This is a genomic window from Aquibium microcysteis, from assembly GCF_014495845.1.
Classification (GTDB): Bacteria; Pseudomonadota; Alphaproteobacteria; order Rhizobiales; family Rhizobiaceae; genus Aquibium; species Aquibium microcysteis.
The window spans coordinates 4,381,006-4,493,205 of sequence record NZ_CP061080.1 but is presented as its reverse complement, the minus strand read 5'-3'; the positions used below and the strand labels follow the sequence as shown (position 1 = coordinate 4,493,205).

The window sequence follows — 112,200 nt, the reverse complement described above, 5'->3', positions numbered from 1 at the left end:
GCAGGAATTCACCAACTGGCGCGACGAGCAGCTCGCCTGGCGCCGTACGGCGGTGCTCTACGACCAGTCCCACCACATGGCCGATCTCAACATAAAGGGCCCCGACGCGCTGAAGCTCATCTCGAGCCTCGCGGTCAACAGCATGGCCGTCTTCCCCGTCGACATGGCCAAGCAGTTCGTGGCGGTCAACCACGACGGCTATGTGATCGGCGACAACATCCTGTTCCACCTGGAAGAGGACGAGTACCAGGCCGTCGGCATCCCGCCGTCGATCAACTGGCTGCACTACCATGCCGAGACCGGCGGCTACGACGTTCAGGTCTGGCGCGACGACAACTCGCTGGTGCGCAAGGGGGATCCGGTGCTCTACCGCTACCAGATCCAGGGGCCGGGCGCGATGGACGTCATCCGCGAGGCGACGGGCCAGGAGCCTCCGAAGCTGCGGTTCTTCCACATGACGCGGTTCACCATCGCGGGCAAGGAGGTGCGCGCCCTCAGGCATGGCATGGCCGGCGAGCCCGGCTTCGAGATCTGGGGTCCGTGGGCGGACAATGACGCCGTGCACGCCGCCCTCCTCGCAGCCGGGAGCAAGCACGGCCTCGTCCAGGTCGGTGGCCGCGCCTATCACACCAACGCGCTGGAGTCCGGCTGGCTGCCGCGTCCTCTGCCCGCGATCTACACCGACGAGCGTCTGGCGGATTACCGCCGCTGGCTCAAGGCCAACGCCTACGAGACCATCTCGCCGCTCGGCGGCAGTTTCCATTCGCAGAACATCGAGGACTACTACTTCACGCCCGAGGAACTCGACTACGCACGGATCGTCGCCTTCGACCATGACTTCATCGGCCGCGAGGCCCTGGAACGGCGCGTGCCGGAGCGTGGCACCGCGCGGCGCAAGGTGACCTTCGTCTGGAATGGCGAGGACACCGCAAAGGCCTATGGTTCGATGTTCCACCCCGGCCCCGGCGCCAAGTTCATCAACCTGCCGATGGCGCTCTACGACACCTTCCATTTCGATCGGGTCGAGGCGGACGGCCGGACCGTCGGCCTGTCGACCTGGACAGGCTACTCGGCCAACGAGCGCGCCATCCTGTCGCTGGGCGTGGTGGAGCCCGAATTCGCCGAGCCGGGCACCGAGATCACACTGGTCTGGGGCGAGGACACTCCGTCGTCGAAGCTGCAGGTCGAGGACCACGTCCAGGTGAAGATCCGCGTCACGGTGCAGCCGGCGCCCCTCGTCGAAAAGGCGCGAACCGTCTACCGCGCCAACGGCTGACGGCAGTCCCGATCCCGCACCGTTGAAGCGAAACACCCGCGCCACCACCGGGCGCGGGTGTTTCGCATCGTCATCGAAAGCGTCAGGATTTCCCGGTCCGGCCGGCCGCCAGGAAGTCGGGCGCGCGGCGCGCGGCAAAGGCCTGCATGGCTTCCATCACCTCGGAACCGCCCACCAGCGATGCCTGCGCGTCGCGCTCGGCGTCCAGCTGGCTGTCGAGGTCGCTTACGAAGGCATGGTCGAGCAAGCGGCGGGTCGCGACCTGTCCGGCTACCGGCCCGGCCGCAAGCCTGGCGGCGAGGCTCAGTGCCTGCTCCCTCAAGCCATCGTCCTCGGCGACGGACCAGATCAGCCCCCAGTCGAGCGCCTGTTCGGAAGAGAGCGGCTGGCCCGTCAGGAGAACCCCGAGCGCCCGCGCGCGGCCGAGCGTACGGGCCAGCTGCCACGACGTGCCGAGGTCCGGCACGAGGCCCAGCTTCGACGTGAACGTCAGGACGAAGCGCGCCGAGCGCGCCGCGATCGCGATGTCGCCGGCCAGGGCCAGCCCCACGCCGCCGCCGGCAGCCACGCCGTTCACGGCGACGACCACCGGAAAGGGCGCGTTGCGCACGTCACGGATCAGCGCATGCATCAATCCGTCGAGCACGGATGCGCAGGCTTCGCCGCGCCGTTCGGGCGGCAGGTGACCGCCCATCATCGGGTCGGACAGGTCGGCGCCCGAGCAGAAGCCGCTCTCGCAGCCGGTCAGCACCATGGCACGCACGTCCGGACGCGCCGAAAGCGCGGCCATCGCGGCGCGCAACTGTTCCAGTGTCTCGCGACGCAATGCGTTCTTCGTCTCGGGGCGGACGATCGCGATGCATGCCACATTGCCGTGATGGGTGACTGCCAAATCCGAAAACTGCATCTGCGCTCCTCTGCATTCTCTGCCACGGGCATCCCGCATCACGGCAGTCCGGGGACGTTGGCCTCCGGTCGACGGCCGGCACCCACAGCCCTCATTTGATTAACAGATTTATTAATTTCCGCCACTCGGCCGCGCAACTTGATTTTCCGCCGGCCTTGCGGGAAGACGAAGGGCAGCAATCACCTGAACGGGATGGGCATGGCAGCAAGTGAGCGCAGGAAGAAACCGGTCAAACCGCACCTGACGCGGGAGCAGGTGGTCGAGGCCCTGCCGCTGTCGATCGTGCGCGCGCGCGAAAGCGTGATGGGCAGCTTCCGCACCGTCCTGCACAAGTATGGGCTCACCGAGCCGCAATGGCGGGTGATCTGGACCATCGAATCGCTCGAGGAGGTCGAGATGACCGAACTCGCGCGCATGACGGCCATCCTGTTCCCGTCGCTCTCGCGCATCGTGCGCGAACTCGAACAACGCGAATACATCAACCGCCGCAACGATCCGTCGGACCTGCGCAGAATGCTCGTTTCGCTGAACGACCGTGGCGCCGGCGTATTCGAACTCGTCGCGCCGGAGGCGCGTGCGGTCTATCGCAGCATCCGCGACGTCATGGGCACGGAGAAGCTGCGGCAACTGCAGAGCCTTCTCGTCGAGCTGGATGAAAAAGTGTCCGGGCTGACGTTCCTCCCCTCCGAAAATCAGGGATTGCCCGCGGACCTCGTCCCGCAAATGCCCCTGAAGGCTCGCGGACGTCCGCGAAAGGTCGCGAGCTAGCGTCTTCGCGGGCGCCCGTCCGACGCAATCTCGCGGCACGGCGGTTGACCTTGTTTATTTAACTTGTTTAATATCTACTCCAGTCCGACGACGATGGCGCCCGCGGAGGAGCGGCGCCGTCCTGTCGGCCATTCCCTAGCGGGGGGGGCGGCCGGCGGCAGACGCTCGGAACGGGAGGAGTCCATGCCAGCCTATCTCACGCAGCCGCTCAAGCGCGCCGCGCTCGTCAACAGGAACGGGTTTGCTACCGTCGACGGCGAGCGGAGACGCAGCTGGACCGAGGTGCTGGAGCGCGTCGCGCGGGCGGCCGGGGGCATCGCGGCGCTGGGCATCGGCAGGGGCGATCGCGTCGCGTTGCTCGCCCTCAACAGCGACCGCTACTTCGAGCTCGAGTTCGCGCTGCCCTGGGCCGGAGCGGCGATGGTCCCCATCAACACCCGCCTTTCGCCTGCCGAAGTGGCCTATGTTCTCAGAGACAGTGGCGCGGTCGCGCTCGTCGTCGACGACTCGCAGCACGAATGCGCCGGGCAGCTCGGCGACATCCTGTCGGGCATGAAGGCGGTGATTTCGCTTTCGGGCGCTGGCGCAGACGGGTGGATCGACTACGAGACCATGCTGGCCGAAGCCTCGCCGCTCGCCGACCGGATGCGCGGCGGGGACGAGATGGCGGGCATCTTCTACACCGGCGGGAGTTCCGGCCGCTCGAAGGGCGTCGTGCTGACGCATGACAATCTTTCGACCAATGCCCTGAACGCGGTGGCGCTCATCGGCTATGGGCGGGAGAGCGTCTATCTGCACGCCGCGCCGATGTTCCACCTCACCGACGGCATGTCGACCTATTCGCTGACGATGGCCGGCGGCACCCATGTCTTCATGCCCCGTTTCGACGCGCGCCAGTGCCTGGAGCTCATCCAGGCCCACGGGGTCACGCACATCTGTCTGGTGCCCACCATGATCGAGATGCTGGTGAACCTTGCCGAAAAGGAGCGCTTCGACTGTTCGTCGCTGCGTCAGATCCAGTTCGGCGCCGCGCCCATGCCGGATGCGACGCTCGCCCGGGCGATCCGGCTCTGGCCCGACCTCCTCTTCCTGCACGGCTGGGGCATGACCGAAATTTCGCCGCTCGGCATGCTGATGCCGTTCGAATGGCGCGATCCGAGAACGGCCGGCCACCGCATGCGCTCCTGCGGCATGCCCGTCTACAACGAGGAAGCCCGCATCGTCGCGCCCGACGGCAGCGCGTGCCCGCCCGGGGAGGTCGGCGAACTGGTCGTCCGTGGCCCCATGGTCATGAAGGAATACTGGAACCTTCCCGAGGAGACCGCCAAGGCGCTGCGGGACGGCTGGATGCACACGGGCGACGCCGCCTATGTCGACGACGAGGGATTCTTCTACATCGTCGACCGCATCAAGGACATGATCATCACGGGCGGCGAGAACGTCTATTCCCTCGAGGTCGAGAACGTCATCGGCCTGATGGAGGGTGTGAAGCAGGTCGCCGTGATCGGGGTGCCGGATCCGTTCTGGGGCGAGACGGTTCATGCCGTCGTGGTGCCGCAAGTCGGCGCCGCGCTGGAGCCGGAAGCGATCATAGGCTTCTGCAAGGACCGGATCGCGCGCTACAAGAGCCCGCGGACGGTCGAGTTCCGCGACAGCCTTCCCCTCACCGGCGCCGGCAAGATTTCCAAGAAACAGCTGCGCGAGGAGCACGTCGCCCGGACGGCCGCATCCTCGGTTCCAGGAGAAAGCGCATGAACATCAATCCCCCGAGGCTCGAATTCGTCTTCCGGATCCGTCTGAAGCTCGGCATGCGCCAGAAGATCGGTGAACTCCCGTCCGGCGGCATTCGCGGCTTCGTCGCCGCGGCCGGCGGCGAGATCGAGGGACCTCGTCTCAACGGCCGCGTGGTTCCGAACTCGGGCGGAGACTGGGCGCTCTACCGGCCGGACGACACGGTGGCCTTCACCGCCCACTACATGCTCGAGGCCGACGACGGCACCCAGATCTACATGCGCAACAATGGCTATCGCCACGCACCGCCGGAGACGGCCCGCAAGATGGAAGCGCTCGAACCCGTGGGTCCCGACGACTACTACATGCGGCTCTCGCCCACTTTCGACACGCCGCGCGGTCCCCATGACTGGCTCACCCGAACGGTCATCATCGGGCGCGCCGAGCGCCACGCGGATCACTCCGTCTTCGATTATTTCGCGGTCCTGTAGCCGGGACCAGCCGATCCCGATCGTCGCCGCCGGCGCGGCATGCGAGGGCTGCAACTGGACAAAAGCGACGCGAGATGTTTAATTTGTTATAGAATTTGCGTCGAATTCCTCGACGCGTTCTGGGAGGAGACCAAATGAAGAAACTGTTTCTTTCAGCGACGCTTGCGACCATCCTCGCGGGGCCGGGCGCGGCGCATGCGGTCGACATGAAGTTCTCGCTGTGGATTCCGCCGATGCATCCGCTCGTCGCGGGCCTGACGGAATGGGGCAAGGACGTCGAGGCGGCGTCGGGCGGCGAGGTCGCCGTGAAGCTCTTCCCGGCCGAGCAGCTCGGCAAGGCGGGCGACCACTACGACATGGCCCGGGACGGCATCGTCGACATGGCCATGGTGGCCCCCGGCTATTCCGCCGGCCGGTTTCCGATCTGGAGCATCATCGAACTTCCCTTCACCTTCAAGAACAGCACGGATGGCGCCAAGGCGCTGCATGAATGGTACGCAGCCTATGCCGACCGGGAAATGCCGGACGTGAAGGTCTGCCTCGTCACGATGCACCATCCGGGCACGCTGCACACGACGAAGACGGAGGTCCGCACGCCGGATCAGCTATCCGGCCTCCGCATCCGCCCGGCCGGTCCGGTCACCTCGGCCTTCGTCACCGCGCAGGGCGGCAACACGGTGCAGGCGGCGCTTCCCGAGATCCGCGAACTCGCCGAGCGCGGCGTCGTCGACGGCGTCACCTGGCCGCCGGACATCTTCGTCATCAAGGCCGAGAGCGCGCTCAAGTACCATATGGGCGAGCCCTTCTACATCACCGCGCAGGCGCAGGTGATCAACAAGGATTTCTATGCCGGCCTCACGGATAGCCAGAAGGCCGTCATCGACGCCCATTGCACGCCGGAGTGGTCGGCGAAGGTGAACCAGGGATGGGCGAACGGCGAAATGGCCGCGCTCGAACGGCTCAAGGGCCTCGAGGGACACACCGTCTATTCCCTTACGGAAGACGAATTCGCCAAGTGGAAGGCAGCCGCCGCGCCCCTCGTCGGCGACGTGCTGAAGACCGCCGGTGATCGCTACGGCATCAATGCCAAGCAGGTGCAGGCCGAACTGTTCGAGCGGCTCGACGCCAACGACGCCCGCTACTGAGAACCGAAGGCCGCCGTCGACCGCTTCCGGGCGACGGCGGCCTCCCTCATCTGCTTTTCAACGCAAGGAACAGCCACCGTGCCGATGACAGATGCGAACTGGGCCGACTACCCCAGGATCCAGAGCCTGATCGCCGACTATGTCTGGGCGCTCGACACCGCCGACATCGACAGGCTTTCCGCGTTGTTCACGGACGACGCGATCTTTCAGGACACCTCGGGCAACGTCTACGCGGGACGCGCGGCTTTCGAGGGCTACTTCCGCGCATTGATGGCCAATCCGGTCTTTCGCGGCCGCCAGCATCACATCGACAATCTTCGCCTCACGCCCACCGAATGGGGCTACCAGACCCAATCCTACTGGACCGTGACGAAGTGGCATGCCGAGGCCGCCAGGAAGATCTTCGAGGTGATCGGCTATTCGACCGACAACTTCCGCCGGACCGAGACCAGCTTCCTGTTCTGCGAGCGTCGCGTCCACTACTGGCGCGACGTCGACTGCCCGTGGGCGCCCGACGGCACGGGCCTCTCCTGACCGGATGGGTGAAATCAGGTCGACCATCGAGCAGGATGGCGTTCTCCTCCTGCGCCTCGTCAACGGCAGCGCCAACGCGCTGACATCGGCGATGGCGGAGCAGCTGATTGCGATCCTCGCCGGCATCCCGGCCGGGATCGGCGCCGTGCTCGTGACCGGCACCGCCGGAGGCACGTTCTGCGCCGGCTCCGACATCCGCGAACTGGCGCGCCTTCAGGATACGCCGGAAGGTCCGGCGTCGATGCTGCGCGTCGAGAGCCGCGCCTTGCGCGCGCTGGCCGGGCTTCCGATCCCCACCATCGCGGCGATCGACGGCATCGCCTTCGGCGGCGGCATGGAACTGGCAGCGGCCTGCGACATCGTCATCGCCGGGCAGAAGGCGCGCTTCTGTCTACCCGAGGTCAGGCTCGGGGTCTTTCCCGGCATTGGCGGGACGGTCTGGATTCCGCGCCGCATCGGCTACGTCCGCGCCCTCGAAATGATGCTGACAGGGCAGGAAATCGACGCGGCGACCGCGCATCGCTGGAACTTCGTCAACCGACTGGCGACCTCCATACCTGCCGAAGACGAGGCTCTCGATCTCGCGCGCAGCTTTGCGCGTGGTCCTCGCGATGCGGTGGCGATGATCAAGCAGTCGCTGCGCGATGGCCTGCTGCTCGCTGAAGATGAAGCCCTCGATGCCGCGCTCGACCACGCGATCGCGCTCGGCCACTCGCCGGAGAGCCGGGAGGGCCTGCGTGCTTTCCTGGCACGCGAAGCGCCGGACTTCGCATCGGTTCGTCCACGTCCGGCTGGCGGCGTTATCTGAACGTCGTCGCCGCGCCCCCGGCGATGGCCGGCTGCGGCGAATCCGGTGCGGCGGTCCCGCTGGTCAGTTCATCGAGTTCGGGATCACGAGCGACAGCCAGGGCACAGCGCACAGGACCACCAGACGCAGGATGTCCACCGCAATGAACGGCGCCACGCCGCGGAAGATGGTCGTCAGCGACACATCCCGGGCGATCGAGTTGATGACGAAGACGTTCATGCCGACGGGAGGCGTGATCAGGCCGAGCGTCACGGTCATGACGATGATCACGCCGAACCAGATCGGGTCGAAGCCGAGCGCGACGATCACGGGAAAGATGATCGGCACGGTGAGCAGGATGATGGCCAGTTCGTCCATCACGGCGCCGAGGAGAATGTAGACCAGCAGAATGATCGCCAGCGTGCCATAGGGACCGATCGGCAGTTCCACCAGCATTTCGGCCAGCGCCTGGGCCGTCTGCGTGACGGTGAGGAAGTACCCGAAGAGATAGGCGCCGATGGCGATGACGAAGATGGACGCGGTGGTGCGAAGCGCTTCCACCAGGCACTCCACGACCAGCGCCGCATTCAGGCGCCCGCGCAGCACGCCGATCGCGAAGGCTCCGGTCGCGCCGATGCCGGCTGCTTCAGTCACCGTTACGAAGCCGCCATAGATCGATCCGATGATGACGGCGAAGAGCAGAAGGGTTGCCCAGATGTCGCGCAGTGAGCTCCACCGTTCGCGTCTCCCCATGCGTTCGCCGACGGGGCAGAGCTCGGGCCTCCTTGCCACGATGATGCGCACGACGGCGATGTAGAGAAGAATGCCGAGAAGGCCCGGGATCACGCCGGCCATGAACAGCTTGGCGATGTCCTGCTCGGTAAGGATCCCGTAGATCAGCATCGTGACGGACGGCGGGATCATGATCCCCAGCGTGCCGCCCGCGGCAATCGTGCCCGCCGCAAGCCCGGGTTCCATGCCGGCCTTGCGCATCTCCGGCAAAGCGACGGTCGTCATGGTGGCCGCGGTCGCGACGGACGAACCGTTGATGGCCGCGAACCCGCCGCAGGCGAGGATGGTGGAGATGGCCGTCCCGCCGCGCAGGTGACCGAACCATGCGCGGTTGGCGCGAAACAGTTCGCGGCTCATGCCCGAGGCGCTGGCGAAGACGCCCATCAGGACGAACATCGGGATGACGCTCAGCGTGTAGTCCGAAGCGGTTCGGAGCGGCGAGTTCATCAGCAGGTTGAGACCGGGCTTCCAGCCGCTGACGGCGGCGAAACCCGCCACACCCGCGATGCCCATCGCGAATCCGATCGGGACCCTGAGGATGATCAGGACGAAGAGACCCACGAATCCGCCGATGGCGATGAGCGTATCAGTCATGGATCTCACCGGTGCCGCCGCGGGCGATCTTCGCCAGGCGCAGGACTGCAAAGAAGAAGGCGGCGGCGATGCCGGCCGCGGCCGCCGCGATGAAGGGCCAGATCGGCCAGTGAAGAACGCTGGTGATCTCGAAACTGCCGTGCGCGCGATGCACCTTGGCGAACAGCATCCAGGTCATCGCCCCGAGGAACAGGGCGCTGAACAGCGTCGCGACGAGATCGAGCAGGCGACGGCCGTTCCGGCCCAGATACTCCCACAGGAGATCCACGGTGATGTGCCGTCCGGCGTAGGTCGCGCTGCAGATTCCCCAGAAGATGGCGATCGCCTGGGCGTAGCCCGAAAGGGTATAGGCATCGGGAATCTGGATCGCGAAAAGATAGCGGAGCGTCGCTTCACCGAAAGTGGTGAGAGCGATCAAGGCCAGCAGGAATCCCGATATCAGATCGACGACGCGCGTCACCAGGCTCATCGCCACCTCCCGGACCCGTGTGCTTCCTGCCCCCAAGCCGCCGAAATTCGCCCCGGCTTCACGGATGAAGGCGAGGGTAGGGGCTGGCAACGGAGGCTGTCAATGTTTATCATATTAAATAATTCTCGGGACATGGAGGGGCCGACTTGGGAGACATGGCGCGAGTCGGGCTCGTCGTTCCGCCGGAGCGGGGACGCGTTCCTCCGGACGGGGCGGCGATGTTTCCCGACGTCGATTTCCTGGTCGAGGGCCTGGGCGTGTCCGGCATGTCCGAGGCCGGCTATGCCGAGGCGGTCGCCCGGCTGGAAACCGCCTGCGCTTCGCTCGCACGCCGTGGGGCCGAAGCCGTCCTGCTGTTCGGCACGTCGCTGAGTTTCTTCCGCGGTCCAGCCTTCAACGCCGAACTCGAGCACAGGATGACGCAGGCGAGCGGTCTCCCCTGCAGGACGCTGACCAGCGCCCTCGTCGATGCGCTGACGATCGTGTCGGCGCGCCGCCTCGCGGTCGCGACGGCCTATACGCACGACGTGAATGCGCTGTTCACGTCCTATTTCTCGGCCGAGGGCTTCTTCATCGATGCCATCGACGGGCTGGACATCGTCTCGCTCTCAGCTGCCGAACAGGCCGGTCCCGAACAAATCGCGGCCCTCGCGCGCCGGGTTCGGGACCAGGCCCCGCGCGCCGATGCGCTCGTGATTTCCTGCGCCGGGCTCTCCACTCACACCGTCAGTCCGGTGCTGGAAGCCGAATTCGACCTGCCGGTCCTGTCGAGCGCCATGGTCGGTGCCTGGGCCGCGCTTCGGCTGACCGGCCGGCCCGGCCACGCACCGGGTTTCGGCCGTCTCTACCAGACGGAATTTCCAAGGAAGGAACGGACATGAAAATCGGGATGATCGGTCTCGGCCACATGGGTGGCGCGATGGCGGTCCGGATGATCGGGAGCGGTCACGAGGTGGTCGGCTTCGACACCTCCGCGGACGCGATGCGACGGCTGGAGGCGGCCGGCGGCCAGATCGCGGCGCATCCCCGCGCCGTGGCCGATGACGCCGAACTCGTCCTCGCCTGCCTGCCCGGCAAGAAGGCGAGCTTCGATACCGCCTTCGGCGACGACGGCGTCGTTCACGGCGACCGGATCACGACCTATGTCGAGATGTCGACGCTCGGACGCGACGCCGTCACCCAGATCGGCGGATCGATGGCGGCCGCAGGTATCGGCTTCCTCGACGCGCCCGTGAGCGGCGGGCCGCGCGGGGCGGTGGAAGGCCTGCTCACGGCGATCGTCTCGGGCTCGGCGGAAAGCATCGAGGCTGCGCGGCCGGCTCTGGCGGCGGTCGCCTCCAACATCTTCGTCATCGGGCCGGAGCCGGGCATGGCGCAGGTCTGCAAGCTGGTGAACAACATCCTGTCCATCACCGCCATGGTCGCGACTTGCGAGGCGGTTTCGATGGGCGTCAAGGCCGGCCTCGACGCCCGCACGATGATCGATGTCATCAACGTGAGCACGGGGCGGAATTCCGCCACCATGGACAAGTTTCCGAAGTCGATCCTGCCGCGGAGCTTCAGCTATGGCGGGCCGCTGGCGATCGGTCTGAAGGACATCGACCTCTATCTTGAACTCGCACACGACATGCGCATGCCGGCCGCGATCGGCACCACCGTCTCAGGCGTGTTCAACCACATCGCCTCGAAACTGGGGGCGGAATCCGACTACTCCACCATGATCAAGGTGTTCGAAGAGTGGGGCGAGGTCGTCGTCGGCGACAGCCCTGACGCGCCGGGCGGCTGACATCGAAGCTTGCAAAAATATAACAAGTTAATTAGTTTTGGGTGGCCGACACAGGGAGGAGCTCGACCGACGCACCGTCCGTCAGTCCTGTCCGGCGAATGAGACCTCGGGAGGAATCCATGACTGAGTATCGGAAAGCATTCGCGCTGAGCCATTCCCTGCGGGCGTTTGCGCTCGCGGCGGCGGTCGCCGTTTCAGCACCGGCCATTGCCCAGGACACGCAGACCGTCACCATCGCCACGCCCGGTGCGGCGCTGCATTTCTACCCCTTCTACGTCGCCGAATCCGAGGGCCTCTTCGAAAAGGAGGGGATCAGGATCGACTGGGTCGACGTCGGAGCCGGTTCGCGCCAGATCGCCGCGGTCGCGGGCGGCAGCGCCGATTTCGCCGTCGTCGGCATGCAGCCGGCGATGACCGCGCGCCAGAACGGCGCCGATCTCGTCTCGGTGGCCAGTCTCTTCAACGGCTACGCCATCCAGCTCGTGCTTTCGAACGCCGCGATCGAGAAGACCGGGATCTCTCCCGAGATGCCCATCGACGAGAAGGTCGAGAAGCTTCAGGCGGTGTCCGTCGGCGTCACCGGGATCGGCAGCACCACCGACGTCCTCCTGCGCAGCTGGCTCAAGCAGCGGGGCAAGGATGTCGAGCAGCGGCTGACGATCCAGCCGCTGGGCAGCCCGCCGGCCATGTTCGCCGCATTCGAGCAGGGCGCCGTCGATGGCTTCATGCTGGGCTCGCCGTTCCCCCAGCAGGCCGAGGCCGCCGGGCTCGGCAAGATCGTCATCGACCCCCTGACCGAGAGCATTCCCGAACTCGAAGGCGTCCCCTACACGGCCATCATCACCCGTGGTGCGCTGACGAAGGAAAAGCCCGAACTCGTCCAGCGCATGGTCAATGCCCTGACCAAGGCGATGCTCGCCCAGGCAGCCGATCCGGACGGCGTCGGAGCCAGGCTCAAGAGCTACTTCCCCGACACGGATCAGGCCCTCTTCGACGGTTTCGAGCCGACCTTCCGCGGAAAATCCGCGACCACTCCGGTCACCTCCAGGGAAGGCTATCAGAAACTGCTCGACTGGGTGGCCATCGCCTCGCCCGAGCCGGTCACGGTCACCTATGACGAGTTCGTCGACGACAGTTTCGCGGAAAAGGCGGCGGCCGAACTCCTGAAGCAGTAGGTCGGACCGGTGACCGATTCGTCCAGGCTCTGGGTGCAGCGCGCCGTGCTCCTGGCCGTGATGCTCGCGTCATGGGAGGCATGCGCACGCCTGATATCGGACCGCTGGATCAGCAGTCCGGTGGCCATCGCAGAGAGGCTCGCACAGTGGATGGCGGGCGACCTCTGGTACCACATGATGATCACCGGCGCCGAGATCGGCGCAGGCCTGGCGATCGGCATCCCGCTCGGCGTTCTCACCGGAATGCTGTTGGGGCGCTCGCAGAGGATGGCGGCCGTCTTCCGGCCGTTCATCGTCCTGATGAACTCCCTGCCGATCGTGGCGCTGACTCCGCTGCTGATCATGTGGTTCGGTCTCGGCATGCAGCCCAAGATCGTGCTGGTGGCGTTCGTCTCCTTCCTGCTGATGTTCTTCAACTCGTTTTCCGGCGCGCGCGCCGTGGATGACGAACTGATGGACACGCTGGCCTTGATGGGCGCCGATGCCCGGGAACGTTTCGTCAAGGTCGTCGTGCCGTCCTGCCTGACCTGGACCATCGCCGGGCTGAAGAACGCCCTGCCCTATGCGCTCATCGCCGCGGTGATCGGCGAGATGATGCTGTCGCGCAACGGGCTCGGTCATCTCATCACCCGTTCCGCCCAGCAGTTCGACATGACCGGGATCTACACCGCGCTGTTCGTCCTGATGGTCGTGGGAGCAATGATCAACGAGGCGACGACCCTGGTCGAGAACCGGCTGCTCCGCTGGCGCCATCTGGAAACCCGAGGACGATGACCATGGCCCATCTGCAACTCGTCCGGTCCGAGCCCTCCACCGGCCCTTCGCCGGCCCGTCGGCGGAAGATCGGCCTCGACAAGGTCGCCGTCGATTTCACGACGCGCGGCAAGACGTTCCGCGCCGTCGAGAACGTCACGATCGAGGTGCCCGAAATGCAGTTCCTGGCCCTCGTGGGGCCGAGCGGCTGCGGCAAGTCCACCGTCCTCAACATGGTGGCCGGCCTGCTCGCGCCGAGCGAAGGCACCGTCACCTATGACGGCGCGCCGGTTCAGGCGGCCAACACCCGCGTCGGCTACATGACCCAGAAGGACACCTTGCTGCCCTGGCGCAGCGTGGCCGACAACATCGGCATCGCCTTCGAGCTGCGGTGCCGCAAGGCCAGTGCCGCTGAGCGCCGCGAGCGTGTCGCCGAGATGATCGACCTCGTCGGCCTGAAGGGCTTCGAACGCCACTTTCCCGCCGAGCTGTCCGGGGGGATGCGCAAGCGCGCTTCCCTTGCCCGCATGCTGATCTACGAACCGGAGACGCTGCTGCTCGACGAGCCGTTCGCCGCGCTCGACGCGCAGCTTCGCATCCTGATGCAGCAGGAACTGCTGCGTCTCGTCGAACGCCGGCAGATGACCGTCATCCTCGTCACCCACGACCTGGAAGAGGCGGTGCTGATGGCCGATCGCGTCATGGTCTTCACCTCCGGGCCCGGCCGGATCCGGACCGAGCGCGACATTCCCTTCGAGCGGCCGCGAAACGCCATGGAACTGCGCTTCCGGCCCGAGTTCAGCGCCATCCACGAAGAGCTGTGGAGCGAACTCAAGGACGAGTTCGCCGCCAGCGTGGAGAGGGAACGTCGTGCGCAATAGGCAAAGGCCCCTGAACCCGCGCGTGGTGCTCGTCCAGCAGCTCGCGTTTCTCATCCTGCTGATCGGCGCCTGGCAGTTCGTTTCTGGACGTCTGATCCCACCCTTCTACATCAGCAACCCGCTCGACATCGCCAGCGTGATCTGGAAGTGGCTGGCCGACGGATCGATCTGGGTCCACATCCGATCCACCATCGTGACGCTTTTCATGGGCTATCTGGTCGGCGCCGTCCTGGGCATCGGCCTGGGACTGGCGCTCGGCCTGTCGCCGAAGACGGAGCGGATCGTCGCGCCGTTCATCGCCGCGCTCTATGGCCTGCCGAAAGTGGCGCTGCTGCCTCTGTTCGTCATCTTCTTCGGCATCGGTCTCGTCTCGAAGGTGGCGCTGGTCGCATCCGTGGTGATCTTCCTCCTCTTCTACGCGACGCTCGCCGGCGTGCGCGACATCGATCGCGACATGATCGACGGGCTGCGGCTGATGGGCGCCAGTGGCGCGGAAATCACGCGCAAGGTGCGCATGCCCGCGATCCTGCCCTGGCTCTACACCGGCCTGCGCACATCGCTCGGCTACGCGCTCACGACGACCGTCGTGTCGGAGGCCCTGTCCTCGAACCGGGGGCTCGGCTTCCTGATCGAGTATTCGGCCTCGCAATTTCATTCGGCGGGCGTGTTCGCGGCGGTCGTCGTGCTGCTCGTGCTTTCGAGCGTCATCATGGTTCCGCTCGGCATGTTGGAACGGCGGTCGAAGCCGACCCGGCTTTCGCGGTAGCGTCTGCCGGAATCGTTCGGTAACCGCGCCGCGGCGGCTGGACCCGCCGGACGATTTCTATTAACATATTAAATAATATCCGTCGTCTCGTCGCATGTCGCCGCGTGCGTCGGACGGACCTGGATCCGCAGGGAGACGAGACTTGCCAGAGGCCTACATCTTCGATTCCGTGCGCACGCCGCGCGGCAGGGGACGCCCGTCCGGCGCATTGCATACGCTGTCGCCGATCGATCTCGGGGCGACGGTGCTGTTGGCCCTCGACGAGCGGACCCGGTTCTCCCGCTTCGAGCCCGAAGACGTCATCTTCGGCTGCGGCGACGGCGTCAACGACCAGGGCGCCAACATCGCCCGCTCGTCGGTGCTCCACGCAGGCCTGCCGGACGGCATTCCGGGCTGCACGATCAGCCGCTTCTGTGCCTCCGGTCTCGATGCCGTCAACGCGGCCGCAGCGCGGATCATGGCGGGCCAGGCCGACCTGCTGGTGGCGGGCGGCGTCGAGATGATGTCGATCATCCCGATCGCCGGGACGGGCGGCCCGAACGGCACCGACGCGATCTTCAATGACGAAGCCCATTTCACGCCGCTCGGCGAAGCGGCCGACCTGCTCGCCACCCTGTGCGGCCACACGCGTTCGGACGTCGACACCTTCGCGGCCATGTCCCAGGAACGGGCCGCCGCGGCCTGGAGCGAGCGCCGCTTCGACCGGTCCGTCGTTCCGGTCCACGACGGAAACGGCGTCCTCATGCTGGACCGCGACGAACACATGCGGCCCGGCACGACGGTGGACGACCTCGCGAAACTGCCGGCCGCCTTCAAGGCCATGGGCGAGAAAGGCGGTTTCGATGCCGTCGTCCGCCAGCGCTATCCGCAAGTGGCGAAGGTCGCGCACGTCCACACCGCCGGCAATTCGTCGGGCATCGTCGACGGTGCGGCGGCCATGCTGATCGGCACCGCGGAGGCTGGCCGGCGCATGGGGCTCGAGCCGCGCGCCGTCATCCGCTCCTTTGCCAATGCCGCGATGGACCCGTGCCTGATGCTCGCGGCCCCGGCTGACGCGACACGACGCTGCCTCGCACGCGCCGGGCGGACGCTTCAGGACATCGATCTCTACGAGGTGAACGAGGCCTTCGCCTCGGTCGTCCTCCACTTCATGGAGAGGACGGGCGTGGGCTCCGACCGCATCAACGTGAACGGAGGCGCCATCGCCATGGGCCATCCGATCGGTGCGACGGGTGTCATGCTGCTTGGCACGCTGCTCGACGAGCTCGAACGGACCGGCCGCGAAAGCGGGGTCGTGACGCTCTGTGTCGGCATGGGCATGGGCGTCGCCACCTGTATCGAGCGCGTGGGAGGCGGATCGTGATCAGCCGCACCGACCTTGGGGACGGGATCGTCCTCCTGACGATCGAAACGTCCGGCCCCGTCAACACGCTGACGAAAGCCTTCAACCAGGCCTTTCTCCAGATGGTCGAAGAGATCGTTGCCGACGACGCGGTGACGGGCATCGTCATGACCTCGGCCAAGGATGGCTTTGCGGCCGGCGGCGATCTCGACGAATTGCGTGCCGCCCGCGTGCCTGCCGACATCGTGGCGATCGTCTCGCCCTTCCTCGCGGCCATCCGCAAGCTGGAGACCTGTGGCCGGCCGGTCGTCGCAGCCCTCAACGGCACCGCGCTTGGTGGCGGCTATGAACTCGCGCTCGGCTGCCATCGCCGCATCGCCGCGGATCGTCCGGACGCGCTTTTCGGCCTGCCCGAAGCGGGGCTTGGGCTGATGCCCGGCGCCGGCGGGACGCAGCGCCTGCCCCGCCTCGTCGGCCTGCAGGCGGCGGCCGATCTCATCCTGCCCGGCCGCACGCTCGCCACGGCCGCCGCGCTGAAGGCTGGTCTGATCGACGCCGTGGTCCCGGCCACCGAGCTTCTCGATGCCTGCAAGGGCTGGATCGCCGCCAATCCGGCAGCGACTCAGCCCTGGGACCGCAAGGGCTGGACGCTGCCGGGTCTCGATCCGAACACGCCCAGGGGCCGCAACTTCTTCACCGGCGCCTGGGCGCGGATCCGCTCGAAGTCGGCCGCGACGAACCAAGCCGCCATGGCGATCCTTCATGTCCTGCATCACGGCCTGGAGCGATCGCTCGACGCCGGCATCGCGGTCGAGACGCGCCAGTTCGCCCGTCTTGCCGTTTCCGAGGGCGCTCGCAACCGCATGCGCGTGCTGCACTACGGCACCCGGGCCGCGCGGCCATCGGTACGGCCGGACGGTTCGCTTCGCAGGATCGCCGTGGTCGGCGGCGGCCAGATGGGCACCGGCATCGCCTATACAGCGGCCCTCGCCGGCCTGTCCGTGGCCCTCGTGGAAGCGTCGCGGGACAAGGCGGACGAGGCGCGCGACCGGATCGGCAAGCTGGCGGAGCGCCAGGTCGAACGCGGTCGCCTTTCGAGCGACGACGCGACGTCCCTTCTCGGCCGGATCCAGACCTCCGAAAGCTACGCCGTCGCCGCCGATGCCGACATGGCGATCGAAGCGGTCTTCGAGCGCCTCGACGTCAAGCAGGACGTCCTGCACAAGCTGGACGCGGCGATGCGTCCGGGCACGACGATCGCCAGCAACACCTCGACCATCCCGATCGGCTCGCTGTCGACTGCCCTCCGTGACCCGACGCGGATGGTCGGCATGCATTTCTTCGCGCCCGTCGAGGCAATGAAGCTGCTCGAGATCGTGCGGGCCGATGCCACGTTGGAAAGAGCCCTGCGCGACGCCCAGATGATGGCGTCGGCAATGCGTAAGACGATACTTACCGTTAACGATGGGCTCGGGTTCTACACCAGCCGCGTCGTGTCCAGCCTGTCCAGCGAGGGCATGACCCTCATCGCCGAAGGTGTCCCGCCGCAGGTGATCGACAATCTGATGACGACCGCCGGCTTTGCCATCGGCGCGGCGACGCTGGCCGACCTGACGAAGATTCCCCTGCTCGGGGACATCCTCAGATCCATGAGCGGACCCGGCTCGCCGAAATCGATGGAGGGGTCGAAGGCGGTCGAGGCGCTGGCGAAGCTCGCGGCCGCCGGCCGCGTCGGTCGACCGACGGGTCAGGGTCTGTTCGACTATGCGGAGGACGGCGCCGCGCCCTGGCCCGGGCTGACCGCGCTGTTTCCTGCAACCTCGATCGTCCCGCACGAGGACGTCCGCGCGCGCCTCTTGGTGACGCAGTCGCTCGAAGCCGTGCGTGCGCTGGAGGACGGCGTCCTGAACGATCCGCTCTCGGGCGACGTCGCCGCCGTGCTCGGCTGGGGCTATCCGGTCCATCTCGGCGGCCCATTCGCCTATGTCGACGGGATGGGTGCCGCGCGTATCGTGGATCAGGCGCGCGAACTGGCGCGGGACTACGGGTCGCGCTTCGATCCGCCGGCGCTGCTGGTGGCGATGGCGCGGGACGGCACGCGCTTCCACGCGCTGTGACGATTGCCGAAACAACGAGGAGACACGCCATGAAAGCTGCACTGGTCGAACCGATGGGCATCGACAATCTGCGCGTCGTCGACATCGACGAGCCGGAACCCGGCCCGGGCGAGGTGCTCGTCGCCATCCGCGCGGCGTCGCTCAACTATCGCGACATCCTCGCGGTCAGGGGCGGCTATGGCCGCATGCAGAAGCAGGGCAGGCTCATTCCGCTCTCGGACGCCGCCGGCGAGGTCGTGGCCGTCGGTTCGAAGGTCCGCGCCTGGAAGGTGGGCGACCGCGTGCTGAACTGCTTCTTTCCGCGCTGGCAGGCCGGCCCGCTCAGGCTGGAGTGCGTCACCGAGGATCTCGGCGGCATGTTCGACGGCGTGGCGGTGGAGAAGCGCGTCTTCCGCGAGGATGCGCTGGTGCGCATGCCGGCTTCGCTGTCCTTCGCGGAAGCCGCCACGCTGCCTTGCGCCGCCGCCACGGCGTGGAACGGATTGATCGAACGCGGCGGCATCAGGCCCGGCCAGCGCGTGCTCACTCAGGGAACGGGCGGCGTGTCGCTGTTTGCCCTGCAGTTCGCCAAGCTCGCCGGGGCGGAGGTCTACGCCACGTCGTCCAGCCCCGAAAAACTGGAGCTCCTCAAGCGCCTGGGCGCCGACCATGTGGTGAACCACCGCGAGGATGCCGAGTGGGGAAAGACCATCATGGGCCTGACCCGCGGCGCGGGGATCGATCACGTCGTCGACATCGGTGGCGCCGAAACCCTCAAGCAGTCCATGCGGGCGCTCAAGCCGGCCGGCACCATCACCCTGATAGGGGTCGTCACCGGCCCCAAGGCGGAACTCAACGTGCCGATCGTCGCCATGCAGGCGCTGCGGCTGGAAGGCGCCAATGCGGGCAGCCGGCTGATGCTCCAGCAGATGGTCGACGCGATCGCCGCCAACGGCCTGAAGCCGGTCATCGACGCGCAGAGGTTCGGCCTCTGCGACCTGGCGGACGGGTTGCGGTACCTCGAAGCCGGTCGTCATGTCGGCAAGGTCTGCATCGAGATCGGCTGAGAGGATGTGGAAGCATGCCCGTTTTCGCGCAGCTTGAGCCGATAGGTTCGAGGATTTCAGGGGGCATTCTTCTGCATACCCGATTGATTCACACGCTCTGAGCGGCGCCGATGAACCCCGATCTCGTTCTCGTCCGGCGTTTCGTCGCAGACGGCAGTGCCGCGGTTCCCGTCGACAGCAGCGCGTTGGCGGTGGCTCTGGGTGCGCGCCTCGAAGCGTGGAACCCCGAGCGTCGCGAACTGGTCATGTCCTACGAGCCGGATGCGACCTTCCGGCAGGGCGCGGGCGTGCTGCAGGGTGGCGCCGTGGCGTCCATGCTCGACTTCGCGATGGCCTTCGCCGGATTCACGCAGCTGCCGGACGACGCAATCCTGTCGACGCTGAGCATGAACGTCGTCTTCCAGAAGGCAGCGACGGGCGCACGGTACACCGTGCGCGGCCGCGTCGAGAAGCCGGGGCGACGGGTGATGTTCGCCGCGGCCGAAATCACCGACGGCGAAGCCGTCATCGCCACGGCAACGTCGACGCTGCTGGTTCTGCCGCGGGCATAGACGTCACGGTTATTTTTGGGGGAGAGCGATCATGACGAAACAACTCGACGGACAGGTGGTCCTCGTGACCGGCGCGGGCCGGGGCATCGGCGCTGCCATCTCGCTGCTTCTGGCCGAACGCGGCGCGGCGATCGGTGTGCTCGACATCGACCGCGGGCTCGTTGACCGGACGGCCGCGACGATCGCCGCGGTCGGCGGTCGCGCGCTGGCCCTGCCTTGCGACGTCGCCAGCCGGGACTCCGTCCTCGCCGCCGCCGCGCGTCTGCGTGCAGAGCACGGCGCGCTGACCAGCGCGGTCGCCAATGCCATGTGGATCAACTACGCGCCGCTGGGGAAGGTGACGGAAGAGGTTCTCGACCGGATGCTCGCGGTGGGCATCAAAGGTGCGTTCTGGGCCGCGCAGGCTCTTCTCGAGCACCGCGAGGATCGCCCGGGCACGATCGTCAACATCACCTCCCCGGTCGCCGATCTCGGTCTGCCGAACACGTCCTGCTATACGGCCACGAAAGGCGCCCTCGTGGCGCTGACGCGGCAGCAGGCGGTCGAACTCGGACCGCTCGGCATCCGGGTGAACGGTGTCACGCCGGGCGCGGTGCCGACCCCCGGCGCCCGCGCCATGGTGGACGAGGCCGGCTATGAAAAGCGACGCCAGCAATCTCCCCTCGGCCGCCTCGGCACCGAAGAGGACGTCGCCCGTGCGGTGGCCTTCCTGATCGGACCCGAGGCGAACTTCGTCACCGGCGAGATCCTCCATGTCGACGGCGGCGTCACCGTCAAGGCCATCTGAGCGATCGGCTTGCGCGGGTTCGCTGGCTGTGACGGCCGAAGACGACCAACCGCGGAGGGCGGGAGCGGACCGCCGGATACCGGCGCCCCTAGACCCGGCAGGCCTCCTGTCCCGAGGATCGCCCTTGTCCGAACGCTCTATGACATCTGGTCGAGCAGTTCTTCGAGGATGGCTAGTCGCGCCATCGGATCGGCCGCCGTCCGCCTGCAGAGAAGCCGTCCTTCGCTCCAGGAGAGATCGGGGTCGTTCTGGATCAGCTCGGCGAGCGACTGATCGGGCTCCCTGTCCGGATGGAAGCGGAGGGTGATTGCCTGCGGACCCGCCGCCAGCCGGCTGACGCCCAGGGCCGCCGCCGTGGTTCGGATGGACGCGATCGCCAGGAGATGACGGACGCGATCGGGCGGCGGGCCGAACCGGTCCGCGATCTCGGCGCCGAGGCGGGCCACGTCGCCGGCCTCGCGGGCGTGCGCGATGCGGTGGTAGAGGGTCAGGCGAAGCTCGGGCTCGGGAACATAGTCCGCCGGGATGAACGGCGAAAGCTCGAGTTGCAGCGCGGTTCGCTGCTCCTGCGGCTGCTCTCCTCGTCTTTCTCTCACGGCACGTGCGAGGAAGTCCTGAAAGAGCGGCAGCCCGACCAGCTTCACATGTCCTGCCTGCCGGTCTCCGGAGAGATCGCCCGCACCCCGCTGATCGAGATCCCGCAGCGCGATCGCCATCCCCGCGCCCAGCCGGTCGTAAGCCTGGAGCGTCCCCAGCCGCCGCATGACGGCCTCGGAGAGTTCCTGGTCCGGCTCGGTCGTCAGATAGCAGTGCGCCTGGACATGCGCCCGGCCCACCCGGCCGCGCAGCTGGTGCAGCTCCGCCATCCCGAACAGATCCGCCCGGTGAATGATCATCGTGTTCGCGCGGGGCACGTCGAGGCCGCTCTCGATGATGCTGGTCGCAAGGAGCACGTCTCCGCGGCCAGCGGCGAAATCCACCATGGTTTCGTCCACCGTTCTCGCAGGAAGCTCGCCATGCGCGATCCGGACGTCGAGATCGGGCGCAAGCCTTTGCAGTTCCCCCACGATCGGCCCGATGTCCTGGATGCGCGGAACCACGAAGAAGCTCTGACCGCCGCGTCTTTTCTCCCGGTGCAGGGCGTCGCAGACCGTCACCGGATCGTAAGCCGACGACAGCGTGCGGACCGGCCGGCGCCGCGAAGGAGGCGTGCGGATCGGGCTGATTTCCTGCAGGCCCGCGAGTGCTCCCTGCAGCGACCGCGGTATCGGCGTGGCGGTCAGGGAAAGGCGATGGATTCCCGCTGCGAGTGCGCCAAGCTTCTTCTTGTGCGCGGCGCCGAAGCGCTGCTCCTCGTCCACCACCAGGAGGCCCAGCTCGGCGAATGCTATTCCCTTGCCCACCAGGGCATGCGTGCCGACGACGATGCGGATGCCTCCGTCGGCGAGGCCGGCCTTCACCGCATCGGTTTCCTTCTTGGAGACGAGACGCGACAGATGACCCACGCGCAGACCGAACGGCGCGAAGCGGCGGCTGAGCGTCTCGAAATGCTGCCGCGCGAGCACGGTCGTCGGAACCGCGAAGGCGACCTGCCTCCCGCTGAAGGCGGTCGCTGCGGCCGCGCGCAGGGCGACTTCCGTCTTGCCGAAGCCGACGTCACCGAGCACGAGGCGATCCATGGGCCGGCCCGAGGAGAGATCCTCGAGGACGGCCCGGATGGCACGGGACTGGTCCGGCGTCTCGGCGAAGGGAAAGCGTGCGACGAAGCGCTCGTAGTCGCGCGGCGGAGGCACGCATCTCGGCGCCTCCTGCGCCAGTCGCGTCGTCCGGCTGACCACGATCTTCTCCGCCGTCTCCTCGAGAGCGGACTTCAGCCGCGCCCTGCGCTTCGTCCAGGCGTCGGCATGGAGCCTGTCCAGGCTGACCGATGCTTCGTCCGATCCGTAGCGCCAGATCCGGTCGGCTTCGTCCACCGGAACCATCAGCTTGGCGCCATCCGCATATTCGAGGCGGATCGCCTCGCCGTCCTCGTCCGCCGCCGCGATCGGCTCCAGCCCCTGGAGGATCGCCATGCCGTGATCGAGATGAACCACGAGGTCACCCGGATGCAGTTCCAGGAGTTCGCTCTCCCACAAGGCCCCGGAGCCTGCCGCAACCGGGCCGGTACCGGCCCGGCTTCCGAACACGTCGTGGCTCGTGACCACCGCGATCCCGTGCTCGCGGTCGAGGAAACCCTGCCGCAGCTCCGCGTGCATGGTGGCGACCGATCCTGCGTGGCCCTGGAGCACCTCGTTCCACGCCAGGGCCGGAGAAGGTTGCCGGCCAACCGACCGGGCTGCCCAGCGCGCAAGCCGCGACAGGTCGTCCTCGTCCGGGGCGACCAGCAGGACCCTGTCGTTCTCCAGAGCCTGGCGGCGCAGGAACGCCGCAAAGGACGCAGCCGGGAGGGCTTCCAACGCGAATTCCGGGGCGGGTCGGAAACGGCTGTCGCTCTGGAGAAGCTCGGCCCGGGCGATCATCCGCTCCTTCCATTCGTTCTCCCCGACATAGAGCCGTTCGGGCGGCGGCGGCGCCGCAGCCATCTTCCTGCGGTCTTCGTATGCCTCCCGGATCTGCGTGCTCATTGCCTCGCGCCGATCCTCCGCGCCGGGTTCCGACGTGATGGTCGCATCCCCGATGTAGTCGAAGAGCGAGGAGAGACCCTCCGTCTCGGCATGATCCAGGCCGGTTCCTGCGTCGCTTCCGTCGCACTCACGCAGCTCCGATGACGGCACGAGGCGGAGGCTCTCCGCCCCGCCGTTCGTGCGCTGCGTGACGGGATCGTAGGGTCTGATCGACGTGATCCGGCCGTCCCGGATCTCGACTCGACAGGGGGTCAGCCTGCCGGCCGGGAAGATGTCGACGACCCCTCCCCGGAACGCCACCTCGCCGGGTTCATCCACCCGCTCGTCCTCGACATAGCCGCCGGATCGGCAGAAGGCGCGCAGATGGTCGAGATCGATATCCTCCCCGCGACGCAGATCCACGCTCGTGACGGACCGTGGCGGAGGAACCCGCTGCAACAGTGCATCCGGCGTGGTCACCACGATGAAGCGGCGCAACCCGCCGCTCGACAAGCGGTCGAGGACCGCCATGCGCTGTCCCGTCACCTCGGGCGAGGGAAGCGCGCGGTCGTAGGGCAGACAGTCCCAGGATGGCAGGACCGCCACGTCGTGGTCAGACGAGAGAGCGGCCAGGAACCGCGCGATGCCGCGTGCCCGCCCCTCGCTCGCGGCGACGTGAATCAGCGAACCTCCACCTTCCCGTGCTCGTTCGAGGAGCAGGATGGCGGTCGCTCCCACCAAGGGACGTTCTGGCATGCTCACCTCGCGATTCGCCGGCAAGGAGAGCCCAGGCGACAGCCCGGCCGCGGCGGCCGAGGCAGAAGAACCACCAGCCTCCCTTCCGGTTCCGGCATCGGGCCCGGCATCGCTCGCACTGGAGGATGCGGGCCGGTGTCGGCCGACACTCGACGGATGGGCCGGAGGATCGCTTAATGCGGAAACGATGGTGCAGGAGATCGCGACATGAACGACCGGGTGAGGGCGGAGCGGCTGGTGGCGGAGCTCGGCGCGGCGATGGGGCTGGGGGAACTCACCCTCGACGCGGCCACCGACAGCACGGTGCTCGTCTTCGACGGCGAGCTGATCGTCAATCTGGAATACGACGCCGCCGCCGGCCGGCTGGTGTTCTCGTCCTATCTCGGGGAACTGCCTGCCGCCGGGGCGGAAGCCGCGCTGCGCGAGCTGATGGCGGCGAACCTGTTCTGGCACCGCACCCGCGGCGCCACGCTCTGCCTGGAGGAAGGCACGGGCGGGATCATCCTGCTCTATGCCCATCCGGTCGCCGATCTCGACGCGCGTCGCATCGAGGCCGTGCTGGAGAACGTGGTCAACCAGGCCGAGCGCTGGGGCGGCCGGCTCGCCGCCATGGCGGCGGAGGGCGCCGCTCCGGACGCATCGGTGCCGCTCGCCGACGCCGACACGATCACCATCCGTCTCTGACCATCATTCCAGGGAATCACGGCCATGGCCATCGGAGACTATACGACGATCGCGCAGCAGCCGCTGCAGAACAGTGTGCTGGGGCAGACGGAAAAGGGGCGGATCGTGCTGCGCGAGCCGCTCGAGGCGCCATCCGGCTGGACGAAGTTCAAGGCCGCGCTGTCGAACGTTCCGCTGCTCGGCCGGATCGGTTCACTGCAGGATGCGCGGCGGACGGTCGCCGAATACCCGATCAAGCTCGAGAACTACCGGATCAGCAACCGCCAGATCCTGTCGGGCTTCGTCCGCGATCTCCAGACCCGGTTCGGCGAGCACGTCGCCGACATGGCGATGCGCGATCTGCGCCCGCTGGAGGGCGCCCCGCTCAGCCAGCGCACCGTCGCCACGATCCTTGGCAATGCCGAGCGGACGGAGAAACATTTCAAGGCGCAGACGAACATCGCCGTGACCCGCTTCCTCGAAAGCCCGCTCGCGGGCGGCCAGCGGCTGCCGAACGAGACCGACATGAACGGCGTCTATCTCGACATGGGCTTCGAACTGGGGCGCGATGGCGGCGGCTGGAGCGAGGCGCTCGGTCCCGGCGCCTCCAAGCTCGTCGCATCTCTGGTGCGGCTCGCGATCAGCGAGAACGCGGACTACGGCAAGGGAACGATCGACAACCGGACGATCGAATTCGCCGCACGCGACGCACTGCGCTTTCTCGCCGAACTAAAGGAAGACCTCGCCACCGTTACCGGCATGACCGACGAGACGATGGACGACATCCTGTCGCGCGTCGGCGAACGCGGCTCGGAGGACGAGGTCAAGGCGTATGCCCGAGAGTTGGTGATCGTCGACCGGCTGGAGCGGCATCTCGACAGGAGAAACCCGGAATCCATGCTCGGGAAGATCGTCTCGGACCTCGTCAAGATGCACGACCTACCCGCGCCGAGCCAGGCCGTCCTGAAATCGATCACGGGCAGCATGATCGAATCGCTCGTCTCGGTGATCCACGCGATGCCTCACGAGTTCGGTTGCGATCCCGATCTCGGCTCGGTCTGCGAGGCGCTGGACAAACGGCTTTCGCTCTACGTCAACGCCGCCGTCGAGGAGCACATGAAGGCGCTCGAAGGGCTTAGCCGGCCCAGCGATGTCATCACTAGGGATCAAGCCGAGGTCCTGATTCACGTGGCCGAGACCCGGCGCATCGATGGAGTCCAGGTCGGGGAGTACCGAACGGTCGGCGATCTGATCGCCTCCACACTTCAGAAAGTCTCGGACTTCACGATGAGCGGCTCACCGCAGGCGGTGCTCGACAGCTTCCGCACCGTGCTGAAATCCGTAGAGGACGGCATCGAGAGGATGAGGTTCCATGGCGGCGAGACCATGCAGGAAGCGGGCAGCCTGCTGGGCGGGGAGATGGTGAACCAACTCATGTTGGAGTTTTCACGCTTCGCCGCAGCGGGCCTGACACCGGAGGAAGCGAGCGATCTGCTGACGCGGCTGACGGGCGACGAGGCGAAGGGGCTGATCGCTGGCATGTCGAGGTCAAGCGACATGGTCGTCGGCGGAGCGATGCCGACGATCTTCACGCTGATGGTGCAGGCGGTGGCCGAGCGATCCGGTCAGGATCCCGAAACCGCACTACGGACGTCGAACGACCTCGGCTCCGGCGGCGGAAGGGGCCTGTCGGACCTGCGCGGCGATCTCGCCATCGCGATCCTGAACTCCGCACCCGAGAAGATCGACGACCGCGGCGTCCTTTCCGGCTCGCCGAACGGCAGGTTGGTCCAGAAGGACTTCCGCGCCGACAGCCTGAAGGACAAGGTGGGAGGCATCGTTCTCGACTCCGTCACCACGCTCAAGGTGAAGGAGGGGAGTTGGCTGCCGGATCAGACCCTCGCCGATCTCAACCGCGCGGACTATCGGGTGAACGGCTTGGTGATCGAAGGCAATACGCCGGAGACGCGCCTGCAGAGCTTTACCGAGGCCTTCGCGATGACCGACCCGAATATGTCGAGGGCCATCGGGCGCTGCATGAACCAGGAAGCCCTGAACACGCTCGTCGGCACCGGCAACAGCACCGCCTTCGGCGAGGGCAACATGATGGTCGGCGGGGTGAACGCAAAGACGATGCACGAGGCGGTCCGCCAGGAGGACGGAAGCTGGCTGGTCCGGAGCACGCTGCTGCAGACCCCGGCGGCCCTCGGCCTGCTGAGCGGCGAAACCCGCATGATCAAGAGCGACGGGCTGTCGCTCTACTCGATCACCTTCCGGATCACGCCGGACGAAATGGGCGGCGAGCCCGTGACGACGGTCGAGAAGACAGACGTCATCTTCGCCTTCTGAGAGTCAGTCCGGGAACCCGGGGACGGAGTGCTTGCGAGGGATGTCTCGCCATGCGGCCGGAGCCGAACGCCGCCGGTGCTGGAAGCATCGGTCACGAACCGACGGTGAAAAAACCCGCCGAACCGACCGGCTGGGTTTCCAGAGATTTACTGACGTCGTGTGAGGGCACCGGGCAAATCCGACGCCGGAACCCGCTCGCCTAAGGTCCCGGAACCGGCCACAGGCTTCGAAATCGAACGGAGACAGGGTGTCGGGAAATGGTGGCGGACAGAGAGGGATTCGAACCCTCGATACGGTTTCCCGTATACACGCGTTCCAGGCGTGCGCCTTCAACCACTCGGCCACCTGTCCATGCGGTCCCCGCCGCAGCACGACGGGGACGCGCGGCTCATCTAGTCGATATCGGCGGCCCTGCCAAGCCGTCTTTCATGTTTCCGTCACGGATCGACCGCAGACGGCGAGACCTGCCGTCATCGATCAGCGGTGGCGGAAGTTGGGGCTGCGCTTTTCCACGAAGGCGGTCATGCCCTCGGTCTGGTCGTCGAAGGCGAAGAGCGAGTGGAACATGCGGCGCTCGTAGAGCAGGCCTTCGGCAAGCGTGGTCTCGTAGGAGCGGTTGACGGCGTCCTTGACCATCATGACGGCGGGCAGCGAGAAGGAGGCGATCTTGGCCGCAGCCTTCAGCGTCTCCTCCATCAGGTCGGCGACCGGCACGACGCGCGAGACGAGGCCGCAGCGCTCGGCCTCGGCCGCGTCCATCATGCGCCCGGTCAGGCACATGTCCATGGCCTTCGACTTGCCCACGAAGCGGGTCAGGCGCTGCGAGCCGCCCATGCCGGGCATGACGCCGAGCGTGATCTCGGGCTGGCCGAACTTGGCGTTGTCGGCCGCGATGATGAAGTCGCACATCATGGCCAGTTCGCAGCCGCCGCCGAGCGCATAGCCGGCGACCGCGGCGATGATGGGCTTGCGCACGCGGGTCATCTCTTCCCAGCCGCCGAAGAAATCGCTCATGAAGGCGTCGATGTAGTCCATCGACTGCATCTGCTTGATGTCGGCGCCCGCCGCGAAGGCCTTTTCCGAACCGGTGACGACGATCGCGCCGATGCCGGCATCCTGCTGGAAGACCTTCAGCGCGGCGACCATCTCGGCCATCACCGTCGTGTTCAGCGCGTTGAGCGCCTTCGGGCGGTTGAGCGTGATCAGCCCGACGCGCGAGCGGTTTTCGACGATGATCGTTTCGTAGGCCATGGACGTCCTCCGGAGCTGTGTCCGCTCCGGATTAGCTAACGCTGGCAGGCGGGGCAATAGAAAGTGGAGCGGCCGGACTGCACCATGCGGTGCACGACCCCTTTGCAGCCCGGCGTGCGGCAGGTTTCCCCCTCGCGGTCGTACACGGCGAAGGTGTGCTGGAAATAGCCGAGCGAGCCGTCGGCCTGGACATAGTCGCGCAGCGACGAGCCACCGGCCGCGATCGCGTCGGCGATGACGTCGCGGATCGCCGTGGCGAGAGTTTCTGCCGATTTCGTCGGCCGGCCCGTCGAAGTGGCGAGCGTGCCCGCGGCGCGGCGCGGCGACAGGCCGGCGCGCCACAGCGCCTCGCAGACATAGATGTTGCCGAGCCCCGCGATCAGCCGCTGGTCGAGCAGCGCGGCCTTGAGCGGTGTTCGCTTGTCCCGAAACAGGTCGGCCAGCAGGTCGCCGGAGAGTTCGTTGCCCGTCGGCTCGAAGCCGAGGCCCGCCAGCGCGGGATGCTCGGCCAGCGCACCCGGCTCGGCGAACAGCATGAAGCCGAAGCGGCGCGGATCGTTGAAGACGGCGCGGCTCGTCTCGCCGGTCGGGCTCTCGAGGTGGAAGACGGCGTGGTCGTGGGCGGCGAGCTTGGAACGCTCGTGGTGGAAGACCCCCGGCGTGGCCGTCTCCGAGCCGCGTTCGATGCGCCACGAGCCCGACATGCCGAGATGGCTGATCAGCGCCAGCCCGTCGTCGAGATGCGCGACGAGGTATTTCGCGCGGCGGGACAGGGCCTCGATCCGCCGGCCGGTCAGCCGCGCCGCGAAATCGGCGGGGAAAGGAAAGCGCAGGTCCGGCCGGCGCTGGTCGACCGAGACGATGCGCGCCCCTTCCATGGTGCCGGACAGGCCGCGGCGGACGGTCTCGACCTCGGGAAGCTCAGGCATGGTCGATGCGATCCGCCAGGAAGGAGCGGCCATGCGGGCCGGGCGGCAGGCCCAGATGCGCGGCCACCGCCTCGCCGATATCCGCGAAGGTTTCCCGGATGCCGGCCGAGCCTGCGGCCATGCCGGGTCCCGTCGCCAGAACGGGCACGCGCTCGCGGGTGTGTTCGGTGCCGCGCCAGGTGGGGTCGCAGCCATGGTCGGCGGTCAGGACGAGGAGATCGCCGGGCCGAAGCCGTTCCAGAACTTCCGGCAGGCGCCGGTCGAACGCCTCGAGCGCCGCGGCGTAGCCGGCGACGTCGCGGCGATGGCCGAAACTGGAATCGAAGTCGACGAAATTGGCGAAGACCAGGTCCCCGTCGCGGGCATCGGCCATGGCACCCAGCGCGGCGTCGAACATCGCCATGTTGTCGGGGGCCTTGCGCACCTCGCTCACGCCCTGATGGGCGAAGATGTCGCCGATCTTGCCCACCGCGATGACCTTGCGGCCCGCCGCGAGGGTGCGGTCGAGCAGCGTCGGCTCGGCCGGCGGCACCGCGTAGTCCCGGCGGTTGGCGGTGCGCACGAAGTCTTCCGCGTTGTCGCCGACGAAGGGGCGCGCGATCACCCGGCCGATGTTGAGCGGATCGACGAGGCGGCGCACCACCGCGCAGAGCGCATAGAGCCGCTCCAGCCCGAAATGCGTCTCGTGGGCGGCGATCTGGAAGACCGAGTCGGCCGAGGTGTAGCAGATCGGCTTTCCGGTCCGGACATGCTCTTCGCCGAGCCTCGCGATGATCTCCGTTCCCGAGGCGTGGCAGTCGCCCAGGATGCCCGGCAGGCCGGCTTCCCGGACGATCGCCTCCGTCAGGTCCGGCGGAAAGGCCGGCACCGTGTCTGGAAAATATCCCCAGTCGAAAGGAACCGGTACGCCGGCGATCTCCCAATGTCCCGAGGGCGTGTCCTTGCCGCTCGAAACCTCCTGCGCCGCCGCATGGACGCCGGCCGGCTTCGGGCGTTCCATGCCGGCCGGCCACGTGCCGGTGGCGAGCAGGGCCGCCTCGCCGAGCCCGAGCGCCATCATGTTCGGCAGCTTCAGCGGCCCGGACCGGAGGCCGTCGCGATCGGCCGCGCCGGCGGCGGCGGCGGCGGCGATATGGCCGAACGTGTCGGAGCCCTCGTCGTCGAACCGCGCCGCATCCGGCGCTCCGCCGATGCCGAAGGAATCAAGGACGAAGAGGAAGGCGCGCGCCATGCGAGGGTCCGGACTGCGAGAGGCAATGCGCAGAGATAGGAAGGTTGCGCCGCGTTGGCAATTCGGAAACCAAACCGCAAGATTGCAGCGGCATGATGGGACGGTGATCCGAGGAGTGACGATCATGTTCACGAAGACGGCCGGCCTGGCTTCCGGAGCCGCCCTGGCAGTGCTCCTGTATGCGCAGTCCGGCGCGGCCCAGACCGTCGCGGACCCGTCCGTCCTGAGGATAGGCATGGTCGCGCAGACACCTGCCGGAAACATGATCGACGGCGCCGTCCTGATCGAAAAGGCGTTCTCGGACGCGACGGGGCTGCCGGCGCAGGTCTTCGTGGCCCGCGACTATGCCGCGCTGATCGACGCCCAGTCGCGGGGCCGCATCGACTACGGCGTCTATACGGCCGCCGCCTATGCGCTGGCGCGGCGCGTCTGCGGCTGCCTGGAGGCGATCGCGGCGCCGATCGGTGCCGACGGTTCGACGGGCATCCGCGCCGTCCTGATCCGACGCAGGGACGAGGCCGGCGCCGTCGTGGCCGTCCCGCCCGACGCCACCGGATGGCTGGCGTCCGCCCGCCAGCCGGCGGGAGCGCCCGGCCCTTACGCCGAGGCCGCAAGCGCTTCGGACGCAGAGGACATGTTGGTGTCCGGCAAGGCCGGCGGCATGATCGGCTGGGTCCCGTTCCAGCCCGGCGCCGCGCCGGACGGAGGTACTCTCTCCCGGCTCGTGGCGGCCGGGCTCTCCCGGGAGGACCTTCTGGTGGAGTGGCAGTCCGAGCCGCTCCGCTACGGTCCCCATGCCGTCCGTGCCGACATGCCGGCCGCGACGAGAGCGGCGCTCGTCCGTTTCCTGACCGGCCTACACGATGCGCAGCCGGACGTGCTCCAGCATCTCGAGCCTCTGCGCCAGGGCGGTTTCGTCCGCGTCTCCGATGCCGACTACGCCGTCGCGGCGGCGATGGTCGACGCCCTCGCGGAGCCTGAGCCCCGCTGACTCGGGCTCAGCAGTCGTTGCAGGTCACCTTCTGGCTCATGCGCGGCCGCAGGAAGTAGCGGTCGCTCATGTCGAGCTTGTCGAAGGACGAGACCAGGCCGAGGTCCTTGACGTCGCCGGCGCTCCAGACCACGACCGGCGTGTATTCGAGCGAAGCTTCCGCGCGGATGAGGAAGGAACCCGGTATCATCAGCTTTTCGGGCACGGAATTGACGGCCGAACCCACCGTGAGATAGGCGCTCGCCGTGCCGTCCACGAGCTTCCGCGACCAGGCGACCTTGGCCTTCGGCGTATCCTCGTTGCTGATTTCGATGGCGGTGACGTAGACCGAAGGCTTGCTGCGGTTGTAGGGCTGGATCACGGCCTCTCCGATCCGCATGATCGCATCCAGATCCGACTTGTTGAGCGATTGCTGCTGGGTGACGAGGTCACCGACGATGATCGCGATACGCCCCGTCTTCTTGCTGATTTCCAGGCCCTGCGAGACCTCCATCGTCATGAAATAGGTGACCAGGAGGACCGGGGCGACGAAGGCGAACTCGATCGCGGCGACCCCGCCGCGGTCCCGGCCGAGCCTGGCAAGCTGTGCGCGGATTCGGCACAGGATCCCCTTCGGCCGTGCGGGCTGCGCGTCCTCCCGGGCCATACCGGCGTTCCTGCTCGTCGCGGATCTGCTCTCAGTCATCGAACGGCTCGTTCTGCCAGGTGACCGTGGCGAACTGCAGCGTATAGCCGTCGCCGATGTTCGACATCGACTTGCGCATCACGTCCGTCATCACCGGCCAGCGGTAGAAGATGCGCAGCGTGTTCTTGCTGAGAGACGGCCCGGGATCCACCGTGAAATCGCTCGTGTCGATGTCGCCGCCGTCCGTGTACTTGATCCGGAGCTGGGCCGCCTCCTCGAACGTGTCGAACTGGCGCAGGTCGACCTCCAGGCCGGGACAGCCGGAGGCCACGATGATCTTGAGTTCAGCACAGATGAGGGTCTTCAGCTTGGCTTCATCGACGTCGGCAGGCTTCAGCTGGCCGGTGCGGAACTGCCTGGCGATGTTGTCGGCCGCATTGACGAGCACCTGCTGACCGGCAAACGAGACGCTGCTCTCGAGGATCGCGAACACCAGCATCGAGAACGGCAGCGCGAGCGCGACGAACTCGATCGCCAGGGCCCCGTTCTCGTCGCGGGCAAAACGAACGAGGCGCCGCTGGCAGCCTGCCGAGCCGGACCTTGTCCTGCGAAACGAAATCCACCTGTTCATGACCCGATCCTGCTGTCCCTGTGCAGTCGGTCGTCACATTAGCGGAGGGCGGTTGACTTCCCGTTCCTCGGAAAGATCGACTTGCACCGGCCCCGTCAAGGATTCCTTCACCGCGGCGGCCGCGGATCGTCCACGTCCGTCATGCCGGCCAGCCGCTCAGCGGCTGACGTTCATCTCGGCCTCGGAGGTCCTTTCGGCCTCGCTCTTGTAGGCACCCTCGCAGTAGGGCGTGCAGGACAGCGTCTGCACCTCGGAGCGGCGATAGATGCGCACCGACCTGGCGTCCTGCCTGCTCACGAAGATCTGTTCGTCCACGATCGGCGCGCCGGTCTCGTCCATCACGACGAGGTTGGTCACGCCGAAGCCCTTGCCGGTGAGGATGATGGTGGTCGCGTCCTGAACCGAGGCATCCGCGATGTCGGGATTGCCGACGACGATCGTGTCGGCGGGGCGTGCCAGCTTCACGATCTTGGCCTCGTTCATCAGGATCGGAATGCCGCCCTCGGCCCGGGCCGGTGCCCCGGCAAGAACCGCAACCGCCATGCAGGCGGCCGCTGCACCGGGCAAAGGCAAGAATGTCCGCGCCATGGAAGGGCTCCGACGAGTGGATGTTTAGCGATCATGAAGCGAACTGGTGAATGCGAGGTTAAGGGGGCTCTCCAGCCGGGCCGCCGCAGCGGCTCGTCCGACGCGACAGACGGCCGCTAAAGAATAAATCCACGGCGTCCCGCCACTGCATCCCGTTCGCCGCACGTTAACCATGCAGCACCATCGGCGACATTAGGAAACCGGTAATTCTGTTTCTTAAGCCGATCGAAATGCCTCCCTTCTAGTGTTGGGACATCCGATCAACACGGCAAGAACGTTGACGGTTCGCTGTAAACACGTGGAGTAGGAGCTCTCGAATGTCCAAGCTTTTTGCACGCTTCCTGAAGAACGAATCCGGCGCGACCGCCATCGAGTACGGCCTCATCGCCGCCCTCATCGCCGTCGCCATCATGACCGGTGCCACCGCTCTCGGCACCAGCCTCGACTCGAAGTTCAGCTCGATCGCCACGACGGTCAGCGGCGCCGGCGGCGGCGCGGGTGCTGGCGCTGGCGCTGGCGATGGCGCCGGCGACTGATCGCAAGCCCGCCTAGCGCGGTTCTGTGAAGAAGGGCCGCTCCCGGAAGGAGCGGCCCTTTTTCGTGACCTGCCCCGGACCACCGCGACGGGCGGACGACATGGGGGCCGGGGGGAAAACAATGGTGCTCGAGAGGGGAGTTGGAACATGATCGAGGCAGCCATTTTCGTGGTCTTTCCGTTCTGCCTCGCCTTCGCGGCAGTTTCCGATCTTCTGTCGATGACGATCGCCAACCGGGTTTCGATCATCCTCGTCGCTACCTTCGCGATCCTCGCCCCCCTGACGGGGATGGACTGGCAGACCTACGGCCTCCATTTCGCTGCAATGGCGGTGGTCCTGGCCTTCTCCTTCTCGCTCTTCGCCATCGGCGCCATGGGCGGCGGCGACGCCAAGCTGCTGGCGGCCACGGCCCTGTGGATGGGCTTCGGGATGCCGCTGGCGATCTACATCCTCGCCTCGGCCGCCTTCGGCGGGACGCTCACCCTCGCCATCCTGACGTTTCGCAACTCGCCCCTCAGCGTCTATGCCGGCAAGCACATCCTGCTGCGCAACATCGCCGACTCCTCCGTCGGCATTCCCTATGGCATCGCGCTCGCCATGGGAGGTTTCGTGGCCTTCCCCGAATCGCCGCTCGCGGCATGGGCGGTCGCCCGGATGATCGCCGGCTAGCCTCAGGCCGCCGCGACGGTTTCCAGAGGCGCGTTTCAACCCTAAATTAAGCACGACCGTAAGCTATTCATTAACCGTAATTTGACGATTGGCGCCGCATTGTCGGGCCCGGTGAGCACATTCGCCGGGCAGAGGTGCGGGTCGATGAACACATCACGCTTGATCGTACTGGGCGTCGCGGCTGTCGCCGCAGGCGGCGCCGGGTACATCGCCAAGAACATGGCCACCACGCCGCCGGCCGAGATCGTCGCGGCAGCACCCGTCAAGCCCTCGATCCCCCTGACCGAAGTCCTGATCCTGTCGGAGGACGTACCGGCCGGCCAGCCGCTCGAAACGCAGATGAAGTGGCAGTCGTGGCCGGAGGCGGCGGTGACGGAGGGATATATCCTCCGCAACGACGAGGCCGACGCGATGGAGCTCCTGAAGGGATCGGTCCCGCGCGTCTCCATGTACAAGGGCGAGCCCGTCCGCAGGTCCAAGCTGATCGGCCACGGGAAGAGCTTCATGTCGTCGATTCTGCCGTCCGGCAAGCGGGCCGTCGCGACGCAGATCTCGGCGGACACCTCGGCGGGCGGCTTCATCCTGCCCAACGACTATGTCGACGTGATCATGACGCGGCGCTCGGAGAACGGATCGTCGCAGGGTTTCGTGACCGAGACGATCCTGAAGAACATCCGCGTGCTCGCCATCGACCAGATGATCCAGGAAAACGAGGAGGGCAAGCGCGTGAAGGTGGGCGAGACCGCCACCCTCGAGCTGACGCCGCAGCAGTCCGAGATCATCACCGTGGCGCAGCAGATGGCAGATCGTCTCACGCTCGCGCTCCGGTCGATCACCGATTCACAGGAACCGCCGGCGGAGGATGCCGACTACCTCGTGTCCGGAAACGGCCGGCGCGGCACGGTGCGTCTCATCCGCTCGGGAGAAGTCACCGAAGTTGGAGCGCGCAAATGACGTCGCCTGAAGGGAACACGCACCGTGTCGGCGCCAGGGGCCGCGCCCTGCCTCGCCTCGCAGCATGCGCCCTGGCGGCGACCGTGTCGGCAGGCGTCCTCCTTGCCGCCGCCGCAACCGTCCCGGCGGAAGCCCGCGACGCGAGCGTCCGCTCCACGGCCGGTGCTCAGCGGGTGAAGCTCGGCCTCAACAAGTCGCTGGTCATCGACCTGCCGCAGGACGCCTACGACATCCTCGTCGCCAACCCGTCGGTCGCCGATGCGGTGACCCGCACCGCGCGTCGGATCTATCTCTTCGGCAAACAGGTCGGCGAGACCAACATCTTCGTCTTCGGCGCCAATGGCGAGCAGATCGCCAATCTGGATCTCGCCATCGAACGCGACGTGGCAGGCCTGGAGGAGTATCTCGAACGTTTCGTCCCCAACTCCGACATCAAGGTCGAGCTTCTCAACGACAACGTCGTTCTGTCGGGAACCGTCGAGACGCCGCTCGACGCCGCCCGCGCGGTGCAGCTGGCCAGGGCCTTCGTCACCGGCGGCGAGGCGACCACGGGACAGTACTCGCAGACCGCTGCCGCGCCCACCGATGGCGGCGGCGTCGACATCAACAACCCCGATTCCGAGCGCCAGACCAGCGCCATCATCAACCTGCTGAAGATCATCGGCGAGGATCAGGTGACGCTCAAGGTCACCGTGGCCGAGGTCAGCCGCATCGTGATGAAGCAGCTCGGCGTCAACATGATCACGTCGGGCACCTCCAACGGGATCTCGTGGAACACGCTCACGGACGGGATCTCCGGGCTCGGCAAGCAGATGTCGGGCGCCCAGCTCGGCGTCGGAGCCGCACTCGGCTCCACGACCCTCAGGTCCTACCTCAACGCCATGGAACAGGCCGGTGTCATGAAGACGCTCGCCGAACCGACGCTGACGGCGATTTCCGGCGAGAAGGCTACGTTCAAGGTCGGTGGCGAATTCAACCTCGTCACCGGCCAGTCCACCGACAAGAGCACCGGTGCGATCACCTACGAGACGGAGAAGATCGAATACGGCATCGGGCTCGAATTCCAGCCGACCGTCCTTTCGCCCGGCCGCATCAGCCTGAAGATCCGAACGTCCGTCTCGGAGCCGACGACCGAAGGATCCGTCGCGCTGAGTTCGGGCGGAACGACCAACGGCACCAACATGCTCTCGATCCGCAAGCGTCTGGCCGATACCACCGTCGAGCTGCCCTCCGGGGGCTCGATGATGATCGCCGGCCTCGTGCGTGACGACATCCGCCAGGCGTCCTCGGGCATTCCCGGCCTGGCGAAGCTTCCGGTGCTGGGCACGCTGTTCCGCAGCCGCGATTTCGTGCGCAACGAGTCCGAACTCGTGATCATCGTCACGCCCTACCTCGCGCGGCCGGTGGCCCGCCAGCAGCTGGCGCGTCCGGACGACAATTTCAACGCGCCCAGCGACGGTGCGGGAATCTTCCTCGGCCGCGTCAACCGCGTCTACGGCACCATGCAAACCGACAAGCCGAACGGCCGTTATCACGGCGTCGTCGGCTTCATCTACAAGTGATTCCGGGGGACGGAACCCATGCGCAGCGCCCTGTACCGTGACAATGCCGGTTCTGCTCGGTGCGGCACCGCCGTCCGCGCGTTCCTCCTCGCTGCCGCGGCAGCAGCCGTGTTGACCGGCTGCGCCCGGCGCGACTCCATCACGGTCGGCTCCGTGCCGGACGACTACCGAACCAATCACCCCATCGTCATCGCGGAGCAGGAAGAGAAAATCGACCTGCCGGTGGGGGTCGGCGACAACGCCATGTCGCGGATCCAGCGCACCGCGCTCAACGGATACCTGGCGGACTACGACGAGAGAGCGGGCGCGCCGATCACGATCCTCTATCCGTCGGGCAGCGCGAACGCCGTTGCCGCCGGACTGGTTGCAACGGACATTTCCCACTATCTGCACGGCCGCGGCATCCCCGCAGGACGCGTCGTCTCCATGCCCTACGAGGCCGGTGCGCCGGAAGCGAGCCCGCCGATCCGCGTATCCTACAGGCGGATGAAGGCCAGCACAGGTCCGTGCGGACGCTGGCCCGCCGACATCGCGAATACCGTCGACAACAAGCACTACGCCAATTTCGGCTGTGCCTACCAGAACAACCTCGCAGCCCAGATGGCCAATCCGGCCGATCTGCTCGGCCCTCGTGCGCCCGGCGACATCGACGCCGAGAACAGGGGCGACGCGCTCGACGACTACAAGGCCCGCAACGTCTCCGGGAGCTTCCGGCAGACCTCCGAAGTCAACTACTGATCCGACGAGACGGGACCGCACGAGATGAGCAATCTAGCCTACAACTCGGAGCCGATCGGCGGCAGCGGAGCCACCGCCGAGGAAATCGCGCAGCTGAACGCTCTGCGCCCGATTCCCCGGATCTCGATCCATGCCTTCTGCGAGACGGAAAGCGTCGCCAAGCCGATCGAGCGCGCCGCGGAAGACCGTCGCATGTCGAAGGCGCACGTTCGCGTCGCCATGGGCGGGCTCGACGGCGCGCTCGCCTACTATGCGACGTCGCCGACGCCGAACCTGATCATCCTGGAATCGCGAGCGGAGCCGAAGGAACTCCTGCAGTCGCTCGAGCGGCTGGCCGAGGTCTGCGACCCCTCGACGAAGGTGGTGATCGTTGGACACTACAACGACGTCTGGCTGTATCGCGAGCTTCTGCGGTTCGGCATCTCGGAATACGTCGTCGCACCTGTCTCGCTCGCCGACATCATCGGCAACATCTCGCAGATCTTCGTCAATCCGGAATCCGAGCCGCTCGGCAGGACGATCGCCTTCGTCGGCGCCAAGGGCGGCGTCGGTTCCTCGACGATCGCCCACAATGTCGCCTGGACGATGTCGAGCACCTTCAGTTCCGAGGTGGTGGTGGCCGACCTCGATCTGCCTTTCGGCACCGCCAACATGAATTTCGACCAGGATCCGGCACAGGGCATCGCCGAGGCCGTGTTCTCGCCCGAGCGGATCGACGAGGTCTATCTCGACCGACTGCTGGCGCAGTGCGCCGAACACCTGTCGCTCCTGGCGGCGCCGTCGACCCTCGACCGCGTCTACGACTTCGATCCGGATGCCTTCGCGCAGATCATCGACACGGCGCAGCGCAGCGCGCCGCTGCTCGTGCTCGACGTCCCCCACGTCTGGAACGGCTGGACCCGCAACACGCTGGTCGAGGCCGACGAGGTGATCATCACGGCCACGCCCGAGCTCGCCAACCTGCGCAACACCAAGAATCTGGTCGACACGCTGCGCAAGCTTCGCCCGAACGACAAGCTGCCGCATCTGATCATCAACCAGGCCGGCGTGCCGAAGCGCCCGGAAATCTCGCCCAACGACTTCACCGAACCGCTCGGCCTTACGCCGCTCGCGATCATCCCGTTCGAGCCGCAGTTCTTCGGGAACGCCGCCAACAACGGGCGCATGCTGGCGGAGATGGACGCGCAGCATGCGGTGGTGAAGTCGATCTCGGAGATCGCGCACGTCATCACCGGCCGCACGGCGATCAAGCAGCGGGCCAAGCCCGGCCTGACCGGTATCCTGGAAAAGCTCAGGGCGAAGAAGAAATAGTTCGAACTGGAAGCGGGTACCCGGGTCATGTTTGGAAAAAGAGGAAGCGACGGCGGCAACAGGACGATGCCCGAGTTCCGCGGCGGCGCGACGCCGTCGGTCTCCGAGCGCGCGGGCCAGAGCGCATCCCTGTCGTCGGGGGGCCGGCAGGGCGAACCCGCCCGGCGGACCGTCGACGCTCCGCCGATGGCACCGGAACCGAAGAAGGCGCCCGCCCCCCGCGAGCGCGGCGAGAACTACTACGATACCAAGAGCCAGGTCTTTTCCGCGCTCATCGACACGATCGACCTGTCGCAGCTCGCCAAGCTCGAGCCGGACAATGCGCGCGAGGAAATCCGCGACATCGTCAACGACATCATCGCCATCAAGAACTTCGCGATGTCGATCTCGGAGCAGGAGGAACTGCTCGAGGACATCTGCAACGACGTGCTCGGCTACGGCCCCCTGGAACCCCTGCTCGCGCGAGACGACATCGCCGACATCATGGTCAACGGGTCGAAGAACGTCTACATCGAGGTTGCAGGCAAGGTCGAACAGACGGGCATCCGCTTCCGCGACAACCAGCAGCTTCTCAACATCTGCCAGCGCATCGTCAGCCAGGTCGGCCGGCGCGTCGACGAGTCGAGCCCGATCTGCGATGCCCGCCTGCCGGACGGCTCGCGCGTCAACGTGATCGCCCCGCCGCTCGCCATCGACGGTGCGGCGCTCACCATCCGCAAGTTCAAGAAGGACAAGCTGACGCTCGATCAGCTCGTCAAGTTCGGTGCCATATCGCCGCAGGGCGCCGAGGTGCTCAAGATCATCGGCCGGGTCCGCTGCAACGTCGTCATCTCGGGCGGCACCGGCTCGGGAAAGACGACGCTGCTCAACTGCCTGACGAACTACATCGACCGCGACGAACGCATCATCACCTGCGAGGACTCCGCCGAGCTGCAGCTGCAGCAGCCGCATGTGGTCCGTCTGGAGACGCGTCCGCCCAACCTCGAGGGCGAGGGGCAGATCACCATGACCGATCTCGTCAAGAACTGCCTGCGCATGCGTCCGGAGCGGATCATCGTCGGCGAGGTTCGCGGGCCCGAGGTGTTCGACCTGCTCCAGGCCATGAACACCGGCCACGACGGCTCGATGGGCACGATCCACTCGAACTCGCCGCGCGAGTGCCTGAACCGCATCGAATCGATGATCGCCATGGGCGGCTTCACGCTGCCCCAGAAGACGGTGCGCGAGATCATCGTAGGATCCGTCGACGTCATCATCCAGGCCGCGCGCCTGCGCGACGGGTCGCGCCGCATCACCCACGTGACCGAGGTGCTCGGCATGGAAGGGGACGTCATCATCACCCAGGACCTCATCCTCTACAACATCATGGGCGAGGACGCGCAGGGGAAGCTCGTCGGCAAGCACGTTTCGACGGGCGTCGGCCGGCCGCGCTTCTGGGATAGGGCCCGCTACTACAACGAGGAGGCGCGCCTCGCCAACGCACTCGAATCGATGGAAAGACAGGCCTGAGATGATGGCGGCGGGAGCGTAACGTCATGTTCGGCCTCGACGTCTCCGTCTTCGCCATGATCCTTCTCGCCGGCCTGTCGGCGGGCGCGGTGGCCTACGTGTTCATGTTCGACACGATCGCCAACGAGACCAAAGCGAGCAAGCGGCTCGAGACCATCAAGAAGGCCGAGACCGACCGGGCGGTCGTCAAGGCTTCTCGCGACAAGCTGGCGGAAGCCGCCAAGCGGCGCAAGTCCGTGCAGGATTCGCTCAAGGACCTCGACGAGAAGCAGAAGGCGAAGGACCGCAACACGCGGAAGCCGCCGCTGAAGCTGCAGATCAAGCAGGCGGGCCTGACGATCACGCTCGAACGCTTCTACCTGTTCTCGGCCCTCGCGGGCCTCGCCTTCGCCGTGCTGGCCCTGCTTGGCGGCGCTCCGCTCTGGGCCGTGCCGGCCGCAGCCCTCGCCGGCGGCGTCGGCCTTCCCCGCTGGATCATCGTCTTCATCAAGGCCCGCCGCACCAAGGCCTTCCTCGAGGAACTGCCCAACGCGCTCGACATCATCGTGCGCGCAGTGAAGTCGGGCCTCCCCATCAATGACGGCATCCGGCTGATCGCGAGCGAGTCGCGCGAGCCCGTACGCAGCGAATTTCGCCGCATGGTCGAGGCACAGCAGGTCGGCATGTCGACCCCCGAGGCGGCACTCAGGATGGCCGAGACGATGCCGTGCCCGGAGGCCGCGTTCTTCGGCATCGTCATCCAGATCCAGTCACAGGCCGGCGGCAACCTGTCGGAGGCGCTGGGCAACTTGTCGCGGGTGCTGCGCGACCGCAAGCGGATGAAGGCCAAGGTGCAGGCCCTGTCCATGGAAGCGAAGGCCTCGGCCGCCATCATCGGCGCGCTGCCCTTCATCGTCGCCTTCCTCGTCTATCTGTCGAGCCCCAACTACATCATGCCGCTCTTCATCACGAGCACCGGCCATCTCGTCCTCGGCGTCTCGCTGATCTGGATGGCGATCGGCATCTTCGTGATGAAGAAGATGATGAACTTCGATGTCTGATCGACGGGAGGGCTGAGCATGTCCGAGCAAGTCGCCAAGGCGATCTTCGATCCCACCTTCCTGATCGCTCTCCTGGTGGCAGTCGCCGTCTTCGCGACAGTCTTCACCGTCATGCCGGCCTTCGGCGGCGACGAACTGAAGGCGCGCATGAAGTCGGTGGCGCTGGAGCGCGACGAACTGCGTGCAAAGCAGCGGGCAAGGCTGGCTGCGGATGCGGAACGGCGGCGCAAGGGACTTCGCGAGGAACAGGCGCACGGCATGCGCAACATCGTCGAGCGCCTGGATCTGAAGCGGGCGCTGGCCGACGAAACGACGCTGGCGAAACTGAAGATGGCAGGGTTCCGCGGCCAGAACCCGCTCACCAGATTCCTGTTCTTCCGCCTGGTGTTGCCGTTCGCCGGCCTGTTCCTCGGCGTCATCTACGTCTTCGTGCTCGACTCGCTTCCCGAACAGCCGCTGTTCGTCAAGTGCTTCGTGGTCGTGGTCTTCGCCTATGCGGGCTTCTACGCACCGGTCGTCTACGTCAACAACCAGGCGACCAAGCGCAAGCAGAGCATTCAGAAGGCCTGGCCGGATGCGCTCGATCTGATGCTCATCTGCGTGGAATCGGGCATGGCGATCGAGGCCGCCTTTCGCCGCGTGGCGGAGGAGATCGGCGCGCAGTCGGTCGAACTGGCCGAGGAACTGGTCCTGACCAATGCGGAGCTGTCCTTCCTGCAGGAACGCCGCATGGCCTATGAGAACCTCGCCAGCCGCACCGGGCTCGAAACCGTGAAGAGCGTCAGCCAGGCGCTGATCCAGGCGGAGCGCTACGGCACGCCGCTGGCCCATGCCCTGCGCGTGCTGGCGCAGGAGAGCCGCGAGATGCGCATGAACGAGGCGGAGAAGAAGGCCGCAGCGCTGCCGCCGAAGCTCACCGTCCCGATGATCCTGTTCTTCCTACCGGTGCTCTTCGCGGTCATTCTCGGTCCCGCGATCATGCAGTTCAGCGAGCGCGGGGTGTTCGGCGACAAGAAGGAGTCGACTTCGTCCGAAGAATAGGACTGCGCTGCTGCGCCGACGATGCGCGGCGAGGAGCGAGACGGGACGGATCGGCTTCCCCGGGCTCACCACACGTCCGCCGAACCGGGGATTCCGACGGAGAGGTCGCGCGCGGGCTTGGGCCTGCAGATCGTGCGGGCCGAACGATGACGCGCCGGCGCGTCAGTTCGTGTCCTTGCTCTCATCCCGCTTGAGATCGTTCCAGGCATTCTGCTGGGCCAGCATGGACCGCAGGTAGGCGACGTTGGCTTCGGCCTGTTCGGGGGAGAGTTCCTGGCGCGCGAGCTTCTCGGCCTCCTCGAAGCGGCCCTGCAGGCCGACCACGAGCGCCAGGTTCTGGCGGACGCGACTGTCGGCGCCGGGCAGGCTCGCGGCCGAGCGCATGTACGTCTCGGCACTGCGCAGGTCGCCTTCGAGCACGTAGGACATGCCGAGGTTCGACAGGATGGAAGGCTCGTTCGGCTTCATGTCGAGGGCGCGGCGATAGAGTGCCCGCGCGTCGCCGGACTTGCCCAGCTGGTCGAGGATCGCGGCTTCGGCAGAGACCAGTTTCCAGTCGGGGTATTCGGGCGTCTGGGCGCGCCGGACCGCGTCGAGAGCGGGTTCGAGCTGCCCGGCCGCCGCCAGCGCCTTGCCGTAGGCGGCAAGAACCTGACGATCCGCGGGATGTTCGATCGCCAGTTTGCGCATCACCGCCAGCGACTGGTCGGTCCGCCCGCCCATCTGCAGCACTTCCGCATAGCGGAGCCCGATGGCTTTGTCGGTGGGCGTCCGGGCATAGCTCTTGCCCAGCTGGTCGGCCGCCCGCGACAGTTCGACGGCCGACATCTCCGAGACCGCCTTGCCGGGGGAACGATCGACGGATCCGGTCGTCATGCGCGAGTTCGCGCACCCCCCCAACGCCAGGGCGAGGACCAATCCCAGCGCCGCCGTGCGCCAAAGCCCAGCGGTTGCCTTCCGGTCGCGTTTGGTCATCATGCCGCCTTCTCCGTCGTCCGCGCCGCAGGCGGCGCCCTGTCGGGGAAAGAAATATTCCGTTAACCCTAACGGTTGGTTAAGCGCGGCCGCCGGCCGCGCGCAGCAGGAGACAGCCCGATGCCTGTGCAACTCGTCGATGCTCCGAGCGCGACGTCGAAGCCGATCCACCCGGTCGTGAAGGGCCGGCTGGACGAAGCCGGACTGCCGGCGGCCGCGCTGACCTGGGCGAAAGCGAACGACTTCGCAGGGCAGCCCGGCCGTGTTCTCGTCCTGCCCGGGGCCGATGGTTCCGTCGCCGGGGCTCTCCTCGGGCTGCCGGACGGGGACGTCGGATTTGCCCGTCTGGTCGCGGGCGCCCTCGCCCGCGACCTTCCGGAAGGCGACTGGCATTTCGCCGGGCCGCTCGCCCATCCCACGCAGGCGGCCGTCGGCCTGCTGCTCGGCGGCTATCGCTTCACGCGCTATTCCGGAAAGCCCGGCAATGCTCTGAGGGTCGTCGTGCCGGAGGGTGCCGACGGCATTCGGGCGCACCGCATCGCGCAGGCCGTCTACATGACCCGGGATCTCGTCAACACCCCCACCAGCGACTTCGGCCCCGCCGCTTTGGAGGAGGCCGCCAAGTCGCTGGCGCAAAGGCACCATGCATCGATCACCAGCATCGTCGGCGACGATCTGCTGGCGCGGAACTTCCCGATGATCCATGCCGTGGGGCGCGCCTCTCCGGATGCCCCGCGCCTGATCGACATGACGTGGGGGCCGGCGGATGCGCCGAAGGTGACCCTCGTGGGCAAGGGCGTCTGTTTCGACACCGGAGGTCTCGACATCAAGCCCTCCAGCAGCATGCTCCTGATGAAGAAGGACATGGGCGGTGCCGCGAACGTGCTCGGCCTGGCCGACATGATCATGGGCGCAGGACTGAAGGTGCGGCTGCGCGTTCTGATTCCGGCGGTCGAGAATGCCATTGCCGGAAACGCCTTCCGGCCCGGCGACGTCCTGAGGAGCCGCAAAGGCCCGACCGTCGAGATCGGCAATACCGACGCCGAAGGACGGCTGGTGCTGGCCGATGCTCTCGCGCTCGCCGACGAGGAGGCGCCGGAGCTGATGATCGACATGGCGACGCTGACGGGGGCCGCGCGCGTGGCCGTCGGTCCCGACATCGCGCCCTTCTATACTGCCGACGATTCGCTGGCCGCCGAGATTGCCGCGGCAGCGATCGAGGCGGGAGATCCAGTATGGCGGATGCCGCTCTGGGCGCCCTACGACGAGAAGCTCGCTTCCAAAGTTGCCGACTTGAACAACGTCACCAGCGACGGCTTCGCCGGTTCGATCACCGCCGCGCTGTTCCTGCAGCGTTTCGTCGAAAAGGCGAAGGCCTGGAGCCACTTCGATATCTTCGCGTGGAACCCTGCGGCGCGTGCGCATGGTCCGGCAGGGGGCGAGGCTCAGGCGATCCGGGCGCTGGAGCATCTGCTGACGGCACGCTACGGAAGCTGAGCGGACCCACTGGAACTTTCCCTCTCCGGAATGATACGGTTCCGGAACGGAGAAGGGCACGATGGCGGTTCATCTCAGAGCAGGCGAGGCCTTGCGCCTTTGGCAGGACGTGGCCGTGACGGAAACGCGCGCGGGGCGACCGGACCTGTCGCTGCGCCAGGCGGCGATCCTGCTGACGATCTATCTCGACCCGCCGCCGCATACGATCCGCGGGCTTGCGGCGCGGCTGAACGTCTCCAAGCCGGTGATCACCCGGGCGCTCGACATGATGGGCGCGCTCAAGCTGGTGTCGCGCCACCGCGACGAACGCGACAGGCGCAACGTGCTGGTGAAGCGCACCGTCGAAGGCGCCCTCTTCGTGGAACGTTTCGGTGACGTCATCATCGCCAGCGCCAGGGAGCCATCCGCGCCATGACCTTGCCCGACAAGCGGCTGCATGCCTACCGAAGCGACCTCGCCGACCTGCGCCTGCAGGGTCGTGTCGAGGCAGGGCGCTTCGTGGCCGGTCGGCCGATGCGGGTGGTCGGCCCGGTCCTCGACATGCTGGCCGGGCCGTCTCGAAGCGCCGGCCTCAACACGCAGCTGCTGCGCGGTGCGCCGGTAGCCGTCTACGACGAGCAGGAAGGGCTGGCTTGGGTACAGGCCGGAGAGGACGGATATGTCGGCTATGTCGAAGCCGGCGGACTGGGCCCGGCGGATGCCGGCGTCGCAACGCACGTGGTCGCCGTGCCGCGCACCTTTCTCTACGCCGGACCGGACATGAAGAAGCCTCGCACCGAGGCGTTGTCCATGGGATCGCAGATCGAGGTCGTCGGCGAGACCGAGACGCGCGGGACGCTCTATGCGCTCCTGCCGACGGGCGAAGCGGCCGTGGCCGCGCATCTGCGGCCGCTCGCCGAATCCGCAGGCGACTGGGTCGCGGTCGCCGAGACGCTCGAACACACCCCTTACCTGTGGGGCGGCGCCTCGGCCTTCGGCATCGACTGTTCGGGGCTGGTCCAGCTCGCGATGCGGATGTCGGGCCTGAAGGCGCCGCGCGACTCGGACATGCAGGCGGCCGGCATCGGCTCGGCACTCGGCGCGGACGCGGATCGCGCCTCCCTGAAGCGCGGCGATCTCGTGTTCTGGAAGGGCCACGTCGCCATCGTCACCGGACCCGATGCGATCATCCACGCCAACGGGCACACCATGACGGTGGCGCGGGAGAGCCTGAGCGGGGCGATCGCCCGGATCGGCTACCTCTACGGCCAACCCACCGGATTCCGCCGGCCGTAGCGGGCGGAAGCGTCAGTACCCGGCCGCTCGATCGACGAGATTCGCCAGCGGCTCGCCGCGGTCGCAGGCGTCCATCTGGTCGAGCATCGGCCCGGCGAGGTGAGCGGGGTCGGAGGTGGCGGCCGCATGCGGCGTCACGAACACCTTTTCGTGCGACCAGAGCGGGCTCGTTCTCGGCAGCGGTTCGGTTTCGAAGACGTCGAGGCTCGCTTCCTTGAGAATTCCTTCGTCGAGCGCACGGGCGATATCGGTATCCTTCTGGAGACGACCGCGGCCGGCATTGATCAGCACCGCGCCGCCGAGCGGATTGTCGCGCCGCAGCTTCGACAGGAGGTCGTAGTTGACCACGCCCGTCGTGGCGGGCGTCAGCGGCAGCAGCACGACGAGCATGTCGGTGGCGCGCAGGAACGGCTCGAGGCCCGCCTTGCCGCCGAAGCAGGTCACGCCCTCCATCGCCGAACCCGAGCGGCTCCATCCGTTGACGTGGAAGCCGAGGGCCAGCAGCGCTCTGGCGGCGGCGCGTCCCAGATTGCCGAGCCCCATGATGCCGACCGACACCGCGTCGGCCGCCGGCTGGGCCGGCTCGCGCCAGATCCTGCGCTTCTGCTGCTGCCGGTAGAGCATTCCCTGGCGGTGGTGGTCGAGCACCCGCCAGCAGACATACTCGGTCATGTGCTGCGACAGGTTTTCGGCCACCACGCGCACGATGGGAACGTCGGGCAGACCCGGATCGGAGAAGATGTGGTCGACGCCTGCACCGATCGAGAACACGGCCTTCAGGTTGGGCAGGTGGGCCAGCACGTTCGGTTTCTGCTTCCACACCACCGCATAATGGATCGACGGATCACCCGGCGCCTGCGGCTCCAGCACCACCTCGCGCCCTGCCGACAGCAGTTCGTGCCAGCGCTGGGGATTGAAACCGGTCACCGAGAGAAGGACCCGTCCCTTGGCTGCCTGCATCGTGCTCCCCCCGTCCGTGCGTCCCGTCATTCGCTGACCACGCCCTGCGGAGCCGTGGCGATGTCGAAGGCGGCCGCGATCAGCGCCTTCGTGTAATCGGTCTTCGGTCGCTCGAAGATCTCGTCCGCCGTACCCGTCTCGACGATCCTGCCGTTGCGCATGACGATCACCTCGTTGGCGAGCGCCCGAACCACGCGCAGGTCGTGGCTGATGAACAGGTAGGCGAGATCGTGCTTCTTCTGCAGGTCGCGCAGAAGATCGACCACCTGCGCCTGCACGCTCATGTCGAGTGCCGAAGTCGGCTCGTCCAGCATGACGAATTTCGGCTTCAGCACCATCGCGCGGGCGATGGCGATGCGCTGCCGCTGCCCACCGGAAAATTCATGCGGATAGCGGAAGCGCGTCTCCGGATCGAGACCCACCTCCTTCAGAACCGCCACCACGAGATCGTCGCGCTGGTCGGCCGAGAGCTTCGGCTGGTGGATGCGAAGACCCTCCTCGATGATCTCGGAGACCGACATGCGCGGGCTGAGCGAACCGAAGGGGTCCTGGAAGACGATCTGCACCTCGCTGCGCAGCGGCCGCATCTCGTTGAACGACAGGCTGTCGATCTCCCGGCCGGCGAAGCGGATCGCACCCTTCGAGGAGATCATCCGGCACAGCGCCAGGCCGAGCGTCGTCTTGCCCGATCCCGACTCACCGACGACGCCGACCGTCTGCCCCGCGCGCACCGTGACGTCGATGCCGTCGACCGCCTTCACATGGTCCACCGTGCGGCGCAGGAAGCCCTTCTTGATCGGGAACCAGACCTTCATGTCCTTGCCGGTCATGACCTCGCGCGCGGTCGGATCGCTCAGCGGCGGCCGGCCCTTCGGCTCGGCGGCGAGCAGGTGGCGCGTGTAGTCGTGCTGCGGGTCGGCGAAGATGCGCGCCGTCGGGCCGGACTCGACGATCCTGCCCTTGTTCATGACGCAGACGCGATCGGCGATCCGTCGCACGATGCCGAGATCATGGGTGATGAACAGCATCGACATGCCGTTGCGGGCTTTCAGATTGTCCAAGAGCTCCAGGATCTGCGCCTGTACCGTCACGTCGAGCGCGGTCGTCGGCTCGTCGGCGATCAGCAGCTTCGGCTCGTTGGCGAGCGCCATGGCGATCATGACGCGCTGGCGCTGGCCGCCCGAGAGCTGGTGCGGATAGGCGTCGAGCCGCTTTTCGGGATCACGGATGCCGACTTCCAGGAGAAGTGCGATCGCCCGCTCGCGCGCCTGGCGGTCGTTCATGCCCTGGTGCAGCTTCAGCACCTCGCCGATCTGCCGCTCGATGGTGTGCAGCGGGTTGAGCGAGGTCATCGGCTCCTGGAAGATCATGGTGATGTCGCGGCCGCGGACCTTGCGGAGGTCGGCATCGTCCTTCGCGAGCAGATCCTGGCCGTCGAACAGGATCGAGCCGGACGGATGGCTGGCGGAGGGATAGGGCAGCAGCTTCAGGACCGAGAGCGCCGAGACCGACTTGCCCGAGCCGGATTCGCCCACCAGCGCGATGGTCTCGCCTTTCGCTATGTCGAAGGAAACGCGGTCGACGGCGATCTGCTCGCGCCCGCCCTGGGTGAAGGCGACGGAGAGATCGCGGACCGAAAGGAGTAGTTGGTTCAAAACGCGGCCTCGACGTCGGTCTGGCGGAAATCGTCGCCCTTGAAGAGAAGCGGCTCTCGGCGGGCCTTTGCGAGCGCATAGGCGAAGCAGTCGCCGAGGTTGAGGCGGGCGGGGTGGTTGCCCTTGCCGAAGCGCTGGTAGGCCTCGCGTGCGAGATAGGCCTGCCGGGAATCGACGACGGTGATCGCGATTCCGAATCCTTGCAGCAGCGCGTCCAGTTCCACGCCTTTTCTCGGATGCCGCTTGTCATCGGCCCGGACGGCAGCCTCGAGATAGTTGACCGGCGACATGGCAAGCTCTTTCTGCCTGAGCATCAGGTCTCTGAAGCCGTCCTTCTCCGGTTCCTCGAACAGAACGGCCAGAATCGCCGAAGCATCGACGATCATTTCGGCAATCCCGCCTCGTCGTAGAGGTCGGAATGATCGCTCGACAGACCGGGCGCGGTCGGCCCCGAGCGACGAATGATCTCGTCGATCAGGGCGCGGCGCTTCGCGATGTCAGCCTGCCGCTCCAATCGTTCCAGCCTCTCGCGCAAGGCCACCACGACTGCCGCCGTGAGGGATTCACCGGTGAAGTCGGCGATCATCCGGGCCAGGTGATGAGCCTCCTTGTCCTTGATGTTCATGCCCACAGCAGCCCCCATGGTAGAAAATCCCTCGATCTATACCACATGACCTGGCTCACCGGAACGTCTTCCTCGGATCGAAGGCGTCGCGCGTCGCCTCGCCGATGAAGATCAGCAGCGACAGCATCAGCGAGATCACCACGAAGCCGGAGATGGCGAGCCAGGGGGCGTTGAGGTTGTTCTGGCCCTGCTTGAGCAGTTCCCCCAGCGACGCCGAGCCCGGCGGCAGGCCGAAGCCGAGGAAGTCGAGCGAGGTCAGCGTCGTGATCGAGCCGTTGAGGATGAAGGGCAGGAAGGTCAGCGTCGCCACCATCGCGTTGGGAAGCAGGTGGCGGAACATGATGGTGCGATTCGGCACGCCCAGCGCCCGCGCGGCGTTGACATATTCGAAATTGCGGGCGCGCAGGAACTCCGCGCGCACCACGCCGACGAAGCCGACCCAGGAGAACAGCAGCATGATGCCGAGCAGGATGAAGAAGCCCGGCGGCAGCACGGCGGCGATGATCAGGAGCAGGTAGAGAACGGGGATCGACGACCAGATTTCGATGAAACGCTGGAAGATCAGGTCGGTCCAGCCGCCGAAATAGCCCTGGATGGCACCGGCGGTCACGCCGATGACGGCCGAGCACAGCGTGAGAGCCAGGCCGAACAGCACCGAGATGCGGAAGCCGTAGATGACGCGGGCGAGCACGTCGCGGGTCTGGTCGTCGGTGCCGAGCCAGTTCCAGTTGCCGATGGTGCAGGCCGGGTCGTCGGCGCCGAGCGGGTAGCGCTGGCAGCGCGTCTCGCGGTCGTACATCCACGAGGGCTTCGCCGGCGCGGCCTCGGGAATCTCGTTGTTGACCGTGCGGTAGGAATAGCGGACCGGCGGCCAGAGGATCCAGCCATTGGCCTCGATCTCCTCGTGGATCACCGGGTCGCGATAGTCGGTGACGGCCAGGAAACCGCCGAATTTCTCCTCCGGATAGTCGACGAGAACCGGGAACAGCAGTTCGCCGTTGTAGGAGGCCATGATCGGCCTGTCGTTGGCGATGACGTTGGCCAGCATCGACAGGACGAACAGGACGAGGAAGATCCACAGCGACCAGTAGCCGCGGCGGTTGGCCTTGAAGTTCTGCCAGCGGCGCTGGTTGAGCGGCGACAGGAACGGGCGGCGCGTGCGCGACCGCACGCGCTCGACCTCGCCCTTCAGGATGACCTCCGACACCTCAGACCTCCCTGCGCTCGAAGTCGATCCGCGGATCGATCCAGGTGTAGGTAAGGTCCGAGATCAGCGCCACGACCAGCCCGATCAGCGAGAAGATGTAGAGGTTGGCGAAGACGACGGGATAGTCGCGGTCCAGCACCGAGCGGAAACCGAGCAGCCCCAGCCCGTCGAGGGAGAAGATGTTCTCGATCAGCAGCGAGCCGGTGAAGAAGGCCGAGATGAAGGCGCCGGGGAAGCCGGCGATGATGATCAGCATCGCGTTGCGGAAGACGTGGCGGTAGAGCACCTGCCGCTCCGACAGGCCCTTCGCCCGCGCGGTGATGACGTATTGCTTGCGAATTTCCTCGAGGAACGAGTTCTTCGTCAGCAGCGTGGTCGTCGCGAAGGCCGACAGCACCATGGCCGTCAGCGGCAGCGCGAGGTGCCAGAAATAGTCGAGGATCTTGCCGCCGAGCGACAGCTGGTCCCAGTTGTCCGACGTCAGGCCGCGAAGCGGGAAGAAATCCCAGAACGATCCGCCCGCGAAGAGCACCAGAAGCAGGATGGCGAACAGGAAGCTCGGGATCGCGTAGGCGACGATGATGACGCCGCTGGTCCACACATCGAAGGTCGAGCCGTCCTTCACCGCCTTGCGGATGCCGAGCGGGATCGAGATGGCGTAGGAGATCAGCGTCAGCCAGAGCCCGAGCGAGATGGAGACCGGCATCTTCTCCAGGATCAGCGCCAGCACCGAAATGTCGCGGAAGAAGCTCTCGCCGAAATCGAAGCGCGCATAGTCCCACAGCATGCCGAAGAAGCGCTCGAGCGGCGGCTTGTCGAAACCGAACTGAACCTCGAGCTGCTTGATGAATTCCGGATCGAGTCCCTGTGCACCCCGGTACTTCGACGTGATCTCGCCGCTGGCATCGAAATTCTGCCCCGCCGAATCAGTACCGCCGCCTGAAATCCGGTCGGCCGCATCGCCGGCCTGCCCCGATATGCGCGCGATGACCTGCTCCACCGGCCCGCCCGGCGCGAACTGTATGACGGTGAAGGAGATGGCCATGATGCCGAAGAGCGTCGGGATCATGAGGAGGAGGCGTCGGAGGATATAGGCGCCCATCAAGTCTGTCCGGATTTCGAGTCGCGCGAAGGTCGAGGCTGGCCGAGCGGTATCATGCGAATCGTACGTTATCCGGTCATGCCGGTTGCGTCGATGCGGTCCGGGCGTGTCCACCATGTATCGAGGACGCCGATGCCGAACCGCTGCGCCACCGGCGGCCGGTCGTAATGGTCCCAGTAGGCGAGCCACCGCGTCGGCTTGTACCACTGGAACACGTAATAGTGCTCGGCGCGCAGGATCCGGTCCAGCGCCCTGTTGGCGGTCCTGAATTCCTCCCAGCTTTTCGCGGCGACGATCCTATCGAGCAGGGCATCCACGGCCGGATGCGCCACACCCGCCATGTTCAGGGATCCCGGGGCATTCGCGCTCTCGGATCCGAAGGATTGCCGGATGCCGCGGCTCGGATAGGGGGCCATGGAGTGCCGGGCGACGATCATGTCGAAGTCGAACTGCCGCGTCCGCAAGGAGTATTGCGAAGCATCGACGAGCCGGTAGCTGGCATCGATGCCGATCTGCTGGAGGTTGCGGATGAAGGCGTTGTGGTGCGGCTCGAAGGTCTGGCTGTTGTTGAGGAACTCGATCGTCAGGGGTTCGCCCGAAGGCAGCACGATCTTCCCGCCCTGCCGTGTGCATCCCGCGGTTTCCAGCATCGCGATGGCGTCGCGCTGGCGTTCGCGAATCCGCCCCGAACCGTCGCTGACCGGCGGCACGAAGGGCTCTGCGAAGACCGCCTCCGGCAGGCTCTCGCGGAACGGTTCGAGCAGCGCCAGTTCCTCCGCGTCCGGACGGCCCTGCGCCTTGTGCTCGGTCATCTCGTAGAAGGACATCGAGCGCTCGAACGAATTGAACATGATGTTCTTGTTCGTCCACTCGAAGTCGAACAGCAGCGCGATGGCTTTGCGGACCCTCGCGTCGGAAAATTTCGGCCGCCGCGTGTTGAAGAACCAGGCCTGTCCCGCCGAAGGCGTCTCATCGGGCACTTCGTCGGTCTTGACCCGGCCATCGCGAATCGCGGGGAAATTGTAGTCGTTGGCCCAGTTGCGGGAGGTGAACTCCTCGCGAAACAGGATGATCCCGGCCTTGAAGGCTTCGAAGGAGGCGTTCCGGTCCCGGAAATAGTCATAGCGGATGCGATCGAAATTGAACCGGCCGCGCATGACCGGCAGATCCGCGGCCCAGCCGTCCACGATCCTGTCGAACTCGATGAAGGTACCGAGATTGAAGCGCCCCACCTTGTAGGGGCCGGAGCCCAGAGGTCCTTCCGACAGCGTGGCATCGAAGGTTCGCCCTTCCCACCAGGCGCGCGACATGATCGGGCAGCCCGCCGCGACGGTGAACACGGTCGAGATGCCTGCGAGCGGAGACAGGCGTACGGAGATCGTACGGTCGTCCGGCGCTTCGATCGCCTCGATCTGCCGCAGCGTGCTCGCGAGATTCGCGTGCCCCTCGTCGCGGAGCGTCTCCAGCGAGAATACCACGTCGTCGGCCGTGATCGGCGTTCCGTCGTGGAAGACCGCCTGGGGGCGTAGCCGGAAGCGCCAGGTCAACCGGTCTTCCCCGAGCGTGACCGTTTCGGCGGCGTAGGCATAGTAGGCGCCCATCTCGTCGGCCGACCCGGCCAGCAGCGTAGCAAACGTCAGGTCCATGCCGGCGGCCCCGGTTCCGCGCAGCACGTAGGCGTTGAGCGTGTCGAATGTGTCCGGAGCCTGGTTGAGCGACCACTGGGCCAGTTGCGTCACGATGCGTCCGCCTTTGGGCGCCGCGGGATCGACATAGTCGAAATGCGCGAAATCGGGTCCGTACTTCAGCTCGCCGAAGGGCGAGATTCCATGGAGCGGCGTTTCGGCCGCGACCTGCGCGAAGGCCTCGCGCGCCAGCAGCGGCACGCCGGCCAGCGCGCCCGCGAAGGTTGGAAGAAACGGCGCCACGGCAGTGGCGCCCGTTGCCTTCAGGAAGTCACGACGAGACGCTCCGCCCATCATGGTCTTTGCTCCGCGGTCAGTTCTGGCTGAGGTACTTGGCGGCCAGCGCCGCTTCCTTCTCGGGATCGACCCACCAGGAATCGATGTCGACGCCGGCATAGGCCGGCTGGGTCTCGGGCATGCCGAACTTGTCCCAGTAGGCGAGCCAGATCTCCGGCCGGTGCCATTGCGGCACCACGTAGTAGTTCCACAGCAGGACGCGGTCGAGCGCGCGCGTCGCGGCCACCAGTTCCTCACGGTCGGTCGCGAAGATGATCCTGTCGACGAGCGCGTCCACCACCGGATCCTTGATCCCGATGAGGTTGCGGGATCCGGGCTGGTCCGCGGCTTCCGAACCCCAGAATTCGCGCTGCTCGTTGCCGGGCGACAGCGACTGCGCGAACTGCCCGGTCAGCGAATCGAAATCGAAGGCGCGGTAGCGGTTCACGTACTGCGCCGGATCGATGATCCGCAGCGATGCGTCGATGCCGATCTTGCGCAGGTTGGCGATGTAGGAGCCGGTGATGATCTCGTCGGTCGGGCCGCGCCCGAGGAATTCGATCCGGAACTGCTCGCCCTTGTCGTTGACGAGCTTGCCGCCCTTGATGGTCCAGCCGGCCTCCCGGAAGAGACGCACCGCCTCGCGCAGGTTCTCCCGCTCGGCCTGCGGCGAGTCGTAGACGGGCAGCTTGAATTCCTCCTTGAACAGTTCCGGCGGAAGCTGCTCGCGGAATGGCTCGAGGATCTCCAGTTCGCGACCCTCCGGCAACCCGGAGGACGCGAGTTCTCCGCCTTCGAAATAGGAGTCGGTGCGGGTGTTGGAATTGTAGAACAGGTTGCGGTTCATGCTCTCGAAATCGAGCGCCCAGGTCAGCGCCTCACGCACCCGCCGGTCCTGGAACTGAGGCCGCCGCAGGTTGAGCACGAAAGCCTGCATGGCCTCCCCGTGCTCGGTCGGAAACACGGCCTTCACGACGTCGCCCGCCTCCATGGCCGGAAAATTGTACTCGGTGTGCCAGCGACGCGAACTGTTTTCAGGACGCATGTCTTCGAGCCCGCCCTTGATGAAGGCCTGCCACTCGGCGTTCTCGTCCTGGATGTAGACGTAGCGGCGTCGGTCGAAGTTCTTGCGCCCGACGTTTACCGGCAGATCCTTCGCCCAGTAATCCTCGACGCGCTCCCAGATGATTTCGGAGCCCGGCTTGAAGCTGGCGATTCGATAGGCACCGGAGCCGAGCGGCTTTTCGAGCGTCGGCTGCGTGATGTCGCGCGGCTTGCCGCCGGCGTCGGTGCCTTCCCACCAGTGCTGCGGCAGCACCGGCATGTCGCCGAGGATCAGCGGAAGCTCGCGGTTGCCGGTCTGGTCGAAGGTGAAGAGCACCTCGCGCTCGCCCACCGCCTCGGCGCCGGTCACGTTGGCGAAGTAGCGGTTGAAGAACGGACTGATCTCCTTCAGCTTGCCGAAGCTCCACACCACGTCCTGCGCGGTGATCGGCTTCCCGTCGTGCCAGCGCGCTGCCGGATTCAGCCGGTAGGTGGCCGAGGAATAGTCGTCCGGATACCGGAATGCCTCTGCGATCAGCGGATGGCTGGTGCTCGGCTCGTCGATCGACTGGTCCATCAGCGTGTCCCACAGGAGGCCGCCGGCCTGCGTGAATCCCGCAGCCGCGGTACCGCGAACGATGAAGGGATTGAACGAATCGAAACCGCCGGACGTCACGGTGTTCAGCGTTCCGCCCTTGGGTGCTTCGGGATTGACGTGGTCGTAGCGCTGGAAGCCGGCGGAATACTTCGACTCGCCGATCAGGGAAGCCGTGGTGCGCCACTTGCCGTCGGCGGTCTGCGCGGACGCGGAGGCGGGCAGAGCAGCCAGGAACAGGGAAAGGAGGGCGGCGGCGAAAGGTTTCGTCTGCAGCATTCCGGTTCTCACGTTGGGAGGCTTCCTTCGTCCAGAGCTAGGTCTTCCGGTCCGGACGGAAACCCCGCCCGTCCGGCAAGGTTCGGAGGGTAACAAAAAAAGCCGGGCGGAACCCGGCTTTTTCATGGTGATGCGATTACGATTTCGTCAGGTTACTGCGCGGCGGGCGCAGCACCTTCGGCCGGACGCTCGATGACGGGCGTTTCGGTGGCCGGGGCGACGGGGGTCGCCGGTTCCTCCGCGGGCGCAGCAGGAGCCGCCTCACCGGCGGCCGGGGCAGCAGGAGCCGGGGCCGGCTCGATGGCGGCCGGGGCGGGTGCGGCCTCGGGAGCGGCCGGAGCGGGTGCTGCCTCGGGAGCAGCCGGAGCCGCATTTTCCGTCGCGGGCGCCTCAGCAGCCGGCGCCTCGGGCGCGGCCGGTTCGACGGCGGCGGGCGCTTCGGCTGCCGGAGCCTCGGCGGCAGGCGCCTCGGGCGCCGCGGCGGCTTCCGCCTCCGGCAGCGGTGCGGGATTGTCCGACAGCGTGTGCAGATAGGCGATGATGTCGGCGCGGTCCTGCGGGTTCTTCAGGCCGGCAAAGCCCATCGCGGTGCCGCGGACGAGGCCCTTGGGCGAAGCGATGAAATGGTCGAGGTGGTCGTAGTCCCAGACGACGGTGCCGCCCTCGGAGAATTCCTTCATCGCACCCGAATAGGCGAAGCCCTCATGGCTGGCGATGGGCCGGTTGACGATGTCCCAGAGGTTCGGGCCGACCTTGTTGGCTCCGCCGCTCTCCACCGTATGGCAGGCCGAGCAGCGTCCGAACAGGGTCTCGCCCTTGGCGATGTCGACCGAGGCCAGCCGCACGGCGATCGGCTCCTCCTCGGGTTCGGCCGGACCGGAAGCGCCCTCCTCCGGCTCGGCAACCGCAATGGCATAGCCGGGTGTCTCCGGCGCCGGGCTCGAAAAGATCGCGTCCGACGCGAGCGAGATCGAGAACACGACGAAGACAGCGCCGAGCAGGCCGCCGAGGAGTTTGTTGAGTTCGAAGGAATCCATAGACCAGAAGCTCCCGAAGGCGGTGGCAGGCGCCGGCCACGCGCCATTGTTCCGACCGGGCGGAGCCGGTCAAATTCGCGCGGAAACTAGGTCTTTTGCTCCGACGATGCAACTCCTATAAGGGCCGCTCCGAGTGAGACCTTTTGACACCTGCCGCCCTGCCCGAACGAGCATGTCCGTCCTCATCCTGATCCCCGCGCGGATGGCCGCGACGCGCCTTCCCGGCAAGCCGCTGGCCGACATCCACGGCCGGCCGATGATCGTGCACGTGGCCGAGCGGGCCGCGGCCAGCGGCCTCGGCCGCACGGTCGTGGCGACCGACAGCGACGAGGTGCTGCAGGCCGTGCGCGCGCATGGTTTCGAAGCGGTGATGACCCGCGCCGACCATCCTTCGGGGTCGGATCGCGTCCACGAGGCGCTGACCGCGCTCGATGCAGCAGGAGACGTCGAGTTCGTGGTCAACGTCCAGGGCGACCTGCCCACCATCGATCCCGCCGTCATCGGCGCGGCTCTCGAGCCCCTTGCCGAGAGCGAGGTGCAGATCGCCACGCTCGGCGTCGAGATCGTCCGCGAGGAGGAGAAGACCAACCCCAACGTGGTCAAGATCGTCGGGTCGCCGCACGGCGAGCGACGGCTGCGCGCGCTCTACTTCACCCGCGCCACCGCGCCCTGGGGCGATGGCCCGCTGTACCATCACGTCGGCCTCTACGCCTATCGCCGCGCGGCGCTGGAGCGGTTCGTGTCGCTGCCGGCCTCCCCGCTCGAAAAGCGCGAGAAGCTCGAGCAGCTGAGGGCGCTGGAGGCGGGGATGCGCATCGACGCGCGAATCGTGGATACGGTGCCGCTCGGCGTCGACACTCAGGATGAACTCGAGCGGGCGCGCCGCCTGCTCGCGCAGGGACGATAAGAATGCCGAACACTTCCAGGACCAACCGGATCTCCTTCCAGGGCGAGCCGGGCGCCAATTCCGACACCGCCTGCCGCAACATGTTTCCCAACATGGAGCCGCTGCCCTGCGCCACCTTCGAGGACGCCTTCAACGCGGTGGAGACCGGCAAGGCGGATCTCGCGATGATCCCGATCGAGAACACGATCGCCGGGCGCGTCGCCGACATCCACCATCTGCTGCCGGACTCGAAGCTGCACATCGTCGGCGAGTACTTCCTGCCGATCCATTTCCAGCTGATGGTCCTGCCGGGCGTGAAGATCGAGGAGATCAAGGCGGTCTACAGCCATATCCACGCGCTCGGCCAGTGCCGCAAGGTCATCCGCAAGCACCGCTGGAAGCCGGTCGTCGCCGGCGACACGGCGGGTGCGGCACGGCTCGTCGCTCAGGAGGGGCAGCGCGCCAACGCGGCTCTGGCACCGCGGCTCGCATCGCAGCTCTACGGCCTCGACATCGTGGCCGAGAACGTCGAGGATTCCGAGAACAACGTCACCCGCTTCATCGTCCTGTCGAAGACGAAGCGCTGGACCGAGCGCACCGGGACGGCTCAGCGGATGATGACGACCTTCATCTTCCGCGTCCGCAACGTGCCGGCCGCGCTCTACAAGGCGATGGGCGGCTTCGCCACCAACGGCGTCAACATGACCAAGCTGGAGAGCTACCAGCTCGGCGGCAAGTTCTTCTCCTCGCTGTTCTATGCCGACATCGAGGGCCATCCCGACGATCGCAACGTCAAGCTGGCGCTGGAGGAACTGCATTTCTTCTCGCGCGAGGTCCGCATCCTCGGCGTCTACGAGGCGCATCCCTTCCGCTCGACCCAGTCGGAGGACGAGGAGGAATAGGCCGGCGCGGCGGACCTCAGCCCTCCGCCTCGGCCCACGCCTTGATGAGATGGTGCGCGATCGCCATCGGCGGCGGCGCCGTGATGCCTTCCGGATGACTGCGCGACAGGATCGCCCGGGTCTCCTCGCGGGTGAACCAGCGGCAGTCCTCGAGTTCCGTGCGGTCGGCATCGATCTCGTGCGAGACGGCCTCGCCGAAGCAGCCGATCATCAGCGAATAGGGGAAAGGCCAGGGCTGGCTGGCGTGGTAGACCACGCGGCCGACCCGGATGCCGGCTTCCTCGAAGGTCTCGCGGCGCACCGCCGCCTCGATCGTCTCGCCAGGCTCGATGAAGCCCGCGAGGCAGGAATACATGCCGGGCGCGAAATGCGGGCTGCGGCCCATCAGGCACCGGTCCTTCGTGACCGCGAGCATGATCGCGACGGGATCGGTGCGCGGAAAATGCTCGGCGCCGCAGGCCTCGCATTTGCGCTTGTAGCCGCCCGCGCGCATCTGCGTGGCGCCGCCGCAGCGGCCGCAGAAGCGGTGGGTCTGGTGCCATCCGAGCAGCGCCGCACCCTGCGCGAGCGCGCCGAGCGTATCGTCCCCCAGCAGCCCCTGGGCATAGATCGATCGATAGTCGATCGCCTTCATTCCCTCGGGAAGCGCCTCCGGCTCCAGTGCGGCCGGCGCGGCCAGCACCGGAACCGCCCCGTCCCAGCCGAGCAGCACGGCGTGCTCCAGCTTCGCCGCCAGCGCCTGCGCCTGGCTCACGCTCATATAGCCTTCGAAGCCCGCATTCTCCTGCCGCAGATGCATGCGGCCGCCGCGCATGAGCATCACGCGGCAGGCCGGGTCGGCCAGCGCGGTCTCGACGCAGTCGTCGCTCCGGTTCTCCGAAAGGCGGTCGATCACGTTGCCGGCGAAGCCGACGAAGTGGCTCGGCTCGCGCTCGGGCGCGTCGAACAGGGGGAAGCTCATTTGAGATGCCTTCTGGATGAGCCGGGTCAGAGTGCGGCGCGAATCTGCTCGGCGAAACGATAGAGGTCCTCGCGCGACCAGGGCTCGCGCGCGCCATGGCCCCAGACGGGGCCCGGCCAGTTGGGGTCGCCCTCGCTGCGCGCCACGACGTGGACGTGGAGCTGGCGCACGACGTTTCCCAGTGCGCCCGTGTTGATCTTCGTACAGCCCGTGATCCGCTTCAGCGCCTCGCCGACGAGATTGATCTCGAAGGTGAGCATCGCCTGATCGAGCGGGGTGAGGTCGTGCAGTTCCTCCATGTCCGGGCGCTGGGGAACCAGGATCAGCCATGGCCAGCGCCGGTCGTTCATGATGCGCAGTTCGCACAGGCCGAGCCACGTCACCGGCTCGGTGTCGTTGTCGAGGCGGCGGTCGAGAACGACGCCCTTCCCATGGTTCTTCAGCACGCGTTTCCCCTGGATTCGATCGAAGGCTAGAATGCTGGCCCCACCGTCGCAAGGGCCAAACGTCGGCAGGAGCCGGCGCAATTCCGCTCTTCACCGAAAAGGGTGGGCAAGCGGCCGTGGCCTTGGCTAAAGAAGATCACGCACGCGCGCAAAACGCCGCGCTGCATTCCGCGGGAGGGGACGATGCCGGGAGAGACGAGCGCCGCCGAGTACGACTACGTCATCGCTGGAGCCGGTTCGGCCGGCTGCGTCCTCGCCAACCGGCTGTCGGCCGATCCGAAGAACCGGGTGCTGCTGCTGGAAGGTGGCGGGCGGGACAACTGGATCTGGTTCCACATCCCCGTCGGCTATCTCTTCGCCATCGGCAATCCGCGCGCCGACTGGCTGTTCTCCACCCAGCCCGAACCGGGCCTCAACGGCCGCTCGCTGCCCTATCCCCGCGGGAAGGTCCTGGGCGGATCCTCCGCCATCAACGCCATGATCTACATGCGCGGCCAGGCGCGCGACTATGACGGCTGGCGCCAGATGGGCCTGACCGGCTGGGGCTGGGACGACGTTCTGCCCGTCTTCATGCGCCACGAGGATCACGCCAATCCGCCCAACGGCCTGCACGGTCGCGGCGGGGAGTGGCGGGTCGAACATCCCCGCCTGCGCTGGGACGTGCTCGACCGCATCCGCGACGCCGCGGAGCAGGCAGGCATCGCCAAGATCGACGACTTCAATGCCGGCGACAACACCGGCTCGTCCTACTTCCATGTGAACCAGAAGATGGGCCGGCGCTGGTCGGCCGCGCGCGGCTTCCTCAGGCCCGCGCTGTCGCGACCGAACCTGACGGTCGAGACCGGCGCACTGGTCGACCGTGTCGAGATCGTCGACGGACGGGCCCGCGCGGTGGTCTACCTGAAGGACGGCCGGCCGGCGCGGGCGACCGCGCGCGGCGAGATCGTTCTGTCGGCCGGCGCCGTGGCCTCGCCCGGAATCCTGGAGCGTTCCGGCATCGGCGACGGCGCGCGGCTTTCCGCACATGGCATCGAGACGCTGGTGCATCTGCCGGGCGTCGGCGAGAATCTCCAGGATCACCTGCAGATCCGGCCGATCTACAAGGTCACCGGCATCACGACGCTCAACGACATGTACGCCAACCTCTTTCGCAGGGCGATGATGGGCGTGAACTACGCGCTGCGCCGGCGCGGGCCGCTCACCATGGCGCCTTCGCAGGTCGGTGCCTTCGTGAAGTCGGCGCCGCACTACGAGACCGCCAATCTCGAGTTCCACTTCCAGCCGCTGTCGCTGGACAAATGGGGCGACGGGCTGCACCCGTTCCCGGCCTTCACCGCCAGTGTGTGCAATCTGCGCCCGTCCTCGCGCGGCTCGATCCACGTCTCCGGTTCGGAGGTCGCGGACGCGCCGCAGATCCGGCCGAACTATCTCTCGACCGAGGAGGATCGGCAGGTGGCGGTCGATTCGCTCAAGTGGGCGCGGCGGATCGTCTCACAGAAGGCGCTCGAGCCGTTCCGGCCGGAGGAGTACAAGCCCGGCGCCCACATCCGGACCGACGAGGAGATGCTGGTCTCGGCGGGCGACCTCGGCACGACGATCTTCCACCCGGTCGGCACGGCGCGGATGGGCATCGACGGCGACCGCATGGCGGTGCTCGACGAGCGCCTGCGGGTGCGTGGCGTCTCCGGCCTGCGCGTCATCGACGCGTCGGCCATGCCCACCATCACCTCCGGCAACACCAACTCGCCCACCATCATGATCGCCGACAAGGGTGCCGGGATGATGCTCGAGGACGCTAAGGCGCGCGGCTGAGCCGGCAGGCGCGGCCTCACATCACCGCGCCGATCTGCCAGGGCACGAACTCCGAATCGCCGTACCCCAGTTCCTCGGACTTCGTCCGCTTGCCGGAAGCGACGGCGAGGATCTCGGAAAAGATCGCCTCGCCCTTCTCGCGCACGGAAACGCCGTCGAGGATGTCGCCGCAATTGATGTCCATGTCGTCCTTCATGCGTTCGTACATGGGCGTGTTGGTGGCGAGCTTGATCGAGGGGACCGGCTTGCAGCCATAGGCGGAGCCGCGGCCGGTGGTGAAGCAGAGCATGTTGGCCCCGCCGGCCACCTGTCCCGTCGCCGAGACCGGGTCGTAACCCGGCGTGTCCATGAAGACGAAGCCCTTTTCCGTCACCGGCTCGGCATATTCATAGACCGCGTTCAACGTCGTCGACCCGCCCTTGGCAGCCGCGCCGAGCGACTTCTCCAGGATGGTGGTGAGCCCGCCGGCCTTGTTGCCCGGCGAAGGGTTGTTGTTCATCTCGCCGCCGTTGCGCGCGGTGTATTCCTCCCACCAGCGGATCCGCTCGACCAGCTTCTCGCCGACTTCGCGATTCTTGGCCCGGCGGGTCAGCAGGTGCTCGGCGCCGTAGATCTCGGGCGTTTCGGACAGGATCGCCGTGCCGCCATTGCGGACCAGGATGTCGGCGGCGACGCCGAGTGCGGGGTTTGCCGTGATGCCGGAATAGCCGTCGGAGCCGCCGCACTGGAGCGCGAGCGTCAGTTCGGAGGCCGAAATCGTCTCGCGTTCAGCCCTGTTCGCCACGACCAGCATGTCGCGGATCCGCTCCAGGCCCTGCTCGATGGTCTTCCTCGTGCCACCCGAGTCCTGGATGGTCATGGTGCGGAAGGTTTCGCTCTCCTCGATGCCGTAGAGCTGCTTCATCCGGCCGATCTGGAAGACCTCGCAGCCGAGCCCGACGAGCAGCACGCCGCCGAGGTTCGGATTGGCCGAATAGCCCCACTGCGTGCGCTTCAGCAGTTCGAAGCCCTCGCCCGAACCCGCCATGCCGCAGCCGGTGCCGTGGGTGAAGGAGACCACGCCGTCGACATTGCCGAACTCCTCCAGCATGCCGGAACGCGTCGCCGCCTCCGCCACGAAGCGGGCGACGGAGGCGGAGCAGTTCACGGACGTCAGGATGCCGACATAGTTGCGCGTGCCGGACCTGCCGTTGGCACGGCGGAAGCCCTGGAACGTCGCCTGCTCCTCGACCGGCAGCACGTTCTCGGGCCGCGCGGCCTCGGCATAGCGGTAGTCGCGGGCGAAGTCGTGCATCGCGACATTGTGCTCGTGAACCCAGTCGCCGGCTTCGATCGGCGTCGACGCGAAGCCGATGATCTGCCCGAACTTGACCACCGCCTCGCCGTTCGCGATCGGCCGGGCGGCGATCTTGTGGCCGAAGGGAATTCGTTCGCGCACGACGAGCCCCGGCGCGATCTCCGCGCCGGATTCGATCCGGGCTGCGGCGACGACGATATTGTCTTCCTCGGACAGCCGCAGCGTCCGCGCGGCGCTCTGGGTGGCTTGCATGGCTTCCCTCTCCCTCTGTCGGCCGGCCTCCTCGCCGGCACGTCGGTCGGCTCCGGTTTACAGAAAAGCACCCCGTTGTGCCATCGTGCCGACGCTCCGGCTAACGTTCGTGTCGCAGGCCCGGCTTTGTGCCTGGCTCGGCGGCGTGTAGACAGGTGGCCGAACATGATCGGAGATGTCGATTGACGCGCCGCTATTCGGCCTGGACGCTGGCGAAGGAAGGTCTGCGCGGCCATGGCGGCTGGCAGCAGGCCTGGCGTTCGCCCGAGCCGAAATCCGCCTACGACGCCGTCATCATCGGCGGCGGCGGTCACGGGCTGGCGACGGCCTACTACCTTGCGAAGAACCACGGCATGCGCCGTGTGGCGGTGATCGAGAAGGCATGGCTCGGCGGCGGCAACACCGGCCGCAACACCACCACCATCCGCTCCAACTACTTCTACCCGGAAAGCGTCGCGCTCTACGACTTCGCGCTGAAGCTCTACGAGGGGCTCGGACGGGAGCTGAACTACAACATCATGTTCTCGCAGCGCGGCGTCCTCACCGTCGCCCATTCCGAGGGCGAGATGGAGATCGCGTCGCGCACGGTCAACGCCATGCAGATCAACGGCACCGACGCCGAACTGCTGACGCCGGCGCAGGCTTTCGACAAGGCGCCGCTGCTCAACCGCGACCCGCGCGCGCGCTATCCGGTGTTCGGCGCCGTCTGGCAGGGACGCGCCGGCGTCGCCCGGCACGACGCGGTCGCCTGGGGCTACGCACGGGCCGCCGACGGCCTCGGCGTCGACATCATCCAGGATTGCGAGGTGACGGATTTCCTCGTCGAGAACGGTCGCTGCGCAGGCGTCGAGACGACACGCGGCACGATCCGGGCGGGGACGGTCGGGCTCGCGGTCGCCGGGCATTCCAGCGTGCTGGCCGCAAAGGCCGGATTCCGGCTGCCGATCCAGTCCTATTCGCTGCAGGCGATGGTGTCGGAGCCGGTGAAGCCCTGCCTCGACACAGTCGTGCTCTACATGGGCACCGGCACCTATCTGTTCCAGTCGGACAAGGGCGAGATCGTGGTCGGCGGCGGACTCGACCGGGTGCCCTCCTATGCCCAGCGCGGCAACCCGCCGATGCAGCGCACCGTGCTGTCGGGCATGCTGGAGATGTTCCCCTCCTTCGGCCAGCTGAAGATGCTGCGGCAATGGGCCGGCAACGTCGACGTGGTGCCGGATTCCTCGCCGCTCATCGGTCCTTCGCCGCTGGCCGGCCTCTATCTCAATTGCGGCTGGGGCACCGGCGGCTTCAAGTCCATCCCCGCCGGCGGCTGGCTGCTTGCCCATCTGATGGCGACGGGAAGCCACCACGCCATCAGCCGCCCCTTCGATCTCGACCGCTTCGTCACCGGACGGCTGGTGGACGAGGCGGCCGGTTCCGGCATCGCGCATTGAGGACCTGACGATGCAGCTGTTCACCTGTCCCTTCTGCGGGCCGCGCGACGAGACGGAATTCCAGTTCGCCACCGAGGCCGGCAAGACCCGGCCCGAACCGGCGGCAGAGGTCAGCGCGGAGCGCTGGGCGAAATACCTCTACATGAAGGACAACCCCAAGGGTCCGACGCGCGAGATCTGGCTGCACGTCACCTGCGGCGAGTTCTTCGCGTTGGAGCGGGACACGGTGAGCCATGCGGTGACGGGGTCGATGGCCTTGGGGAGCGACCTTTGATGAGACCGATCGCTCCGTCACGCCCCCCTCTGCCCTGCCGGGCGGGGCGCCGTAGAGCGCCGTTGCGCGAGGTCCACCCATGACCGCCCGCCGCGTCTCCGAGCACAGCGCAGGCCGCCCCCTCTCCTTCACCTTCGACGGCAAGCCGCTCAGTGGCATCGAGGGCGACACGATCGCCTCGGCGCTGCTCGCCGCCGGCGTCCGCGTCGTCGGCCGCAGCTTCAAGTATCATCGCCCGCGCGGCATCGTCGGCGCCGGCGCGGAGGAGCCCAATGCCATCGTCGACGTGACGCTGGCCGGCCGCACCACGCCCAACATCCGCGCCACGTCCGAACCGCTCGCCGACGGGATGGCGGTGCGATCGGTGAACGCAGCGCCGAGCGCCGAAGTCGACCGTGCCGGCTTCCTCGACCGCTTCGCCGCCTTCATCCCCGCCGGCTTCTACTACAAGACCTTCCTGTGGCCAGACTGGCACCTGTTCGAGCCGCGCATCCGCGCCATGGCCGGGCTCGGGCGGCTCGACCCGGCGCATGAACCCCCGGCCGACAGTCCCTCGATCAACCTTCGCTGCGACGTGCTGGTGGTCGGGGCGGGGCCGGCGGGGCTCGCCGCCGCACGTTCCGCGGCCCAGGCGGGCGAGCGCGTGATGCTGGTCGACGACCAGGACGCGCCGGGAGGGACGCTGCGTCATCGCCATGCCGACATCGACGGCATGGCCGGTCTCGACTGGGCCGCAGCCGTCGTCGCAGCATTGCGCGGCGACGGGCACACGGTGCTGTCCCGCGCCACCGCCTTCGGTCTCTACGATCATGGGCTCGTCTCCGTCTGGCAGCGCCGCGCCGGTCTCCCCGATGCGCTGTGGCAGGTGCGGGCGAAACGCATCGTCGTTGCCGCGGGCGCCATCGAGCGGCCGCTGGTCTTCCCCGGCAACGACCGGCCGGGCGTGATGTCGGCCGAAGCCGCACTCGTCTACTTGCGCCGTCACGGCGTGCTTGCGGGCGAACGCATCGTCGTGGCCACCAACAACGACAAGGCATACGCGGCGGCGATCGCCCTGCACGCGGCCGGAGCCCGCGTGACCATCGCCGATACGCGGCCGCGCGGGACGCTGGCGCTGCGCGACGGGATGGAGGTGATCCACCAGGCGACGATCGACGGCGTATCCGGCGCGCGCGGCCTCTCGACGGTCACCGTCTCGGGACGCGTCATCGAGGCCGATTGCCTGCTGACCTCCGGCGGCTTCACGCCGACCGTGCACCTCTTCTGCCAGGCGAAGGGCGGGCTGCGCTTCGACGAGACGATCGCCGGTTTCGTCCCGGGCGGCCCCGTCGCCGGCATGGCGGTGGCGGGTGGCGCGAATGGCGCCTTCGCGCTGTCGCAGGTGCTGGCGCAGGGCCATGCGGCCGGCAGCGGGGCGGGCGAACCGCCCCGCGCCACGACGGCCGACGAGACCTATGCCATCGCCGCCGCCTGGCCCGCGCCGCGCGGCACGGCGCGGCAGTGGATCGACTTCCAGAACGACGTCACGGTCAAGGACGTGGCGCTGGCGGCACGCGAGAACTTCCGCTCCGTCGAGCACCTGAAGCGCTACACGACGCTCGGCATGGCCACCGACCAGGGCAAGACCTCGAACATGAACGGGCTGGCGGCGATGGCCGTGATCACCGGCCGCAGCATTCAGGAGACCGGCACGACGACCTATCGGCCGCCCTTCGTGCCGGTGCCGTTCACGGTCGTCGCCGGGCGGCGGCGCGGCGAATTCATGAACCCGGTGAAGCGCCTCGCGCTCGAAAACGAACATCGCGCGGCCGGAGCCGTCTTCCGCGAATATGGCGGCTGGCTGCGGCCCGCCTGGTACGGCAGGGGCGAACCGGCCGCTGAAATCGCGCGCGAGGCGCGGAAGGCCCGCGAGACGGTCGGCATTCTCGACGGCTCGCCGCTCGGCAAGATCGAGGTGATCGGGCCGCAGGCCGGCCCGGTCGTCGACTACAATTCCTACCAGACGCTCTCGACGCTGAAGCCCGGCCGCATCCGCTACGGCTTCATGCTGACGGAAAGCGGGGTGATCTACGACGACGGCGTGGTCTCGAAGGTCTCGGACGAGCACTACGTGGTGTCCTGCTCGTCTGGCCATGTCGGCGGAGTCGTGCTCAGGCTGGAGGAGTGGCGTCAGGACCGCTTCGACCGGCGCCAGGTGTTCGTCCACGATTCGACGCCGCAATGGGCGACCCTGACGGCGACCGGTCCTCGCTCGCGCGATCTGGTCGCGCTGCTCGGGCTCGGTGTCGATCTGTCCGACGACGCCTTGCCTCATATGAGCTTCGCCGACGGCAGCTTCGCCGGCGGACCCGCCCGCGTGTCGCGCGTCTCGTTCACGGGCGACCGGTCCTATGAGGTTTCGGTGCCGACCGGGACGGCAAAGGCGCTCAACCGCGCCATCACGGAAGCCGGGCGCTCGCTCGACGCCGTCCTGCTCGGCTCCGAGGCGCTGCTTCTGCTGCGCGCCGAGAAGGGCTACATCATCGCCGGCAAGGACACCGACGGCACGACCATGCCGCAGGATCTCGGCATCGCCGGCCCGCGCGACAAGCGCTCCGGCGAGTTCGTCGGCAAACGCTCGCTGTTCACCGACAACGCGCTGCGCGAGGACCGGCAGCAGGGCGTCGGGCTGACGGTCGCAGACGGCGAGCCGCCGCTGCCGACCGGCGCCCACGCCGTGGAAACCCGGAACGGCGCGCGGCGGTCTATCGGCTTCGTCACGTCGAGCTACCAGAGCCCCGTGCTCGGTCGTCCCGTGGCGCTGGCGCTGATCGAGCGCGGGCTGTCGCGCATGGGCGAGACGCTCGAGTTCGTCCATCTCGGCGCGACCCGGCGGGCGACGATCGCGCCGGTCTGCGCCTTCGACCCGCAAGGAGCGCGGATCAATGGCTAGCGGTACGTCTCCCATCCACGATTCCGCGACCAAATGGCCCGCCTTCCCCGGCTGGGCCGATGCCGTGATCCAGCGCGAAGGCTGGCGCGCGCGGCCGGTTCGAGGCCTGTCTCAGGTGCTAGTCAGCGGCGACTACCGTGATGCGCTCGCAAGACATGCGCCGGCCGCCACCGAAGTCGGCCTGTGGAGCGTTGCGGCCGGCGAACCCGTCGCGGCGCGCATCGCCCGCGACCGCGTTCTGCTCGTCGCGTCGAATCCGCTCGATCTTCCGTCCGGCTGGCAAGGCGGCTGGGCAGCGAGCCCGGCCGGCGACGCCTGGTTCGTCGCGGACGTCGACGGACCGGCCATGGCCGGGCTCATCCGCGAGGGCACCGCCGCCGATCTCGATGCATCCAGTCCCTCGGCGGCGATCCTCTTCGCCGGCGTCCGGACGATCCTCTACCGGCGCGCGGAGCAGCACGCCCGGCTGCATGTCGAAGCGCCTTTCGGCCCCTATCTCTGGCGATGGCTCGAAGCGCGCGCAGACTGAAGCGCGTCAGGCGCGGATGTCATCGCTCGTGCCGCGCTCCACGGAGTAGGCGCGCAGCCGCGCGAAGCTCATGGCGATATGGGCGCGCCGGATATGGCCGACGGACTGCAGGTCGCCGATCTCGACGGCCGCCACGATGTCGGACACCTCGCGGTGGAAGGTCCTGATCTCCTCGTGCAGCATGAGGCTGAAGCGGTTCAGGGTCGAGGCCGTCTTCAGCCAGATCCGCGTGGTCTGGAAGTAGAGACGCTCGGAAATCTCCCGCAGCGGCCCGTTCTCGGTCAGGCCGTTGAGCAGATGGAAGAAGTCGATGTTGAGGCGCGAGAACGCGCGCGGCTCGGGCGTCGCGACCAGGGCCTCGCACCGGGCGAGTGCGTCGCGGAATGCCTCGAGCCTCGCCGCGTCCGGCTTGACCGGTGCCAGCCTGCCGATGAGTTCGGCAAGCTCGACGCGCAGCTGGTAGACCTGTTCGAGCCCGCGGATGTCGATGTCCGTCACGAAGGTGCCGACACCGTGGACGGAGCGAAGCAGGCCCTCCGCCTCGAGCTTGACCAGGACGCGGCGGATCGGAGTGCGAGACACCTTGAACTCCGCGGCGAGATCCTCCTCGCGCAGACGTTCCAGCGGCTGATACTCGAGCAGGCAGATGCGCATGCGCAGCGTATCGTAGATACGGTCGAAGCGGCGCCGCGCGCCCTCCTCGATCGCAGGCGCGCCGAGCTCGCCGCTGCCTTCTCCCAGGCTCCTTATGGTTTCCATCATCCCGCCAGCGTGCCGCCCAGCCCTTCGAGCATCTTCAGGCAAGCCGACAATTGGTCAAGCGCGACATATTCGTCGGGCTTGTGCGCCTGGTCGATCGAGCCTGGCCCGCAGACGACGACGGACATTCCCAGCGCCTGGAAGAGGCCGGCCTCCGTGCCGAAGGCGACGACGTCGGCCTCGTTCTGTCCCGTCAGCGCGAAGACGATGTCGCGCGCCTCGGACTCCTCCGCGACCGCGAGGCCGGCGATCTCGCCGACCGTGTGCGTGACGATGTCGGCATTCGGCGACACCGCACGCATCGCCGGCTTCAGCTCGCGCTCGACATAGGCCCCCATCGCGTCCTTGACGAAGTCTGCGTCCCCGCGCTGGACCGGCCGCATCTCCCACTCGACGGAGCACTGGCCGGCAATGACGTTGTGCGCGACGCCGCCCGAAATCCGCCCGACCTGAAGCGTCGTCCAGGGCGGCGTGAAGCGGCTGCGCGCCGGAGCGCGCGCGACGAGATCATCGCGAAGATCGAGCAGCCGGCCGATATAGCGGGCGGCATATTCGACCGCGTTCACCCCGAGTTCCGGCCGCGAGCCGTGGCCCTCCAGGCCGGTGAACTCCGTCGTATATTCGTGGCAGCCCTTGTGCCCCTCGATGACCCGCATCGAGGTCGGTTCGCCGATGATCGCGACGGCGGGCCGCAGGCCCATGCGCTCGATCTCCGCCACGAGCGTCCGGGCGCCCATGCAGCCGACTTCCTCGTCATGCGTCAGCGCGACGTGGAGCGGCCTCTTCAGGTCGAGAGAGCCGTAATGCGGCGCCATCGCCAGCACGCAGGCGATGAAACCCTTCATGTCGCAGGCGCCGCGGCCGAAAAGCAGGCCGTCCCGCTCGTCCATGGCGAAGGGATCGGTCGTCCAGTCCTGGCCGGCCACCGGCACCACGTCGGTATGGCCGGACAGCACGATGCCGCCATCGCCCGCAGGTCCGAGCGTCGCGAAGAGATTGGCCTTCGTTCCCGTCTCGTCGCGCGTGAAGGACAGCGTCGCGCCGGCGCTCGACAGCAGGTCGGCGGCGTAGGTGATCAGCTCCAGATTGCTGTCTGAGGAGACCGTCGGAAAGGCGATCAGTTCGCCCAGGATCTCGCGCGTGCGCGCCAGCAGGTCCATGACGTTCAGTTCTTCACGAAGAGCTTGCGGGGGCGGTTGCACAGGCACTCCGCCGCGCCGCCGTCGCGGACGAGGATGCTCTCGGTGATCTCCAGCCCCCAGTCGCTCATCCACAGGCCCGGCATGAAGTGGAACGTCATGCCCGCTTCCAGGATCGTGTCGTCCTCGGTCCGGAAGGAGATGGTGCGTTCGCCCCAGTCCGGCGGATAGGAGATGCCGATCGGATAGCCGCAGCGTCCCTCGCGTTCGATGCCCGCCTTCTCCAGCGAGCGGTAGAGCGCGTCGGCCACGTCGCCCGCACGATTGCCGGGGCGGGCGGCTTCGAGGCCCGCCTCCAGTCCCTCCGCCAGAGCCTTTTCGGCCTCCAGCATGTAGGCAGGCGGCGTTCCGAGGAAGACGGTGCGGCAGAAGGGCACGTGATAGCGGCGGTAGCAGCCGGCGATCTCGAAGAAGGTGGCCGTGCCTCCCTCGAAGCGGCGGCCGTCCCAGGTCAGATGCGGGGCGGCCGCGTCCGAACCGCTCGGCAGCAGCGGCACGATGGCCGGATACTCGCCCCAATCGTCGTCGACGCCGCGGATCGCATCGCCGTAGATCTCGGCCACGAGGTCGTTCTTCTTCAGTCCCGGCTCGACGCGCTGCATGATGCCGTCGACGATCTTTTCCGAGATGCGCGCGGCGCGGCGCAAGAAGACGATCTCCTCGTCCGACTTCACCGTGCGCTGCCAGTTCACCAGCGCAGTCGCGTCCACCAGCGACGCATCCGGCAATTCCTCCCGCAGCACCAGATAGGCCTTGGCCGAGAAGTAGTAGTTCTCCAGTTCCAGGCCAATCCGCTTGCGGCCATAGCCGTGCTCGCGCAGCAGCGCCGCCAGCGTCTCCATCGGATGCAGCCTGGGCGACTGGATGTAGTTGTCGGGGTAGCTCGTCACCCGCTCGTCGGCCATCCAGACCGTGCGCACCGCTCCGTTCGCATCCTGGCCGCGGCCCCACCAGATCGGGTCCTGGTCATGGAAGACGACGACGCCCTGGTGCACGTAGAAGGACCAACCGTCATAGCCGGTCAGCCAGGCCATGTTGGAGGGATCCTCGATGAAGAGCACGTCGATCTCGCGCGCGGCCATGGCGGCGCGGACCTTCGTCAAGCGGCGTTCATATTCGCCCGGGCTGAAGGGCAACTGACTTGCAGGCATGCGTCCTCCTCGGACCGCGCAGTCGCCTGCGTCGGTGGCATTTGCATCATTGTGTACATCTACCCCATCTTCAGGGGGATATGGAAGAGGCTTACCGAGCGTTCCTGCTCATTCACCGTTGACAGATCATGCCTATGGTATGATGTTGTGCACAACGACGCCTGACACCCAGTTATCTTTCCATTCCCAGAAAAGAGGAATAACTGCCATGACACGCGCCCTCCTGAAAACCATGCTCACCGGCATCGCCGCCCTGACCATGGGAGCGTCCCTGGCCAATGCCGGCCCGCTGATGGATCGGATCGAGGCCGGGGAGCCGATCCGCATCGGGTTCGCCAACGAGATTCCGTTCGCCTATCCGGGTGAGGACGGCAGCCCGAAGGGCTTCGTCAACGCCCATGCCCTCGGCGTGCTCGAGAAGATGGGCTACACCAACATCGAGCCGGTGCAGACCGAGTGGGGCGGGCTGATCCCGGGCCTCAACGCCGGCCGCTTCGACATCGTCACCGGCGGCATGAACATCCTGGCGAGCCGCTGCGAGAACATCGCCTTCTCCGAGCCGATGGCCAGGATCGGCGACGCCTTCATCGTCGCGCCGGGCAATCCGAAGAACATCGGCAACTACGAAAGCCTGGTTGAGAACGAGGCGGTCATGGTGACCGGCGCCGGCTATTCGAACATCGAGGCCGCGAAGGCTGCGGGCGTGAACGAGAGCAACATCATGCAGGTGCCCGGGCCGACCGAGATCCTCGCCGCCGTGCGGGCCGGCCGCGCCGATGCCGGTGCCGGCACCTATTTCACCGTCAAGCAGCTGGCCGACAGCTCGGGCGGCGCCGCCGAGGTGACCGATCCCGAAGCCATGCCCGAAGAGGGATTCAACTGGGCCGGCATCGGCTTCCGCAAGGACGACCAGGACTTCGTCGACAAGTTCAACGCGGCCCAGGCCGAGTATCTCGGTTCCGAGGAAATGCTGAAGGCGGTCGCCGAATATGGCTATGGCGAAGGCTCCCTGCCCGGCGACAAGACCACCGAATGGGTCTGCGCCAACCGCTGATCTGAAAGCGTGGCGGGCCGGGCGTTCCGGCCCGCCGCTCTTCGCGGCCGCCCGCCGGGGATGACCCCCATTCCTGCCGCGGGGCCTTGAGAGGAAGGTCGACGCCGCATGTCCTACTTCGAATTCCTCGCACAGTATGGCGACCGGATCCTCAGCGGCACGCTCGTCACGATGCTGCTCACCGTGCTCGCCACGGTGCTCGCCGTCGCGGTCGCGCTCGCCGCCGGCCTGATGCGGATGTCGAAGAACGGCCTCGTCAGCGGCGTCGCCACCGTCTACATCGAGATCTTCCGCGGCACCTCGCTGCTCGTCCAGCTCTACTGGATCTTCTTCGTCCTGCCGCTGTTCGGCATCACGCTGGAGAAGTTCACCGCCGGCTTCGTCGCGGTCGGCATGAATCTCGGCGCCTATGGCGCCGAACTGGTGCGCGGCGCGATCCTGTCGGTGCCGAAGGGCCAGTGGGAGGCAGCACTTGCGCTCAACATGTCGCCGGCCAGGCGCATGCGACGCGTGATCCTGCCGCAGGCGCTGCTGATCATGCTGCCGTCCTGGGGCAATCTCTTGATCGAACTCCTGAAGGGCACGGCGCTGGTCGCGCTGATCGCCGTCGCCGACCTGATGTTCCAGGTCAAGCAGATCAACGGCACCACCTTCCTGTCGGCGCAGACATTCGGCACGGCGCTGATCATCTACTACGTCATCGCCCGCTTCATGATCACGCCCTTCATGCGCTGGCTGGAGCGGTTCATGCAGCGCATGGTCGGGAGGGCCTGAGCCATGTTCGACTGGCGCTGGGACTTCACCTTCGAGATCCTGCCCCGCCTGATCGTGGCGACCGGCAACACGCTGCTCGCCGCCGCACTCGGCTATGGCATCGCCGTCGTGCTCGGCCTCGTCTTCGCGCTCGCGCAGCGGACGCCCTCCCGCGCGCTCACCTTCGTCGTGCGCGAGGCGGTCGAGTTCATCCGCTCGACGCCGCTGGTGCTGCAGATCTTCTTCGTCTTCTATGTCGGGCCGCAGTTCGGGCTGCGCCTGTCGCCCTGGACGGCGGGCATGATCGCGATCGGCCTGCACTACGCGTCCTACCTGTCGGAGGTCTATCGCGGCGGGCTCGACAGCGTGCCCAAGGGCCAGTGGGAGGCGGCGACCTCGCTCAACCTGTCGACCGCACGGACCTATTTCCGCGTCGTCATCCCGCAGGCACTGCCGCCCTCGCTCGCCGGCATGGGCAACTATTTGGTCGGCATCTTCAAGGACACGCCGATGCTCTCGGTGATCGGCGTCGCGGAACTGATGCACACGGCCACCGCGATCGGTTCCGAAACCTACCGCTATCTCGAGCCCTACACGCTGGTCGGGCTCATCTTTCTGGCCATCTCGCTGCCCACCGCCGCAGGCATCCGTGTCTTCGAGCGCTGGGTGCGCAGGAAACTGGGATTGAGCTGATGACAGACGACGACCTTTCCGGTTTCCCCCTCGCGCTCGAGGGTCCCGACGTGCCGATGGTGAGCTTCAGGAAGGTCTCCAAGCGCTATGGCGAGCTCGTCGTGCTCGACGCGCTCGACCTCGACGTCGCCGAAGGCGAGATGGTGACGATCATCGGCCCCTCCGGCTCCGGCAAGACCACCGTCCTGCGAATGCTGATGACGCTGGAGACGATCAACGACGGCGTCATCTATGTCGACGGCAAACCGCTGACACACATGCCGCAGAACGGCCGTCTGGTGCGCGCCAATGCCCGCCATCTGCGCCAGATGCGGTCCAACATCGGCATGTGCTTCCAGCACTTCAACCTGTTCCCGCACATGACGGCGCTGGAGAACTGCATGGAGGGCCCGGTGCACGTGCTCGGCATGCCGAAGAAGGACGCCCGCGCGCGCGCCGAGGAACTGCTCGAGATGGTCGGCATGGCCGACAAGCGCGACCAGCATCCCTCCCGCCTGTCCGGCGGCCAGCAGCAGCGCGTCGCCATCGCCCGTGCGCTCGCCATGCGGCCAAAGGTGATGCTGTTCGACGAGGTGACCTCGGCGCTCGACCCGGAGGTAATCGGGGAGGTGACCAACGTCATCCGCCAGCTCGTGGCGAAGCACAACCTCACCATGCTCATGGTCACGCACCAGATGGGCTTCGCCAAGGACATTTCCGACCGCATCTGCTTCTTCTTCGGCGGCCGCATCGAGGAGCAGGGCACGCCGGAGGCGCTGTTCGGCAATCCGCAGAAGGAGCGCACGCAGCAGTTCCTGAGCGCCGTCAAGGAGGCCGCTTGAGCCTCGTCCTCGCCGACATCCTCGCCGCCGCGCGCACGATCGGCGGTGTGGCCGTGCGGACGCCGCTGGTGCCGTCGCCGCATCTGTCGGCGCTGGCCGGCCAGGATTTCCTGCTCAAGCTTGAGACCACCCAGCCGATCGGCGCCTTCAAGCTGCGCGGCGCGGCCAACGCGATCCTGAACCTGCCTGCCGGCATCGCCGGCGTCACCTGCTGCTCGACCGGCAATCACGGCCGCGGCGTCGCCTATGCCGCGCGCGCGCGGGGCCTGAGGGCGGTGGTCTGCATGTCGAGCCTGGTGCCGCGGACCAAGGTCGACGGCATCCGCGCGCTCGGCGCCGATGTGCGCATCACCGGCCGCAGCCAGGACGACGCCCATGCCGAGAGCCGGCGCATCGCCGCCGAGGAAGGCTTCGTCGAGATCTCGCCCTTCGACGATCCGCACGTGATCGCCGGCCAGGGCACGATCGGGCTCGAACTGATGCAGGACCGGCCCGACCTCGACATGGTGCTGGTGCCGCTGTCGGGCGGCGGGCTGGCGGCCGGCGTCGCGCTGGCGGTCAAGACCATCAAGCCGTCGGCGCGCGTCATCGGCGTCTCGATGGACCGCGGCGCGGCGATGGACGCCTCGATCCGCGCCGGGCGTCCCGTCGAGGTCGAGGAGGTGGCGAGCCTCGCCGATTCGCTCGGCGGCGGCATCGGTCTCGACAACCGCCTCTCCTTCCCGCTCTGCCGCGACCTGCTCGACGACGTCGTGCTGGTCACCGAGGCGGAGATCTACCGCGCGCTGCAGACGCTGTTCTACGAGGACCGGATGGTGGCCGAGGGCGCCTGCGTGGTTGGCATCGCCGCCCTTCAGGCCGGCCGGCTTCCCGCCGCGAATGGACCGGTCGCCACCATCATCACCGGGCGCAACGTCGACATGGCGGTCTTCCACCGCATCATGGGCGGGCAGGACGTGGCGCTCGGCGACCTGACGCTGGAGGGACGCGCCTATGCCGCATGACGTGACGATCCTGACCGAGACCGACCTTCGGGAGATCGTGGCGCTCGACCTCGAAGCCGTCGACGTCGTCGAGAAGGCCTTCGCCGCACTCGCCGGCGGCGGCGTGGTCATGCCGCCGATCCTGTCGATGGCGATCCCGCAGGCCAATGGCGAGGTGGACGTCAAGACCGCCTACCTGCCGGGCTTCGACGGCTTTGCCATCAAGGTCAGCCCCGGCTTCTTCGACAACCCGACGATCGGCCTGGCAAGCCTCAACGGGCTGATGATCCTGTTTTCGGCCAGGACCGGCCTCGTGCAGGCGCTGCTGCTCGACAATGGCTACTTGACCGACGTGCGCACCGCCGCCGCCGGCGCCGTGGCGGCGCGCCATCTCGCGCCGGCCGGCACCCACACGATCGGCGTCCTCGGCACCGGCGTGCAGGCGCGGCTGCAGGTCGCGGCGGCGCTGCTCGTGCGCCCGGTCCGGCGGGTGCTGGTCTGGGGCCGCGACGCCGACAAGGCCGCCGCCTGCGCGCGCGACATCGCCGTCCGCCACGGAATCGAGGCCGCGCCGGCGAGCGATCCGGCTCGCCTCGTCGCGCAGAGCCAGTTCGTGATCACCACCACGCCCGCCGAAGAGCCGGTGCTGAAGGCCGGCTGGCTGCATCCGGGCCTGCACGTCACCGCCATGGGCTCAGACCAGGCCGGCAAGAACGAGATCGAGCCCGCAGCACTCGCCGCCGCCGACCTCTATGTCTGCGACCGCGTCAGCCAGTGCGAGGCGCTCGGCGAGCTGCGCAGCGCCATCGCCGCCGGCCTGTGGCACAAGGGTACCCCGCCGGAGCTCGGCGCGATCATCACCGGCGCCGTGCCCGGCCGCACGCGCGACGACCAGATCACCATCTGCGACCTCACCGGCACCGGAGCCCAGGACACCGCCATCGCCAGCTTCGCGGCGCAGCGCGCGCGGGCAGCGGGTGCGGGGTCGGTGATTTCGACGTGAGCCGATGCGCTTCCGATGGCCATGATTCGCGTCCCCGCCCCGGTCTTCACGGCATTGGTATCGCATTCCGTCGGGCGCGGAGCGTCGCCCTCGTTCTACCCGGAAGGACCCCCACCCCTTACCCCTCCCCTCAAGGGGGAGGGGGGCGTCTGCGGCGTGCCCGGCTGTCGCAGCCAGAGCCCGGCGCAACGTCTGTCACTCCCCTCCCCCTTGAGGGGAGGGGTGAGGGGTGGGGGTCCCGCCGCACTGAAACGGCCGCCAAACCTAGCACAGGCGCGGAGCGTCGCAGGCGGACGAGACCGCACTGGCCGCAGCGCCACGATCCATCGTACCTCCCCATGCTGAAGCTCGACGACCGCGACCTGAAGATCCTCGCCATCCTGCGCGCCGAGGGCCGCATCTCGAAGGCGGATCTGGCGCGGCGGGTGAACCTGTCGGCCGCGCCCTGCTGGGAGCGGCTGCAGCGGCTGGAGAAGGCCGGCATCATCACCGGCTATCATGCCGAAGTGTCGCTGAAGAAGCTCGGGCCGCACATCGTGGTCTTCATGGCGGTCGAGCTCGAGCAGCACCGGGCGGAAGATTTCCAGCTCTTCGAGCGCGCGATCGACCGCCATGACGAGATCGTCGCCTGCTATGCCGTCGGCGGCGGCTTCGACTACATCCTGCAGGTGGTGACCCGCGACATCGACAGCTACCAGCGCCTCGTCGACCACCTGCTGGAGGCCAGGCTGGGGCTTGCGCGCTACTTCACCTACGTGGTGACCAAGCCCGTGAAGCAGGCGGCGGCGCTGCCGCTCGATCTGATCGCCGGTCGCCCGCCGAAGGAATGACGGGCGCAGGCCCGGCACTTCGGAAGGATCGTCGCCGCCGGGCCCGCCGAAGCGACGGTTCTTCGGCACTGTCCGGGCGATACTCGCGGCTCGTCCCGAACCGGAGGCCTGCCATGCCCAACATCGCCTTCCTGCAGAAGACCGCGCTGACCGACCTCGCCGATCCGCGCCTGTTTCGCGAATATGCCTATGTCGGCGGCGCCTGGACCGCCGGCTCCGGCCGCGCCTTCATCGACGTCGCCGATCCCGCCGACGGAACGCGCGTCGGCGCGGTGCCGGCGCTCACTGCCGCGGACACCGATGCCGCCATCGCCGCGGCCGATGCCGCCTTCCCCGCCTGGGCCGCGCACCTGCCGCAGGCCCGCGCGGCCGTGCTGCGGCGCTGGTTCGAGCTGATCCTCGCGAACCGCGACGACCTCGCCCGGCTGATGGTCAAGGAGCAGGGCAAGCCGCTGTCGGAGGCGCTGGGCGAGATCGACTACGCCGCCTCCTTCGTCGAGTTCTACGCCGAGGAGGCGAAGCGGCTGACGGTCGAGGGCGTCGCCTCGCATCTGCCGGACGCCGAGATGAGCGTGATCCGCCAGCCGGTCGGCGTCGCCGGCCTCGTCACGCCGTGGAACTTCCCCTGTGCGATGCTGACGCGCAAGGCGGCCGCAGCCCTCGCCGCCGGCTGCACGGTCGTCGCGCATCCCTCGTCCGAGACGCCGTTCTCGGCGCTGGCGCTCGCCGAACTCGCCGAACGCGCCAGCTTCCCCGCCGGCGTCTTCAACGTCGTCACCGGCCACGCGCCGGAGGTGGTCGGCGCCATGACCGGATCGTCCCGGGTGCGGGCGCTGTCCTTCACCGGTTCGACCGAAATCGGGCGCCTGCTCTACGGCCAGTCCGCGCCCACCATCAAGCGGCTGGTGCTGGAACTCGGCGGCCACGCGCCCTTCGTCGCCTTCGCCGATTGCGATCTGGACCGCGCGGTGGACCGTGCGATCGCGGCCAAGTTCGCGACCTCCGGGCAGGACTGCCTCGCCGCCAACCGCTTCTACATCGAGCGGCCGCTCTATGCCCGCTTCGTCGAGGCCTTCGCGGCCCGAACCGCCGCGCTCACCGTCGGGCCGGGCAGGACCGATCCGGACATCGGGCCGCTGATGAACCAGCGCGCCCTGTCCAAGCAGGAGGCGCATGTCGCCGACGCGATGGCGCGGGGCGCGCGGCTCGTCTGCGGCGGGAGGCGCCACGCGGCCGGGGCGCTGTTCTTCGAGCCGACGGTGCTGGCCGACGTGCCGGACGCCGCGGCGATCTTCTCCGAGGAGACCTTCGGCCCCGTTGCCGCCTTCGCGCCCTTCGACCGCGAGGACGAGGTGCTGGCCAGGGCGAACGCCAGCGAGACCGGCCTCGTCGCCTACCTGCACACGTCGGACCCGGCGCGGATCGCGCGGATGACGCGCGCACTGGAGTTCGGCATGGTGGCGGTGAACCGGACGAAGATCACCGGTGCGCCCGTGCCGTTCGGCGGCGTCAAGCAGGCCGGGCTCGGCCGCGAGGGGTCGCGCCACGGCATGGAAGCCTATACGGACGTGAAATACATCTGCCGCGACGCGGCGTGAGGGCGACCGACGCCCGAGGAATGGCCCAGCGGCCAGACATCACAGGAGACGCATCATGCTGAAGAACGATCTGCTCGACCAGTGGGACCGCCAGCACTTCTTCCACCCCTCGACCCATCTCGGCCAGCACGCGCGCGGCGAGAGCCCGAACCGCATCGTCACCGGCGGCAAGGGCGTCCACATCGAGGATCGCGACGGCAACCGCCTGCTCGACGCCTTCGCCGGGCTCTATTGCGTCAATGTCGGTTACGGCCGGCCCGAGATCGCCGAGGCGATCGCCGCACAGGCGAAGGAACTCGCCTACTACCACGCCTATGTCGGCCATGGCACGGAGGCCTCGGTGACGCTGGCGAAGATGGTGCTGGAGCGCGCGCCCAAGACCATGTCGAAGGTCTATTTCGGCCTCGGCGGCTCCGACGCCAACGAGACCAACGTCAAGCTCGTCTGGTACTACAACAACATCCTCGGCCGGCCGCAGAAGAAGAAGATCGTCTCGCGCTGGCGCGGCTATCACGGCTCGGGCCTCGTCACCGGGTCGCTGACCGGCCTGAAGCCCTTCCACGACAAGTTCGACCTGCCGCTGCCGCAGGTGCTGCACACGGTGGCGCCCGACTATTTCCGCCGCGCCGACCTCTCGATGAGCGAGGCCGATTTCGTCGCCCATTGCGTGGCCGAACTGGAGGCGCTCATCGCACGCGAAGGCGCCGACACCATCGCCGCCTTCATCGGCGAGCCCATCCTCGGCACCGGCGGCATCGTCCCGCCGCCGGCCGGCTACTGGGCGGCGATCCAGACCGTGCTGAAGGCGCACGACATCCTGCTCATCGCCGACGAGGTGGTGACCGGGTTCGGCCGGCTGGGCTCCATGTTCGGGTCGGACCATTACGGCATCGAGCCAGACATCATCACCATCGCCAAGGGGCTGACCTCGGCCTATGCGCCGCTGTCCGGCTCGATCTTCTCCCAGAAGGTCTGGGACGTGCTCGCGCGCGGCACCGACGAGAACGGCCCGATCGGCCATGGCTGGACCTATTCGGCGCACCCGATCGGGGCGGCGGCCGGCGTCGCCAACCTGAAGCTGATCGATTCGCTCGGCCTGGTGAAGAATGCCGGCGAGACCGGCGCCTATCTCAACGCGCAGATGCAGGCGGCGCTCGGCGGCCACGCCCGTGTCGGCGACGTGCGCGGCGCGGGCATGCTCTGTGCGGTCGAGTTCGTCGAGGACCGAGAGACCCGCCGCTTCTTCGATCCCGCGCGCAAGATCGGCCCGGCGGTCGCCGCCGCCCTCCTCAAGCGCGGCGTCATCGGCCGCGCCATGCCGCAAGGCGACATCCTCGGCTTCGCCCCGCCGCTCTGCCTCACCCGCGCAGAAGCCGACGAAGTGGTCGGCAAGGCCGCCGAAGCCGTGGCCGAAGTGCTCGGCTGATATCGCGAGCCCCGTCCTCTCCACCCGGAACGGGGGGAGAGGTGGCGCCGCGAAGCGGCGACGGAGAGGGGGGCTGCGACGGTCGAAATCAACACGCGCCGTCCCCGCCGCGCCGCCCCCGGAGCCGCTTCCTCCACGCCCCACGCCGGACCAGCGGGGCCGATCCGCTCGACCAGCGCAGCCTTCGCCTTGACCGCGGCCCGCGAAAGCGCCAATCCCTGACCCGCGAAACCGGTGGAACCGGCGGTGTGAACGGGGACCTATCGATGCGCCTGATGCCGATGCCAATATCCGGGTCGAACGCAGGCGCGACGAACCGTGTCGGGTCCGACTTCATCAGGGAGATACGTCCATGAGCCCGAAGCGCGTCGTCATCGCCGGAGCCGGCCAGGGCGGTTTCCAGGTCGCCGCCAGCCTGCGCCAGGAAGGCTTCGACGGGGAGGTCCTGCTCGTCGGCGACGAGCCCGGCCTGCCCTACCAGCGGCCGCCGCTGTCGAAGGAATACATCAAGTCCGGCAATGCCGAGCGGCTGCTGTTCCGCAATGCCGACTTCTTCGAGAAGAACGCCATCCGCTATCTGGACGGCCGCCGCCTGACGGCCATCCATCGCGCGGAGGGCACCGTCGAACTCGACGACGGGCAGTCGCACGGCTTCGACCACCTGGTGCTGGCGCTCGGCGCTCGAAACCGCCGCCTGCCGATCGCCGGCATGGACCTCGAGGGCGTGCTGCAATTGCGCACGCTGGCCGACGCCGAGCGGATCCGCACGGCGATCAGGCCGGGTCTCTCGCTCGTCGTCATCGGCGGCGGCTTCATCGGGCTCGAGATCGCGGCGACCGCGGCTGCGGCCGGCGCGACGGTGACCGTGCTCGAGGCGACCGACCGGCTGATGTCGCGGGTGGTCTCGCCCGCCATCTCGGCCCATTTCCTCGCCATGCACCGCGCGGCGGGCGTCGACGTCCGGCTGGGCACCATGGCGCGCGGCATTCGCGGCGACGACCGCGGCCGTGCAGCGGCGGTCGAGATCGAAGGCGGTGCGGTCGATGCGGATCTCGTCCTCGTCTCGGCCGGCATCGTCCCGAACGTCGAGATCGCCGAGGCCGCGGGGCTCTATGTGCAGGACGGCATCCGGGTCAACGACCTGATGGAGACGTCGGCCGCCGAAATCTCGGCCATCGGCGACTGCGCCTCCTTCCCCTTCGGCCATGACGGCACGCTGATCCGGCTGGAATCGGTGCAGAACGCGATCGACCAGGCCAAGTGCGTCGTCCAGCGGCTGCTCGGCCGGCCGGAACCCTACGACAAGGTACCTTGGTTCTGGAGCGATCAGGCGGCCTTCAAGCTGCAGATCGCCGGTCTCACCGCGGGCGCCGACCACCAGGTCGCGCGGGCTTCCGAGGACGGCGCGAAGCTGACGGTCCACTGTTTCCGCCACGGCGCGCTCATCGGCGTCGAGACGGTCAATGCCCCGGCCGATCACATGATGGCGCGCAAGCTGCTGGCGCTCGCCACCGCTCCGACGCTGGAAACGGTCGAAGCAGCCGGCTTCGACCTGAGGGCCGTTTTCGCGGCTGTCTCAGCCTGAGGCGACGCACGGCGGCCCGAGCCGATTAGCCGGCTACATCAGGGCTCCCGGCCGGGCGGCACCACCTCGTAGCCCGGCTCCTCCGGCTCGTCGTCGACGAGTTCCTGCGGGAATCCCGGCGCCAGGATCGACAGGCCGGTGGCCTCCTCGAGCCGGCGGATGATGTCGTCGGAATTGGCGCGCTGGCCATAGCGGCGCTGGCCGTCGCGGAAGATCTCGATCATCAGCGGCGAGATTTCCAGCGGCACGCCGTTGCGCTCGGCGATGGTCTGGAACAGGCCGATGTCCTTCATCACGAGATCCATGGAGAAGTCGACGTCGCGCGAGCCGGACAGGATCAGCTGGCTCTCGGTCTCGTGCACGAAGGAGGTGCCCGACGAGATCTTGATCGCCTCGTAGGTGGTCGCGAGGTCCATGCCGGCGGCCTTCATCGTCACCAGCGCCTCGCAGAGCGTCAGAAGGTTGGCGGTGGCGAGATAGTTGGTCATCACCTTCAGCGTCGAGGCGGTGCCGATCGGTCCGGTGTGCAGCACGCGGCGGCCGAGCACTTTCAGCACCGGCAGCACCCGCTCGAAGACGGCGCGATCGCAGCCGGCGAAGATCGAGATGTTGCCGGTCGCGGCGCGGTGGACGCCGCCCGAGACCGGGCAGTCGACAGCGAAGGCGCCGATCGCCTCGACCCTGGCCGCCAGCCGCGTGATCTCGGCCGCGTCCGTCGTCGACATTTCCGACCAGATCTTGCCGGGCGTCAGGCCGGCGAGAATACCGTCCTCGCCCTCGACCACCGCCGCGGAGGCGGCCGGCGACGGCAGGCAGGTGATCACCATGTCGCAGTTCTGCGCCATCGCGCGCGGACTGTCGCCCCACGCCGCCCCCGCCGCGAGGAAGCGCTCCCCCGCCTTGCGGTCGAGGTCGCGCACGGTCAGGTCGAATCCGTTGCGCAGGAGCGAGCCGGCGAGCTTTCCGCCGACGTTGCCGAGGCCGATGAAGCCCAGTTTCATGTGATTTTCCCCGCCTGTTTGCAGTTCTGGTCACGAAGACCCCGGACGCGCGGAGTCTTACGCGTCCCCTCCCCATTCCACATCGGCGGGGCGGCGGCGCGCCAGAACGCGACGCGCATTCGGGATATCGTTGGAAAAAGCGCGCGCGACGGCTTCCTCGTGCGAATGCCCATGCTGCAGCCAGCGGTCCACCAGGCGGCGCTCCAGTTCGTGCTCCGCGACGTCGAGAAAGACGGCGAAGTCGAAGAGGGGCGCCAGCCCGTGCCACGGCGCCTCGTCCGACAGGAGGTAGTTGCCCTCCACCAGCACGAAACGGACGTCGCGGGGCACGACGGCCGCGCCGGCCCGCGCGAGATCGGCCGCCCGGTCGAACAGCGGCACCGCGACGTCCGCGTCGCCCGCACGGATGCGTCTCAGCGTCGCGATCAGGCCGGCGACGTCGAAGGTTTCCGGCGCACCCTTGCGCGGACGCAGGCCGCGCCGGTCGAGGACGGCATTGTCGAAGTGGAACCCGTCCATCGGCACGATTGCGGCGGACCCCTCCGGGAACAACGGCAGCAGCGCCTCGGCCAGCGTCGACTTTCCCGCGCCGGGCGGCCCGGCGATTGCGACGATGAAGCGGGGGCGGCCTGCGGCCCTGCGAAACAGTGTCGCCACGAGATGCGCGCTTTCGGACATGATACGGTCTCCTCCTTCCGCACCACCACGATACCGCCCCGGCGTGCCGGCTTGAAGTGCCGCAAAACGAAACGGCCGCGGGGAGCCCGCGGCCGTTCGAAGATCGAAAGGGGTCTGCCGGTCACATCCCGGTCGAATGCTTCTCCACCAGCGCCCTGGCCTCCTCGACCAGCGCCTTGCCGTCCTTGCCCTTGGCCGTCATCTCGGCCTCCCAGGCCTCGACCAGCGGCGTGGCGGTGTCCTTCCAGCGCTGCGTCTCGGCCTCGTCCAGCACGATGATGTTGTTGCCGAGCTTTTCGGCGATCGACTTTCCGGCGACGTCGCCCTCGTCCATCACGCGGCCGAAGAAGGCTGCGGTCTCGATGCCCGAATTGTCGTCGATGACCTTCTTGAGGTCGTCCGGCAGCGCGTCGTAGGCCGACTTGTTCATCGCGACGACGAAGGTCTGGGTGTAGAGGCCGTTCTTGCCGGAGAAGGTGGTGTGGTTCTTCACCAGTTCCGAGACCTTCAGCGACGGCGTCACCTCCCACGGGATGGTGGTCGCGTCGATCACCCCCTTGGACAGTGCTTCCGACACGGCCGGAACGGGCATGCCGACAGGGGTGGAGCCCAGCTTCTCGAGCATCAGGTTGATGGTGCGCGAACCGCCGCGGATCTTGAGGCCGTTCATGTCCTCGAGCTTGTTGACGGGGTTCTTCGAGTGGATCAGGCCCGGGCCGTGCGCATGCCAGGCGATCACCTTCACGTCGGCGAACTCGTCCATGCAGTGCTTTTCGCAATATTCCTGCAGAGCCTTCGACGTCGCCTCGCCGGTCGTCATCATGAAGGGAAGCTCGAACGCTTCCGTGGTCGGGAAGCGGCCGGGCGTGTAGCCGATGACGGTCCAGATGATGTCGACCGCGCCGTCCTTGGCCTGGTCGTAGAGCTCCGGCGGCTTGCCGCCCAGCGCCATGGCGTCGAACTGGTCGATCTTGATGCGGCCGCCGGATTCCTTCATCACCTTCTCGGCCCAGGGCTTGAGAGCCTTGGCCGGGATCGTCGCCTGCGGCGGCAGCATCTGGTGGAGCCGCAGGGAAACGTCCTGCGCGAAAGACGAGACCGTCATGGCGCCGAGCGCGACCACGGCGGCGATGGAGCATTTCAGCATGTTCATTGAAGCACCTCCCTTTGGCATCCCTTTGTTATAAGGTAAAACCTTTTCGATGGAAAGTGGCCGGTTGTAAGGAAGTGCGCGGGGTTACGCATGATGGCAGGCGACGCCTGCGCGCGTCGGCGGGGGCCTCGACAGCCGCGCGTCAAGTGGCGTAAGCCGCCGGCAGATCAATCCTGAAGGGAGAAGAACCGTGTCGTCAACAAGCGTCGCCAAGCCGCCCTACCGCGCCGATCACGTCGGCAGCCTGCTCAGGCCCGATTCCGTGAAGGCGGCGCGCCGGAAGTTCTTCGACGAGAAGTCGATCGACGCGGCCGAACTGAAGGCGGTGGAGGACGCGGCGATCCGCGACGTCATCAAGCTGCAGGAAGACGTCGGCATTCCCGCCGTCACCGATGGCGAGATCCGCCGGTCCTTCTGGCACTACGACTTCATGGGCGACCTGACCGGCCTCGACCTCGAACAGCGCGACGAGGGCGTGCAGTTCCACGGCGTGAAGCTGCGGCCGATCTTCCCGACGATCACCGGCAAGCTCGACTTCCCCTCCGACCATCCGATGATCGAGCATTTCCGCTTCGTCGCCGCCAACACGAAGGCGACGCCGAAGATCTCGATCCCCGGCCCGAGCTGCTGCCATTTCCGCACCGCCAGGGCCGACATCAAGCCGAAGGAATACCAGGACGATCCCGAGGCGCTGTTTTCCGACCTCGCCGCCACCTACGCCAAGGCGGTCCGGGCCTTCTACGACGCCGGCTGCCGCTACCTGCAGATGGACGACATCTTCTTCGCCTATCTGTGCGACCCGAAGCACCGGGCGGCCAAGCAGGCCGAGGGCATGGATCCCGACTGGCTGATCGACCGCTATGCCTGGATGATGCACGAGGCGATCAAGGACCGGCCGGCCGACATGGTCATCGGCATGCACATGTGCCGCGGCAACTTCGTGTCCACCTATGCCGCCGAAGGCGCCTACGATCCCGCCGCCGACGCGATCTTCAACAAGACCGGCGTCGACATCTACTTCATGGAATACGACAGCGAGCGGGCCGGCGGACTGGAGCCGCTGCGGCTGCTGCCGAAGGGCAGCAAGCGCGTCCTGCCGGGCTTCATCACCACCAAGACCGGTGAGCTGGAATCGATCGACGATCTGAAGCGCAAGTTCGAGGCGGCCTCGCAATATGCCGACCTCGACCAGCTCGGCATCGCGCCGCAATGCGGCTTCGCCTCCACCGAGGAAGGCAACAAGATCACCGCCGACGACCAGAAGCGCAAGCTCGAGCTCGTGGTGAAGACCGCCGAGGCGATCTGGGGCGGCGTCGACAAGTAGGACTCGGTTCGCGCGTGCGCCGGTGCTGCAAACCGCGCGGCACCGGCGGGATCCCGGGTTGTCGATGGCCCGCGCGGATTCCGGTTGTCGCGCCGCAGATCGGCGCCACATTCTCTTCCCGGTCCATGGAGGAGGCACAGCGACGCACATGACCGTCCTGCCGCGCGGAGTGAAGCACATTCCCGGCCATCTCGACGTCGCGGCGCAGCGCGCGCTGGTCGAGGAGATCCGCGCGGTGGTGGCGGCAGCACCGCTCTACCGGCCCGGAATGCCGCGAAGCGGCAAGCCGATGAGCGTGCGCATGACCAATTGCGGCGTGCTCGGCTGGGTCACCGACCGCGACCGCGGCTACCGCTACCAGCCGACGCATCCGGTCACCGGCCTGCCCTGGCCGGCGATCCCGAAGCCGCTTCTCGATCTCTGGGACGCGGTCGCGAACCACCCCTCTCCGCCGGAAGCCTGCCTCGTCAACTTCTATGCCGAGGATGCGAAGATGGGCCTGCACCAGGACCGCGACGAGCAGGACCTGACCGCGCCGGTGGTCTCGGTCTCGCTCGGCGATTCCTGCCTCTTCCGGGTGGGCGAGACGACCCGCGGCGGACGCACCACGTCCATCCGTCTCGACAGCGGCGATGTCGTCATCCTCGGCGGCGAAGGCCGCCTCGCCTTCCACGGCGTCGACCGCATCTATCCATCGACGTCGGCGCTGCTGAAGAACGGCGGCCGCATCAACCTGACGCTGCGCCGGGTGACGCGACCGGGCGAAATGCGGGGTCAGTTGACTTGATTCGGGAAACCCCCGCGGTGCCGGCGGACGGTTTGTGCCCCCGATCTAAGTGAACGGTCCCCGCATTCCCCGCGCCCGTCCGAGCCGGCGCCGCGCCATCCCGGTTCAACGAAATCAACCTCTTGCAGAAATTCTATCCACACCCGCCGCCCGCCTGCCCGCGCTCCCTCCTGCCTCCCCGCGACACACGCGGCCGGAGGCCGTCGGCGCAGGACGTGCGTCCTTGATACCGGACCGGTCCGGTTCAGAGCCGGCGCAGCGCCACTTCCTCGACGCGGTGGTTCGCGCCCTTGCGCAGGATCAGGTCGGCGCGCGGACGGGTGGGCAGGATATTCTCGCGAAGATTCTTCAGGTTGATGTTGGCCCAGAGACCTTCGGCGATGGCCCGCGCCGAATCTTCCGACAGGGTGGAGTAGCGATGAAAGAAGGAGTCCGGGCTTCGGAAGGCCGTCTCCCGCAGCCGCATGAAGCGGTTGATGTACCACTTGTGGATCAGGCTCTCGTCGGCGTCGATGTAGATCGAGAAGTCGAAGAAATCGGAGACGACCGGAACGGCGCGCCCGTCCTTCGGCAGATCGCGGGTCTGCAGGACGTTGATGCCCTCGAAGATCAGGATGTCGGGCCGGTCGATCGCCGCATACTGTCCGGGCAGCACGTCATAGGTGAAATGCGAGTAGAGCGGCGCCGGCACGTTCGGCTCGCCGGATTTGATGGCCGAGAGGAACCGCAGCAGCGCGCCGACGTCGTAGCTGTCTGGAAAGCCCTTGCGCTCCATCAGGTTCTCGCGGCGCAGCACCTCGTTGGGATAGAGGAACCCGTCCGTGGTCACGAGATCGACCTTGGGGCTCGACGGCCATCGCGCCAGCAGTTCCTTCAGGATACGGGCCGTGGCGGACTTGCCCACCGCCACCGATCCGGCGATGCCGATGATGAAGGGAGTCTTCTTCGTCTCCGAGGCGTTGAAGAAGGCCTGGCGCTGCCGGAACAGGAGCTGCGTCGCCTCGACATGCGCCGACAGCAGCCGCGACAGCGACAGGTAGATGCGCCGCACCTCGTCGAGGTCGATCGGATCGTTGAGCGAACTCAGCCGCTGGACCTCGTCTTCGGTGAGCGTCAGCGGCGTGTCGGCGCGGAATTCGGCCCATCGCTCCGCCGAAAAAACCCGGTAGGGCGAGTATTTCACTTCGGGTGCAAGCTGGTCCATGGCGGTCTTGGTTCCGGAATCCCTCGTCCCCGCGGTCTTCACTGGCCGGCGCGGGCGGCCTTTTCCGCGAGGCCCGACTGCGCCGTGCGCCGTTCGAGTTCTGCCATGACGCGCGAGACGGGAATGCCGGCGATCGCGAGCACGACCAGCCAATGATAGAGGAGGTCCGCACTCTCCGATACGAGGCCGTCCGCGTCCTTCCGCACGGCCGCGATCACGGTCTCGACGGCCTCCTCGCCGAGCTTCTTGGCCGCACGGTCCATGCCCGAGGCGAAGAGCCGGGCGGTCCAGGAATTGGCATCGCCGGACCGGGCGCGTTCGGCCACGATCCGTTCGAGGTCGTCGATGGAAAAGTCGCTCATGGCAGGCGTCTAGTGCGGTTGCACGCCGGAGTCGAGTCGCATCGCGAGCCCCGCCGCCGCCATGTACGCCTTGGCTTCGGCGATCGTGTAGGTGCCGAAATGGAAGATCGAGGCGGCGAGCACCGCCGTCGCATGGCCGTCGCGGATACCCTCGACCAGGTGATCGAGCGTGCCGACGCCGCCGGACGCGATCACCGGCACGCGCACCGCATCTGCGATCGCGCGGGTGACGGCCAGGTCGTATCCCGCCTTGGTGCCGTCGCGGTCCATCGAGGTGAGCAGGATCTCGCCCGCCCCCTTGTCGACCACCAGCCGGGCGAAGTCGATCGCGTCGATGCCGGTCGGCGTGCGGCCGCCATGGGTGAAGATCTCCCAGCGGTCCGTCTCGCCGGGCTGCGACACCTTCTTGGCGTCGATCGCCACGACGATGCACTGGTTCCCGAACTTGTCGGCCGCCTCGGCGACGAAGTCCGGGTTCTTCACCGCCGCCGTGTTGATCGACACCTTGTCGGCACCGGCCAGCAGCAGCCTGCGGATGTCGGCGACCGTGCGCACCCCTCCACCCACGGTCAGCGGCATGAAGCACTGTTCGGCAGTACGGGCCACGACGTCGAAGATGGTCTCGCGGTCGTCGGAGGAGGCCGTGATGTCGAGGAAGCAGAGTTCGTCTGCGCCGGCCGCGTCATAGGCGCGCGCGGCCTCGACAGGGTCTCCGGCATCGATCAGGTCGACGAAGTTGACGCCCTTGACGACACGGCCATCCTTGACGTCGAGACAGGGGATGACGCGGGATTTGAGGGTCATGAGGGTCCGTTTCCAATGCGGTCGACGCGGAGGTGCAAAGACCTAACTTTCGGCTGCGGCAGGGTTTGCTATGCCGGCGTACAGCGACTTCAGGTCGATGACGACGCTCCTGCCATCGATCGTCAGAGCGATCGATCCGGTTTCATGGATCACCGGCGACTGCCACTGCCCATCATCTCTGCGCGACCAGACCCAGATGCGAACCTCGTCCTGCGAGACGGTCAGGTAGTGACGCAGGCTCGACAGGCTCTGGTAGTCACGCGCCTTCGGTCCGAAATCGTCGGCAAGGCTGGACTTCGAGAGTACCTCGGCGATGAGCAGCGGCGACGTTGCCGCCAGCGCCTTGCCATCGGCGATCACCTTGTCGACCATGACATCCGGATACCGGATACCGTCCGCCGTCAGGACACCGTGGTCCGTGGTTCCGACATCATACGCCTCGTCGCCGAGTTGTGCAGCGATCTGGCGCTCGAGGCGGTTTGCGAGGCGCCAGTGATCACGGGTCACGTTGATCATCATCTCGACCACCCTCCCGTTCACGAACTCGCGCCTGCCCTCGCGCCCTTCGTTCCAGCGCAGGAATTCGTCCGGAGTGGTCGGCAGTCTCGACTGGATGTTCATGCCGTCAGTCTAGCATGCCGCGCGGCGGCTTTGAATTGCCGCTCAGGATGGACAGCGCCTCGACCGGGTCGATGCGGCCGTCATACAGCGCACGGCCCGAGATCGCACCTTCGAGCTTGCGCGCGTCCGGCATGGTCATGCGGACGATGTCGGCGATCGATGCCAGCCCGCCGGAGGCGATGACGGGAATGGAAACCGCATCCGCGAGCTCGATGGTCGATTCCCAGTTGATGCCGGCCAGCACGCCGTCGCGGTCGATGTCGGTGAAGATGATCGCCGCGACGCCGGCCCCCTCGAACTTCTTCGCCAGTTCGATCACGCCGAGCGTCGAGGCTTCCGCCCAGCCTTCGACGGCGACCTTGCCGCCCCTGGCGTCGATGCCCACCGCCACCTTGCCGGGGAAGAGCCGGCAGGCCTCCTTCACCAGATCGGGGTCGCGCACCGCGACCGTGCCGAGGATGACGCGGGCGAGGCCCTTGTCCAGCCAGGCTTCGATGTGGGCCAGCGTGCGGATGCCGCCGCCGAGCTGGACCGGATTGGCGGTCGCCTTCAGGATCGCCTCGACGGCTGCGCCATTGACGCTCGCGCCTTCGAAGGCGCCGTTCAGGTCCACCACGTGCAGCCACTCGAAGCCCTGGTCCTGGAAGGCACGAGCCTGCGCGGCCGGGTCCTCGTTGTACACCGTCGCGGTCGCCATGTCGCCGAGCTTGAGGCGGACGCACCGGCCGTCCTTGAGGTCGATCGCGGGAAAGAGGATCATCGGGTCAGACGCCTTCGACGACGGCCATGTGGGCGGTCGACGCGGCCTCGCGCAGCTTCAGGGCGGCCTGGTATTCCGGCGAATGGAAACAGTCGAGCGCGGTCTGGTAGCTCTCGAACTCGATGATGACCAGCCGCGTCGCCCTGGGACCTTCGAGCACCTCGCCCTGTCCCCCGCGAACCAGGAACTTCGCACCGTACTTGTCGAACGCCGCCTTGTTGGCGGCGACGTAGCGCGGGTAGGTGTCGGGATCGGTGATGTCGACCATCGCCATCCAGTAGCCCTTCTTCATCAGGGTCTCCATTTCAGGAAGTTAGCGATCAGGGCCAGGCCGAGCGCCTGGCTCTTCTCGGGGTGGAACTGGGTGCCCGCCATGTTGTCGCGGCCCACCGCTGCGGTCACCTCGCCGCCGTAGTCGGTCACGGCCAGAACCTGGTCGGGACTTGTCGCGGCGAGATGATAGGAGTGCACGAAATAGGCGTGCAGGCCACCATCGCCGGTCGGAATGCCCTCGAAGAGCGGATGCGGATGTTTCACGTGAATCGTGTTCCAGCCGATCTGCGGGATCTTCAGCGACGGATCGGCGGGCTCGATCTCCCTGACGTCGCCGGCGATCCAGCCGAAGCCGCGCGTCGTCGTCTTCTCCAGCCCGCGTTCCGACATCAGCTGCATGCCGACGCAGATCCCGAGAAAGGGCCGTCCCATCCTCAGTGTCGATTCCTCGATCGCCTCCCACATGCCCGGAACGGCGTGGAGGCCGGCCGCGCAATCGGCATAGGCGCCGACGCCCGGAAGGACGATGCGGTCGGCCGTCCGCACCCTCTCGGCATCGTCCGTCAGGTCGATCGTCGCATCCGCCCCACTTTCTCGGGACGCGCGTTCGAAAGCCTTGGTGGCCGAGCGGAGATTGCCCGAACCATAGTCGATGATCGCCACGCGCATGCTTCAGGTCCTTCCGGGATAGCCGAACAGGCCGAGTTCCGGTTCGTTCCCGGCCGCCTGCGCAGGCGCCGACCCTTCCCGGATCGGCGGCAGCGGACGCTGCGCGTCGGGGGCTTCATCGGAGCGGGCGGCGAGATGGCGAACCTCGGCGTCGGCGCGGTTCTCTGCGTCGACGACACCCCACTCACGATAGCCGCGACGGCGAAGCGCCCAGACCCGCAACGCCGACCCTTCGAGGCCGACATAGATGGAGAGGAGGACGGTGAGGCCGCCCACGACCATCTCCGCCGACCCCGAGGTCTCGGCGAGCGCGCCCAGCCCGAGCATGAGCGCCAGCAGCACCGCCGTCTCGAGCCACAGGCGGTTCCAGAGCAGCCATACCAGCGGCAGCAGGAAGCCGAGCCAGTGGAAGCCGTCTCGGACATAGACTTCGACGGCATCCGAGCCGCGCCGCGGCGGCGGCTCCATCACGACATAGATCGACATCGCCCGTTCCTATCCGTTCAGCGTGCCTTTTGTCGACGGTACGACCCCCGCCTGCCGGGCGTCGGGCTCGACCGCCATGCGCAGCGCACGCGCGACCGCCTTGAAGCAGGTCTCGGCGATATGGTGGTTGTTGGCGCCGTAATGATTGGTCACGTGCAGCGTGATGCCGGCGTTCTGCGCCAGAGCCTGGAAGAACTCCCTGACGAGTTCGGTGTCGAAGGTGCCGATCTTCGGCGCCGAGAAGCCGACGTGCCAGACGAGGAACGGCCGGCCGGACACGTCGACGGCAGCGCGGGTGAGGGTTTCGTCCATGGCGAGGTCGATCGAGGCGTAGCGGGTGATGCCGCGCCGGTCGCCGAGCGCCTTCGCAATCGCCTGGCCGATGGCGATGCCGGCATCCTCGACGGTGTGGTGATCATCGATGTGCAGGTCGCCCTTCGCTTCGAGCGTCAGGTCGATCAGCGAATGACGCGACAGCTGCTCGAGCATGTGATCGAAGAAGCCGACCCCGGTCGAGACCGCGTACCTGCCCGATCCGTCGAGATCGACCGATGCGCTGATTGACGTCTCGTTCGTCTTGCGGCTGACGGAAGCACGGCGGCCGTTGTCGGGAGCGGTCATGGCTCGTCCTCTCGATATCCAGGCGGTTGCTTTAGCAGCGCCTCCAGGCGAATTCCAGTTGCCGGCTTCGCGCAGGCGTGTCCGGCCACCATTTGCAATCGGCGTCGCGGCGCATAGATAACGTCCAGCGACAAAGCCGAGCCATCGCACGGTCCCCGTCGCAGAGTTTCCGGAGCGCCTCATGTCCAGCGAAATCACCATGCACGCAACGACGATCGTCACCGTCCGCAAGGGTGGCAAGGTTGTGATCGCCGGCGACGGCCAGGTCAGCCTCGGCCAGACCATCATGAAAGGCAATGCCCGCAAGGTGCGGCGCCTCGGCAAGGGCAACGTGATCGCCGGCTTCGCGGGAGCCACGGCCGATGCCTTCACGCTCCTGGAGCGGCTCGAGACCAAGCTCGAGCAGTATCCCGACCAGCTTACGCGCGCCTGCGTCGAACTCGCAAAGGACTGGCGCACCGACCGCTACCTGCGGCGGCTCGAGGCCATGATGCTGGTGGCCGACAGGTCGGTGACCCTGGCGCTCACAGGCACCGGCGACGTGCTGGAGCCGGAGCACGGCGTCATGGCGATCGGCTCCGGCGGCAATTATGCGCTGGCGGCGGCGCGCGCGCTGATGGACACCGATCAGGGCGCAGAGGAGATCGCGCGAAAGGCGATGAAGATCGCGGCGGAGATCTGCGTGTATACCAACGGCAATTTCGTCGTCGAAACGCTCGATGCCGCCTGAGCGACCGATCATCGGCTTCCGCCCCGTCGGGCCGGCGGACCTGCCGCTGCTGGACCGCTGGATGCGCCAGCCGCACTGGCGCGAGTGGTGGGGCGATTCCGACGAGGAGATCCGCTTCGTCCACGACATGATCGAGGGTCGCGACACGACGCGGCCCTTCATCTTCACCGCCGACGGCGAGGACGTCGGTTACATCCAGTACTGGTTCATCGGACATCACCAGAACGACAGCTGGCTCGCCGACAACCCCTGGCTCGGTCTCCTGCCGGCGGAAACGATCGGCGTCGACCTGTCGATCGGACCGGCGGACCGGCTGTCGAAAGGGCTCGGGACGGCGGCGCTGGCGGCTTTCGTCGCCATGCTGCGCGAGACGGGATTCTCCGAGATCATCATCGACCCCGACCCGGAAAACCTGCGGGCGGTGCGGGCCTATGAGAAGGCGGGGTTCCGCGTCATCCCCGAACTGCGCGGTCGGAGCGGCGACAGTCTCATCATGCGGCACGTCGCGGCCGAGCACTCATAGCCGACGGCGCCCGGCGTCAGCCGCGCCTCCGCATCCTGTCGCCCGCACCGGACGGCTGGTCCGGTTCCGCGCCCGAAGCGTCCGGCGGAGAGCCATCTTCCCATGATCGAGACCCTGCATCTGCCCCAGCGCCTCGCGGCGGGACGTGTCGCCGACGCCGATCAGGCGACGCTTCTCGCGGTCTCCGCGGGGATCGACGAGGCCGTCGGCCCGTGGCTTGCCCGTACGGGCAGCGACCGGCTGATCGTGACGCTCGCCAGTTCCGATTTCGCGGCCGGGCTGCTGGTCATGATCCGCTCGCTGCGGGCGGTATCCGACGTCCCGGTGCTCATCCTGAAGCTCGGCTCATGGCACTTCGAACACGAGGCATCGGGGGTCGCGGCCATCGAGGTCCCGGCGCTGTTCCGGCCCGGCATGGAGACGCGGCCGGATCTGCCGCATCTTCCGGTCACGCTGAGCAAGCTCTGGTCGTTCTCGATCACGACGCCGAAGCGGATCGCGCATGTCGACGCGGACTGCCTCATCCTGCGACCGATCGACGGGCTGCTGGAAGGCGACGGCTTCGCCGCCGCGCCGGACCTTCTGCTTCACTACCGGCTGCGCGCATTCAACACCGGGGTCTTCTCGTTCACGCCGTCGGCCGGGCTGCGCGAGCGCCTGTTCAGGCGTCTGCCGGAACTACCGGTCACCGACGGAGACCAGAGCGTTCTCAACGCGTTCTTCACGGAGTGGCGTCAACTGCCGCTCGGGCTCAACTTCCTTCGCAGCCAGGCCCTGGTGCGTGCGCTGGCTCGGGATGCCCAACTGCGGATCGTCCACTACACGCCGGGCAAGCCCTGGACGAGCGGACCGATCGATGCGCGGGACCATGCACTGGCGCCGCTCGACGATCTCTGGACAGCCCACCTGTCGGACGCTGAGTATCGCGAGGTGAAACGTCGCTGGCAGCAGGACGTCGATGCGGTCGAGCAGAACCTGACGGCCTGGGCCAGTCGCTCCAGCGGGCTCTACCGGGACCAGATCGCGGAAGGCATGACCCGGACACGACGGCAGCTGAGGCGCTGGCTGGCGGGACTCGCCGCCCTTGCCGCCGCACAGACGCTGCTGCTCTGCTGGCTCATCCTGCGGGGCTGACCTGCCGCGACCGGCATTGTGCCGGCGACCGCGATGCCTATGTAGTGTCGGTTCCGCCCCGCCCGCGCGGGCGGCCGGTTTCACGGAGTAAGACATGACCAATTTCTCCCCGCGCGAGATCGTTTCCGAACTCGACCGCTTCATCATCGGCCAGAAGGACGCAAAGCGCGCCGTGGCGATCGCGCTGCGCAACCGCTGGCGCCGGCAGCAGCTCGAAGGCGACATGCGCGAGGAGGTGATGCCCAAGAACATCCTGATGATCGGCCCGACGGGCGTGGGCAAGACCGAGATTTCGCGCCGCCTCGCGAAGCTCGCGGGGGCTCCCTTCACCAAGGTGGAAGCCACCAAGTTCACGGAGGTCGGCTATGTCGGCCGCGACGTCGAGCAGATCATCCGCGACCTCGTGGAAGTCGCCATCGGGCTGGTGAAGGACAAGATGCGCGAGGACGTCAAGGCGCGGGCGCATGTGAACGCGGAAGAGCGCGTCCTCGACGCGCTGGTCGGCAAGACCGCTAGTCCCGCGACCCGCGACAGCTTCCGCAAGAAGCTGCGCGCAGGTGACCTGGACGACAAGGAGATCGAAGTCGAGGTGGCGGACACGGCACCCGCCGGGTTCGAGCTGCCCGGCATGCCCGGCGCCAACATCGGCGTGCTGAACATCAACGAGATGCTGTCGAAGGCGATGGGCGGGCGTACCAAGATGCGCAAGACCACGGTCAAGGAGTCCTCCGGTCATCTCATCAACGACGAATCCGACAAGCTGCTCGACCAGGACGAGGTCGTCCAGCGCGCGCTGTCGTCGACCGAGAACGACGGCATCGTCTTCATCGACGAGATCGACAAGATCGCCACCCGGGAGGGCGGCGTGGGCGCCGGCGTCAGCCGCGAGGGCGTGCAGCGCGACCTGCTGCCGCTCGTCGAAGGCACAACGGTGGCGACCAAGTACGGGCCGGTGAAGACCGATCACATCCTGTTCATCGCTTCCGGCGCCTTCCACGTCGCCAAGCCGTCGGACCTCCTGCCCGAACTGCAGGGACGCCTGCCGATCCGGGTCGAACTGCGGGCGCTCGGCAAGGATGACTTCGTGCGCATCCTCACCGAGACGGAGGCCAGCCTCATCAAGCAGTACATCGCGCTGATGCGCACCGAGGGCGTGGAGCTCGATTTCACCGAGGAGGCGATCGACGCCCTCGCAGGCGTCGCGGTGGACCTCAACGCGTCGGTCGAGAACATCGGCGCGCGGCGCCTGCAGACCGTGATGGAGCGCGTCCTCGACGACATCTCGTTCAACGCACCGGACCGATCCGGCTCGGCCGTGACCATCGACGCGGATTATGTCGCCAGGAATGTCGGCGATCTGGCGAAGAACACGGATTTGTCCCGATTCATCCTGTAGAACGACGCCGCTGCGACTTCCCGGGGCGGCCGACTGCGCTGTCGGCTCAAAGCGTCGGACCTCTGCGGAGTCGACTTGCCGGGCTGCTTTGAATAGTTTGGCCTCGGAGCGGATACAACAGGCACCATTCATGAGAAAATGGATCGTCGTCGCAGCGGCCCTCGTCGCGAACTCCGCCCTCCTCCCGGCCTGGGCGGGAGTCGCCGTGCCGCCCGGCAATCGCAACGTTGAACAGCCCGACGTGCCGTTCGGTTCGGCATCGCGGACGCGCGCCCTCAAGACGACCTACGAGGCCAAATACCGCAAGGTCTACGGCCTCCTCCAGCGCGACCAGGAACTGCGGTCCAAGATCCGGACCGCGGCGAACCAGTTCGGGATCGACCCGATCCATGTCGCCGGGGCGATCGTGGGCGAGCATACATACAACGTCGATGCCTACGACAGGCTGCAGGCCTACTACGTGAAAGCTGTCGCCTACCTGAATTCGAGCTTCGCCTTCTCCTATGAGGGCGAAAGCGTGGATACGTTCATCCGGCGACCGGAGTTCGCCGGATGCAACGGGCTCGGCGACAGCTACGATCTCTGGACCTGTCGCGAGGGCGTCTGGAACACGAGTTTCCGCGGCAGGACCGTGGGTGGTACGGCATTTCCGAACAATCGCTTCAGCGCGGTCTTCTTTCAGCCCTTCTATGCAGGGCAGACTTTCGGAATCGGCCAGTTGAACCCGCTGACGGCGCTGACGATGAGCGACATCGTCCATGAGAAGACCGGGCTTCCGCGCCTCGATCACACGGACGCGCAGGAGGTCTACCGGACGATCATGGATCCGGACCGGACACTGACCTACGTGGCGGCGACGCTGCGAAAGTCGATCGACGCCTACGAGACCATCGCCGGATTCGACATCTCGAACAATCCGGGCATCACGGCGACCTTGTACAATGTCGGCGATCCCGAAGCACGGGCGCGGGCGCTGAAGGCCGAAAACAGGGCGCGGGCGCAGCGGGGAGAGGCGCCGAAGCTGCCCGAGGAGAACTACTACGGCTGGCTCGTCAACGAGAAGCTGCCCGAACTCCGGGAACTCTTCCCGTCGAGCTGACGTCGCTCCCGGTTCACCGCGGGGTGGGTCCGCGAAGGCGTTCCGCGAGACCCTCCATCTCCTCTTCCGACAGGCTCGCGATTCGCGAGGCGAGGAGGTTGGCGAGCTCGGTCGCTGCGGGCGAGAGGCCGCCCGTGTCGATGACCACCTTCGGATGGGATCGTTCCGCGAGTCTGATCAGGTCCTCCGCGTCGTCCCAGATGATGTTGAAATAGCCGATGATCTTCTGGATCAACGCCCAGGTCGGCCGGCCCCGTCGACCACTCTCCAGGGCCGACAGGTAGGCGGCGCTGACGCCGATCGCGCGCGCCATCTCCTTCTGGGTCACCTTGCGGTCGCGCCGCATGTCGCGCATGCGCTGGCCGAAGGGCGTCACCGCTCCCTGACCTCGGTCTGCCGGCGCAGCCGGACGTAGAGCGCTCCGCCACCGCCGTGATGGCGCGCGGCCGCCTCGTAGCTGCCGACCAGAGGTCGGAACGAGGGCGTGGCGAACCAGGCCGGCACCGCCTTGCGCAGGACGCCGTCGCTGCCCATCGAAGACCCTTTTCCGGTGATGATCAGGACGTGGCGGATGCCCATGGCATAGGCCTTGCGGAGAAATCCGAGCAGCAGCGAATGGGCTTCGCCCTGGGTCATGCCGTGAAGGTCGACGCGGGCCTCGATCTGGAGCCGTCCCTTGGCGAGCTTATCGCGCGTCGGGCGGTCGAGGGTTCGCGGGCCCTGCAGCACCTTCTCGCCCGCCGCGGGTTTCGCCGGCGGCGGGACGTCGGACGGGGACGCCATATCCGGCGGGGGGTTGGGCAGAGGGTCGGGAACGAACGGATCCTGCGGGACCGTCTTGCCCTTCAGCGGCGTGGCACTCCTGGCGACCTGGTTCCAGAGGATGCGATCCTCGTCCGTCAATCCTGCGACGGGCCGCGCCTTCATGGTGTGCGGCCCGAAAGGGCACGCGGCACCAGCGCGAAGAAGTCCGCATCATGCTTGACGACGCCCGCGATCTCGCCGGCCGCGTCGCCGGAACCCGCGAAGAGGTCGCCGCGAGCCGCACCGACGATCGCCGAGCCCGTATCCTGCGCGATCATCAGATGCGCGAAGGGCGCGCTTCCGAATGCCGCAAGGTGGGGCGCGTGCACGAAGACCGGGGTGCCGAAGGTGTGGAGCAGCCGGTCGACCGCAATCGAGCGGCGCGGCGTGAGCGGAACCTTCGCCGCCGCGACGGGGCCGAGCGACGCGTCGGCCACGGGTGCATCGCGAAAGAAGATGAAGGAGCGGTTCTGCCACAGAATCTCGTCGACGCGGCCGGGATTTTCCCTGAACCAGGCGCGGATCGACTGCATCGTCACCCGTTCCCGCGGAATCTCGCCCATGGCCGCGAGCACATGACCGGGACCGGTGAAGCGCTGGCCCGACTTGGCGGCATAGGTGATCCGGCGCAGCCCCTCCGGCATACGCAGTCTCGCCGCGCCCTGGACGTGGATGAAGAAGACGTCGACGGGGTCCTCGAGCCAGGCGATTTCCAGTCCGCGGCCGGCGAGTGCGCCCTGCTCGATGGCCCGGCGGTCGGGATATTCGACGATCCTCCCGTCAGGCCGGCGCCTTGCGAACGCCAGATAGGGGTCGAGGCCCTCGGGCCGCGCGTCGTCTTCCACGTCCACGAGGTCGTCCGGACGCGCCAGGATCGGAAAGCGGAACCGATCGGTGCGCACCGGAGAAGCATCGGCCTCGGGCTCGTAGAACCCGGTGACGAAGCCGGTGGGCCGATCGTCGGGCCGGATGGCGTAGGGGTCGAACCAGGTCTCGAAGAAGAGACGCGCCGCTGCCTCGTCCAGACGAGGGACCGCGAGCGCGGCGTCGAAGGCATCGCCGAAACCGGAAGACCGGATCCCGAGCGCCCCTGTCCGGTATGGCTTGATCGCGTGATGGCCGGCGCTCCGCCGGAAGGCGTCGAAGGCTCCCGCCATGGCATCCAGATGCCATCCCGGCAGCGCGTCGAAGGAAACCGGCTGGAGAAGCGGAGAGAGGGCCACCTCGATCCGCCGGGGTCAGTCTTCGGCTTCGGTCGCGACCAGCTTCCAGTTGGGGTCGCGCGAGCGGGTGTCGCGAGCGAACGTCCAGACGTCCTTGACCTCGGCCACCGTCTCCGGATCGCCGTCGATGACGACGCCCGCACCGTCCCGCGTGGCGGAGATCAGTTCGCTGACGATCCGCAGCGTGACATGCGCCTCCGTCCCCTTCATCTCGGCGCCGACGATGTCGGCCTTGTCGATCCCGACGAAGGAGGACTGGATCTTCTCCGAACGGGTCTCTCGCTCGGCGATCGCGGCCACGAAGCCCTCGTAGACGTCCCGGGAGAGGAGGTTCTTCAGCGTCTTCCGGTCGCCGTCGGCATAGGCCATCACGATCATCTCGTAGGCCATCTTGGCGCCCTCGACGAAGCCCTTCGGATCGAAGCTCTGATCGGCATCGCGGATCGCGCGCAGGCCCTTGTTCAGATCGGTCCCCGGTGCAGCCACCTTGTCGATCGCGGCATAGGCGGCATCGGTCTCCGGGGCGCCCTTGCGCCGCGGCAGCGAGACGACGTTGTCCTGTGCAGCGGCCGCCGGTTCCTTCTCTCGTGAGCGCGCTGCCGTATAGGGATCGAAGGGCGGTTTCTCATGGCCGGTCCGGCGGCCGAGCACGTTCCGCAGCTGCATGAAGATGACCACCGCAGCGACGATGAAGAACAATGTGCCGAAATCGAAAAATTCCATTGGTCCGCCGAGCGATCGTTTCGAGATGCGGCTGCGCTTCCGAGCCTGTCGCAGGCACGCACCCATCGAATGCATATAGAACGCGTGCCACGATCATTCAAATCCCGCGTGGACACACCATATGTATATGGAGGCCCGATCACGGGGCGGCAATGGCCGTCCCTCCACCGCGGATGGCAGCAACGTGCGATTTCCTTCCCTATTCCTGATCTTCCTGGTCGTCCCGCTGCTCGAGATCGCCGCCTTCGTGCTCGTCGGCAGCCGGATCGGGGTGCTGGCGACACTGGGAATGGTTCTCTTCACCGCCGTGGTCGGCTCGGTGCTCCTGCGCGTTCAGGGGTTCGGCCTGCTGCGGCGCATCCAGGCCGAGACGGATGCGGGCCGGGTTCCGGGGCGGGAGCTGGTGCACGGAGCCATGATCCTGCTCGCGGGCTTTCTCCTGCTCCTTCCGGGCTTCGTCACCGATGCCATCGGTTTTCTTCTCTTCATCCCGGCCTTCCGCGAGTGGATGTGGCGAAGCATCGCCAGGCGCGTGCTGGTGAAGGTCGACATGACGGGATTTCGGGCGGGCGGCGCGGACATGCGCCATCGGCGCGATCCGCGAACGATCGATCTCGACGCGGAGGAATTCAGCCGCACAGGCCCCGGGACGCGCGACGCCGACGGCAGCTCTCCCTGGCGCCGGATCGACGGCGACCGCTGAGGACGCGCGCCGCTTCGGGCCGGTTTCCGGTCGTCGCGCCCGTGCTGTCTGCTTGTAACGCCCTGCCACCCATGTTAGCCAACCGCCCGACCCGGCCGCCCGCGCGCGGCGACTTCACAAGGATCGAGTGACATGGCCGAATCGCAGGACAGCAACGCCGGTGGCGCAGTGAGCAATGGCAACGGCGCGCAGCCGACGCTCAACATCATGGCCCAGTACGTCAAGGACCTGTCCTTCGAAAGCCCCGGCGCACCGAACTCGCTGCGCGGACGCGACAAGGCCCCGAGCATCAACATCAACGTCAATGTCAACGCGAACCCGCTGTCTGAGAACGACTTCGACGTGAATCTGACGCTGACGGCGAAGGCCAACGTCGACAAGGAAGTTCTCTTCAACGTCGAGCTCGTCTATGGCGGCGTCTTCCGCATCGCCGGCTTCCCGAAGGAGCACGTCCTGCCCGTGCTCTTCATCGAGTGCCCTCGCCTGCTGTTCCCCTTCGCGCGCCAGATCGTCGCCGAAGCGACCCGCAACGGCGGCTTCCCGCCTCTGATGCTCGATCCGATCGACTTCGCCCAGATGTTCCAGCGCAAGCTCGCCGAGGATCAGGCCAAGGCCAAGGTGCAGATGAGCTGAGCCGGCGCGGCGACGGCTGATTTCGAGGCGGGCGGCGCGGCGAGCGGCGCCCGTTCTTCATTCTGCCGGCGCCGCTCCCGCCGCCTGCGGAAGAATGCGTTTCCATAGGGCCGATTCGCCCAGCGATTCGATCATCCGCGCGTGCGCTGCGCGTTCCGCATCGCCGAGCCGTGGAGCCAGCGGCCTCGGCCGTTCGGACAGGACGATCGCGACGTCGACGTCGGCGGTCGTCTCGACGACGGTCTCGACGATCTCCAGCCCCAGGGCAGCCTGCTTGCCGCCGACCAGCTCGATATAGACTTCCGCGAGAAGTTCCGAATCGAGCAGCGCGCCGTGCTTGGTGCGCCGCGAATTGTCCACACCGTAGCGCCGGCACAGCGCGTCGAGCGAATTGGGACCCATCGGATGCTTGCGCCGGGCGATCGCCAGCGTGTCGACGACGCGGTCCGCCCCGATCGGCTCGATCCCCAGCCGCGCGAGTTCCTGGTTGACGAAGCCCATGTCGAAGCCGGCATTGTGAGCGATCAGTTTCGCGCCTTCTATGAAGGCGAGAAACTCGCCGGCGATCTCGGCAAACCGGGGCTTGCCCTGCAGGTCGGCCATACTGATGCCGTGCACCGCCTGCGCCTCGGGATGAATCTGGCGATCTCCCGGATGGATGTAGAAATGGATGAAGCGGCCGGAGGGGAAGCGGTTGACGAGTTCCACGCCGCCGATCTCGATGATCCGATCCTCGCGCGAATCGAGGCCGGTCGTCTCGGTGTCGAATATGATCTCGCGCATGGCCACTTCCCCGATTCGCTCATGTCCATCGTACAGGCCGCGGGCCAGCGGTTGAACCGGTCTAGGCCGAACCCCCGCCCGACAATTCACCGATAATTCGGACGACCTCCCGCCGGGCCGGCTCCATCCCCTGTCCGGTGTCGATCACGAAATCCGCCCGGGCACGCTTTTCGGAGTCCGGAACCTGTTTCGCCAGGATCGCCTCGAACTTGCCCGCGGTCATGCCGGGACGCGCCAGCACGCGCGATCGCTGGACGTCCGCGGGCGCGCTGACCACCGCGACGCGATCAACGCGCCCCTCGGCGCCCACCTCGAACAGGAGGGGTATGTCGAGGACGACGAGGGGGGTACCGGCCGCGCGGTGCTTCGCCAGGAAGTCCATTTCGGCTTCGCGGACGAGCGGATGGACGATCGCCTCCAGCCGCTTCAACGCGGCGGAGTCGCCGAGCACGGCCGTCGACAGCCGATTGCGATCGACGATGCCGTCGACGACCGTCTGGGGGAACGCCGCAGCGACGAGCGGGACCGCCTTGCCCCGGTAGAGTTCGTGCACGACCGCGTCGGCGTCGTTGACCGGCACGCCCTCGGCAGCGAACATCGCAGCCGTGGTCGATTTTCCCATGCCGATCGAGCCGGTGAGGCCGAGGACGATCATCGATGGCGCTCCATGTCGGCGATCACCAGGTCGCGGAGCTCGGCCGTCACCTCGGGCGTCGACCCGAACCAGCGGGCGAAGCCCGGAACGGCCTGGTGCAGCAGCATGCCGAGACCATCGACCGTCGTCAGCCCCCGAGCCCTGGCGCTCGAAAGAAGCGGGGTCTCCAGCGGGACATAGACGATGTCGGTGACGATGGCCGAGGAAGGGAGCGGCTTCAGGTCGAAAAGCTTGCCTTCGTGCCGGCCGGCCATGCCGATCGGCGTGGTGTTGACGAGGAGATCGGTATCGGAAAGCAGTTCGGAACCGGCGTTCCAGTCATGCCCGGTCACCCGCTCGCCGAAGCGGTCGGCAAGGTCACGGGCCCGATCGATCGTCCGGTTGACGACGCGGATCTCGCGATAGCCTTTCTGGAGCAGCGCATACAGGATCGCCCTTGCACTGCCGCCCGCTCCCAGCACGACCGCGCGTCGCCCGGACGCCCAGCCCGGAGCCCGCGCGTCGAGATTGGCGGAGAAGCCTGACCAGTCCGTGTTGGTGGCCTCGAGGCGCCCGTCCTCGAGCCAGACGGTGTTGATGGCGCCGATGAGATCGGAGGCGTCGTCATAGGCGTCGACGACCGCGAAGGCCGTTTCCTTGTGCGGGATGGTGACGTTACCGCCGCGGTATCCGGCCGGTCCGATGCCGCGCAGGAAGGCGACGAAGTCCTCGGGCGGCACGTCGACCGCCTCGTAGCGACCGTCGATGCCGAGCCTGGCGAGCCAGTGGCCATGGATCAGGGGTGACCGGGAATGCGCGATGGGATGGCCGCAGACGAAGGCCTTGACGGGTGCCTCAACCATCGATCGCGCCAAGCTCCCGGAGCGCGGACAGAAGCGGCAGCAACGGCAGGCCGACGATGGTGAAATGGTCGCCCTCGATCGTCTCGAACAGCTGGATGCCGCGCCCCTCGATCTGGTAGGCGCCGACGCTGGTCAGCGCCACCTCCCCGACCGCCGCGAGGTGCCGGCCGATGAATCCCGGATCGAGGTGGCGCATCGTCATGCGCGCCACCGATACGTGGCGCCAGATCGCCTCGCCGTTCCTCGCAAGCACGACGGCGCTGTTCAGGTGATGGGTCCGGCCGGACAGCTTCAGCAGATGGCGCCGCGCGCCCTCCATGTCGGCCGGCTTGTGGAAGGTCTCGTCGTCCAGCGACAATGTCTGATCGGAGCCGATCACCAGCGCGCCGGGCCGTGCCTCGCTGACGGCCGTCGCCTTGGCTTCGGCCAGCACGAGCGCGACCTCTTCCGCCGTGACCCCCGTCCGGGCGAGCGGGGCCTCGATGGCGCGCTCGTCGAGATCGGGCTTCAGGACGGTGAACTCGAGGCCTGCGTCTTCGAGCAGCTTCCGTCGATAGGGGCTCGCAGAGGCTAGGATGATGGGAACGGCCATGGCGGGTGCTTCTCCTGACGCACCGAGTGGCTATCTGCTGCGCGATCGCAAGGCAAGGATGGCGGCGGCCGTCTCCTCTATGGAACGCCGGGAGACGTCGATCATCGGCCAGCCGTGCCGGGTGCAGATCTTTCGGGCATGTCCCAGTTCCTCCGCGATGATCGACCGGTCGGCATAGCTTTCCGCCTGATATCCGACGCTGCTGCCGAGTATGCGGTTCTGGCGAACGTGCGAGATGCGCTCCGCCGTCGCGATCAGCCCGACGATCAGGGGTCTCTTCGCCGTCTTCAGGCAGTCGGGAATGTCGAGGCCGAAGACGATGGGAACGTTGGCGGTCTTGATGCCTCTGTTGGCGAGATAGATGCTGGTCGGTGTCTTCGACGTTCGCGAGATGCCGACGAGAACGATGTCCGCTTCCTCGATATCGGCCGGAAGCTGGCCGTCATCGTGTTCCATGGTGAAGTTCAGCGCGTCGATGCGGCGAAAGTAATCGGCATCCAGGACATGCTGCGCGCCGACCCTTCGCCCCGCAGGCTCGCCGAGATAGGACTGGAAGACGGCGAGGACCGGCTCCAGGACCGAGACGCAGGGCAGCCCCATCGCGGCGCAGCGGTCATCCACGATGCGAGCGAGGCTCTGGTCGACGATCGTGTAGAGCACGATGCCGGGCTGGGCGTCGATCTCATCGAGGACGGCGGCGATCTGCCGCTCCGTCCGGATCAGGGGATAGATGTGCTCGATCGCGCGGGCATCCTTGTACTGCGCAGACGCCGCACGGCCGGCTGCCAGCAGGGTCTCGCCCGTCGCGTCGGAAATCAGATGGAGATGGAAATAGCTCTGCGGTTTGTTCACAGCCTGCCGGAGATCCTGTGGGAATCGCGGGACAGCGGACCCATCGGGCGGCCCGCCACGCGGCCGACTGTACCAGAAGCGGTTTCGTCCACAATCCGCAGGCCTGTTCACGGCGCCGGCGGGCAGGGGAGAACTTCTCGGACGAATCGGGGCCGCCTCCTCCCGTCCCAATCGACGGCTGGAGTTGGATCATTGCGAGGCAATTGATTTTCTTGCGCGTTTCCGCATGATCCCCGATGTTGACAGGATCGTGCGGACGATCTGTCATTCTGACGGGACGGCTTCGGCGACTGGCTCGATTGGGGAAAAGCCGATATCCCCGATACGAACAGAGTCACAGTAGAATCAGATTCGTTAAAAAAAGATTCTCTTCTTTAGGAAGGGAAGGGAGGAATGGAGCGAATGGCCGATGATCGCCGGATGATGAGGGTGCTGAGGGGCGAGACGCTGTCGCCTCCGCCGATCTGGATGATGCGCCAGGCGGGCCGGTACCTGCCGGAGTACCGCGCGACGAGGCAGGAGGCCGGCAGTTTCCTCGACCTCTGCTATTCGCCGGATTTCGCGGTCGAAGTGACGCTCCAGCCCATTCGCCGGTACGGCTTCGATGCCTCCATTCTCTTTTCGGACATTCTCGTCGTCCCGCATGCACTCGGCAGGGATCTTCGCTTCGAGGAAGGACGTGGCCCGCTGATGACGCCGATCGCCGAGGAGGAGATCGGCGGGCTGGCCAGTTCCGGTTTCCACGAGAGGCTCGGACCCGTCTACGAGACCGTCCGGAGACTGCGGGCGGAATTGCCGGGAGAAACGACGCTTCTCGGCTTCTGCGGCGCCCCATGGACGGTCGCCACCTATATGATCGCCGGCAGAGGAACACCTGACCAGGCAGCGGCGCGCCTGTTCTCCTACCGGTATCCGAAGGCTTTCGCGAAGCTCATCGATCTCTTGGCTGACGTCTCGGCCGATTACCTGATTCGCCAGCTCGACGAAGGCGCCGACGCGGTGCAGATCTTCGACAGCTGGTCGGGCGTCCTCGACGAGGCATCCTTCGCTGCCTATTGCGAGGCGCCCGTCCGCCGCATGGTGGAGCGGATCAAGGCCAGGCATCCGCATGCGCCGGTGATCGGCTTTCCCAAGGGAGCCGGATCCCGCTACGAAGACTACCGGGAGAACACGGGCGTCGACGTGCTTGCGCTCGACTGGTCGGTGCCCCTGACCACCGCTGCACGGCTTCAGCGAGAGGGTCCGGTTCAGGGCAACCTCGATCCGATGCGTCTGGTGGCGGGCGGAACGGCGCTGGAAGAGGGCATCGACCGGATCCTGCAGAGCCTCGGCGGTGGCCCATTCGTCTTCAACCTCGGCCATGGCGTCACTCCCGAGACCCCCCTGGAGCACGTGGCGGCCATGGTTGCGCGGGTCCGCGGACGATGACGACGGCCCCTGCAGGACCATCCGACAGCGGCGCTAAAGCGGCGCGCCGCGCGGCCGTCGCGATCGCCGTCTTCCTGGCGCTGACGCTCGCCCTCTTTCTCGCCGATCCGGAGAATTTCTATCTCTGGGCAAAGGCGATCCACGTGATCGCAGTCATCTCCTGGATGGCCGGCATGCTCTACCTGCCCCGCCTGTTCATCTACCACTGCGATGCCGAACCGGGTTCGGTACAGTCCGAGACGTTCAAGGTCATGGAGCAGCGGCTGATGAGGGTCATCATCAACCCCGCCATGACGATCACGTGGGTCTTCGGTCTCTGGCTCGCATGGGAGGGCTTTTCCTTCCAGCCCGGGTGGCTCCATGCCAAGATCGCGCTGGTGGTCGTCCTCTCGGGATTTCACGGCTATTTCGCAGGCGCCGTAAGACGCTTCTCCGAAGACCGGAACACCAAGCCGGCACGACACTGGCGCATCATGAACGAGGGGCCGACGATCCTGATGGTTCTGATCGTCGTGCTCGTGATCGTGAAGCCGTTCTGAACGCATCGACAAGCCTGCTTGCGCTCGGCGCCGTGCAGCGTTAAAAGACCACCTTCCTTCCTTACAGCGCAGCAGAATTTCTCCCTCCGCCGCCGGCCTTCGCCGCATCCGCTGTATCTCGCCTCACACCGTCAGAGCCGTTCTCCATGCAGGAAATGAAACTCCAGGACTTCAAGAACAAGAAGCCCACAGATCTGATCGCCTTCGCCGAATCGCTCGAGGTGGAGAACGCGAGCGTCATGCGCAAGCAGGAGCTGATGTTCGCCATTCTGAAGAAGCTTGCCGCGCAGGATATCGAAATCATCGGTGACGGCGTGGTGGAGGTCCTCCAGGACGGGTTCGGCTTCCTGCGCTCGGCGAATGCGAACTATCTTCCTGGTCCGGACGACATCTACATCTCCCCCTCGCAGATCCGCCGCTTCTCGCTGAAGACCGGCGATACCGTCGAGGGGCCGATCCGCAGTCCCAAGGAAGGCGAACGGTATTTCGCGCTCCTGAAGGTCAACACGATCAACTTCGATGATCCGGAGAAGATCCGCCACAAGATCCATTTCGACAATCTGACGCCGCTCTATCCGAACGAGAGGCTGAAGATGGAGGTGGAGAACCCGACGACGAAGGACATCTCCCCGCGCGTGATCGATCTCGTCGCGCCTCTGGGCAAGGGACAGCGCGGCCTGATCGTCGCGCCGCCCAGAACCGGCAAGACGGTGCTGCTCCAGAACATAGCGCATTCGATCACGTCGAATCATCCCGAGTGCTTCCTGATCGTGCTGCTCATCGACGAACGGCCGGAGGAAGTGACCGACATGCAGCGCTCGGTGAAGGGCGAAGTCGTTTCGTCGACCTTCGACGAGCCGGCGGTTCGCCACGTCCAGGTGGCGGAGATCGTGATCGAGAAGGCGAAGCGGCTGGTCGAGCACGGGCGCGACGTCGTCATCCTCCTCGACTCCATCACCCGCCTCGGCCGCGCCTACAACACGGTCGTGCCGTCGTCCGGCAAGGTGCTCACCGGCGGTGTCGACGCCAACGCGCTGCAGCGGCCGAAGCGCTTCTTCGGTGCTGCCCGCAACATCGAGGAAGGCGGGTCTCTGACCATCATCGCCACGGCGCTGATCGATACGGGCAGCCGCATGGACGAGGTGATCTTCGAAGAGTTCAAGGGCACGGGCAATTCCGAGATCGTGCTGGACCGCAAGGTCGCCGACAAGCGCATCTTCCCCGCGATGGACATCCTCAAGTCCGGCACCCGCAAGGAAGACCTCCTGGTTCCGCGCCAGGATCTGCAGAAGATCTTCGTGCTCCGCCGCATCCTGTCGCCGATGGGAACGACCGATGCCATCGAGTTCCTGATCGACAAGCTGAAGCAGACGAAGAGCAACGCCGATTTCTTCGATTCGATGAATACCTGACGCGTATCGATTCGCCTGCGTGACGATTAGTGCCTCTTCCGGCTGCGCGCCGGTTACCGGGCGGGGTCAAGCGGCGTGACCGGAAGAGCGGATGTGTGCCGTGATCCAGGATACGATATTCGCGCTGTCGAGCGGCAGGCTTCCGGCCGGGATCGCCGTCATGCGCCTTTCCGGTCCGGCAGCCTTTTCCGCAGCCGAGGCCCTTTCCGGGCCTCTGCCACCGCCGCGACAGATGGAGTTGCGGTCGATCCGCAAGTGCTCCGCCGAACTGATCGACCGCGGTATGGTCGTCGCTTTCCCGGCTCCGCACAGCTTCACCGGCGAGGACAGCGTGGAGTTTCATCTGCATGGGGGCCGGGCGGTTGTCACGGCTCTCACGCAGGAGCTTTGCACCTTCGCCCACATCCGCCAGGCGGAAGCAGGGGAGTTTTCACAGAGGGCGTTTCGCAACGGCAAGCTCGATCTGACGACAGCCGAGGCTCTGGCGGACCTCATCGATGCCGAGACGGAGGCGCAGCGACGGTTCGCCATCGACAATGCGGGCGGTCGAAACGCGGCGCTTTATGGAGACTGGAGAGAAAAGCTCCTGGTGGCGCGGGCTCTTATCGAGGCGGAACTGGATTTTCCCGATGAAGACGACGTGCCCGGTTCGGTCGCTGCTCCGGTATGGCACGGCATCGAAGCGATGGCGCGTGAAATAGCCGTGCATCTCGATGGATACCATCGTGGCGAGATCATCCGGGACGGCTACAGAGTGGCCATAGTCGGGGCTCCGAATGCGGGGAAGTCGAGCCTGCTCAACGCGATTGCCCGGAGGGACGTGGCCATCGTCTCGCCGGAGCCCGGAACGACCCGCGACCTCGTCTCCGTCGACCTCGATCTTCGCGGGATCAAGGTCACGCTCACCGACACGGCCGGTATGCGGGCCGAGGCGGGGTTCGTCGAACAGCAGGGCATCGAGCGCGCTCGGGAAGCGGCGAGCAGGTCCGACCTCATTCTGCTGGTCGAACCGGATCCGGGACTCCTCGATGTACGCGGCTTTCTGCCGGAAGCGGTTCCCGTCGTACGGGTTCATTCGAAGATAGACGTTCATGAAGGATCGGATTCACGTGAAACACGGGCCGATATCGCGGTATCCGCATTAACCGGAGAAGGCCTGCATGATCTCATCGACCTCATCGGCGCCAGGGCTGAGTCGGCCGTCGGCACCAGAGTGGACACTGTTCCGTTTCGGGAACGGCATGTTGCCGAGCTGAGAGCCGCGCTCTTCGCTCTTCAGCAGTTTCTCGATCTGGATGGTGGTCCTCTCGAGATTGCGGCTGAACAGTTGCGAGGCGCATCCGACCGACTCGCGAGGATCATAGGCGCCATCGATGTCGAGGATTTGCTCGACGTGGTGTTTTCGCGCTTCTGCATTGGGAAATGAGATCTCGCGTCGTCGTGACTCACGTGAAACAACGTTGTACCAGATGACCATCGGAGAAGAGTATGGCGACATATGATGTGGTGGTCATCGGAGGCGGCCATGCCGGTTGCGAAGCCGCATCTGCGTCGGCGCGCGCAGGAGCGCGGACCGCGCTGGTGACCCTCTCTGCCGACACGATCGGTGTCATGTCCTGCAATCCGGCGATCGGCGGACTCGGAAAAGGCCATCTCGTTCGCGAAATCGATGCCCTCGACGGTCTCATGGGCCGCGTCGCCGACGATGCGGGTATTCAGTTCAGATTGCTCAACCGTCGTAAAGGTCCGGCGGTAAGAGGTCCTCGCACCCAGGCCGACCGTAAGCTGTACCGGTCGGCCATGCAGGCCGAGATCCAGGCGCTAAGCGGGCTCGACGTCATCGAGGGCGAGATCGAGTCGATCCTCGAGGAGGATGGCGGGGTCCGGGCGGTTCGGCTGGCGGACGGTCGTTCCATTCGCTGCCTCGCGGCGGTCATCACGACAGGGACCTTCCTCGGCGGTCTGATTCACATCGGCGAGCGGCGATTTCCGGCCGGACGAATGAACGAGCGGGCGAGCCAGGCGCTCAGCGGCTGGTTTCGCTCGCGCGGGTTCGACGTTGGACGATTGAAGACGGGGACGCCGCCGCGGCTTGACGGGCGGACCATTGCCTGGAACCGGATCGGGAGCCAGGCGGCGGATGACGATCCCGTTCCATTCTCGTTCCTGACGACGAGCATTCGCAACAGGCAGATCGAATGCGGCGTGACCCACACGACCCCGCAGACACATGCGGTAATCCAGGCAAATCTCGGTCGCTCCGCCATGTATTCCGGAAATATCGAAGGCATCGGCCCACGATACTGTCCCTCTATAGAAGACAAGATCGTCAAGTTCGCCGATCGTGATCAGCATCAGATCTTTCTGGAACCGGAAGGACTGGATGATGAAACGGTCTATCCGAACGGCATTTCGACGTCGATGCCGGAAGATGTTCAACGCGATATCCTCGCGACCATACCAGGTCTCGAGGACGTCCGCATGGTTCAGCCGGGTTATGCCATCGAATACGACTTCCTGGATCCAAGAGGTCTCCATCCCAGCCTGGAGACCCGTCGTGTGTCCAGGCTGTTTCTGGCGGGCCAGATCAATGGGACGACCGGTTATGAGGAGGCGGCAGCACAGGGCTTGGTGGCTGGCCTTAATGCAGCTCGCCGAGCGGGCGGGCTCGACCCCGTCGTCTTCAGCCGCACCGACTCCTATATCGGCGTCCTGGTCGACGACCTGGTGAGCCGAGGTGTCTCGGAGCCCTACAGGATGTTCACGTCGCGCGCGGAGTTCCGGCTTTCGCTGCGGGCTGACAATGCGGATCTGCGGCTGACCCCTGTGGCGCTCCAGCTTGGGATCGTGGGGCGCGACCGGAGCGACTCGTTCACGGCGAAGCGAGGCGCCCTCGACGCTGCGCGTTCGCTTTGCC

At 67.0% G+C, this 112,200-nt stretch carries 111 protein-coding genes and 1 tRNA gene (2 of these 112 cut by a window edge); 64 read left to right on the top strand and 48 right to left on the bottom strand.

Annotation, left to right across the window (positions count from 1 at the left end; all coding sequences use genetic code 11):
• Positions 1-1,276, top strand: partial view of an aminomethyl transferase family protein gene (locus IAI54_RS21055; RefSeq protein ID WP_187969051.1) — the 3' portion only. It extends 98 nt beyond the left edge of the window; only the last 1,276 of its 1,374 coding nucleotides appear in the window; its start codon lies off the left edge, out of view; its stop codon occupies positions 1,274-1,276.
• An 82-nt stretch (positions 1,277-1,358) separates the two neighbouring features.
• Here IAI54_RS21055 and IAI54_RS21050 read toward each other — a convergent pair whose 3' ends face one another.
• On the bottom strand, positions 1,359-2,222 hold the full coding sequence (locus IAI54_RS21050) for an enoyl-CoA hydratase-related protein (protein WP_235679433.1): 864 nt from the start codon (positions 2,220-2,222) through the stop codon (positions 1,359-1,361).
• 153 nt (positions 2,223-2,375) lie between these two features.
• Here IAI54_RS21050 and hpaR point away from each other — a divergent pair, with 153 nt between their 5' ends.
• The 6 genes from hpaR (at position 2,376) to IAI54_RS21020 (ending at position 7,660) form a co-directional block, all read left to right on the top strand.
• Positions 2,376-2,951, top strand: a complete 576-nt coding sequence (gene hpaR, locus IAI54_RS21045; protein WP_187969049.1) for a homoprotocatechuate degradation operon regulator HpaR — start codon at positions 2,376-2,378, stop codon at positions 2,949-2,951.
• A gap of 183 nt (positions 2,952-3,134) precedes the next feature.
• The gene (locus IAI54_RS21040) at positions 3,135-4,706 is read left to right on the top strand and encodes a class I adenylate-forming enzyme family protein (protein WP_187969048.1); all 1,572 of its coding nucleotides are present in this window, start codon (positions 3,135-3,137) and stop codon (positions 4,704-4,706) included.
• Positions 4,703-5,173, top strand: coding sequence for a DUF3237 family protein (locus tag IAI54_RS21035; RefSeq protein WP_187969047.1), 471 nt, complete (start codon positions 4,703-4,705; stop codon positions 5,171-5,173). Before IAI54_RS21040 ends, IAI54_RS21035 begins: the two co-directional genes overlap by 4 nt.
• 134 nt (positions 5,174-5,307) lie before the next feature.
• Positions 5,308-6,318: a TRAP transporter substrate-binding protein gene (locus IAI54_RS21030; RefSeq protein ID WP_187969046.1), complete on the top strand. Its 1,011-nt coding sequence runs from the start codon at positions 5,308-5,310 to the stop codon at positions 6,316-6,318.
• 84 nt (positions 6,319-6,402) lie between these two features.
• Positions 6,403-6,852, top strand: a complete 450-nt coding sequence (locus IAI54_RS21025) for a nuclear transport factor 2 family protein (RefSeq protein ID WP_235679432.1) — start codon at positions 6,403-6,405, stop codon at positions 6,850-6,852.
• Positions 6,853-6,856: 4 nt separating this feature from the next.
• Positions 6,857-7,660, top strand: coding sequence for an enoyl-CoA hydratase/isomerase family protein (locus IAI54_RS21020; protein ID WP_187969044.1), 804 nt, complete (start codon positions 6,857-6,859; stop codon positions 7,658-7,660).
• A gap of 63 nt (positions 7,661-7,723) precedes the next feature.
• Here IAI54_RS21020 and IAI54_RS21015 read toward each other — a convergent pair whose 3' ends face one another.
• Together IAI54_RS21015 and IAI54_RS21010 are read right to left on the bottom strand one after the other, a co-directional pair.
• Positions 7,724-9,025, bottom strand: a complete 1,302-nt coding sequence (locus IAI54_RS21015) for a TRAP transporter large permease (RefSeq protein ID WP_187969043.1) — start codon at positions 9,023-9,025, stop codon at positions 7,724-7,726.
• Positions 9,018-9,485, bottom strand: coding sequence for a TRAP transporter small permease (locus IAI54_RS21010; RefSeq protein WP_187969042.1), 468 nt, complete (start codon positions 9,483-9,485; stop codon positions 9,018-9,020). The genes IAI54_RS21015 and IAI54_RS21010 overlap by 8 nt, the downstream gene beginning before the upstream one ends.
• A 227-nt stretch (positions 9,486-9,712) precedes the next feature.
• On the opposite strand from IAI54_RS21010, the gene IAI54_RS21005 reads away from it, so the two are divergent.
• The 11 genes from IAI54_RS21005 to IAI54_RS20955 all read left to right on the top strand — a co-directional run bounded on the left by IAI54_RS21005 (position 9,713) and on the right by IAI54_RS20955 (position 20,698).
• Positions 9,713-10,375, top strand: a complete 663-nt coding sequence (locus IAI54_RS21005; protein ID WP_187969041.1) for an aspartate racemase/maleate isomerase family protein — start codon at positions 9,713-9,715, stop codon at positions 10,373-10,375.
• Positions 10,372-11,280, top strand: a complete 909-nt coding sequence (locus IAI54_RS21000) for an NAD(P)-dependent oxidoreductase (protein ID WP_187969040.1) — start codon at positions 10,372-10,374, stop codon at positions 11,278-11,280. Before IAI54_RS21005 ends, IAI54_RS21000 begins: the two co-directional genes overlap by 4 nt.
• A 119-nt stretch (positions 11,281-11,399) precedes the next feature.
• A complete protein-coding gene (locus IAI54_RS20995) occupies positions 11,400-12,455 on the top strand; it encodes an ABC transporter substrate-binding protein (protein ID WP_187969039.1) in 1,056 nt (351 codons plus the stop codon).
• Positions 12,456-12,464: 9 nt separating this feature from the next.
• Complete coding sequence (locus IAI54_RS20990) at positions 12,465-13,229, top strand: ABC transporter permease (protein ID WP_187969038.1); 765 nt, start codon at positions 12,465-12,467, stop codon at positions 13,227-13,229.
• Complete coding sequence (locus tag IAI54_RS20985; RefSeq protein WP_235679126.1) at positions 13,226-14,089, top strand: ABC transporter ATP-binding protein; 864 nt, start codon at positions 13,226-13,228, stop codon at positions 14,087-14,089. The genes IAI54_RS20990 and IAI54_RS20985 overlap by 4 nt, the downstream gene beginning before the upstream one ends.
• Entirely contained in the window at positions 14,079-14,855 is a 777-nt protein-coding gene (locus IAI54_RS20980; protein WP_187969036.1) for an ABC transporter permease, read from the top strand. The genes IAI54_RS20985 and IAI54_RS20980 overlap by 11 nt, the downstream gene beginning before the upstream one ends.
• Before the next feature lie 142 nt (positions 14,856-14,997).
• A complete protein-coding gene (locus IAI54_RS20975) occupies positions 14,998-16,218 on the top strand; it encodes an acetyl-CoA C-acetyltransferase (protein ID WP_210321158.1) in 1,221 nt (406 codons plus the stop codon).
• The gene (locus IAI54_RS20970) at positions 16,215-18,314 is read left to right on the top strand and encodes an FAD-dependent oxidoreductase (protein ID WP_187969034.1); all 2,100 of its coding nucleotides are present in this window, start codon (positions 16,215-16,217) and stop codon (positions 18,312-18,314) included. The genes IAI54_RS20975 and IAI54_RS20970 overlap by 4 nt, the downstream gene beginning before the upstream one ends.
• Before the next feature lie 29 nt (positions 18,315-18,343).
• Positions 18,344-19,360 (top strand): zinc-dependent alcohol dehydrogenase family protein, encoded by a 1,017-nt coding sequence (locus tag IAI54_RS20965; RefSeq protein ID WP_187969033.1) that lies wholly within the window; start codon positions 18,344-18,346, stop codon positions 19,358-19,360.
• A gap of 110 nt (positions 19,361-19,470) precedes the next feature.
• Positions 19,471-19,911, top strand: a complete 441-nt coding sequence (locus IAI54_RS20960; protein ID WP_187969032.1) for a PaaI family thioesterase — start codon at positions 19,471-19,473, stop codon at positions 19,909-19,911.
• A 31-nt stretch (positions 19,912-19,942) separates the two neighbouring features.
• Entirely contained in the window at positions 19,943-20,698 is a 756-nt protein-coding gene (locus tag IAI54_RS20955; RefSeq protein ID WP_187969031.1) for an SDR family NAD(P)-dependent oxidoreductase, read from the top strand.
• Positions 20,699-20,835: 137 nt separating this feature from the next.
• On the opposite strand, the gene IAI54_RS20950 is transcribed toward IAI54_RS20955, so the two are convergent.
• Positions 20,836-23,832, bottom strand: a complete 2,997-nt coding sequence (locus IAI54_RS20950; RefSeq protein WP_235679430.1) for a TRCF domain-containing protein — start codon at positions 23,830-23,832, stop codon at positions 20,836-20,838.
• A 432-nt stretch (positions 23,833-24,264) separates the two neighbouring features.
• Here IAI54_RS20950 and IAI54_RS20945 point away from each other — a divergent pair, with 432 nt between their 5' ends.
• A complete protein-coding gene (locus IAI54_RS20945) occupies positions 24,265-24,741 on the top strand; it encodes a CesT family type III secretion system chaperone (protein WP_187969029.1) in 477 nt (158 codons plus the stop codon).
• 24 nt (positions 24,742-24,765) lie between these two features.
• Positions 24,766-27,069 (top strand): type III secretion system effector BopA family protein, encoded by a 2,304-nt coding sequence (locus IAI54_RS20940; protein ID WP_187969028.1) that lies wholly within the window; start codon positions 24,766-24,768, stop codon positions 27,067-27,069.
• 261 nt (positions 27,070-27,330) lie between these two features.
• On the opposite strand, the gene IAI54_RS20935 is transcribed toward IAI54_RS20940, so the two are convergent.
• From IAI54_RS20935 to IAI54_RS20920, 4 genes are all read right to left on the bottom strand, one after another.
• Positions 27,331-27,420: transfer RNA gene (locus IAI54_RS20935), tRNA-Ser, on the bottom strand.
• 126 nt (positions 27,421-27,546) lie between these two features.
• Positions 27,547-28,320, bottom strand: a complete 774-nt coding sequence (locus IAI54_RS20930) for an enoyl-CoA hydratase (RefSeq protein WP_187969027.1) — start codon at positions 28,318-28,320, stop codon at positions 27,547-27,549.
• A gap of 35 nt (positions 28,321-28,355) precedes the next feature.
• Positions 28,356-29,249 carry a bifunctional DNA-formamidopyrimidine glycosylase/DNA-(apurinic or apyrimidinic site) lyase gene (mutM, locus tag IAI54_RS20925; RefSeq protein WP_187969026.1) on the bottom strand — a complete coding sequence of 298 codons (894 nt, stop codon included), beginning with the start codon at positions 29,247-29,249 and terminating at the stop codon, positions 28,356-28,358.
• A complete protein-coding gene (locus IAI54_RS20920; RefSeq protein WP_187969025.1) occupies positions 29,242-30,480 on the bottom strand; it encodes a phosphopentomutase in 1,239 nt (412 codons plus the stop codon). The genes mutM and IAI54_RS20920 overlap by 8 nt, the downstream gene beginning before the upstream one ends.
• A 124-nt stretch (positions 30,481-30,604) precedes the next feature.
• On the opposite strand from IAI54_RS20920, the gene IAI54_RS20915 reads away from it, so the two are divergent.
• Complete coding sequence (locus tag IAI54_RS20915) at positions 30,605-31,471, top strand: phosphate/phosphite/phosphonate ABC transporter substrate-binding protein (protein ID WP_187969024.1); 867 nt, start codon at positions 30,605-30,607, stop codon at positions 31,469-31,471.
• Between the two features lie 7 nt (positions 31,472-31,478).
• Here IAI54_RS20915 and IAI54_RS20910 read toward each other — a convergent pair whose 3' ends face one another.
• The 3 genes from IAI54_RS20910 to IAI54_RS20900 form a co-directional block, all read right to left on the bottom strand.
• The gene (locus IAI54_RS20910; protein ID WP_235679125.1) at positions 31,479-32,156 is read right to left on the bottom strand and encodes a TadE/TadG family type IV pilus assembly protein; all 678 of its coding nucleotides are present in this window, start codon (positions 32,154-32,156) and stop codon (positions 31,479-31,481) included.
• The gene (locus IAI54_RS20905; protein ID WP_235679124.1) at positions 32,149-32,727 is read right to left on the bottom strand and encodes a TadE/TadG family type IV pilus assembly protein; all 579 of its coding nucleotides are present in this window, start codon (positions 32,725-32,727) and stop codon (positions 32,149-32,151) included. Before IAI54_RS20905 ends, IAI54_RS20910 begins: the two co-directional genes overlap by 8 nt.
• A gap of 156 nt (positions 32,728-32,883) precedes the next feature.
• The gene (locus tag IAI54_RS20900; protein ID WP_235679428.1) at positions 32,884-33,270 is read right to left on the bottom strand and encodes a pilus assembly protein N-terminal domain-containing protein; all 387 of its coding nucleotides are present in this window, start codon (positions 33,268-33,270) and stop codon (positions 32,884-32,886) included.
• Between the two features lie 362 nt (positions 33,271-33,632).
• Between IAI54_RS20900 and IAI54_RS20895 the strand changes: the two genes are divergently transcribed.
• The 9 genes from IAI54_RS20895 (at position 33,633) to IAI54_RS20855 (ending at position 42,675) form a co-directional block, all read left to right on the top strand.
• On the top strand, positions 33,633-33,851 hold the full coding sequence (locus IAI54_RS20895) for a Flp family type IVb pilin (RefSeq protein ID WP_187969022.1): 219 nt from the start codon (positions 33,633-33,635) through the stop codon (positions 33,849-33,851).
• A gap of 147 nt (positions 33,852-33,998) precedes the next feature.
• Positions 33,999-34,520 (top strand): A24 family peptidase, encoded by a 522-nt coding sequence (locus IAI54_RS20890; protein WP_187969021.1) that lies wholly within the window; start codon positions 33,999-34,001, stop codon positions 34,518-34,520.
• Positions 34,521-34,664: 144 nt separating this feature from the next.
• Positions 34,665-35,474: a Flp pilus assembly protein CpaB gene (gene cpaB / locus IAI54_RS20885; RefSeq protein WP_187969020.1), complete on the top strand. Its 810-nt coding sequence runs from the start codon at positions 34,665-34,667 to the stop codon at positions 35,472-35,474.
• A complete protein-coding gene (locus IAI54_RS20880) occupies positions 35,471-37,036 on the top strand; it encodes a type II and III secretion system protein family protein (protein ID WP_187969019.1) in 1,566 nt (521 codons plus the stop codon). The genes cpaB and IAI54_RS20880 overlap by 4 nt, the downstream gene beginning before the upstream one ends.
• A gap of 18 nt (positions 37,037-37,054) precedes the next feature.
• Positions 37,055-37,774, top strand: a complete 720-nt coding sequence (locus IAI54_RS20875) for a CpaD family pilus assembly protein (RefSeq protein WP_187969018.1) — start codon at positions 37,055-37,057, stop codon at positions 37,772-37,774.
• Positions 37,775-37,798: 24 nt separating this feature from the next.
• Complete coding sequence (locus IAI54_RS20870; RefSeq protein ID WP_187969017.1) at positions 37,799-39,085, top strand: CpaE/TadZ family protein; 1,287 nt, start codon at positions 37,799-37,801, stop codon at positions 39,083-39,085.
• A gap of 66 nt (positions 39,086-39,151) precedes the next feature.
• Entirely contained in the window at positions 39,152-40,594 is a 1,443-nt protein-coding gene (locus IAI54_RS20865) for a TadA family conjugal transfer-associated ATPase (RefSeq protein ID WP_420838235.1), read from the top strand.
• A gap of 26 nt (positions 40,595-40,620) precedes the next feature.
• Positions 40,621-41,634, top strand: a complete 1,014-nt coding sequence (locus tag IAI54_RS20860) for a type II secretion system F family protein (protein ID WP_187969015.1) — start codon at positions 40,621-40,623, stop codon at positions 41,632-41,634.
• 18 nt (positions 41,635-41,652) lie between these two features.
• Entirely contained in the window at positions 41,653-42,675 is a 1,023-nt protein-coding gene (locus IAI54_RS20855) for a type II secretion system F family protein (RefSeq protein WP_187969014.1), read from the top strand.
• A gap of 162 nt (positions 42,676-42,837) precedes the next feature.
• On the opposite strand, the gene IAI54_RS20850 is transcribed toward IAI54_RS20855, so the two are convergent.
• On the bottom strand, positions 42,838-43,653 hold the full coding sequence (locus IAI54_RS20850; protein ID WP_187969013.1) for a tetratricopeptide repeat protein: 816 nt from the start codon (positions 43,651-43,653) through the stop codon (positions 42,838-42,840).
• Between the two features lie 117 nt (positions 43,654-43,770).
• Here IAI54_RS20850 and IAI54_RS20845 point away from each other — a divergent pair, with 117 nt between their 5' ends.
• The 3 genes from IAI54_RS20845 to IAI54_RS20835 all read left to right on the top strand — a co-directional run bounded on the left by IAI54_RS20845 (position 43,771) and on the right by IAI54_RS20835 (position 46,422).
• Complete coding sequence (locus tag IAI54_RS20845; RefSeq protein WP_187969012.1) at positions 43,771-45,147, top strand: leucyl aminopeptidase family protein; 1,377 nt, start codon at positions 43,771-43,773, stop codon at positions 45,145-45,147.
• A gap of 61 nt (positions 45,148-45,208) precedes the next feature.
• Positions 45,209-45,562: a MarR family transcriptional regulator gene (locus IAI54_RS20840; protein ID WP_187969011.1), complete on the top strand. Its 354-nt coding sequence runs from the start codon at positions 45,209-45,211 to the stop codon at positions 45,560-45,562.
• Complete coding sequence (locus IAI54_RS20835) at positions 45,559-46,422, top strand: C40 family peptidase (protein WP_187969010.1); 864 nt, start codon at positions 45,559-45,561, stop codon at positions 46,420-46,422. The genes IAI54_RS20840 and IAI54_RS20835 overlap by 4 nt, the downstream gene beginning before the upstream one ends.
• A gap of 12 nt (positions 46,423-46,434) precedes the next feature.
• Here IAI54_RS20835 and IAI54_RS20830 read toward each other — a convergent pair whose 3' ends face one another.
• The 9 genes from IAI54_RS20830 to IAI54_RS20790 all read right to left on the bottom strand — a co-directional run bounded on the left by IAI54_RS20830 (position 46,435) and on the right by IAI54_RS20790 (position 56,887).
• Positions 46,435-47,382, bottom strand: coding sequence for a 2-hydroxyacid dehydrogenase (locus tag IAI54_RS20830; protein WP_187969009.1), 948 nt, complete (start codon positions 47,380-47,382; stop codon positions 46,435-46,437).
• A 26-nt stretch (positions 47,383-47,408) separates the two neighbouring features.
• Positions 47,409-49,037, bottom strand: a complete 1,629-nt coding sequence (locus IAI54_RS20825) for an ABC transporter ATP-binding protein (protein WP_187969008.1) — start codon at positions 49,035-49,037, stop codon at positions 47,409-47,411.
• Complete coding sequence (locus IAI54_RS20820) at positions 49,034-49,423, bottom strand: type II toxin-antitoxin system VapC family toxin (protein WP_187969007.1); 390 nt, start codon at positions 49,421-49,423, stop codon at positions 49,034-49,036. The genes IAI54_RS20825 and IAI54_RS20820 overlap by 4 nt, the downstream gene beginning before the upstream one ends.
• A complete protein-coding gene (locus tag IAI54_RS20815) occupies positions 49,420-49,662 on the bottom strand; it encodes a type II toxin-antitoxin system VapB family antitoxin (protein WP_275403585.1) in 243 nt (80 codons plus the stop codon). Before IAI54_RS20815 ends, IAI54_RS20820 begins: the two co-directional genes overlap by 4 nt.
• Positions 49,663-49,717: 55 nt before the next feature.
• Positions 49,718-50,869, bottom strand: coding sequence for an ABC transporter permease (locus IAI54_RS20810; protein ID WP_187969006.1), 1,152 nt, complete (start codon positions 50,867-50,869; stop codon positions 49,718-49,720).
• Between the two features lies 1 nt (position 50,870).
• Entirely contained in the window at positions 50,871-51,971 is a 1,101-nt protein-coding gene (locus IAI54_RS20805; RefSeq protein WP_187969005.1) for a microcin C ABC transporter permease YejB, read from the bottom strand.
• 68 nt (positions 51,972-52,039) lie between these two features.
• Complete coding sequence (locus tag IAI54_RS20800) at positions 52,040-53,953, bottom strand: ABC transporter substrate-binding protein (RefSeq protein WP_187969004.1); 1,914 nt, start codon at positions 53,951-53,953, stop codon at positions 52,040-52,042.
• A 16-nt stretch (positions 53,954-53,969) separates the two neighbouring features.
• Complete coding sequence (locus IAI54_RS20795; protein WP_187969003.1) at positions 53,970-55,850, bottom strand: extracellular solute-binding protein; 1,881 nt, start codon at positions 55,848-55,850, stop codon at positions 53,970-53,972.
• A gap of 152 nt (positions 55,851-56,002) precedes the next feature.
• Complete coding sequence (locus IAI54_RS20790; RefSeq protein ID WP_187969002.1) at positions 56,003-56,887, bottom strand: c-type cytochrome; 885 nt, start codon at positions 56,885-56,887, stop codon at positions 56,003-56,005.
• A 172-nt stretch (positions 56,888-57,059) separates the two neighbouring features.
• Here IAI54_RS20790 and IAI54_RS20785 point away from each other — a divergent pair, with 172 nt between their 5' ends.
• On the top strand, positions 57,060-57,794 hold the full coding sequence (locus IAI54_RS20785) for a 3-deoxy-manno-octulosonate cytidylyltransferase (protein ID WP_187969001.1): 735 nt from the start codon (positions 57,060-57,062) through the stop codon (positions 57,792-57,794).
• 2 nt (positions 57,795-57,796) lie between these two features.
• Positions 57,797-58,675 (top strand): prephenate dehydratase, encoded by an 879-nt coding sequence (locus tag IAI54_RS20780; RefSeq protein ID WP_187969000.1) that lies wholly within the window; start codon positions 57,797-57,799, stop codon positions 58,673-58,675.
• A 16-nt stretch (positions 58,676-58,691) separates the two neighbouring features.
• Here the strand turns inward: IAI54_RS20780 and nudC are convergent, their stop codons facing one another.
• Positions 58,692-59,636 carry an NAD(+) diphosphatase gene (gene nudC / locus IAI54_RS20775; protein WP_187968999.1) on the bottom strand — a complete coding sequence of 315 codons (945 nt, stop codon included), beginning with the start codon at positions 59,634-59,636 and terminating at the stop codon, positions 58,692-58,694.
• Positions 59,637-59,662: 26 nt separating this feature from the next.
• Positions 59,663-60,082, bottom strand: a complete 420-nt coding sequence (locus tag IAI54_RS20770) for an HIT domain-containing protein (RefSeq protein WP_420838234.1) — start codon at positions 60,080-60,082, stop codon at positions 59,663-59,665.
• Between the two features lie 183 nt (positions 60,083-60,265).
• On the opposite strand from IAI54_RS20770, the gene IAI54_RS20765 reads away from it, so the two are divergent.
• Positions 60,266-61,894: a GMC family oxidoreductase gene (locus IAI54_RS20765; protein WP_187968998.1), complete on the top strand. Its 1,629-nt coding sequence runs from the start codon at positions 60,266-60,268 to the stop codon at positions 61,892-61,894.
• 16 nt (positions 61,895-61,910) lie between these two features.
• Here IAI54_RS20765 and IAI54_RS20760 read toward each other — a convergent pair whose 3' ends face one another.
• The gene (locus IAI54_RS20760) at positions 61,911-63,443 is read right to left on the bottom strand and encodes a UxaA family hydrolase (protein ID WP_187968997.1); all 1,533 of its coding nucleotides are present in this window, start codon (positions 63,441-63,443) and stop codon (positions 61,911-61,913) included.
• A gap of 182 nt (positions 63,444-63,625) precedes the next feature.
• Here IAI54_RS20760 and IAI54_RS20755 point away from each other — a divergent pair, with 182 nt between their 5' ends.
• From IAI54_RS20755 to IAI54_RS20740, 4 genes are all read left to right on the top strand, one after another.
• On the top strand, positions 63,626-64,879 hold the full coding sequence (locus IAI54_RS20755; RefSeq protein WP_187968996.1) for a sarcosine oxidase subunit beta family protein: 1,254 nt from the start codon (positions 63,626-63,628) through the stop codon (positions 64,877-64,879).
• Between the two features lie 10 nt (positions 64,880-64,889).
• Positions 64,890-65,153 carry a sarcosine oxidase subunit delta gene (locus IAI54_RS20750; protein WP_187968995.1) on the top strand — a complete coding sequence of 88 codons (264 nt, stop codon included), beginning with the start codon at positions 64,890-64,892 and terminating at the stop codon, positions 65,151-65,153.
• Positions 65,154-65,232: 79 nt separating this feature from the next.
• Positions 65,233-68,085: a 2Fe-2S iron-sulfur cluster-binding protein gene (locus IAI54_RS20745; RefSeq protein WP_187968994.1), complete on the top strand. Its 2,853-nt coding sequence runs from the start codon at positions 65,233-65,235 to the stop codon at positions 68,083-68,085.
• Positions 68,078-68,614 carry an aminomethyltransferase family protein gene (locus IAI54_RS20740; protein ID WP_187968993.1) on the top strand — a complete coding sequence of 179 codons (537 nt, stop codon included), beginning with the start codon at positions 68,078-68,080 and terminating at the stop codon, positions 68,612-68,614. The genes IAI54_RS20745 and IAI54_RS20740 overlap by 8 nt, the downstream gene beginning before the upstream one ends.
• Before the next feature lie 6 nt (positions 68,615-68,620).
• On the opposite strand, the gene IAI54_RS20735 is transcribed toward IAI54_RS20740, so the two are convergent.
• The 3 genes from IAI54_RS20735 to IAI54_RS20725 are packed head-to-tail and all read right to left on the bottom strand — an operon-like array spanning position 68,621 to position 71,723.
• Positions 68,621-69,376, bottom strand: coding sequence for a GntR family transcriptional regulator (locus IAI54_RS20735; protein ID WP_235679123.1), 756 nt, complete (start codon positions 69,374-69,376; stop codon positions 68,621-68,623).
• Positions 69,373-70,533 carry an acetylornithine deacetylase gene (gene argE / locus IAI54_RS20730; RefSeq protein ID WP_187968992.1) on the bottom strand — a complete coding sequence of 387 codons (1,161 nt, stop codon included), beginning with the start codon at positions 70,531-70,533 and terminating at the stop codon, positions 69,373-69,375. Before argE ends, IAI54_RS20735 begins: the two co-directional genes overlap by 4 nt.
• A 5-nt stretch (positions 70,534-70,538) precedes the next feature.
• Positions 70,539-71,723, bottom strand: a complete 1,185-nt coding sequence (locus IAI54_RS20725) for a M24 family metallopeptidase (protein WP_187968991.1) — start codon at positions 71,721-71,723, stop codon at positions 70,539-70,541.
• A gap of 208 nt (positions 71,724-71,931) precedes the next feature.
• On the opposite strand from IAI54_RS20725, the gene ehuB reads away from it, so the two are divergent.
• The 10 genes from ehuB to IAI54_RS20675 all read left to right on the top strand — a co-directional run bounded on the left by ehuB (position 71,932) and on the right by IAI54_RS20675 (position 82,469).
• Positions 71,932-72,777 carry an ectoine/hydroxyectoine ABC transporter substrate-binding protein EhuB gene (gene ehuB / locus IAI54_RS20720; RefSeq protein WP_210321157.1) on the top strand — a complete coding sequence of 282 codons (846 nt, stop codon included), beginning with the start codon at positions 71,932-71,934 and terminating at the stop codon, positions 72,775-72,777.
• 108 nt (positions 72,778-72,885) lie between these two features.
• Positions 72,886-73,551, top strand: a complete 666-nt coding sequence (gene ehuC, locus IAI54_RS20715) for an ectoine/hydroxyectoine ABC transporter permease subunit EhuC (RefSeq protein WP_187968990.1) — start codon at positions 72,886-72,888, stop codon at positions 73,549-73,551.
• A 3-nt stretch (positions 73,552-73,554) separates the two neighbouring features.
• A complete protein-coding gene (ehuD, locus tag IAI54_RS20710; protein WP_187968989.1) occupies positions 73,555-74,223 on the top strand; it encodes an ectoine/hydroxyectoine ABC transporter permease subunit EhuD in 669 nt (222 codons plus the stop codon).
• Positions 74,223-75,044 (top strand): ectoine/hydroxyectoine ABC transporter ATP-binding protein EhuA, encoded by an 822-nt coding sequence (gene ehuA, locus IAI54_RS20705; RefSeq protein WP_235679122.1) that lies wholly within the window; start codon positions 74,223-74,225, stop codon positions 75,042-75,044. The genes ehuD and ehuA overlap by 1 nt, the downstream gene beginning before the upstream one ends.
• The gene (gene eutB / locus IAI54_RS20700; RefSeq protein ID WP_187968988.1) at positions 75,041-76,048 is read left to right on the top strand and encodes a hydroxyectoine utilization dehydratase EutB; all 1,008 of its coding nucleotides are present in this window, start codon (positions 75,041-75,043) and stop codon (positions 76,046-76,048) included. Before ehuA ends, eutB begins: the two co-directional genes overlap by 4 nt.
• Positions 76,038-77,030 carry a cyclodeaminase gene (locus IAI54_RS20695; RefSeq protein WP_187968987.1) on the top strand — a complete coding sequence of 331 codons (993 nt, stop codon included), beginning with the start codon at positions 76,038-76,040 and terminating at the stop codon, positions 77,028-77,030. Before eutB ends, IAI54_RS20695 begins: the two co-directional genes overlap by 11 nt.
• 338 nt (positions 77,031-77,368) lie before the next feature.
• Positions 77,369-77,860, top strand: a complete 492-nt coding sequence (locus IAI54_RS20690; RefSeq protein ID WP_187968986.1) for an Lrp/AsnC family transcriptional regulator — start codon at positions 77,369-77,371, stop codon at positions 77,858-77,860.
• Between the two features lie 113 nt (positions 77,861-77,973).
• On the top strand, positions 77,974-79,458 hold the full coding sequence (locus IAI54_RS20685; protein WP_187968985.1) for an NAD-dependent succinate-semialdehyde dehydrogenase: 1,485 nt from the start codon (positions 77,974-77,976) through the stop codon (positions 79,456-79,458).
• A gap of 55 nt (positions 79,459-79,513) precedes the next feature.
• On the top strand, positions 79,514-80,884 hold the full coding sequence (locus IAI54_RS20680; RefSeq protein ID WP_187968984.1) for an aspartate aminotransferase family protein: 1,371 nt from the start codon (positions 79,514-79,516) through the stop codon (positions 80,882-80,884).
• Positions 80,885-81,236: 352 nt separating this feature from the next.
• On the top strand, positions 81,237-82,469 hold the full coding sequence (locus tag IAI54_RS20675) for an NAD(P)/FAD-dependent oxidoreductase (protein WP_187968983.1): 1,233 nt from the start codon (positions 81,237-81,239) through the stop codon (positions 82,467-82,469).
• 38 nt (positions 82,470-82,507) lie between these two features.
• Here the strand turns inward: IAI54_RS20675 and IAI54_RS20670 are convergent, their stop codons facing one another.
• From IAI54_RS20670 to IAI54_RS20660, 3 genes are all read right to left on the bottom strand, one after another.
• Positions 82,508-83,470: an NAD(P)-dependent oxidoreductase gene (locus IAI54_RS20670; RefSeq protein WP_187968982.1), complete on the bottom strand. Its 963-nt coding sequence runs from the start codon at positions 83,468-83,470 to the stop codon at positions 82,508-82,510.
• Positions 83,471-83,527: 57 nt separating this feature from the next.
• Positions 83,528-84,148: a nucleoside triphosphate hydrolase gene (locus tag IAI54_RS20665; protein ID WP_187968981.1), complete on the bottom strand. Its 621-nt coding sequence runs from the start codon at positions 84,146-84,148 to the stop codon at positions 83,528-83,530.
• Positions 84,149-84,269: 121 nt separating this feature from the next.
• A complete protein-coding gene (locus IAI54_RS20660; protein WP_187968980.1) occupies positions 84,270-85,301 on the bottom strand; it encodes a TRAP transporter substrate-binding protein in 1,032 nt (343 codons plus the stop codon).
• Between the two features lie 190 nt (positions 85,302-85,491).
• Here IAI54_RS20660 and IAI54_RS20655 point away from each other — a divergent pair, with 190 nt between their 5' ends.
• On the top strand, positions 85,492-86,625 hold the full coding sequence (locus tag IAI54_RS20655; RefSeq protein WP_187968979.1) for a 5-methyltetrahydropteroyltriglutamate--homocysteine S-methyltransferase: 1,134 nt from the start codon (positions 85,492-85,494) through the stop codon (positions 86,623-86,625).
• A gap of 148 nt (positions 86,626-86,773) precedes the next feature.
• Positions 86,774-87,412 (top strand): alpha-ketoglutarate-dependent dioxygenase AlkB family protein, encoded by a 639-nt coding sequence (locus IAI54_RS20650; RefSeq protein WP_187968978.1) that lies wholly within the window; start codon positions 86,774-86,776, stop codon positions 87,410-87,412.
• Positions 87,413-87,656: 244 nt separating this feature from the next.
• Here the strand turns inward: IAI54_RS20650 and coaA are convergent, their stop codons facing one another.
• From coaA to hisB, 9 genes are read right to left on the bottom strand one after another with little or no spacing between them, the layout of a single operon-like run.
• Complete coding sequence (gene coaA / locus IAI54_RS20645; RefSeq protein ID WP_187968977.1) at positions 87,657-88,616, bottom strand: type I pantothenate kinase; 960 nt, start codon at positions 88,614-88,616, stop codon at positions 87,657-87,659.
• Positions 88,617-88,654: 38 nt separating this feature from the next.
• Complete coding sequence (locus IAI54_RS20640; protein WP_187968976.1) at positions 88,655-88,978, bottom strand: phosphoribosyl-ATP diphosphatase; 324 nt, start codon at positions 88,976-88,978, stop codon at positions 88,655-88,657.
• A 9-nt stretch (positions 88,979-88,987) separates the two neighbouring features.
• The gene (hisF, locus tag IAI54_RS20635) at positions 88,988-89,782 is read right to left on the bottom strand and encodes an imidazole glycerol phosphate synthase subunit HisF (RefSeq protein WP_187968975.1); all 795 of its coding nucleotides are present in this window, start codon (positions 89,780-89,782) and stop codon (positions 88,988-88,990) included.
• Between the two features lie 42 nt (positions 89,783-89,824).
• Complete coding sequence (locus tag IAI54_RS20630; protein WP_187968974.1) at positions 89,825-90,403, bottom strand: Uma2 family endonuclease; 579 nt, start codon at positions 90,401-90,403, stop codon at positions 89,825-89,827.
• Positions 90,404-90,407: 4 nt separating this feature from the next.
• Positions 90,408-91,163 (bottom strand): 1-(5-phosphoribosyl)-5-[(5-phosphoribosylamino)methylideneamino]imidazole-4-carboxamide isomerase, encoded by a 756-nt coding sequence (gene hisA, locus IAI54_RS20625; protein WP_187968973.1) that lies wholly within the window; start codon positions 91,161-91,163, stop codon positions 90,408-90,410.
• A gap of 4 nt (positions 91,164-91,167) precedes the next feature.
• The gene (locus IAI54_RS20620) at positions 91,168-91,458 is read right to left on the bottom strand and encodes a DUF1330 domain-containing protein (protein ID WP_187973265.1); all 291 of its coding nucleotides are present in this window, start codon (positions 91,456-91,458) and stop codon (positions 91,168-91,170) included.
• Positions 91,455-92,105: an imidazole glycerol phosphate synthase subunit HisH gene (hisH, locus tag IAI54_RS20615; protein WP_187968972.1), complete on the bottom strand. Its 651-nt coding sequence runs from the start codon at positions 92,103-92,105 to the stop codon at positions 91,455-91,457. The genes IAI54_RS20620 and hisH overlap by 4 nt, the downstream gene beginning before the upstream one ends.
• Before the next feature lie 3 nt (positions 92,106-92,108).
• Positions 92,109-92,591 carry a DUF2628 domain-containing protein gene (locus IAI54_RS20610; RefSeq protein WP_187968971.1) on the bottom strand — a complete coding sequence of 161 codons (483 nt, stop codon included), beginning with the start codon at positions 92,589-92,591 and terminating at the stop codon, positions 92,109-92,111.
• A gap of 9 nt (positions 92,592-92,600) precedes the next feature.
• Complete coding sequence (gene hisB / locus IAI54_RS20605) at positions 92,601-93,212, bottom strand: imidazoleglycerol-phosphate dehydratase HisB (protein WP_187968970.1); 612 nt, start codon at positions 93,210-93,212, stop codon at positions 92,601-92,603.
• A gap of 181 nt (positions 93,213-93,393) precedes the next feature.
• Between hisB and hslV the strand changes: the two genes are divergently transcribed.
• From hslV to IAI54_RS20580, 5 genes are all read left to right on the top strand, one after another.
• Positions 93,394-93,942 carry an ATP-dependent protease subunit HslV gene (gene hslV / locus IAI54_RS20600; protein ID WP_187968969.1) on the top strand — a complete coding sequence of 183 codons (549 nt, stop codon included), beginning with the start codon at positions 93,394-93,396 and terminating at the stop codon, positions 93,940-93,942.
• Positions 93,932-94,465 carry a GNAT family N-acetyltransferase gene (locus tag IAI54_RS20595; RefSeq protein WP_187968968.1) on the top strand — a complete coding sequence of 178 codons (534 nt, stop codon included), beginning with the start codon at positions 93,932-93,934 and terminating at the stop codon, positions 94,463-94,465. Before hslV ends, IAI54_RS20595 begins: the two co-directional genes overlap by 11 nt.
• A gap of 102 nt (positions 94,466-94,567) precedes the next feature.
• Positions 94,568-95,599, top strand: a complete 1,032-nt coding sequence (locus tag IAI54_RS20590) for a glycosyltransferase family protein (protein WP_187968967.1) — start codon at positions 94,568-94,570, stop codon at positions 95,597-95,599.
• A 94-nt stretch (positions 95,600-95,693) separates the two neighbouring features.
• Complete coding sequence (gene hslU, locus IAI54_RS20585; protein WP_187968966.1) at positions 95,694-96,995, top strand: ATP-dependent protease ATPase subunit HslU; 1,302 nt, start codon at positions 95,694-95,696, stop codon at positions 96,993-96,995.
• A gap of 130 nt (positions 96,996-97,125) precedes the next feature.
• Positions 97,126-98,094 (top strand): DUF1402 family protein, encoded by a 969-nt coding sequence (locus tag IAI54_RS20580; RefSeq protein WP_187968965.1) that lies wholly within the window; start codon positions 97,126-97,128, stop codon positions 98,092-98,094.
• A 13-nt stretch (positions 98,095-98,107) separates the two neighbouring features.
• Here IAI54_RS20580 and IAI54_RS20575 read toward each other — a convergent pair whose 3' ends face one another.
• From IAI54_RS20575 to IAI54_RS20560, 4 genes are read right to left on the bottom strand one after another with little or no spacing between them, the layout of a single operon-like run.
• Positions 98,108-98,470, bottom strand: a complete 363-nt coding sequence (locus IAI54_RS20575) for a helix-turn-helix domain-containing protein (RefSeq protein ID WP_187968964.1) — start codon at positions 98,468-98,470, stop codon at positions 98,108-98,110.
• Positions 98,467-99,021, bottom strand: coding sequence for a Smr/MutS family protein (locus IAI54_RS20570; RefSeq protein ID WP_187968963.1), 555 nt, complete (start codon positions 99,019-99,021; stop codon positions 98,467-98,469). Before IAI54_RS20570 ends, IAI54_RS20575 begins: the two co-directional genes overlap by 4 nt.
• On the bottom strand, positions 99,018-100,121 hold the full coding sequence (mltA, locus tag IAI54_RS20565) for a murein transglycosylase A (protein ID WP_187968962.1): 1,104 nt from the start codon (positions 100,119-100,121) through the stop codon (positions 99,018-99,020). The genes IAI54_RS20570 and mltA overlap by 4 nt, the downstream gene beginning before the upstream one ends.
• Positions 100,122-100,136: 15 nt before the next feature.
• On the bottom strand, positions 100,137-100,844 hold the full coding sequence (locus tag IAI54_RS20560; protein WP_187968961.1) for a Tim44/TimA family putative adaptor protein: 708 nt from the start codon (positions 100,842-100,844) through the stop codon (positions 100,137-100,139).
• A gap of 184 nt (positions 100,845-101,028) precedes the next feature.
• Between IAI54_RS20560 and IAI54_RS20555 the strand changes: the two genes are divergently transcribed.
• A complete protein-coding gene (locus tag IAI54_RS20555; protein ID WP_235679121.1) occupies positions 101,029-101,547 on the top strand; it encodes an FxsA family protein in 519 nt (172 codons plus the stop codon).
• 132 nt (positions 101,548-101,679) lie between these two features.
• Complete coding sequence (gene secB, locus IAI54_RS20550) at positions 101,680-102,180, top strand: protein-export chaperone SecB (protein WP_187968960.1); 501 nt, start codon at positions 101,680-101,682, stop codon at positions 102,178-102,180.
• A gap of 57 nt (positions 102,181-102,237) precedes the next feature.
• Here the strand turns inward: secB and dnaQ are convergent, their stop codons facing one another.
• The 5 genes from dnaQ to IAI54_RS20525 all read right to left on the bottom strand — a co-directional run bounded on the left by dnaQ (position 102,238) and on the right by IAI54_RS20525 (position 105,904).
• Positions 102,238-102,963 carry a DNA polymerase III subunit epsilon gene (gene dnaQ / locus IAI54_RS20545; protein ID WP_187968959.1) on the bottom strand — a complete coding sequence of 242 codons (726 nt, stop codon included), beginning with the start codon at positions 102,961-102,963 and terminating at the stop codon, positions 102,238-102,240.
• 61 nt (positions 102,964-103,024) lie between these two features.
• A complete protein-coding gene (gene coaE / locus IAI54_RS20540) occupies positions 103,025-103,618 on the bottom strand; it encodes a dephospho-CoA kinase (RefSeq protein ID WP_187968958.1) in 594 nt (197 codons plus the stop codon).
• Positions 103,615-104,460: a shikimate dehydrogenase gene (locus IAI54_RS20535; protein ID WP_187968957.1), complete on the bottom strand. Its 846-nt coding sequence runs from the start codon at positions 104,458-104,460 to the stop codon at positions 103,615-103,617. Before IAI54_RS20535 ends, coaE begins: the two co-directional genes overlap by 4 nt.
• The gene (locus IAI54_RS20530; RefSeq protein WP_187968956.1) at positions 104,453-105,052 is read right to left on the bottom strand and encodes a Maf-like protein; all 600 of its coding nucleotides are present in this window, start codon (positions 105,050-105,052) and stop codon (positions 104,453-104,455) included. The genes IAI54_RS20535 and IAI54_RS20530 overlap by 8 nt, the downstream gene beginning before the upstream one ends.
• A gap of 30 nt (positions 105,053-105,082) precedes the next feature.
• Entirely contained in the window at positions 105,083-105,904 is an 822-nt protein-coding gene (locus IAI54_RS20525; RefSeq protein WP_187968955.1) for a pyruvate, water dikinase regulatory protein, read from the bottom strand.
• Positions 105,905-106,306: 402 nt separating this feature from the next.
• Here IAI54_RS20525 and hemE point away from each other — a divergent pair, with 402 nt between their 5' ends.
• The 5 genes from hemE to mnmG all read left to right on the top strand — a co-directional run.
• Positions 106,307-107,332, top strand: a complete 1,026-nt coding sequence (gene hemE, locus IAI54_RS20520; RefSeq protein WP_187968954.1) for a uroporphyrinogen decarboxylase — start codon at positions 106,307-106,309, stop codon at positions 107,330-107,332.
• Positions 107,329-107,871, top strand: coding sequence for a protoporphyrinogen oxidase HemJ (hemJ, locus tag IAI54_RS20515; protein WP_187968953.1), 543 nt, complete (start codon positions 107,329-107,331; stop codon positions 107,869-107,871). Before hemE ends, hemJ begins: the two co-directional genes overlap by 4 nt.
• Before the next feature lie 146 nt (positions 107,872-108,017).
• Positions 108,018-109,283, top strand: coding sequence for a transcription termination factor Rho (gene rho, locus IAI54_RS20510; RefSeq protein ID WP_187968952.1), 1,266 nt, complete (start codon positions 108,018-108,020; stop codon positions 109,281-109,283).
• A gap of 91 nt (positions 109,284-109,374) precedes the next feature.
• Entirely contained in the window at positions 109,375-110,709 is a 1,335-nt protein-coding gene (gene mnmE, locus IAI54_RS20505; RefSeq protein WP_187968951.1) for a tRNA uridine-5-carboxymethylaminomethyl(34) synthesis GTPase MnmE, read from the top strand.
• A gap of 62 nt (positions 110,710-110,771) precedes the next feature.
• Positions 110,772-112,200 carry the 5' portion of a tRNA uridine-5-carboxymethylaminomethyl(34) synthesis enzyme MnmG gene (gene mnmG / locus IAI54_RS20500; protein WP_187968950.1) on the top strand. The gene runs 434 nt beyond the window's last position, so the window shows 1,429 of its 1,863 coding nt (coding positions 1-1,429); the start codon lies at positions 110,772-110,774; its stop codon lies beyond the right edge, outside the window.

Bases quoted from the DNA above. Each gene is read 5' to 3' on its own strand.
- IAI54_RS21050 (WP_235679433.1), bottom strand. From the start codon at position 2,222: ATGCGGGATGCCCGTGGCAGAGAATGCAGAGGAGCGCAGATGCAGTTT.
- hpaR (WP_187969049.1), top strand. From the start codon at position 2,376: ATGGGCATGGCAGCAAGTGAGCGCAGGAAGAAACCGGTCAAACCGCAC.
- IAI54_RS21040 (WP_187969048.1), top strand. From the start codon at position 3,135: ATGCCAGCCTATCTCACGCAGCCGCTCAAGCGCGCCGCGCTCGTCAAC.
- IAI54_RS21035 (WP_187969047.1), top strand. From the start codon at position 4,703: ATGAACATCAATCCCCCGAGGCTCGAATTCGTCTTCCGGATCCGTCTG.
- IAI54_RS21030 (WP_187969046.1), top strand. From the start codon at position 5,308: ATGAAGAAACTGTTTCTTTCAGCGACGCTTGCGACCATCCTCGCGGGG.
- IAI54_RS21025 (WP_235679432.1), top strand. From the start codon at position 6,403: ATGACAGATGCGAACTGGGCCGACTACCCCAGGATCCAGAGCCTGATC.
- IAI54_RS21020 (WP_187969044.1), top strand. From the start codon at position 6,857: ATGGGTGAAATCAGGTCGACCATCGAGCAGGATGGCGTTCTCCTCCTG.
- IAI54_RS21015 (WP_187969043.1), bottom strand. From the start codon at position 9,025: ATGACTGATACGCTCATCGCCATCGGCGGATTCGTGGGTCTCTTCGTC.
- IAI54_RS21005 (WP_187969041.1), top strand. From the start codon at position 9,713: ATGTTTCCCGACGTCGATTTCCTGGTCGAGGGCCTGGGCGTGTCCGGC.
- IAI54_RS21000 (WP_187969040.1), top strand. From the start codon at position 10,372: ATGAAAATCGGGATGATCGGTCTCGGCCACATGGGTGGCGCGATGGCG.
- IAI54_RS20995 (WP_187969039.1), top strand. From the start codon at position 11,400: ATGACTGAGTATCGGAAAGCATTCGCGCTGAGCCATTCCCTGCGGGCG.
- IAI54_RS20985 (WP_235679126.1), top strand. From the start codon at position 13,226: ATGACCATGGCCCATCTGCAACTCGTCCGGTCCGAGCCCTCCACCGGC.
- IAI54_RS20965 (WP_187969033.1), top strand. From the start codon at position 18,344: ATGAAAGCTGCACTGGTCGAACCGATGGGCATCGACAATCTGCGCGTC.
- IAI54_RS20960 (WP_187969032.1), top strand. From the start codon at position 19,471: ATGAACCCCGATCTCGTTCTCGTCCGGCGTTTCGTCGCAGACGGCAGT.
- IAI54_RS20955 (WP_187969031.1), top strand. From the start codon at position 19,943: ATGACGAAACAACTCGACGGACAGGTGGTCCTCGTGACCGGCGCGGGC.
- IAI54_RS20950 (WP_235679430.1), bottom strand. From the start codon at position 23,832: ATGGCGGTCCTCGACCGCTTGTCGAGCGGCGGGTTGCGCCGCTTCATC.
- IAI54_RS20945 (WP_187969029.1), top strand. From the start codon at position 24,265: ATGAACGACCGGGTGAGGGCGGAGCGGCTGGTGGCGGAGCTCGGCGCG.
- IAI54_RS20940 (WP_187969028.1), top strand. From the start codon at position 24,766: ATGGCCATCGGAGACTATACGACGATCGCGCAGCAGCCGCTGCAGAAC.
- IAI54_RS20930 (WP_187969027.1), bottom strand. From the start codon at position 28,320: ATGGCCTACGAAACGATCATCGTCGAAAACCGCTCGCGCGTCGGGCTG.
- mutM (WP_187969026.1), bottom strand. From the start codon at position 29,249: ATGCCTGAGCTTCCCGAGGTCGAGACCGTCCGCCGCGGCCTGTCCGGC.
- IAI54_RS20920 (WP_187969025.1), bottom strand. From the start codon at position 30,480: ATGGCGCGCGCCTTCCTCTTCGTCCTTGATTCCTTCGGCATCGGCGGA.
- IAI54_RS20915 (WP_187969024.1), top strand. From the start codon at position 30,605: ATGTTCACGAAGACGGCCGGCCTGGCTTCCGGAGCCGCCCTGGCAGTG.
- IAI54_RS20910 (WP_235679125.1), bottom strand. From the start codon at position 32,156: ATGACTGAGAGCAGATCCGCGACGAGCAGGAACGCCGGTATGGCCCGG.
- IAI54_RS20905 (WP_235679124.1), bottom strand. From the start codon at position 32,727: ATGAACAGGTGGATTTCGTTTCGCAGGACAAGGTCCGGCTCGGCAGGC.
- IAI54_RS20900 (WP_235679428.1), bottom strand. From the start codon at position 33,270: ATGGCGGTTGCGGTTCTTGCCGGGGCACCGGCCCGGGCCGAGGGCGGC.
- IAI54_RS20895 (WP_187969022.1), top strand. From the start codon at position 33,633: ATGTCCAAGCTTTTTGCACGCTTCCTGAAGAACGAATCCGGCGCGACC.
- IAI54_RS20890 (WP_187969021.1), top strand. From the start codon at position 33,999: ATGATCGAGGCAGCCATTTTCGTGGTCTTTCCGTTCTGCCTCGCCTTC.
- cpaB (WP_187969020.1), top strand. From the start codon at position 34,665: ATGAACACATCACGCTTGATCGTACTGGGCGTCGCGGCTGTCGCCGCA.
- IAI54_RS20880 (WP_187969019.1), top strand. From the start codon at position 35,471: ATGACGTCGCCTGAAGGGAACACGCACCGTGTCGGCGCCAGGGGCCGC.
- IAI54_RS20875 (WP_187969018.1), top strand. From the start codon at position 37,055: ATGCGCAGCGCCCTGTACCGTGACAATGCCGGTTCTGCTCGGTGCGGC.
- IAI54_RS20870 (WP_187969017.1), top strand. From the start codon at position 37,799: ATGAGCAATCTAGCCTACAACTCGGAGCCGATCGGCGGCAGCGGAGCC.
- IAI54_RS20865 (WP_420838235.1), top strand. From the start codon at position 39,152: ATGCCCGAGTTCCGCGGCGGCGCGACGCCGTCGGTCTCCGAGCGCGCG.
- IAI54_RS20860 (WP_187969015.1), top strand. From the start codon at position 40,621: ATGTTCGGCCTCGACGTCTCCGTCTTCGCCATGATCCTTCTCGCCGGC.
- IAI54_RS20855 (WP_187969014.1), top strand. From the start codon at position 41,653: ATGTCCGAGCAAGTCGCCAAGGCGATCTTCGATCCCACCTTCCTGATC.
- IAI54_RS20850 (WP_187969013.1), bottom strand. From the start codon at position 43,653: ATGATGACCAAACGCGACCGGAAGGCAACCGCTGGGCTTTGGCGCACG.
- IAI54_RS20845 (WP_187969012.1), top strand. From the start codon at position 43,771: ATGCCTGTGCAACTCGTCGATGCTCCGAGCGCGACGTCGAAGCCGATC.
- IAI54_RS20840 (WP_187969011.1), top strand. From the start codon at position 45,209: ATGGCGGTTCATCTCAGAGCAGGCGAGGCCTTGCGCCTTTGGCAGGAC.
- IAI54_RS20835 (WP_187969010.1), top strand. From the start codon at position 45,559: ATGACCTTGCCCGACAAGCGGCTGCATGCCTACCGAAGCGACCTCGCC.
- IAI54_RS20830 (WP_187969009.1), bottom strand. From the start codon at position 47,382: ATGCAGGCAGCCAAGGGACGGGTCCTTCTCTCGGTGACCGGTTTCAAT.
- IAI54_RS20820 (WP_187969007.1), bottom strand. From the start codon at position 49,423: ATGATCGTCGATGCTTCGGCGATTCTGGCCGTTCTGTTCGAGGAACCG.
- IAI54_RS20815 (WP_275403585.1), bottom strand. From the start codon at position 49,662: ATGAACATCAAGGACAAGGAGGCTCATCACCTGGCCCGGATGATCGCC.
- IAI54_RS20805 (WP_187969005.1), bottom strand. From the start codon at position 51,971: ATGGGCGCCTATATCCTCCGACGCCTCCTCCTCATGATCCCGACGCTC.
- IAI54_RS20800 (WP_187969004.1), bottom strand. From the start codon at position 53,953: ATGATGGGCGGAGCGTCTCGTCGTGACTTCCTGAAGGCAACGGGCGCC.
- IAI54_RS20795 (WP_187969003.1), bottom strand. From the start codon at position 55,850: ATGCTGCAGACGAAACCTTTCGCCGCCGCCCTCCTTTCCCTGTTCCTG.
- IAI54_RS20790 (WP_187969002.1), bottom strand. From the start codon at position 56,887: ATGGATTCCTTCGAACTCAACAAACTCCTCGGCGGCCTGCTCGGCGCT.
- IAI54_RS20785 (WP_187969001.1), top strand. From the start codon at position 57,060: ATGTCCGTCCTCATCCTGATCCCCGCGCGGATGGCCGCGACGCGCCTT.
- IAI54_RS20780 (WP_187969000.1), top strand. From the start codon at position 57,797: ATGCCGAACACTTCCAGGACCAACCGGATCTCCTTCCAGGGCGAGCCG.
- nudC (WP_187968999.1), bottom strand. From the start codon at position 59,636: ATGAGCTTCCCCCTGTTCGACGCGCCCGAGCGCGAGCCGAGCCACTTC.
- IAI54_RS20765 (WP_187968998.1), top strand. From the start codon at position 60,266: ATGCCGGGAGAGACGAGCGCCGCCGAGTACGACTACGTCATCGCTGGA.
- IAI54_RS20760 (WP_187968997.1), bottom strand. From the start codon at position 63,443: ATGCAAGCCACCCAGAGCGCCGCGCGGACGCTGCGGCTGTCCGAGGAA.
- IAI54_RS20750 (WP_187968995.1), top strand. From the start codon at position 64,890: ATGCAGCTGTTCACCTGTCCCTTCTGCGGGCCGCGCGACGAGACGGAA.
- IAI54_RS20745 (WP_187968994.1), top strand. From the start codon at position 65,233: ATGACCGCCCGCCGCGTCTCCGAGCACAGCGCAGGCCGCCCCCTCTCC.
- IAI54_RS20740 (WP_187968993.1), top strand. From the start codon at position 68,078: ATGGCTAGCGGTACGTCTCCCATCCACGATTCCGCGACCAAATGGCCC.
- IAI54_RS20735 (WP_235679123.1), bottom strand. From the start codon at position 69,376: ATGATGGAAACCATAAGGAGCCTGGGAGAAGGCAGCGGCGAGCTCGGC.
- argE (WP_187968992.1), bottom strand. From the start codon at position 70,533: ATGGACCTGCTGGCGCGCACGCGCGAGATCCTGGGCGAACTGATCGCC.
- IAI54_RS20725 (WP_187968991.1), bottom strand. From the start codon at position 71,723: ATGCCTGCAAGTCAGTTGCCCTTCAGCCCGGGCGAATATGAACGCCGC.
- ehuB (WP_210321157.1), top strand. From the start codon at position 71,932: ATGACACGCGCCCTCCTGAAAACCATGCTCACCGGCATCGCCGCCCTG.
- ehuC (WP_187968990.1), top strand. From the start codon at position 72,886: ATGTCCTACTTCGAATTCCTCGCACAGTATGGCGACCGGATCCTCAGC.
- ehuD (WP_187968989.1), top strand. From the start codon at position 73,555: ATGTTCGACTGGCGCTGGGACTTCACCTTCGAGATCCTGCCCCGCCTG.
- ehuA (WP_235679122.1), top strand. From the start codon at position 74,223: ATGACAGACGACGACCTTTCCGGTTTCCCCCTCGCGCTCGAGGGTCCC.
- IAI54_RS20695 (WP_187968987.1), top strand. From the start codon at position 76,038: ATGCCGCATGACGTGACGATCCTGACCGAGACCGACCTTCGGGAGATC.
- IAI54_RS20690 (WP_187968986.1), top strand. From the start codon at position 77,369: ATGCTGAAGCTCGACGACCGCGACCTGAAGATCCTCGCCATCCTGCGC.
- IAI54_RS20685 (WP_187968985.1), top strand. From the start codon at position 77,974: ATGCCCAACATCGCCTTCCTGCAGAAGACCGCGCTGACCGACCTCGCC.
- IAI54_RS20680 (WP_187968984.1), top strand. From the start codon at position 79,514: ATGCTGAAGAACGATCTGCTCGACCAGTGGGACCGCCAGCACTTCTTC.
- IAI54_RS20675 (WP_187968983.1), top strand. From the start codon at position 81,237: ATGAGCCCGAAGCGCGTCGTCATCGCCGGAGCCGGCCAGGGCGGTTTC.
- IAI54_RS20670 (WP_187968982.1), bottom strand. From the start codon at position 83,470: ATGAAACTGGGCTTCATCGGCCTCGGCAACGTCGGCGGAAAGCTCGCC.
- IAI54_RS20665 (WP_187968981.1), bottom strand. From the start codon at position 84,148: ATGTCCGAAAGCGCGCATCTCGTGGCGACACTGTTTCGCAGGGCCGCA.
- IAI54_RS20660 (WP_187968980.1), bottom strand. From the start codon at position 85,301: ATGAACATGCTGAAATGCTCCATCGCCGCCGTGGTCGCGCTCGGCGCC.
- IAI54_RS20650 (WP_187968978.1), top strand. From the start codon at position 86,774: ATGACCGTCCTGCCGCGCGGAGTGAAGCACATTCCCGGCCATCTCGAC.
- coaA (WP_187968977.1), bottom strand. From the start codon at position 88,616: ATGGACCAGCTTGCACCCGAAGTGAAATACTCGCCCTACCGGGTTTTT.
- IAI54_RS20640 (WP_187968976.1), bottom strand. From the start codon at position 88,978: ATGAGCGACTTTTCCATCGACGACCTCGAACGGATCGTGGCCGAACGC.
- hisF (WP_187968975.1), bottom strand. From the start codon at position 89,782: ATGACCCTCAAATCCCGCGTCATCCCCTGTCTCGACGTCAAGGATGGC.
- IAI54_RS20630 (WP_187968974.1), bottom strand. From the start codon at position 90,403: ATGAACATCCAGTCGAGACTGCCGACCACTCCGGACGAATTCCTGCGC.
- hisA (WP_187968973.1), bottom strand. From the start codon at position 91,163: ATGATCCTCTTTCCCGCGATCGACCTCAAGGACGGCCGGTGCGTCCGC.
- hisH (WP_187968972.1), bottom strand. From the start codon at position 92,105: ATGCGCGTGGCGATCATCGACTATGGTTCGGGCAATCTCCGCTCGGCC.
- IAI54_RS20610 (WP_187968971.1), bottom strand. From the start codon at position 92,591: ATGTCGATCTATGTCGTGATGGAGCCGCCGCCGCGGCGCGGCTCGGAT.
- hisB (WP_187968970.1), bottom strand. From the start codon at position 93,212: ATGACCGCTCCCGACAACGGCCGCCGTGCTTCCGTCAGCCGCAAGACG.
- hslV (WP_187968969.1), top strand. From the start codon at position 93,394: ATGTCCAGCGAAATCACCATGCACGCAACGACGATCGTCACCGTCCGC.
- IAI54_RS20595 (WP_187968968.1), top strand. From the start codon at position 93,932: ATGCCGCCTGAGCGACCGATCATCGGCTTCCGCCCCGTCGGGCCGGCG.
- IAI54_RS20590 (WP_187968967.1), top strand. From the start codon at position 94,568: ATGATCGAGACCCTGCATCTGCCCCAGCGCCTCGCGGCGGGACGTGTC.
- hslU (WP_187968966.1), top strand. From the start codon at position 95,694: ATGACCAATTTCTCCCCGCGCGAGATCGTTTCCGAACTCGACCGCTTC.
- IAI54_RS20580 (WP_187968965.1), top strand. From the start codon at position 97,126: ATGAGAAAATGGATCGTCGTCGCAGCGGCCCTCGTCGCGAACTCCGCC.
- IAI54_RS20570 (WP_187968963.1), bottom strand. From the start codon at position 99,021: ATGAAGGCGCGGCCCGTCGCAGGATTGACGGACGAGGATCGCATCCTC.
- IAI54_RS20560 (WP_187968961.1), bottom strand. From the start codon at position 100,844: ATGGAATTTTTCGATTTCGGCACATTGTTCTTCATCGTCGCTGCGGTG.
- secB (WP_187968960.1), top strand. From the start codon at position 101,680: ATGGCCGAATCGCAGGACAGCAACGCCGGTGGCGCAGTGAGCAATGGC.
- dnaQ (WP_187968959.1), bottom strand. From the start codon at position 102,963: ATGCGCGAGATCATATTCGACACCGAGACGACCGGCCTCGATTCGCGC.
- coaE (WP_187968958.1), bottom strand. From the start codon at position 103,618: ATGATCGTCCTCGGCCTCACCGGCTCGATCGGCATGGGAAAATCGACC.
- IAI54_RS20535 (WP_187968957.1), bottom strand. From the start codon at position 104,460: ATGGTTGAGGCACCCGTCAAGGCCTTCGTCTGCGGCCATCCCATCGCG.
- IAI54_RS20530 (WP_187968956.1), bottom strand. From the start codon at position 105,052: ATGGCCGTTCCCATCATCCTAGCCTCTGCGAGCCCCTATCGACGGAAG.
- hemE (WP_187968954.1), top strand. From the start codon at position 106,307: ATGGCCGATGATCGCCGGATGATGAGGGTGCTGAGGGGCGAGACGCTG.
- hemJ (WP_187968953.1), top strand. From the start codon at position 107,329: ATGACGACGGCCCCTGCAGGACCATCCGACAGCGGCGCTAAAGCGGCG.
- rho (WP_187968952.1), top strand. From the start codon at position 108,018: ATGCAGGAAATGAAACTCCAGGACTTCAAGAACAAGAAGCCCACAGAT.
- mnmE (WP_187968951.1), top strand. From the start codon at position 109,375: ATGTGTGCCGTGATCCAGGATACGATATTCGCGCTGTCGAGCGGCAGG.